Source organism: Cryobacterium soli, assembly GCF_003611035.1.
GTDB lineage: Bacteria > Actinomycetota > Actinomycetes > Actinomycetales > Microbacteriaceae > Cryobacterium > Cryobacterium soli.
Window position 1 is genome coordinate 171,118 of record NZ_CP030033.1, and the last position, 115,343, is coordinate 286,460.

Sequence of the window (115,343 nt, forward strand, 5' to 3'; positions counted from 1 at the left end):
GAAGAAGCCCCGGCGCAGGGGAGCCTGGGGCTGTCTGATCGTCCTCGTCGTCCTTCTCGCGTTGATGGGCGCCGCCGCGTTCGCACTGCAGGGACCCATCAGCCAGCTGATCGCGGCGACGCAGGGCCCGGAGGACTACGAGGGCTCAGGCTCAGGTGAGGTGCTCGTCATGATCCACGACGGCGAGACCGGCTCCGATATCGCCAACACCCTGGTCGACCAGGACGTCATCAAGAGCTACGACGCCTTCTACGACCTCCTCCTCGCCCAGGCGACCGACCCGGTCTTCCAGCCCGGCGCCTACCTACTGGCCTCGCAGATGAGCGCCCAGGCCGCACTCACGGCCCTGCAGGACCCGGCCACCCGGCAGGAGCTCACCGTGGTGATCCCCGAAGGCACAGCGGCGGTGGACGTGCTCACCTCGATCTCCGAGGGCACCGACATCCCTCTGGCCGATCTGCAGGCGGCTGCGGCCGACGTGTCCGGCTTCGGGCTCCCGGCCGAGGCCACCAGCCTCGAAGGGTTCCTGTTCCCCGCGACATACACGTTCCAGCCGGCCACGACGGCTCACGATGCGATCAAGACCCTGGTCGACCGCCAGTTCCAGGCCCTTGACGAAGCGGGCGTCGCTTCGGAGGACCGGTGGAAGACCATCGTGATGGCGTCGCTGATCCAGCGCGAGGCAGGACTGAAGGACGACTATTACAAGGTGGCGCGGGTGTTCTACAACCGGCTCGACAAGGCCCAGTGGGAGAGCGGGCTGCTGCAGTCCGACGCCACGGTCGCCTACGGCACGGGCAATACCCACCTGGTCACCACGACGGATGCCGAACGCGCCGACGCGAACAACGCCTACAACACCTACGTGCACCCTGGTCCGCCGGTCGGGCCGATCAGCAACCCCGGCGACCTCGCCATCGACGCAGCCTTGCACCCCGCCGACGGAACCTGGCTATTCTTCGTGACGTGGAACCTGGACACCGGCGAGACCATCTTCTCGACCACGGTGGAAGAGCACGACGCCGGCGTCGCCAAGTGGCTGGCCTGGATGGATGAGCACCCCGAGTATGGCTGATCACACCGGAACCGACCCTGATCTGCCGAGCCCGAGCGGCCGGCGGCGCCTGGCCGTGCTCGGCTCGCCGATCGGGCATTCTCTCTCGCCCGCGCTGCACCGGGCCGCCTACCGGGCGCTCGGGCTGGACTGGGAGTACTCCGCGGTCGGCGTGGGTGCGGGCGAGCTCGACACGTTCCTGGACGGCCTCGGCCCCGACTGGCTGGGCCTGTCCCTCACCATGCCGCTCAAGCACGAGATCCAGCACCGCCTCACCGACCTCGACCGGGTCGCCGCGTTGACCGGAGCGGTCAACACCGTTCGTCTCAGCGACACGCCCGGGCAGGGCCACACCCTGTCCGGGTACAACACGGATGTTCCAGGTCTGGTGCGCGCCCTGGCCGAGGCCGGCGTCGACCGCGCGAGCCGGGTCACCCTGCTCGGAGCCGGCGCCACCGCGGCATCCGCCCTGGTGGCCGCAGCCGAGCTCGGCGCCGAGTTCGTGGACGTGATCGCCCGCTCCCCGGGCAAGGCCGAAACCCTGGAGACCCTGGGCCGTGGACTCGGACTCGTTGTGACGGTTACCGGTCTCGACACCATCGATGCCGCAGACCGGGAGAGCGACCTCGTGATCAGCACCCTGCCCGGCGGTACGGCCCTGCCCACCGAATTCCCCGCGCGTCTCCGGGCGAGCATCCCGTTGTTCGACGTGGGCTACGCCCCCTGGCCGAGCGCCCTGGCCGCCTCCTGGGCGGCGGCCGGCGGCACGGCGCATTCCGGACTGAGCATGTTGCTGCACCAGGCCCTGATCCAGGTGCGCATCTTCGTGGGCGATGACCCGTTCCAGCCGCTTCCCGAGGAGGCAACCGTGCTGAACGCGATGCGCGCGGCCCTGCCAGCGCGCCCGCCCGGCCCGGCTGTGGAAGGATAGTACCCATGCTTCGTTGGCTCACCGCCGGAGAGTCCCACGGCCCCGAACTCCTCGCCATTGTCGAGGGTTTGCCCGCTGGGATCCCGGTCACACTAGATGCGATCCGCCTCGACCTTGCGCGCCGCAAACTCGGCTACGGCCGGGGCGCCCGCATGAAGTTCGAGCAGGACGAACTGAACATTTCCGGCGGCGTGCGCCACGGACTCACCCTCGGCGGCCCTGTGGCCCTGCGGATCGGCAACACCGAATGGCCCAAGTGGGCCGACGTGATGAGCCCGGAGCCCGTGGACCCCGCCCTGCTCACCCGCGGACGCGGTGCACCCCTGGTGCGCCCACGCCCCGGCCACGCAGACCTCGTGGGCATGCAGAAGTACGACTTCGACGAGGCCCGGCCGGTGCTGGAGCGCGCAAGCGCCCGCGAGACCGCCGCCCGCGTCGCGCTCGGCGCCGTTGCACGTGCCTTCCTGGCCGGCCTCGGCATCGAGCTGGTCAGCCACACCCTGTCGATCGGGCCCGTGCGTGTGCCAGAGGGCTCTCCGCTGCCGCATCCGAGTGATGTCGACACCCTCGACGCCGACCCGCTGCGCTGCTTCGACCCCGCCACCAGCGCACTGATGGTGGCCGAGGTGGATGCCGCGCACAAGGACGGCGATACCCTCGGCGGCATCGTCGAGGTGCTCGCGTACAACCTCCCGCCCGGGCTCGGTTCCTTCGTGCACTGGGACCGCCGGCTTGATTCCCAGCTCGCCGCGGCGCTGATGGGCATCCAGGCGATCAAGGGCGTGGAGGTCGGCGACGGCTTCCTCACCACCACCCGTCGCGGCTCCGAAGCCCACGATGAGCTCGTGCAGGTCGACGACGAGATCGTGCGCGCCAGCGACAAGGCCGGCGGCACCGAGGGCGGCATGAGCACCGGAACCGTCCTGCGCGTACGGGCCGGGATGAAGCCCATCGCCACGATTCCCCGGGCCCTGCGCACGGTGGACGTCACGACCAGCGAGGCCGCCCCCGCCCACCACCAGCGGTCCGATGTCTGCGCCGTTCCGGCCGCCGGGGTCGTCGCCGAGGCCATGGTCGCGCTGGTGCTGGCTAATTCGGTGCTGGAGAAGTTCGGCGGCGACTCGCTCACCGAGACCAAGCGCAACCTGGATTCCTACCTGGCCAGCATCCCGGCCAATCTGCGCACCGGGGCGTCCAGCGACGCGACCGTCTAGCGTGCTGTTCCTGAGCCCGGAGGCCTCCCGGCCACCGGAGGGGTGGCCGGCAGCGGTTCGGAGAGAACCGGCAGAGGTGCATCACGCTGACCAGGCCCAGGAGCTTGCCGGTGGATCTTCCGAGGACAGCGCCGGGCTCCCCGAGCGGTTCTCCGCTTCTCCGGAGCACGAGCCGGAGCGGGAGTCGGATGTGCCCCTTTTCCCGCTCGTCTTCATCGGACCGATGGCGTCGGGCAAGTCCAAGATCGGCCGCCGGGTCGCTCGCCTGCTCCGGGTGCCGTTCATCGACACCGACAAGACCATCGTGGCTGCGCACGGGCCGATCACCGAGATCTTCGCCCAGCACGGCGAGGCGCACTTCCGGGTGCTGGAGCGCGACGCGGTGGCCGACGCCCTCGGGCGCGGACGCGCCGTCGTGTCGCTGGGCGGGGGAGCCGTGCTGGAGCCCGCCACCCGGGAGCGCCTCCGCGGCACCACCGTGGTGTCGCTGAGCACGACGGCCGAGGCCGTGCGCTCCCGCACCAGGAACGCCAAGCGACCGCTGCTGGCGGCCGGTCCCGACGCGTGGCAACGCATCTACGACGAGCGGCGCCCGCTCTACGACGCGCTGGCCAGCATCCACTTCGACACGTCGACCAGACCGGTCGACGCCATCGCCGACGACATCGTGAAATGGGTACGACGACACCATGACTGACCTGCATCCCGGAGACCCCTCCGCCGAAACCGGCACCGACACCGACACCGAGGCGACCACGACCATCACCGTGAGCGGGGTGGACAGCTACCCCGTCCACATCGGCCGCGGCATCGTGGCTGACGTCGCCGAGCAGCTGGGCGACACGGTCAAGAAGGTGCTCATCGTGCACACCTCGCACCTGGGCGCCCGCGCGGTGGCGCTGCGGGAGAGCCTGCTCGACCGCTACGAGGTCCTCATCGCCGAGGTGCCCGACGCCGAGCCCGCCAAGCGCGTGGAAGTGGCCGCGTTCTGCTGGCAGGTGATGGGACAGGCGGACTTCACCCGCACGGATGCCGTGATCGGCTTCGGCGGCGGCGCAGTGACCGACCTGGCCGGGTTCGTGGCCGCCACCTGGCTGCGCGGTGTGAAGCTCGTGCAGATCCCCACCAGCGTGCTCGGGATGGTCGACGCGGCCGTCGGCGGCAAGAACGGTATCAACACCGCAGAGGGCAAGAACCTTGTCGGCACCTTCTACGCGCCGGCGGCCGTGGTCTGTGACCTGGACATCCTGGCCGACCTGCCCCGCAACGAGATCCTGGCGGGCTTCGCCGAGATCGTGAAGGCGGGCTTCATCCAGGTCCCAGAGATCCTCGACATCGTCGAAGCCGACGTCGCCGCGGTGACCGACCCCACGACCCCGCAGTTCCGCCGGGTGCTCGAGCTGGCGATCGCCATGAAGGCCCGCGTGGTGGGCGCGGACTTCAAGGAGGCGGGCCTGCGGGAAATCCTCAACTACGGACACACGCTGGGCCACGCCGTCGAGCACGCCGAACGCTACGGCTGGCGCCACGGGGCCGCGGTGGCCGTCGGCATGATGTTCGCCGCCGAACTCGCCCGTCTCAGCGGACGGCTCTCGGACGACGCCGTCGACCGGCACCGGCGCATCCTGGAATCGCTCACCCTGCCCATCAGCTACCCGGTGGGCCGCTGGCCCACGTTGTTGGCCACAATGCAGCGCGACAAGAAGACCCGCAGCGGTATGCTGCGTTTCATCGTGCTCGACGACATCGGCAAGCCCACGGTGCTCGAAGGCCCGGATGCGTCGCTCCTGTTCGCCGCGTACCAGGAGATCGGGTCCTAAGCCGGTCGAACACCGACCAGCAGATCTCACTGCACAGCCGCTGAATGTCGAGCAGAAGCCCGCGTGCAGAGGTCCACGCTTTCTCGCAGACTGTGCCTAGAATGAAGCACCCGACCGGCCGCTGGCGCAGGTCGCCTACGACCAGCGTTGATCGGAGGTGTTGTGAGCAGCCCGTGGACCATCACGCCTGCCGATTCGTCGGTGCGCGCGTCGACTCTGAGTGCGTTCGCCGCCCAGGAACGCCTGCACGAGACCGTCATCGGTGATCGAAGCGACCTCGGTGCCCACGCCATGCAGGGGGGAATGCGCGCCCTGGTGCGGGAGTCCTGGCAGCGCTCGATCTCGCTCAGGCTGGACCCACTCACAGCCCAGGCCGATCCGACGCTGAGCAGCGACGAACTGGCCCGGTTGCGGGCCCGCAATCCTCTCGCCGGCGTGCTGCCGGTGATCAACACCCTGCTCGTACGACACGCCACCGAGTTCGGCTTGATCGTGGCCGTGGCGGATGAGGCGGGCCGGCTGCTCTGGATCGACGGCGACAGCGCCGTGCGCACGAGCGCCGAGGAGATGCGCTTCGTGGTGGGCGCCGACTGGTCGGAGGCCCGGGTGGGCACGAGCGCCCCTGGCACGGCGTTGGAGCTCGACCACGGCATCCAGATCCAACGGGCCGAGCATTTCAGCCAGCTCGCCCACCAGTTCAGTTGCACGGCCGTTCCCATTCACGACCCGGTCACCGGGGCCGTGCTCGGGGTCATCGATATCACCGGGGGAGACCAGGCGGTGGCTCCGCAGACGTTGCCCCTGGTGGAAGCGGCGGTGGCGGCGCTCGAAGCAGAGCTGCGCATCCAGAGCCTCAGCGCCCCGCGGCGGTCGGCCCCGCGACCGTCCGGTTTTACCGCGCCGGCGATGCTGCTCAGCGTGCTCGGCACCGAGAACGGCAGCTTGCGCGGCCCTTCCGGCAGCGCCCCGCTCAGCCCTCGCCATGCCGAAATCCTGCTGCTGCTCGGCTGGCACCGGCAGGGTCTGTCCGCCGAGCGTCTCGCAGCGGCTCTGAGCGAGGACCAGCCGCACGCGGTGGAGAACCTGCGCGCGGAGATGGTGCGGTTGCGGAGGGTCCTGGCCGTCGACCATCCGCGGCTCCGCATCGGGTCCCGCCCGTACCGGCTCGAGACCGACATCGACACGGATGCCGGGCGCCTTCTGGCGCTGCTGCGGCGCGGCGCACACCGGATGGCCCTCGCCGCCTACCGAGGACCGGTGCTCCAGGGCTCTGTAGCCCCCGGCGTCGTGGAGATCCGCACCGAGGTGACTCGCAGGCTGAGGCAGACCCTGCTCAGCGACGCATCCGTGGAAGTCCTGCTCGACTATGCCGCGACCGACGAGGCCGCCTGGGACAGCGAGGTCTGGCGCGCGTGCCGGGAGCTCCTCCCGGCCAGGTCCCCACAGCGTGCCGCGGTGCTGGCCCGCCTCGCCCGTATCGAGCAGGACATCGGAACCTCTTCCGTGCGGTGAGGTACGCCGTCAGCTCAGGATGCCGACGAGGACGCCGATGTAGGCCAGGGCGCCCACCAGCCACACGCACACCACCAACGGGAGCATCCGCGGCTCGAGCCGGCAACGCAGGATCGCCGCCGCGAGAAAGACCACTGCCAGGACGATCTCCAGCCACCAGTACACCGGGCTCGTGGTGTCGGCGACGGCGGTGAGCGCCCAGAGGCCCTCGCCCAGCAGAACAGCGCAGAGCGGCATGACCGCCAGGGCCCGCCAGAGCGGGGGAGCATGGCGAACCAGTCCGGCGGTGGCGCCGAGGAGCGGGCCGGCGGCCAGACCGGCCAGGGTCCACACCGAGGTGAACGGATCCCCGTCGTCGAATCCCCGCCACTCGCTCACCACGCTGTACGACTCGACGAGCAGCTGGAACACGATCACACCCAGCACTGCGGCGAGGACCGGGCGGGCGCGACCCAACCAGACGATCAGGAAGCAGAACATCGTCCAGCCGCCCACCGAGTTGCTCAGGGAGTTGACCCACACCGGCAGGTACCCCTGGCCGAAACTCGTCAGACCGCCGATCAGCGCACCGCCGATCACCGCGACCAGGATGGCGTACAGTGCCGACCGCGGACTCTCCCGGTACCACCAACCGGGCTGGCGTCTGTCCGCTGGGAGGGTGAGGGATGCTGCACTGGTCGCCATTCTCCCGAGGCTAGACCGGAGCCCGTCGGGTGTCGTCCTCCCTGCGGATGACGGAGGTGTGCCGGCCGGGTGACTTCCGCAACGTTTTGCAACCCTCACGTTCGTAGGCTCACGGCATGGTCCGCGCAGACGCGCACAGCCATCGACAGAGTCGTCGAACAAGGAGCGAAATGACCGTTTACGCCGCCCCCGGTACGCCGGGCGCCAAAGTCACCTTCAAGTCCCGCTACGAGAACTGGATCGGAGGCGAATGGGTGCCGCCGGTCAGGGGCCAATACTTCGAAGACATCTCCCCGGTCAACGGCAAGCCTTTCACCGAAGTCGCCCGCAGCACCCACGAGGACATCGACCTGGCCCTCGACGCGGCGCACAAGGCCGCACCGGCCTGGGGCAAGACCACTGCCACGCAGCGGGCCGCAGTACTCAACAAGATGGCCGATGTCATCGACAAGCACCTCGAGCTGCTGGCCGTGGCCGAGAGCTGGGACAACGGCAAGCCCATCCGGGAGCCGCTGAACGCCGACCTACCACTGGCTGCGGACCACTTCCGCTACTTCGCCGCCGCCATCCGCGCACAGGACGGCGACCACGCCGAGCTCGACAACGACACCGTCTCGTATCAGTTCCACGAGCCGCTCGGCGTGGTCGGCCAGATCATCCCGTGGAACTTCCCGATCCTGATGGCCGTGTGGAAGCTGGCTCCTGCCCTCGCCGCCGGCAATGCTGTCGTGCTCAAGCCCGCTGAGCAGACCCCCGCGTCTATCCTGGTGCTCATCGAGCTGATCGGCGACATCCTGCCGCCCGGCGTGCTCAACATCGTCAACGGCTTCGGTATCGAGGCCGGCAAGCCGCTCGCGTCGTCGAACCGCATCCGTAAGATCGCGTTCACCGGCGAAACCACCACGGGCCGGCTGATCCTGCAGTACGCCAGCGCCAACATCATCCCCTCCACCGTGGAGCTGGGTGGCAAGAGCGCGAACATCTTCTTCGACGACGTGGCCCAGAACGACGACAGCTACTACGACAAGGCCCAGGAGGGCTTCGTGCTGTTCGCCTTCAACCAGGGCGAGGTGTGCACCTGCCCGAGCCGGGCCCTGCTGCACAAGCCCATCTACGACAGCTTCCTCGGCGGCGCCATCGAGCGCACCAAGCTCGCGATCCAGGGCAACCCGCTGGACACCGACACGCAGGTGGGGGCGCAGGCGAGCAACGACCAGCTCGAGAAGATCCTCTCCTACATTGACATCGGCAAGAAGGAGGGCGCCAAGCTGCTGCTCGGCGGCGAGCAGCTCGACCTGGGCGGCGACCTGGCCGGCGGGTACTACGTGCAGCCGACGATCTTTGAGGGCCAGAACAAGATGCGCATCTTCCAGGAGGAGATCTTCGGCCCGGTCGTGGCCGTGACGAGCTTCGAGGATTACGATGACGCCATCTCGATCGCCAACGACACCTTGTACGGTCTTGGCGCCGGCGTCTGGTCGCGTAACGGCAACATCGCCTACCGCGCCGGCCGCGACCTGCACGCCGGCCGGGTCTGGGTGAACAATTACCACAACTACCCGGCTGGAGCGGCTTTCGGCGGGTACAAGAGCTCGGGTATCGGCCGCGAGAACAACAAGCTCGCCCTGGGGCACTACCAGCAGACGAAGAACCTGCTCGTGTCCTACTCCGAAGACGCCCTGGGCTTCTTCTAAGCCGTACCCCGGTGCCGGCCGGGACGGCCACCCGAAGGCCATCCCGGTCGGCACCACCACCCGCAGTACCCACCCCGCAGTACCCACCCGCAACACCCACCACCTCCGGAGGGACCCCTGATGACCGAGCTCATCACGCCCGAACCCGATGCGCCGACCACGCCCGCCAGCGCCGTCCAAGCCACCATCACCATCCCCGGGGAGACCCGGTCACGGGTGGCCCTCACCGAGGCCACGGTCGACCTGCTGCGCAGCCTCTGGGAGGAACACGGTCCGCTCATGTTCCACCAGTCCGGCGGCTGTTGCGACGGGAGTTCACCCATGTGCTTCCCGGCGGGGGAGTTCATCACCTCCGATCAGGACGTTCTGCTGGGCCGGCTCGACATCGCGCCGTCGGGGGAGCCCGCCCAGCTGATCGACTTCTGGATCTCGGCCGAACAATTCGAGTACTGGAGTCACACCGCGCTGCTTATCGACACGGTGCCGGGCCGCGGCGGCGGATTCTCGGCGGAGGCTCCGCGCGGGGTGCGGTTCATCATCCGTTCGGAACTGATGGAGTCGTTCGCGGACTGACCGGCCAGGCTGCCCCGGCCGGGGCAGCCGCCCGGCCGGGCCTAGGCTGGGTGCATGCGCACAATCCTCGTCCTGAACGGCCCGAACCTCGGGCGCCTCGGCAGCCGCGAACCCGATGTCTACGGTTCCGCCAACCTCGACGACCTGCGCACCCTGCTGACCGAGGCTGTGCCGGACGACGTCGCCGTCGACGTGCGCCAGACCGACGACGAGGCCGAACTCATCCACTGGCTCTATGAGGCCGTGGACACGAGCACGCCGGTTGTGCTCAACCCGGCGGCGTTCACGCATTACAGCTACGCCCTGCGCGATGCCGCCGCCCTCGTCACCAAGGCCGGCATCCCGCTCGTCGAGGTGCACATCTCCAACCCGCACGCCCGCGAAACCTTCCGCCACACGAGCGTGGTCAGCGCCGTGGCCACCGGCGTCATCGCCGGCTTCGGCTTCGATTCCTACCGCCTGGCCGTCGACTACATCGTCCGACTCGGCTGAGCGGTGAAGCCGCCGGCCGGTTTCGAGTCGGCCATTCCCGGCGTGTCGGCTACACTCGTCTGAGGCCTTTGGCCATGCACCTTCCCAATTGAATCGAACGGAACACCTCTTCATGGCATCTACCGCCGACATTCGAAATGGCGTCGTCCTCAACATCGACAAGCAGCTGTGGGCCGTCATCGAGTTCCAGCACGTCAAGCCCGGCAAGGGTGGCGCCTTCGTGCGCACCAAGCTGAAGAACGTGGTCACCGGCAAGACGGTCGACCGCACCTTCAACGCCGGCGCGAAGATCGAGACCGAGAACGTCGACCGCCGCGACTTCCAGTACCTCTACGCGGACGGCGACTCCTACGTCTTCATGGACGTCGCGGACTACGACCAGCTCACCGTCTCCTCCACCGTGGTCGGCGACGCCGCCAACTTCATGCTGGAGAACCAGGCCGTGACCGTCGCACTGCACGACGGCAACCCGCTCTACGTCGAGCTGCCTGCCTCCGTGACCCTCGAGATCACCTACACCGAGCCGGGCCTGCAGGGCGACCGCTCCACCGGCGGCACCAAGCCCGCCACAGTCGAAACCGGTTACCAGATCCAGGTGCCGCTGTTCCTCGAGCAGGGCACCAAGGTCAAGGTCGACACCCGCACCGGTGACTACCTCGGCCGCGTCAACTAGTGAGCGCCCGAACCAAGGCGCGCAAGCGCGCGATCGACATCCTGTACGCCGCGGACATCCGCCAGTCGACAATTCAGCAGTCGCTGGCGATGGAAGCCGAACGCGCCGCGAGTGAACCCGCCCGCATGGCGTCGTGGCTGTACGCCCGGGACATCGTGGACGGCGTGGTCGACCACCGCGACGAGATCGACGAACTGATCGAGACGTATTCGCAGGGCTGGACGCTCTCGCGGATGCCCACGATCGACCGGGCCATCCTGCGGATCGGCATTTGGGAGATCCTGTACAACGACGCCGTGCCGCACGCCGTCGCGATCGACGAAGCCGTTGAGGCCGCCAAGGTGCTCTCGACGGATGACTCCGCCGGGTTCGTCAACGGACTGCTCGGCCGGATCGCCCAGACGGCTCCGTCCGTTTAGAGCCGTCCGTCTAGAAGACTCGATCGCCCGTACCGGGCGTCGTGGATGCCGGGTGGGTGACGGCAGGTCACGTGAAGCGCACTGCCGGACCGGCCGCCATCGCGGCCGGTCCGGACATACGAGGGGGAGACCATGACCGAGCACACCGATCCTGAACAGACTGGCGCTGAACCGACTGGCGTTGAACCGACTGGGGTTGAGCGCCCTGCCCAGACAGGCACCGGAGCCGGGTACACCGGCGGTGCCAACCAACCGGTGACGTACCCCGGCGCCCCTTACGTGCCGGCCATCCCGCCCCGCACCAACACCCTCGCCATCGTGTCGCTGGTCACCGGATTCTGCTGCTCTCTCGCGGCCGTGATCACCGGGCACATCGCTCTGGCGCAGGTGAAGCGCACGGGCGAGGCGGGCCGCAATCTGGCCATCGCCGGACTGGTCCTCGGCTACATCGGAATCGGGATCACGACCCTGGCCCTGGTGCTGGCCCTGACCTTCGCCGCGGCCTTCAGCACGCTGTTCGGGGTCCTCGGTGGGATCAACTCCAACAACGGCTCCTCATCGAGCATCGTCGCCGGACAGATCGGCGCCGCCTACCTCGATGACGGCTACCTTCTCGTGGGCACTGGCGACACCGTCGTGGACCTCTACATCGACCCGATGTGCCCGTACTGCGGGCAGTTCGACGCCGCGAACGGCGCAACCCTCGCCGCGCTCGTGGACAACGGCGCCATCACGCTACGCCTGCACGCTCTCACTTTCCTCGACCAGGCATCCGCGGGCAGCGAATACTCGTCGCGGGCCTCAGCCGCTCTCACCTGTGTGGCCGCGACCAACCCGGAGTCAACGCTGGACTATCTCACCGCCCTGTTCGGCGACCAGCCCATCGAGGGAACCTCCGGGCTCACCGACGACGAGCTGATCGCCCTGTCCGTCGGCCCGGACCCGATCAACGACTGCGTCACGAGCGGGCGCTACCTGGCTTGGTCACAGCAGAACACCGATAACGCCTTGAACGGCCCGATCCCCGGTTCCGACCTGCCCTCCCTTCAGGGCACTCCGACCGCTCTCGTCGACGGGCGTCAGTACCTGGGAGCAATCGACGACCCGCAGGCGTTCGCCGACTTCGTTCTCGGCGTCACGTCCTGAACCGGCCCGTGGGCATCAGGTGTCGAGGGTGATGCTGGGCACGATACCCGCGATGGATGCCCACAGCTTCACGTCATCGCCGGCCTGGCGCACGTACGCGGCACCGGACCGGTCCCGGCATTCGAATGAGATCTGGGCCTCCAGCGCAACGCCGATGGCGTAGGTGTGCCCACCCCGCAGCTGCAGCGTGGTTCTGAGGTCGGTGAACGAATGGCGCTGCGAGCTGATCGCAGACCCGCCCCGGCCGCTTTCGTCGAAGGCGAAGAGGGTCCGTGACCCGAACGGGCTGAGCAGCTCCCATGCCCCGGTCACCGGATCGATCTCCCACCCGGCGATATAGGCCGTTCCGCGGTAAGAGAAGGCCGCGTAGCCGATGGGTCCAGCCGGAAGGAACCACCACCGGCTTTCGGCGACCAACTCGACCGCGGCCGTCGCCGTGACCGACGAGAGGCTCGCCCGCGGAACGCGGGTCACCCCGGTGCCCGCGAAGCCGATGTAGCCGCCGTCCATCGGCGTTGCGTTGACCCAGCTGAAAAGCTGCCCCGTCTTCTCGGACGCGTCGCTGCCGTCGGGTTCGCCGTCCCAAGCGTTCGCCCAGTGGTAGCGGTAACGATGGTCGTCCGGTGGGGGAGAACTCCAGTAGGAGCGATAGTCGGCCGCCGCGGGGATGTAGAGGTCTTCGGGCCAGGACACGACGAACGGGGACTTGGGGCGGAAGTAGTTGTCGAAGAGGGCCTGTCGATACCGTTTCACTCCGGTCAGGGTGCGGTCGATGTCGCCGGAATCGACCTCGATCTCCCGATGGATCGCCTCGATCTCCCGACGCCGCACAAAACTGATGGGCCCCGCCGGCGCGCTCACTTCCGAGTCGACGGCGGATGGTTGGCGGGGCTCGGTCTTTCCGGTCGCGGCCGTCTCGGTGGGCTCCCGCCTGTTCTGCCGGTGGGTTCCCGCAGATTCGCCTGGAGCGCTACCTGGAACGGAATGCTCTGGGTCCGGATCCACGACATCACCTTCCTCTGTCGACCTCGTCGGTGCGGGATGCCTTCGCCCAGCAGCGTAATCGGGCAGCCGTCATCGCGCGAGGTGCCCTCGCCCTGTCCACGGCACTCCCGCTGGTCGAGCGCGTCGAGACCCGGTGACCTTGTCTGCGGGCCGTGCCCCGTCGTCGGTCGAGCGCGTCGAGACCCGGTGACTCGTCCTGCGAGCACCCGGCCTTTTTCTTGCCGCACCTGCCAGGTCGAGAGGTGTTTGAGGCGGAGCTGGGCTTCGCAGAGCCCCGGAATTCGGGAGTTCCGGGTGCTTGAGTCACAGTTCGCGGGAGGGGCGGGGAGCGGGGACGGGGTGGCGGGATGCTAGGGTCGTAGGGTACTAAGACCTACTTTAAGAGCCGTCCTGTGAGACGGGAAAGGAGGTCGGTTTGACGGAGCGCACTGTGCTCACCCAGGCTGACATCACCCGTGCGTTGACTCGGATCTCTCACGAGATCCTGGAGTCCAATCGAGGAGCGGAGAACCTGGTCGTTCTGGGCATCCCCACCAGGGGAGTCGCCCTCGCCCGGCGCATCGCCGAGATCATCCAGCGCATCGAGCCCACCTCTGCCGCCGTGCGGGTCGGTTCACTCGACGTGACGATGTACCGCGACGACCTCGCCCATACCCGCACCCGCACGCCCTCGCCCACCCAGGTTCCCGGCAGCATCGACGGCGCCACCGTGGTGCTCGTCGATGACGTGCTCTACTCCGGTCGCACCATCCGCGCCGCGCTCGACGCCCTCGGCGACCACGGCCGGCCCAGCGTGGTGCGCCTCGCTGTGCTCGTCGACCGCGGCCACCGCGAACTGCCGATCCGCGCCGACTTCGTGGGTAAGAACCTGCCCAGCGCCAGCCACGAACGCATCAACGTGCACCTGACCGAGGTGGACGGCGACGAGTTCGTGAGCATCGAGGGAGGGGCAGACGAATGAAGCACCTGCTCTCCACCAAGGCCCTGAGCCGCGACGAGGCCATCGGCCTGCTCGACATCGCCGAAGACATGGCGGATGTGGCCAATCGCGAGGTCAAGAAGCTCCCGACCCTGCGCGGCAAGACCGTGGTGAACCTGTTCTTCGAGGACTCCACTCGCACCCGGATCTCCTTCGAGGCCGCCGCCAAGCGCCTCAGCGCCGACGTGATCAACTTCAGCGCCAAGGGGTCAAGCGTCTCCAAGGGCGAAAGCCTCAAGGACACCGCGCAGACCCTGGCCGCGATGGGCGCCGACGGCGTCGTCATCCGCCACCCAGCCTCCGGCGCCCCGCAGGTGCTGGCCGGCAGCGGCTGGATCGACGCCGGTATCATCAACGCGGGCGACGGCACCCACGAGCACCCCACTCAGGCGCTGCTCGACGCCTTCACCATCCGCCGTCGCCTGCACGGCAGCGCGTCCCGCGGCCGCGGCCTCGACGGCGTCACCGTGACGATCGTCGGCGATATCCTGCACTCCCGGGTCGCCAGGTCCAACCTGTGGCTGCTGGACACGCTGGGTGCGCAGGTCACCTTCATCGCCCCGCCTACGCTGGTGCCGGCGGACACCTCCGCCTGGCCCGCCACCATCGGCTACGACCTGGACGCCGCCATCGACGCCGGCCCCGATGTCGTGATGATGCTGCGCATCCAGGCCGAACGGATGAACGCCGCATTCTTCCCGAACAGCCGCGAGTACTCCCGCCGCTGGGGCCTGGACGACGAGCGCTTCGCCCGGCTGTCGTCGCATAGCATTGTCATGCACCCCGGACCGATGAACCGCGGCCTGGAGATCTCCTCCGCCGCGGCAGACTCTGAACGGTCCACCGTGCGCGAACAGGTCGCAAACGGGGTCTCCGTGCGCATGGCGGCGTTGTACCTGCTGTTATCGGGCGACCGAGAGGATCACTGAATGTCGAGCGAACGAATGTCCAGCGAACGTTACCTTCTGCGCGGAGCCCAGCTCAGCGACGGAACCAGCACTGACCTGCTGCTGGCCGACGGTGTCATCACCGAAACCGGCGTGGGACTCTCGGATGCCGGTGCGACCGTGATCGACGCCGACGGCCTGATCGCCCTCCCCGGCCTGGTCGACCTGCACACCCACCTCCGTGAACCCGGTTACGAGCAGAGCGAAACCGTGCTCACCGGCAGCCAGGCCGCGGCCATCGGCGGCTTCACGACGGTGTTCGCCATGGCCAACACCTCGCCGGTGCAGGACACCGCCGGCGTCGTCGAGCAGGTCCTCGCCCTCGGCGAGCGGGCCGGCTACGTCACGGTGCAACCGATCGGCGCCGTCACCGTCGGTCTGGCCGGTGAACGGCTCGCCGAACTCGGCGCCATGGCCGCCAGCCGCGCCCAGGTGCGCGTGTTCTCCGACGACGGCTTCTGCGTCTCCGACCCGCTGCTCATGCGCCGCGCCCTCGAGTACGTCAAGGCCTTCGACGGCGTCGTCGCCCAGCACTCCCAGGAACCGCGTCTCACCGTGGGCGCCCAGATGAACGAGGGCGCGCTGTCCGGCGAGCTCGGCCTCACCGGCTGGCCGGCCGTGGCCGAGGAATCGATCATCGCCCGCGACGTGCTGCTGGCCGAACACGTCGGCTCGCGGCTGCACGTCTGCCACGTCTCCACGGCCGGCGCCGTTGACGTGGTGCGCTGGGCCAAGGCCCGCGGCATCAACGTCACCGCGGAGGTCACCCCGCACCACCTGCTGCTCACCGAGGAACTGGTCGCCGGGTATGACGCCCGCTACAAGGTCAACCCGCCGCTCCGCCGCCGGGAAGACGTCGACGCGCTGCGCCAGGGCCTGGCCGACGGCACCATCGACATCATCGCCACCGACCACGCACCGCACCCCACCGAGGCCAAGGACTGCGAATGGGATGCAGCCGCCAACGGGATGGTCGGCCTCGAATCCGCCCTCTCCGTGGCCCACGCCTCCGTGGTCGAGTCCGGCTACCTCAACTGGGCCGACCTGGTGCGGGTGTTCTCCACCACCCCGGCGCGCATCGGCCGCATCTCCGGTCACACCGGTCAGCTCACGGTCGGCTCCGCCGCCGAGCTCACGCTGTACGACCCGAACGCCCGCCGGGTCTTCGGCCGCGAGAACCTCGTGGGCAAGGGCATCAACTCGCCCTACCTCGAGATGACCCTGCCCGGCCAGGTCATGGCGACCTTCCACAACGGTTACGCCACGGTGCTCGACGGCGCTCTGCGGAGCCCCGCCGAGATCCTCGCCGCACGGAGCAGCTCAGCACGGAGCACGCATGAGTAGCCGCACCGTCGCGACGCTCATCACCGCGCTGGTCCTGATCGTCGTGCTGCTGCTGCTGCTGCGCTCCTGGCGCCGCCGCAGCCGCCGGGATTCCGCCCTGCCCTCCGGCTACCCGCAGCCGGCCACCCCGAGCCGTCAGATCGCCTCGGCCGCGGCGCTCTACGTGGCCACGACACCCAGAGATCAGCCGCTCGAGCGCCTGAACATCCCCGGGCTCGGCTTCCGGGCCCGCGGGGGAGTGTCCGTCACCGAGCAGGGCGTGCTCCTCGAGCTCGCGGGCTCCGCGGCGCTCTTCATCCCCGCGGATGCCGTTGAGCTCGTGACCCACGCCACCTGGGCCATCGACCGTGCCGTCGAACCCGGCGGACTCATGAAGCTCGGCTGGCGCCTCAACACGGCGGCCCCCACGAGCGTTGACAGTTACTTCCGTTTCAGCGACCCCGCCGATCGCACCGCGATCAGCGAGGCCATCACCACTCTCACCGGGCGAGCCTCTGGCACCCCCGGCAGTACTGCATTCGGCACCGAAGAAAGTGAGGTGTAGCCCGTGAGCTACCCAACAAACACACCGGCCCCGGCCGTGCTCGTCCTCGAAGACGGCAGCCGCTACGTGGGACGCGCCTACGGCAGCCGTGGCCAGACCCTGGGTGAGATCGTCTTCGCGACCGGCATGACCGGTTACCAGGAAACCCTCACCGACCCGTCGTACGCCGGCCAGATCGTCCTCATGACGGCGCCGCACATCGGCAACACCGGAGCCAACGACGAAGACATGGAATCCTCCCGCATCTGGGTCTCCGGTTTCGTGGTGCGCGAGCCCGCGCGCACGCCCTCCAACTTCCGCTCCCAGCGCAGCCTCGACACCGACCTCGAGTCGAACGGCGTCGTGGGCATCAGCGGCATCGACACCCGCGCCATCACCCGGCACATCCGCTCGCTCGGCGCCATGCGCAGCGGCATCTTCTCGGGGGACCGCTACGACATCTCCGAGGGCGAACAGCTCGAACTCGTGCGCGGCGGCGCCAGCATGCGCGGCCGCAACCTGTCCGACGAGGTCTCCACCGTCGAGCCCTACTCCCTGCCCGCGCAGGGCGAGCGCATCGGCTCCGTCGCCGTGCTCGACCTCGGCGTGAAGACCTCCACTCTCACCTACCTCGCCGAACGGGGCTTCGAGGTCTTCGTGCTGCCCCAGTCGGTCACCTCTGAGCACGTCCTCTCGCTCAACCCGTCCGCCCTGTTCTTCTCGAACGGCCCCGGCGACCCTGCCGCCAGCGACGCCCATGTCACGCTCCTGCAGGAGGTGCTGCGCGCCGGCGTGCCGTACTTCGGCATCTGCTTCGGTAACCAACTGCTTGGCCGGGCCCTCGGCTTCAGCACCTACAAGCTGCCCTTCGGGCACCGCGGCATCAACCAGCCGGTGCTCGACAAGGCCACCGGCCGGGTGGAGATCACCTCGCAGAACCACGGCTTCGCGGTGGACATGCCCATCGAGGGCATCAGCGAGTCCCGCACCGGCTTCGGCCGGGTGGAAGTCAGCCACTACAGCCTCAACGACCAGGTCGTCGAGGGCATCCGGTGCCTGGACATCCCGGCGTTCTCGGTGCAATACCACCCGGAGTCCGCGGCCGGCCCGCACGACGCCAACTATCTTTTCGACAGGTTCAGGGATGTGGTTGTCGCGCACGCGGCAGCCGGAGCAGGAGACGCCAAGTAATGCCCAAGCGCGACGATATCAACAGCGTCCTCGTCATCGGAAGCGGCCCGATCGTGATCGGTCAGGCCTGCGAGTTCGACTACTCGGGCACCCAGGCCTGCCGGGTCCTGCGCGAAGAGGGTGTCCGGGTGATCCTGGTCAACTCCAACCCCGCGACCATCATGACCGACCCCGACTTCGCCGACGCGACGTACATCGAGCCGATCACCCCGGAGATCCTCGAGACCATCATCGCCAAGGAGCGCCCGGATGCGATCCTGCCGACCCTGGGCGGCCAGACCGCGCTCAACGCGGCCATCGCCCTGCACGAGCGCGGCATCCTGGAGAAGTACAACGTCGAACTGATCGGCGCCAAGTTCGAGGCCATCCAGAAGGGTGAAGACCGCCAGATCTTCAAGCAGCTGGTGCTCGACGCCGGTGCGGATGTGGCCAAGTCCTACATCGCCCACACCGTGGAAGAGGCCGTCGGCTTCGCCGAGGACCTCGGCTATCCGCTTGTGGTGCGCCCGTCCTTCACCATGGGCGGCCTCGGCTCCGGCTTCGCCTACACAGAAGAGGAGCTGCGCCGCATCGTCGGCGACGGCCTGCACCAGAGCCCGACCACCGAGGTGCTCCTCGAGGAGTCGATCCTGGGCTGGAAGGAATACGAGCTCGAGATGATGCGCGACACCGCCGACAACACGGTGGTCGTCTGCTCGATCGAGAACGTGGACCCCGTCGGCGTGCACACAGGCGACTCGATCACCGTCGCCCCGGCCCTCACTCTCACCGACCGGGAATACCAGAAGCTGCGCGACATCGGCATCGACATCATCCGCGCCGTCGGCGTCGACACCGGTGGCTGCAACATCCAGTTCGCCATCGACCCGGCCAACGGCCGCATCATCGTCATCGAGATGAACCCGCGAGTGTCCCGCTCGTCCGCCCTGGCCAGCAAGGCCACCGGCTTCCCGATCGCCAAGATCGCCGCGAAGCTGGCCCTCGGCTACCGGCTCGACGAGATCCCCAATGACATCACCGGCGTCACCCCGGCCAGCTTCGAGCCCACGCTCGACTACGTCGTCGTCAAGGTGCCCCGGTTCGCGTTCGAGAAGTTCCCCAAGGCCGACCCGCGCCTGACCACCACCATGAAGTCGGTGGGCGAGGCCATGGCCATCGGCCGCAACTACGCCTCCGCCCTGCAGAAGGCGCTCCGCTCGCTCGAGAAGCGCGGCTCCTCCTTCCACTGGGGCGTCGAGGACCGCTCGGTCGAGGAGCTCCTCGAGATCGCCGAGGTGCCCACCGACGGCCGGATCGTCACCGTGCAGCAGGCGCTCCGCAAGGGCGCCACCATCGAGCAGCTCTTCGAAGCCACCAAGATCGACCCGTGGTTCCTCGACCAGATCGTGCTCATCAACGAGATCGCCGACGCCGTCGCCGCCTCTGACACCCTCGACACCGAGATCCTGCGCACCGCCAAGGACCACGGTTTCTCCGACGCCCAGATCGGCGAGCTCCGCGGCTTCGGCGAAGCGGATGTGCGCAAGGTCCGGCACATCCTCGGGGTGCGCCCGGTCTTCAAGACCGTCGACACCTGCGCGGGCGAATTCCCCGCCCTCACCCCGTATCACTACTCGAGCTACGACCAGGAGACCGAGGTGATCCCGAGCGAGCGCCGCAAGGTGGTCATCCTCGGATCCGGACCGAACCGCATCGGCCAGGGAGTCGAATTCGACTACTCCTGCGTGCACGCGTCCTTCGCCCTCTCCGAGGCCGGCTACGAGACCATCATGATCAACTGCAACCCGGAGACGGTCTCGACCGACTACGACACCAGCGACAGGCTCTACTTCGAGCCGCTCACCCTGGAGGACGTGCTGGAGATCATCCACGCCGAGAGTCAGAGCGGCGAGCTCGTGGGCGTCGTCGTGCAGCTCGGCGGCCAGACCGCGCTTGGCCTGGCCAAGGGCCTCGAGGCCGAGGGCATCCCGATCCTGGGCACCTCGCCCACCGCGATCGACCTGGCGGAAGAACGCGGCCTGTTCAGCGGCATCCTCGCCGACGCCGGCCTGCTCGCCCCCCGCAACGGCACCGCCACCGACTACTCAGGCGCGGTCGTGGTGGCCGAGGAGATCGGCTACCCGGTGCTCGTGCGGCCCAGCTACGTGCTCGGCGGCCGCGGCATGGAGATCATCTACGACAGCGCCAGCCTGGCCGACTACTTCACCCGCATGCAGGGGCAGGGCATCATCGGCCCGTCGCACCCGCTGCTGGTGGACCGCTTCCTCGACGACGCCATCGAGATCGACGTGGACGCGATCTACGACGGTCATGAACTCTACATCGGCGGAGTGATGGAGCACATCGAAGAGGCCGGCGTGCACTCCGGCGACTCCAGCTGCACCCTGCCCCCCGTGACCCTGGGGCGCGCCGAGATCGACCGGGTACGCGACGCGACCCTGGCCATCGCCCAGGGCATCGGCGTGCGCGGGCTGCTCAACGTGCAGTTCGCCATCGGCGCCGGTGTGCTCTACGTGCTCGAAGCCAACCCCCGTGCCTCCCGCACCGTGCCGTTCGTCGCCAAGGCGCTGGGCATCACCCTGGCCAAGGCCGCGTCGCTCATCATGGTGGGCACCACGATCGCCGAGCTCAAGGCCAGCGGCAAGCTTCCTCTGATCGACGGCTCCCGGGTGCCGATGGACTCGCCCGTCGCCGTCAAGGAAGCCGTGCTCCCGTTCAACCGGTTCCGCACCCGCGAAGGCCTCATCGTCGACTCCGTGCTCGGCCCGGAGATGCGTTCCACCGGCGAGGTCATGGGCATCGACCGCGACTTCCCGCGGGCGTTCGCCAAGAGCCAGCTCGCCGCGTACGGCGGAATCCCGCTCACCGGCACCGTCTTCGTCTCGGTCTCCGACCGTGACAAGCGGGCCGTCATCCTGCCGATGCTGCGCCTGTCGCAGCTCGGTTACACGATCATGGCCACCGAGGGAACCGCCGAAGTTTTGCAGCGAAACGGAATCGGGGCCACAGTGGTGGCAAAGTTCAGCGAAAAGGCCGATGAGTCCGTGGACACCGTCGTCGACCTGATCCGGCGGGAGGAGGTGCAGATCGTGATCAACACCCCGAACGGTCGCACCGCACGCGCAGATGGCTACGAGATCCGGGCGGCAGCCGTCGCCGGCGACCTGCCTCTGTTCACCACGATCGCCGAGCTGAGCGCCGCGGTCGCCTCGATCGATTCCATCCGCACGGGCTTCGAGGTCACCAGCCTGCAGGAGTACCACACGAAACGGATGGCTGCCCTGTGACCCCAGCCGACGCCGTGAGCCAGACCGAACCGGCCGTAGCCGCCGGTACCTTCGGCGAACGCCTGAACGGGGCGTTCGACCGGTTCGGCCGGCTCTGCGTCGGGATCGACCCGCACTCCTGGTTACTCATCGAGTGGGGCCTGCCTGACACCGCCGCTGGAGCGGAACGCTTCGGCCGGCTCGTCGTGGAGGCATCCGCCGGCCTGGTGGGCATTGTCAAGCCACAGGTGGCGTTCTACGAGCGGTTCGGCTCCGCGGGCTACCTGGCCCTCGAACGGGTGCTCAGCGACGCACGCGCCGCCGGGCTGCTGGTGATCGCCGACGTCAAGCGGGGCGACCTCGGCACCAGCGTCGAGGCCTACGGTCAGGCCTGGTTGACCCCGGGGTCACCGCTGGAGGCCGACGCGATCACCCTCAACCCGTATATGGGCGTGGGGTCGCTCGCGAGCACCATCGCCCTGGCCACGGATGCGCACAAGGGACTGTTCCTGCTGGCGGCCACCTCCAACCCGGAGGCCGCCGCCCTGCAGCAGGCGATCCTCGCCGGGGGTGCGCAGGCCGGACGCACGGTGGCCGCCTCCGTGCTCGATCAGGTGCAAGCCATCAACTCGGCCGCGACCAGCGCCGCAGGCATGGGTTCGATCGGTGTGGTGCTCGGCGCCACCGTCGCCCTGGCCGATTTCGGCATCGACATCCACGCGCCGTCCACCGCCGTCACCACTCCGGTGCTCGCCCCGGGCTTCGGCCATCAGGGTGCGAATTCCACCGATGTGGCGAGTTTGTTTGGCGGATACGCTCAAGGCGTTATCGTGAGTGAATCGCGCAGCGTGTTATCGGCAGGTCCACACCATGTTGCCGACGAGATAACACGCCGAGTAACCGAAGCTGGAGCGACCCGTGGCTGACAATCGCCCTACCCCACCCGACGTCGATCGCGTCGCGGCTTCCCGCGCCGCCGTCGCCGCCCGACGAGCCCGCGCCTTCGTGAAGGCCCAGGTCGCAGCCGGTGAGCGCACCGCGCTCGACGTGCTCGCCGCTGCCGTCAAGGACCCCAACGGCGTCGAGGGCCGGCTGCGTGTCACGGAGCTGCTCGTGAGCATCCCGGCCATCGGGGTGACCAAGATGCAGCGCATCATGACGCGGCTGGAGATCTCGCCGTCCAAGCGCCTGGGCGGACTCGGCAAGCACCAGCGCGACCGGCTCCGCGACTTCCTCGCCGCCCGGCCCACGACCCGCCGCGGCGCCCCGGACTCCCGCCTCATCGTCCTGGCCGGTCCCACCGCCGTCGGCAAGGGAACCGTGGCGGCGTACATCCGTGAACACCACCCCGAGGTGCACCTGTCGGTCTCGGCCACGACCCGCGCCCCCCGTCAGGGCGAAGTGGAGGGCGTGAGCTACTTCTTCGTGTCGGACGACGAATTCGACCGCATGATCGCCGCGGAAGAGCTTCTCGAGTATGCCACCGTGCACAATGCCTACCGCTACGGAACCCCGCGCGGACCCGTCGAGGCGGCCATCAAGGACGGCAACAGCGTTCTGCTGGAGATCGACATCCAGGGAGCCCGCGCCGTGCGCCGGGCCATGCCGGAGGCCCGGCTGGTCTTCCTGCTGCCGCCCAGCTGGGACGAACTCGTGCGCCGTTTGATCGGCCGTGGCACGGAGGATTCGGCCGAACAGAGCCGCCGGCTCGAGACCGCGAAGCTCGAATTGGCCGCTCAGGGCGAGTTTGATTACCGTGTCGTGAACACCGACGTGGCCGAAGCAGCCGAAGAAGTCGTAGACTTGATGAAGATTCGCACGTCAGCGACGCCGTCGTAGCGCCCACTGCACGTGAATTTCCCGCGTCGACTCGGCGCATCATCGTGGCCAACGCTGGTTCCGGCCCCGGAACATCCAGCGTGACACCGCGCAGCCCGTACATTTTGCTTGAACTGCATGAAGGAGTGTGACAGCGTGCCCAACAAGCCCACTGGCATCATTGACCCGCCCATCGACGACCTGCTGACCAAGGTCGATTCCAAGTACGCCCTGGTGATCTTCGCATCCAAGCGCGCCCGCCAGATCAACGACTACTACGCGGACCTGCACGAGGGCAGCCTGTTCGACAACGTCGGACCGCTCGTCGACTCCACCGTCGACGACAAGCCGCTGTCCGTGGCACTGCGCGAAATCAACGAGGACAAGCTCACCTCGAAGCCCATCGTCGAGTAACTCGACGTAGCCCTTCGTAAGCGCGCAGGATGTCGACTGGTCGCAGGATCGTCGTCGGGATAACCGGCGGCATCGCTGCCTATAAAGCTGTCAACGTCGTGCGCGCTTTCGTGTTGCTCGGCGACGACGTGCACGTCGTCGCCACCGAGGCGGCGCTGCGCTTCGTCGGCAAGCCGACCCTCGAGGCCATCTCGCGCAACACCGTGCACACCGACCTCTACGAGGGGGTCGCCGAGGTGCGCCACGTGGCCATCGGACAGTCGGCCGACCTCATCGTGATCGCGCCGGCCACGGCCCACAGCATCGCCAAGATCGCCCTGGGCCTGGCCGACGACCTGCTCGGCAACACCATCCTGGCCAGCACCGCCCCGCTCGTGATCGCGCCGGCCATGCACACCGAGATGTGGAACAATCCCGCCACGGTCGCCAACGTGCAGACCCTCCGGGAACGCGGCGTCACCGTCGTCGGACCGGGAACCGGCCGGCTGACCGGCTCCGATTCCGGCCCCGGCCGGATGGAGGAGCCCGAGACCATCGTGGCGGCAGCCCTCGCAGCGCTCGAGGCTCGGACGTCCTCCGGGTCATCGGTCCCACCGGCCGACGGCCCCGTGCAGGACCTCGCCGGTCGACGGGTGCTCATCAGTGCAGGCGGCACGCGAGAACCGCTGGACCCGGTGCGTTTCCTCGGTAATCGCTCCAGTGGCCGCCAGGGCATCGCCCTTGCGCAGGCCGCCCAGGCCCGCGGTGCCACCGTCACGCTGGTCGCCGCCCACCTCGAGGTCGACGTGCCCGAAGGCATCCGGGTGCTCACCGTCAGCAGCACCCTCGACCTGCAGAGGGCGGTGCAGGATGCCGCCGCATCCGCTGACCTGATCGTCATGGCCGCCGCCGTGGCCGACTACCGGCCAGCCGAGGTCCGGGCGGACAAGATCAAGAAGGACGCCACGGGGGAGCGGATGTCCCTGGACCTCGTGCGCAACCCCGATGTCCTCGCCGGCCTCGTCGCCGCACGTCGTCCCGGTCAGGTCATCGTGGGGTTCGCCGCCGAGACCGAACCCGACGATGCGTTGCGCCTGGAGCTCGGTCGCAGCAAGATCCAGCGCAAGGGCGCGGATCTGCTGGTGCTCAACCGGGTGGGCTGGACCGAGGGGTTCGCCACGGAGGGTAACGCGATCGAGGTCCTCAACGGCGCCGGAGATATAGTGATGAAGGCCTCAGGGACGAAGCTGTCGGTGGCCCACCGTATCCTCGACAGCATCTTGCAGGCCCACGGCGTCTGAGCCGCCGTCCCGCAGGTCACGGCCTGTTTTCTTAGAACCGCAGCACCTTTACTCACAGAATTGAGAATCACCCCGATGAGCGATCTTCGCCTCTTCACCTCGGAGTCGGTCACCGAAGGCCACCCGGACAAGATCTGCGACCAGATCTCAGACAGCATCCTCGACGCCCTGCTCACCGAAGACCCGCAGAGCCGGGTCGCCGTCGAGACCCTCGTCACCACGGGCCTCGTGCACGTCGCCGGCGAGGTCACCACGGCCGGATATGTCGAGATCCCGTCGATCGTGCGCAAGTGCATCACCGACATCGGATACGACTCGTCCGACGTCTGGTTCGACGGCCGCTCCTGCGGCGTGGAGATCTCCATCGGCGGACAGTCCCCGGACATCGCCCAGGGCGTCGACGACGCCTACGAGAGCCGCGAGCAGGACAGCCTCGACGACTACGACCGCCAGGGCGCAGGCGACCAGGGCATCATGTTCGGTTACGCCACCCGCGAGACCCCCGAACTCATGCCCATCCCGATCTGGATCGCCCACCGCATGGCGGAGCGCCTCGCCGAGGTGAGGAAGTCCGGCGAACTGGACTACCTACGCCCGGACGGCAAGACCCAGGTCACCATCGGCTACGACGGCATCGTTCCTCGCACGGTCGAAACCGTCGTGCTCTCCACCCAGCACTCGCCCTCCGTGACCACGGAGAAGCTGCGCGCCGACATCGCCGAACTCGTGATCAAGCCGGTTCTCGAGCGCGTCGACCTGGACGCCGGAAGCCTGCGGACCCTGGTGAACCCCACAGGTCGTTTCGAGATCGGCGGGCCCCAGGGCGATGCCGGCCTCACCGGACGCAAGATCATCATCGACACGTACGGCGGATCCAGCCGGCACGGCGGTGGCGCCTTCAGCGGCAAGGACCCGTCCAAGGTCGACCGCTCAGCCGCCTACGCCATGCGCTGGGTGGCCAAGAACGCCGTGGCCGCCGGTCTGGCCGAACGCCTCGAGATCCAGGTGGCCTACGCCATCGGCACGGCGTCTCCCGTCGGCCTGTATGTGGAGTCCTTCGGCACCGGCGCCCTGCCGGACAAGGAGATCACCGCGGCCATCCGCGAGGTCTTCGACCTCCGCCCCGCCGCCATCATCCACGACCTCGACCTGCTTCGCCCGATCTACGCCCAGACGGCGGCCTACGGCCACTTCGGGCGCGAACTGCCCGACTTCACCTGGGAGCGGCTCGACCGAGTCGACGACCTGAGAAGCGCAGCCGGACTCTGAACCGGCCACCGGGAGGTTGCAGATGACTCGCACCGGCCTCATCGCGCGGGTGCTCATCGACTCGCCCCTGCCGCAGCTCGACCACCTGTTCGACTATGCGATCCCCGACGAACTCGCCCACCTCGCGCAGCCCGGCGTCCGGGTGCGGGTTCCGCTGCGCTCGGCGAACCGGGTGGCCGACGGCTACCTCATCGACCTGATCGACCCGCAGGCCGAGCCACCGACCGCTCCCGCCGGGCCGGATGGGTCCACGTCCACCCTGGACGGCCTTGCGGCTGACGCGGGATACAGCGGCAAGCTCAGCCCGGTCGAATCGATCGCGTCGCCGGTCCCGGTGCTCACCATGCCGGTCTGGCAGCTGGCCCGACGGCTGGCCGACCGCGCCGCCGGCAACGCCAGCGACATCGTCCGGCTGGCCGTTCCACCGCGCGCCGTGCGAGTGGAGAAGGCCTGGCTGGCCGCGCGTGCGACCGAAGCCGCGGCCGCCGAGGCCGGCGACGCGGTGGCCGGGTCACCGACGGCGCCGCAGACCGCCGAGCTGGCCGAACCCGGCTTCGCCGAATATCCGCCCGAGACGCTGGGCACCATCGTCGCCGACCGGTTGCGGGTCGCTATCGCCGCCGTGCCCAGCCTGGTGCGTCTGCCTGGAGCCCCGGCAGACGCCGCCGCACCGGCGACGGACGTGAAGACCGGCGTCAAGAAGGGCGCAGACGACGGCAGCACCGTGGGCACCTGGGCCATCACCATGGCCGAACTGGCCGTGTCGGCGCTCCGGCAGGGCAAGAGCAGCATTCTCGTGACCCCGGACTTCCGCGACCAGGACCAGCTTCAGGCCGCCCTGGCGATGCTGGCGCCGGCGGAGGACGTCGTCCGGGTCGACGCCCGGCAGGCCAACCCAGACCGCTACCGCGGCTTCCTCGGCCTGCTCGAGGACACGCCGCGCATCATCGTGGGCAACCGGTCGGCCGTGTACGCCCCCGCCCACGACCTCGGCCTGATCGTGATCTGGGACGACGGTGACCCGCTCTACGGCGAACAGCTCAGCCCCTACGTGCACGCCAGGGACGCCGCCCTGATCCGCCGGGAAGCGGCCGACTGCGCCTTGGTCTTCCTCGGGCACTCGCGCAGCGTCGAGACCGAGCGCCTGATCGAGATCGGCTGGCTGCGCGCCGTGCACCCCACCACGGACATCCATCCCCGCGTGATCCCCACCACCTTCCAGTCCGAGCCCGACGCCCAGGCCAGGGCGGCGCGCATCCCGTCGGCCGCCTGGCTGGCCGCGAAGGAGGCCGTGCGCACCGGACCGGTGCTGGTTCAGGTCGCGAGCCCCGGCTACGCGCCGATGCTCGCCTGCCGCTCCTGCGGGCAGTCCGCCCGGTGCACCCAGTGCCAGGGCCCGTTGGCGCAGTCCAGCGCCAACGCCACCCCGGCCTGCCGCTGGTGCGGCCACCTGGCCGCCGGCTGGCACTGCTCCCACTGCGAGGGAAACCAACTGCGGGTGGTCACCGTGGGCACCGGCCGCACCGCCGAGGAACTCGGCCGGGCCTTCCCCGGTTCCCGGGTCATCGTCGCCGACGGCGAGCACACCGTGCAGACGATCGGGCCAGAGCCGGCCCTGGTGATCGCCACCCGCGGCGCCGAACCGATTCCCCGTAACGGCTACAGCGCGATCCTCATCCTCGATGGCGAACGGATGCTCGCGCGCGAGTCCCTGCGTGTGGGGGAGGACTGCCTCCGCTGGTGGGCCAACGCCGCCGCCCTGGCCGCCCCCGGCGCCTCGGTCATGCTCGCCGGGGTGGGTGGAGCTCTCGCCCGCGCCCTCAACACCTGGCAGCCCGGCCCGTACGCCGCCGCGGAACTGGCCGACCGCCGGCAGTTGCGCTTCCCGCCCGCCGTGCGGGTGGCCTCCGTCACCGGAAGCAGCGCGGAGGTGGCGGCAGCCCTCGAATCCCTCGACGACCTGCCCGGACTGGACGTGCTCGGACCGGTGGCGCACGAACCAGGCGGTACGGGGCCCGGCGGCAGCGGGCCCGTTCAGGCGGCCGGGGGAACGCCTTCGGTGCGCGCCATCGTCCGTTTCGGCTACCCGCTGGGCGACGAGGTCGCCCGCACACTCAAGGCCGCGATCGTGCGGAACGCCGCCAGCCGCCGCAAGCCCAAGGGCGCGGCCTTCCGCCCTGCGCCTACACTCAGAGTACGATTCGACGACCCGGAGCTGCTGTAAATGAAACTCGTCTTCGCCGGGACCCCGCAGGTCGCCGTGCCCAGCCTGACCCTCCTGGCCTCCTCAGGTCATGAGATCGCGGCCGTCGTGACCCGCACGGATGCCGCACTGGGTCGCAAGCGGGTGCTCACGCCGTCCCCGGTGGCCGCCGCCGCCGACAGCCTCGGCCTGCCCGTGATCAAGGCCAACCGGCTCGACGCCGCCGCCACGGAGGCCATCACCGCGCTGGACGCGGACCTGGGCGTGATCGTGGCCTACGGCGGCCTCGTGCGCGAGCCGCTGCTCTCGGCTCCCCGTCTGGGCTGGATCAACCTGCACTTCTCCCTGCTGCCGCGCTGGCGCGGCGCGGCGCCCGTGCAGCGCGCGATCATGGCCGGCGACGCCGAAACCGGTGCTGCCGTGTTCCAGCTCGTCGCCGAACTCGACGCCGGCGCCGTGTTCGCCGAGCTCACGACTCCGATCGGCCGGCACGCGACGGCAGGCACCCTGCTGGAAAGCCTGAGCCGCAGTGGCGCCGAGCTGCTCTGCGGCGTTGTCGACGACCTCGCGGCAGGCACCATCCGGCCCGTCGAACAGGTGGGCGAGGTGACCCTGGCCCCCAAACTCACCCTGGACGACGCGAGGGTCGACTGGACCCTCGACGCCGACCGGATCCACGCGATCATCCGAGGGGTGACCCCCGAGCCCGGTGCGTTCACCGAGATCGGCGGCGCCCGCCTCAAGCTCCACGATGTGGCCCCGGCGCACGGCCTGTCCCGGCTCGCACCCGGACACCTCAGCGAAATCGACAAACGAGTCCTCATCGGCACCGGCACGGATCCGCTCGAGCTCATCACCGTTCAACCGGCAGGAAAAACCCCAATGAAAGCAATCGACTGGTGGCGCGGAGTGGCAGCAACCGAGGTGGTCGCCTCATGAGCGCCCAGCGGGACACCACCCGGCCCAACTTCGTCGTCCAGCCGGCCCGCCGGGTCGCCTATGAGGTCATCGCCGCCGTGCGCGAGGACGACGCCTACGCCAATCTGCTGCTGCCCACCCGCATCCAGCGCGCCGCGCTCAACACGGCGGACGCCGCCCTGGCCACCGAGCTCACCTACGGCACCCTGCGCATGCAGGGCTTCTACGACCGGGTCATCGCCGAGGCCGCCGGCCGGCCCGTCAGCGCCATCGACCCCGCCATCCTCGATGTGCTCCGACTCGGCGCCCACCAGCTGCTGGCCACGCGCGTGGCCACCCACGCCGCCGTCAACGAGTCCGTCGAACTGGCCCGCCAGGTGGGCTCCCGCTCCGCCACCGGCTTCACCAACGGCGTGCTGCGCGCCATCGCCCGCGTCAGCGCCGACGAGTGGCGCGAACGCATCCTCGCTGACGCCGGATCTGGCGACGACGCCCTGGCCACGCTGTACTCGCATCCGGTCTGGGTCGTGCGCGCCTTCCGCCAGGCGCTCAGGCAGGAGGGCCGTGAGCAGGAGCTCGAAGAGTTGCTCGCCGCCGACAACGCCGCGCCCCGGGTGAACATGGTGGCCCTGCCCGGACTCGGTGGAGCCACGGACGAACTCGGCGACGCCGACCTGTACTCGCCCACCGGCTTCGTTCTGGCCGGGGGAGACCCCCACCACCTGATGAAGGAGAGCCAGGGGCGCCTCCGGGTGCAGGACGAGGGATCGCAGCTGGCGGCACTCGCGCTCAGCCGGGCCCGCCCGATCGTGGCGGGGGAGCGCTGGCTCGACCTGTGCGCCGGCCCCGGCGGCAAGGCCGCCCTGCTCGCCGCCGAAGCCCTCAACGGCGGCGCCAGCCTCGTCGCGAACGAGGTCGTCCCTGCGCGCGCTCAGCTCGTGCGCGCCGCACTGGCCGCCGTCCCCGCCGACGTCCCCGTCTGGGAGATGGACGGCACCTGGGTGGGCGAGGACCAGCCGGAGGTCTTCGACCGGATCCTGCTGGACGCCCCCTGCACGGGCCTCGGCGCCCTGCGGCGGCGCCCGGAGGCCCGGTGGCGGAAGCTCCCCAAGGACGTCGCCGAACTCTCCGACCTGCAGTCCGCCCTGCTCCACGCGGCCCTCGGCGCCCTCAAGCCCGGCGGCATCCTCGCCTACGTCACCTGCTCGCCTCACGTCGCCGAGACCCGCGGCATCGTGGCCACCGCACGGAAGGCCTGGGGCGACAAGATCGAGCCCCTCGACACCGCCGCGGTGCTGCAGAGCCTGGCGGAACATCCGCTCGACCTCGCCGGCGACCCCGGCAGCGTGCAGCTCTGGCCGCACCGCCACGGCACCGACGCCATGTTCATCACCCTGCTGCAGCGCACCGAGGCGTAGGCCAGGCCGCTCGGGACGATTCGCTAGGGTGAGTGGATGGTTACCCGGATCAACCCCAGCATTCTGGCCGCAGACTTCGCCAACCTGGAGAGCGAATTCGGCCGCATCATCAGCGCGGACCTCGCCCACGTGGACGTGATGGACAACCATTTCGTGCCCAACCTCACCCTGGGGCTGCCCATCGTGGAGCGTCTGCTTCAGGTGTCGGCGATCCCGCTGGACATCCACCTCATGATCGAGGACCCGGACCGGTGGGCGCCCGCCTACGCCGAAGCCGGCGCCTACTCGGTCACGTTCCACGCCGAAGCGGCGGCGGATGCCGTGGGCCTGGCCCGCAGGCTGCGTCAGATCGGTGCCAGGGCCGGCATCGCCCTCAAGCCGGGCACACCGGTCGAGCCGTACCTGGAGCTGCTCGCCGAGTTCGACCAGGTGCTTGTCATGACCGTCGAACCCGGCTTCGGCGGGCAGAGTTTCCTGGCCTCCACCATGCCCAAGCTCAGTGTGCTCGCCGACGCCGTCAGGGCCAGCGGCCTCGACGTCTGGCTGCAGGTCGACGGCGGCATCACCGAGGACACCATCGTGCAGGCCGCAGAGGCGGGCGCAGACACCTTCGTGGCCGGCTCCAGCGTCTTCAACGGCAACCCCGCCGACCGCATCGCCGCCCTCCGCGCGGCCGCCGAGGCGCATCCGCACCGGCACGGCTAAACGGCACGGCTAAACGGCACGGCTAGACGGCCCGGCTGAACGGCCCGGCTGAGCGATCGGCCGACCGGTGCGCGCCCGGTCGCCCTGCCGGACCGGTAACCTGTACGAGTGAAAACATTCGACGCCCTGTTCGCTGAGTTGAGCCAGAAGGCCATCGACCGCCCTGAGGGCTCCGGCACCGTCCGCGAGCTCGACGCCGGCGTGCACGCCATCGGCAAGAAGATCGTCGAAGAGGCCGCCGAGGTGTGGATGGCCGCCGAGTACCAGAGTGACACCGAGACTGCCGAAGAGATTTCGCAGCTCATCTACCACCTGCAGGTGTTGATGGTGGCGAAGGGTCTTTCCCCCGAGGACGTCTACCGACATCTCTGATGTCGACGCCCTCACGGAAAACCACCCCCAGCGTGTGTACTCAGCGTGAGTACCGCCCACCATCAGAAAGATTGACATGTTGAGAATCGCCGTGCCCAATAAGGGCTCCCTCGCCGAGACCGCCGCCCAGATGCTGTCGGAGGCCGGCTACAACGGTCGCCGCGACCCGCGCGACCTCGTCGTCGCCGACCCGCGCAACGACGTGGAGTTCTTCTACCTGCGTCCCCGTGACATCGCCACCTACGTCGGCAGCGGAGCGCTGGACGTGGGCATCACCGGCCGTGACCTGCTGCTGGATTCCGGTTCGAGTGCCGCGGAGATCGCCAGCCTCGACTTCGGCGGCTCCACCTTCCGCTTCGCCGGGCCCGCCGGCCGCTTCACCGACCTCGCCGACCTCGAGGGCCTCCGCGTCGCCACGAGCTACCCCGGCCTTGTAGGCACCTTCCTGGCCGGGCACGGCGTGAACGTGCACCTGGTCACTCTCGACGGAGCCGTCGAGTCCGCCGTGCAGCTGGGCGTGGCGGATGCCGTCGCCGACGTGGTCTCCACAGGCTCCACGCTGCGGAAGGCCGGCCTGCAGATCTTCGGCCCGGTCATCCTCGAATCGACCGCTGTGCTGATCACCTCCGACAACGTGAACCCGGGCATCAACACTCTGCTGCGCCGCCTGCAGGGCGTTCTCGTGGCCCGCCAGTACGTCCTGGTGGACTACGACGTGCACGTCGACAACCTCGACGCCGCCTGCCAGGCCGCGTCAGGCATAGAGTCGCCCACGATCTCCTCGCTCCGCGACCCGAACTGGGTCGCCGTGCGGGTGATGATCCCGCGGCTGGACACCAACAGCGTCATGGACCGGTTGTACGAACTCGGTGCCCGCGCCATCCTCGTCACGTCCATCCACAACGCCCGGTTGTAAACCAGGCCGTCGTCAACCAGGTCGTAGACCAGAAAGCGCACCCGCACCCATGAGCCTCGCCGTCAGAGTGATCCCGTGCCTCGACGTGGCCAACGGCCGCGTGGTGAAGGGCGTCAACTTCCAGAACCTGCGCGATGCCGGTGACCCCGTCGAACTCGCCAAGCGCTACTACGAGCAGGGCGCAGACGAGCTGACCTTCCTCGACGTCACCGCCACGGTCGACGACAGGTCCACCACCTACGACGTCGTGCGCGCCACCGCCGAGCAGGTCTTCATCCCGCTCACGGTGGGCGGCGGCATCCGCAGCGTCGACGACGTCTCCCGGTTGCAGGCCAGCGGCGCCGACAAGGTGGGCGTCAACAGCGCCGCGATCGCCCGGCCGGCGTTGATCTCCGAGATCGCCGACCGGTACGGCGCCCAGGTGCTCGTGCTCTCGCTCGACGTCAAGCGCAGCGGGCGCACCGCATCCGGCTTCGTCGTCACCACCCACGGCGGCCGCACCGAGACAGACCTGGACGCGCTCGCGTGGGCCACGCAGGCCATCGAACTGGGTGCGGGCGAGCTTCTCGTGAACAGCATCGACGCCGACGGGACCAAGGCCGGCTTCGACCTCGAGCTCATCACGATCATGCGAGAACTCAGCTCGGTGCCCGTGATCGCCTCCGGCGGCGCTGGCCTGGTCGAGCACTTCCCACCCGCGATCACGGCCGGCGCGGACGCCGTACTGGCCGCCTCCGTCTTCCACAGCGGAGACCTGACGATTGGCGACGTCAAGCGAGAGCTTGCTGCCGCCGGAATGGTGGTGCGCCGATGAACGTCGACGCCGCTCTGGACTCCGCACTCTTCTCGCCCGACGGGCTGCTGCCCGCCGTCATCCAGCAGTGGGACACCCGCGAGGTGCTCATGCTCGGCTGGATGGACCGGGAGGCCCTCCGCCGCACCCTCACCGAGGGACGCGTGACCTTCTGGTCGCGCAGCCGCCAGGAATACTGGCGCAAGGGCGACACCTCCGGCCACGCCCAGTTCGTGCGCTCCGCCGCCCTCGACTGTGACGCCGACACTCTCGTCGTGCAGGTCGAGCAGATCGGCGCCGCCTGCCACACCGGCACCCGCACCTGCTTCGACGGACGCGACATCGACGTGGCCGGCCTGATCCCGGAGGACGAACGATGAGCGCAGGCTCGACCACGCACGAGGCCTTCACCGAGCTCCTCGGCGCCCACCGGGTGATCCCGGTCATCCGCGAGCTCTTCGCCGACGGCGAGACACCCGTCGGCATCTACCGCAAGCTCGCCCACGGCACCGCCGGCAGCTTCCTGCTGGAGTCCGCCGAACAGGGCGGAATCTGGTCGCGCTTCTCCTTCGTCGGAGTCTCCTCGTTCGGCGTGCTCACCCAGACCGGCGACGACACGGCCTGGCTCGACTACGGCATCTCCGCCGAGCGGGCCTTCGGCGGTGCCACCGACCTGGCCCCGCTTGCGGCCCTCGGCTACCTGTACGAGCGCTGGCAGACCCCGCGCCTGGCCGAGCACCCGCCGCTGACCGGCGGACTCGTCGGGTTCATCGGCTGGGAGGCCATCCGCCAGATCGAGCGTCTGCCGAACCGACCCCCGGCGGACTACGACGTGCCGGGCCAGGCGTTCAGCTTCGTCGCCGACCTCGTCGTGATCGACCACAAATACGGCACCGTCCAGCTCATCGCCAACGTGCTCAACGACGGCGTCGACCCCACTGATGTGCTGTGGGGCGCCGCCCAGGCCCGCCTGGACGCCCTGCAGGCCCGGCTCACCCAGCCTGCGGAAGCCTTCGTCTCCGAGGTCGACCTCGCCACTCCTGCCGACCCGGTCTACCGCACCGAACGCGCCGACTTCCTCGCCGCCGTCGACACGTCCAAACAGCACATCGTCGACGGCGACATCTTCCAGGTGGTCATCTCCCAGCGTTTCGACCAGGAGTGCACCGCCGACCCGATCGACGTCTACCGGGTGCTCCGCAGCCTCAACCCGAGCCCCTACATGTACCTGCTCAGCCTCGAGTCCACGACGGCCGAGCCGTACTGGATCGTCGGCTCCTCACCGGAGGCGCTCGTGAAGGTCGCCGACACCCGGGTGTTCACGCACCCGATCGCCGGGTCGAAGCCGCGCGGCGCGACCCCCGAGGCGGATGCCGACTTCGAGACCGAACTCGCCGGCGACCCCAAGGAACGCGCGGAGCACCTCATGCTCGTCGACCTCGCCCGCAACGACCTGCTCAAGGTCTGCCGCGCCGGTTCGGTCGAGGTCACCGAGTTCATGCGCATCGAACGCTTCAGCCACATCATGCACCTGGTGTCCTCCGTCGAGGGGGATTTGCTTCCCGAGATGAGCCCCATCGACGTGTTCCGTGCCACGTTCCCGGCCGGGACGCTCTCCGGCGCCCCCAAGCCGCGCGCCCTCGAGATCATCGACTCCCTGGAGCCCGCCCAGCGCGGTGTGTACGGCGGGGTCGTGGGCTACTTCGGCTTCGCCGGGGACGCTGACCTGGCGATCGCCATCCGCACCGCGACGATCATGAACGGCGTTGCTCACGTGCAGGCAGGCGGCGGCCTGGTGGCCGACTCCGACCCGGCCTCTGAGTACCAGGAATCCCAGAACAAGGCGGCCGCCCCGTTGCGGGCCGTCGCCGTGGCCAACGCCATGACCCGGGTGTCCTGAATGTCCTCCGACGACGTGACCGGCGCGCCGGTGCCACCCGCGCGAAAGCAGTCCACCCGGCGCTACAAGCCGCTGCTGATCCTGGCCGTGATCGCCGCCAGCGCTCTCGCCTTGCTCGCCTGGACCCAGACCTGGGCCACCCTGCAGGTCACGCTGGACGGAGCGAGCGCCCAGGCCCTCGAGGTCACCGGCGCAATCGCCGCCCCCGGGCTCACCGCCCTGGCTCTGGCCGGCCTGGCCCTGGCCGGGGCGCTCACCATCGCCGGTCCGGTGATCCGCATCATCCTGGGCCTCCTGGAGATGCTCCTCGGCGTCAGCGTGATCCTCTCCGCCGGGCTGGCCATCGCCGACCCGGTCGGAGCGGGCTCCGCCGCCGTCACGGCCGCCACCGGCATCGCCGGGTCCGAATCCACCCGGGCCGGAGTCAGCCAGGCGCAGCTCACCGGATGGCCCTACCTCGCCCTGGCGGCGGGCGTCTCCATGCTGATCATCGGCCTGGCCGTCTGCGTCACCGCCCGGCGGTGGCCCGGCCCGACCAAGCGGTACGAGACCACCCGGTTCGCACCGGCCGGCGGTGCGGCGGGGGACACCCTGCCCGGTACGACGTCAGGGACACCGGGCGGCCAGACCCGGCCGCGCGACGCCGTGGACGACTGGGACGGCCTGACCCGCGGGGACGACCCCACCGCGCCGGAACGCTAGAGCGCACCGGCAAGCCGCACCGCACCGGCAAGCTAGAATTGACCTGTACGCCCCTTGACCTTAGGAGAACCATGAGCTTCGAGTCGGCAGACCCCGGCCACGGCCACTCGACCGCGGCCTGGACCGCAGTCACGATCATGCTGATCGCTTTCAGCATCGGCACCGTCGCCTTCTTCTTCGAGGTCGCCTGGCTCGTCTGGGCCTCCGCCGCCCTGCTCCTGCTCGGCCTGGTCGCCGGCTGGGTCATGGCCAAGGCCGGCTACGGCGCTGCGTCGGTCGACGGAAGTCACTGACTACGTGAGCAGCGACCTCCTCGCAGAACTGCTCGCCGGCTCGCTGGCTGACGCCGAGACGCGCCGCATCGACAAGCCATTCACGGCTGTCGAGGCCGACGCCCTCGCCCAGGCTGCCGCCCTCGACGCGCTGCACGCTCTCGCACCGGCCGACCGGGTGAAGATCATCGCCGAGGTCAAACGCGCCAGCCCGTCCCGCGGAGCCCTCGCCGAGATCAGCGACCCGGCCGCACTGGCCGTGTCCTACGAGTTCGGTGGCGCGAGCGCCATCAGCGTGCTCACCGAGGGGCGCAAGTTCCTCGGTTCCCTGGACGACCTCGAGCAGGTCAGGTCTGCCGTGGCGCTCCCGGTGCTGCGCAAGGACTTCATCGGCAACGCGTACCAGGTGCTCGAGGCCCGGGCGGCCGGGGCCGACCTGGTGCTGCTCATCGTGGCCGCGCTCGACCAGGCCACGCTGACGTCGCTGCACTCCCTCGTCCTCGAACTGGGCATGACCCCGCTCGTGGAGACGCACAGCGCGGACGAGGTCGACCGGGCCCTCGATGTGGGCGCCAACCTGGTGGGCGTGAACGCGCGGAACCTGAGCACCTTCGAGCTCGACCAGAACCTGTTCGCCAGCCTCGCCGACCGCATCCCGGCCGGCGTCATCCGGGTGGCAGAGTCCGCGGTGAAGACTGCGGCCGACGTCGCCCACTACCGCGCCGCAGGAGCCGACGTCGTCCTCGTCGGCGAAGCCCTCGTGACGCGCGATCCGATCCTCACCCTCAGCGAATTCTTGGCGGTCTGAATGTCCCTCGAAACAGAATCCCTCCGCGCCCAGGCCGGGCCCTACTTCGGCGACTTCGGTGGCCGGTTCGTGCCCGAATCCCTGGTCGCCGCGCTCGACGAGCTCTCGGCCGAGTATGCCCTGGCCAAGGCCGACCCGGCCTTCGCCGCTGAGCTCGCCGAGCTGCACCGCAGCTACACCGGCCGTCCGTCCCTCATCACCGAGGTTCCGCGCTTCGCGGAACACGGCGGAGGCGCCCGCATCATCCTCAAGCGCGAGGACCTCAACCACACCGGTTCGCACAAGCTCAACAATGTGCTCGGCCAGGTTCTGCTCACCAAGCGCATCGGGAAGAAGCGCGTCATCGCCGAGACCGGGGCCGGCCAGCACGGCGTGGCCACGGCCACGGCCGCCGCCCTGTTCGGCCTGGATTGCGTCGTGTACATGGGCGAGGTCGACACCGAACGCCAGGCGCTCAACGTCGCCCGGATGCGGCTGCTCGGGGCCGAGGTCGTCTCGGTGAAGACCGGTTCCCGCACGCTCAAGGACGCGATCAACGACGCCATGCGCGACTGGGTCACCAACGTGGAGACCACCAACTACGTGTTCGGCACCGTCGCCGGCCCGCACCCGTTCCCGGCCATGGTGCGCGACTTCCAGAAGATCATCGGCGAGGAGGCCCGCCAGCAGGTCCTCGACCTCACCGGCCGGCTGCCCGACGCCGTCACCGCCTGCGTCGGCGGCGGCTCCAACGCCATGGGCATCTTCCACGCCTTCCTCGACGATCCCGGTGTTGCCCTGTACGGCTACGAAGCGGGAGGGGAGGGTATCTCCGGACTGCGCCACGCCGCGACCCTCACCAAGGGTCGCCCGGGCATCCTGCACGGCGCCCGAAGCATGATGCTGCAGGACGAAGACGGCCAGACCGTCGAGTCCCACTCGATCTCGGCCGGACTGGACTACCCGGGCGTCGGGCCCGAGCACGCCTGGTTGGCCAGCATCGGCCGGGCCACGTACCTGCCCGTGACGGACGCCGAAGCAATGGACTCGCTCCGACTGCTCAGCCGCACCGAAGGCATCATCCCCGCCATCGAGTCCGCGCACGCCCTCGCCGGAACACTCGAACTGGGCAAGCAGCTCGGACCCGACTCGATCATCCTGGTCAACCTCAGCGGCCGCGGCGACAAGGACATGGAAACCGCTGGTCGGTACTTCGACCTCCTCGACGCTGGAGCGCAGCAACTGTGACGACCTCTCCCATCCGCACCGGCAGCACCGGCACCAGCACGAGCACTGTCGAGGCCGCCATCGCCGCGCGGCGCGCAGCCGGTGGGGGCGCACTGATCGGATACCTCCCGGTCGGTTTCCCCACCCTCACGGAAAGCATCGACGCTGCCGTCGCGATCGCCTCGAACGGCGTGGATATCCTCGAACTCGGCCTGCCGTATTCCGACCCCGTCATGGACGGCCCGGTCATCCAGGCTGCCACGCAACAGGCGCTGGCCAACGGCTTCCGCCTGCGGCACGGCTTCGAGGCCGTCGCCGCGATCACCGCGCAGGTGGACACCCCCGTGCTCATCATGACCTACTGGAACCCCGTGCTGCAGTACGGCGTCGACCGGTTCGCCGACGACCTGGCCGCCGCAGGGGGAGCCGGGCTGATCACACCCGACCTCATCCCCGACGACGCGCAGGCCTGGCTCGACGCCAGCGAGCGGGCCGGCCTCGACCGGGTGTTCCTCGCCGCGCCGTCGTCCTCCGACGAACGCCTCGTGCAGGCCGTCACCCGCAGCCGCGGCTTCGTCTACGCGGTATCCACCATGGGCATCACCGGCGCCCGCTCCGACGTGGACTCGGCCGCGCGCGTGCTCGTCTCCCGCCTGCGCGAGGCCGGCTCGACCAGCGCGTGCGTGGGCCTGGGCATTTCCACGCCCGCCCAGGTGCGCGAGGTGCTGCAGTACGCGGATGGCGCCATTGTCGGCTCCGCCCTCGTCAAGGCGCTCTCCGACGGAGGCGTGGCCGCCGTCGCGACCCTCGCCGCCGAACTCGCCGCCGGCGCCCGCGACATCCGGGCCGCCGTCTAACCCGTTCCCCACTCTCCGCCGCACGCGGATCGCCTCACGATCATCGAGCGCGGCGTTCTAGGGTAAATTGTCCGAGGCGGTCATCCGACCGGCTCCCAGTGACCGATGGGTCACGATGAAAGGTTGTTGTCGTGTCTATGCCCTTGAGCATTCCGAGCCCCGAGTGGAGCTACTTCGACCTGGGGCCGCTCCGCATCCACGCCTATGCGATCTGTATCCTGATCGGCATCTTCGCAGCCACCGCGTTGACCAGCCGACGGCTGACCAAGCGCGGCGGCGAGCCGGGCGTGGTCCTCGACATCATCCTCTGGGCCGTTCCGCTCGGCATCGTGGGAGCACGCATCTTCCACGTCCTCACGCACCCCAATGACTACTTCTACGACGGGGCGAACCTCTGGGACGTCTTCGCGGTCTGGAAGGGCGGCATCGCCATCTTCGGCGCCCTGCTCGGCGGAGCGGTCGGAGCCTACATCGGCTGCCGCCGCTCAGGCATCCGGTTCTGGTCCTTCGCCGACGCCCTGGCCCCTGGAATGCTGCTCGCGCAGGCCATGGGACGCCTCGGCAACTGGTTCAACCACGAGCTCTTCGGTCTGCCGACCACGCTGCCCTGGGGCCTTGAGATCGATCCCAGCAACGCGGCCTACCCGGTAGGCCTGCCCGCCGGCACGCTGTTCCACCCGACCTTCCTGTACGAGATCGTCTGGAACCTGGTCGGCGTCGCCGTGATCCTCATCCTCGAACGTCGTTTCCGTCTGCGCTGGGGGAGCGCCTTCGGCGTCTACCTGATCTGGTACGGCGTCGGCCGCAGCGTCTTCGAGTCGATCCGGGTCGACCCCAGCGAGATCTTCTTCGGGCTCCGCACCAATGTGTGGGCCGCGCTGTTCGCCATCGTGATCGGCCTGGCCATCATCCTGGTGCAGAGCCGCCGGCACACCGGAACCGAGCTCAGCCCCTACCGGCCCGGCCGCGAGTGGAAGCCGGTGAACCCTGAGGTAGAATCTGGTGAATCCGATTCCGACATCGAGGATCACGGCAATGAGGCTGCTGAACCCGTTGAATCACGCGAGGTCGACGCCACAAGCACCACCGACTCACGCCCTTAACCGCGGTCATCCCACCCGGTCCACGGTTTTTCGCCCCACATACCGGGCGGCCGGTATCTCCTCTTCCAGCGGGCCAACGGCGCCCCCACCTGCCAGTCATTTCGTGAGGACGGTCTAATGACGCAGCAACCTCTCTTCTCGCGGTTCAGTAGTGTTCCCCCAGCCCAGGGGCTCTACAACCCGCACGACGAACGCGACGCCTGTGGTCTCGCCATGGTCGCCACCCTCCGGGGTACGGCCGGGCACGACATCATCACGCGAGCACTCGACGCGCTCCGCAACCTCGAACACCGTGGTGCGGTCGGGTCCGACGCCGGCACCGGTGACGGCGCCGGGATCGTCACCCAGATTCCCGACGACTTCTTCCGCGCCGTGTCGACGTTCGCGCTGCCCGACGCCGGCCAGTACGCCGTCGGCAACGTCTTCCTTCCCACAGAGCCCACCGCGCGGAGTGCCGTCAAGGGCGCCATCGAGGCCATCGCCCGCCAGGAGAGCCTGACCATCCTCGGCTGGCGCGAGGTCCCCGTGCGCCCCGACGAGGTCGGCAACCTGGCGCGGGCGGCCATGCCGGCCATCCAGCAGCTCTACGTGGCCAGCACGCGCACAACCGAGGACGGCTCGCTGCTGTCGGGGATTGACCTGGACCGCCAGGCCGTCCGGCTGCGGAAGCGCGCCGAACGGGAACTCGAGACCTACTTCGCGTCGCTGTCCTGCCGCACCATCGTCTACAAGGGCATGGTCACCACGCTGCAGCTCGAACCGTTCTACCCGGACCTCTCCGACGAGCGTTTCACCTCCAAGCTCGCCCTGGTGCACTCCCGGTACTCCACCAACACGTTCCCGTCCTGGCCGCTGGCCCAGCCGTTCCGTATGATCGCGCACAACGGCGAGATCAACACCGTGCAGGGCAACCGTAACTGGATGCGCGCACGCCAGTCCCAGCTCGAATCCGAACTGCTGGGCGACCTCAACCCGCTCTTCCCGATCGTGACCCCGGGAGCCAGCGACTCCGCCTCCTTCGACGAGGTCGTCGAGCTGCTCAGCCTGTCCGGCCGGTCCCTGCCGCACGCCGTCATGATGATGGTCCCCGAGGCCTGGGAGAACCAGCCCGACCTCGACCGGGACCGTCGCGCCTTCTACGAGTACCACTCCATGCTCATGGAGCCGTGGGACGGCCCGGCCGCCATCGTCTTCACCGACGGCACCCTCGTCGGCGCCACCCTGGACCGCAACGGCCTGCGCCCGGGCCGGTACGTCATCACTGACGACGGCCTCGTCGTGCTCGCGAGCGAGATCGGCGTCCTCGACGTCGACCCCGCACGCGTGGTGCGGAAGGGCCGGCTGCAGCCCGGCAAGATGTTCCTCGTCGACACCGAGGCCGGCCGCCTCATCGAAGACGAGGAGATCAAGGGCGAACTCGCCGCGAGCGAGCCCTGGGGCTCCTGGCTCGACGCCGGCCGGATCAACCTCAAGGACCTGCCAGACCGGGAGCACATCGTGCACCCGCCGGCATCCGTCGTGCGCCGCCAGCGCACCTTCGGTTACACCGAAGAAGAGGTGCGCATCCTGCTCGCCCCGATGGCACGGACCGGCGCTGAGCCGCTCGGCGCCATGGGCAGCGACACGCCCATCGCCGTGCTCAGCGAGCGTCCCCGGCTGCTCTTCGACTACTTCACCCAGCAGTTCGCCCAGGTCACCAACCCGCCCCTGGACTCGATCCGCGAAGAGGTCGTCACGAGCCTGAAGCTCGGCCTCGGCCCGGAGCTCAACCTCCTCTCTGCCGGTCCAGAGCACGCTCGCCAGGTCGTGCTCGATTTCCCCGTGATCGACAACGACGAGCTGGCCAAGATCCAGCACATCGACACGTCGCCCGGAAGCCGCACCACCACGACGATCCGTGGTCTCTACCGCTTCGACGACGGCCCCAGCGCCCTCTCCACCCGCATCGAGGAGATGTGCCACGAGGTCGACGCTGCCATCGAGGCCGGCGCGCTGTTCATTGTCCTGTCCGACCGGGACAGCTCGAAGGACCTGGCGCCCATCCCGTCGCTCCTCATGATCGCGGCCGTGCACCACCACCTCATCCGCACCGAGAACCGCCTCAAGGTGGGCATCGTCGTCGAAGCCGGCGACGTGCGCGAGGTGCACCACGTCGCCCTGCTGATCGGGTACGGCGCCAGCGCCGTCAACCCGTACCTGGCTATGGAGACCTGCGAGGACCTCGTGCGCAGCGGCTTCATCACCACCGTCACGCCCGAGAAGGCCGTCAAGAACGTCATCAAGGCGCTCGGCAAGGGCGTGCTCAAGATCATGTCCAAGATGGGTATCTCCACGGTGTCGTCCTACGCGGGCGCCCAGACCTTCGAAGCCGTGGGCCTGAGCCAGGAGTTCATCGACCAGTACTTCACCGGCACGACGAGCAAGCTCGGCGGTGTGGGCATCGACGTGATCGCCGCGGAGAACCTCGAGCGGTACGCGGGCGCCTACCCACAGGATGCTGCCGTCACCGTGCACGAGCGCCTCGCGACCGGCGGCGAGTACCAGTGGCGCCGCGATGGTTCGCCGCACCTGTTCAACCCGGAGACCATCTTCCGGTTGCAGCACTCGACGCGCACCCGCCGCTACGACATCTTCAAGGAGTACACCAAGCTCGTCGACGATCAGGCCGAGAGCCTGATGACGCTGCGCGGCATGTTCACCTTCAACGTCGGCCAGCGCAAGGCCGTGCCCATCGACGAGGTCGAATCCGTGGCATCGATCGTGAAGAAGTTCTCCACAGGCGCGATGAGCTACGGCTCCATTTCCCAGGAGGCACACGAGACCCTCGCCATCGCCATGAACCGGCTGGGCGGCAAGTCCAACACCGGTGAGGGCGGCGAGGACCTGGACCGGCTGCTCGACCCCGAGCGTCGCAGCGCCGTCAAGCAGGTGGCCTCCGGCCGGTTCGGCGTGACGAGCATGTACCTCACGCACGCCGACGACATCCAGATCAAGCTCGCCCAGGGCGCCAAGCCGGGGGAGGGCGGCCAGCTGCCGCCTACCAAGGTCTACCCGTGGGTGGCCCGCACCCGGCACGCCACCGCCGGTGTCGGCCTGATCTCGCCGCCCCCGCACCACGACATCTACTCGATCGAAGACCTCAAGCAGCTCATCTTCGACCTCAAACGGGCCAACCCGACCGCGCGCATCCACACCAAGCTGGTCAGCCAGTCCGGTATCGGTGCGGTCGCGGCCGGCGTCGCCAAGGCGCTCTCCGACGTGATCCTGGTCTCCGGGCACGACGGCGGCACCGGCGCGAGCCCGCTCAACTCGCTCAAGCACGCTGGCACGCCCTGGGAACTCGGGCTTGCAGAGACCCAGCAGACCCTGATGCTCAACGGCATGCGTGACCGCGTCGTGCTGCAGGTCGACGGCCAGCTCAAGACCGGCCGGGATGTCGTCATCGGCGCCCTGCTCGGAGCCGAAGAGTTCGGGTTCGCCACCGCACCGCTCATCGTGGAAGGCTGCATCATGATGCGCGTCTGCCACCTGGACACCTGCCCGGTCGGCGTCGCCACCCAGAACCCCGAGCTGCGCAAGCGTTTCAGCGGCAAGGCCGACTACGTGGTGAATTTCTTCGAATTCATCGCGCAGGAGGTGCGCGAATACCTCGCCGAGCTCGGCTTCCGCAGCCTCGAGGAGGCCACCGGGCGCAAGGAACTGCTCAACGTCAACGGCGCCCTGAACCACTGGAAGGCGTCCGGGCTCAACCTGGCCCCGATCCTCGTGGGTCCGGACTTCTCCGCCGGCGAGCCCCGGCAGTCCGGCCGCGCCCAGGAACACGAGCTCGACAAGCACTTCGACGTCGAACTCATCCGCCAGAGCGCCAGCGTGCTCGAACACGGCCGGGAGCACGGCGGAACTGTGAAGATCGCCCTGCCGATCCGCAACACCGAACGCGCCGTCGGCACCATGCTCGGTCACGAGGTCACCCTCCGGCACGGCGAGAACGGCCTGCCCGCAGGCTCGATCGACGTGACGCTGACCGGCTCGGCCGGACAGTCCTTCGGGGCCTTCCTGCCCAGCGGGATCACCCTGCGCCTCGAGGGAGACTCGAACGACTACGTCGGCAAGGGTCTTTCCGGCGGGCAGATCATCGTTCGTCCAGACCGCGGCAGCGTCTTCGCCGCCGAGGACAACGTGATCGCCGGCAACGTCATCGGCTACGGCGCCACCCTGGGCAGCATGTTCATCCGCGGCATCGTCGGTGAACGCTTCCTGGTTCGCAACTCGGGCGCGACCGCCGTCGTGGAGGGCGTGGGCGACCACGCCCTGGAGTACATGACCGGTGGACTCGCCGTGATCCTGGGCAACACCGGCCGGAACCTCGGCGCCGGCATGTCCGGCGGAACCGCGTACGTCTACGGCCTGCGCACCGAGCAGGTCAACCGCGACTCGCTCGAATCCGGTGAACTGTCCCTGCTGCCCCTCGGCAGCGCCGACATCGAGATCGTCACCGACCTGCTCGAACAGCACCTCGCGCAGACCGACTCCGATCTGGCCGCACGGCTCCTCGCCGACCGCGCCACCACACTGAAGAACTTCGTCAAGGTACTGCCGCGGGACTACGCGGCCGTCCTTGCCACAAGGCAGAGCGCCGTCGCCGAGGGTCTCGACCCCGACGGCGACGTGGTCTGGAACCGCATCTTGGAGGTAACCAATGGCTGACCCGAAGGGATTCCTGAAGACCACGGATCGGGAACTTCCCGCCCGTCGTCCGGTATCCATCCGCTTGATGGACTGGAAAGAGGTCTATGAGGCCGGCGATTCGGCCGTGCTCAAGCGCCAGGCCGGCCGCTGCATGGACTGCGGTGTGCCCTTCTGCCACCAGGGCTGCCCGCTGGGCAACCTGATCCCCGAGTGGAACGACCTCACCTGGCGCGACGAGGGCCGGCAGGCCATCGAACGCCTGCACGCCACCAACAACTTCCCCGAGTTCACCGGCCGGCTCTGCCCCGCGCCCTGCGAATCGGCCTGCGTGCTGGGCATCAACCAGCCCGCGGTGACGATCAAGCAGGTCGAGGTGTCGATCATCGACCAGGCGTTCGCTGAGGGCTGGGTCGTCCCGCAGCCCCCCGGGCGCCTGACCGGCAAGACCATCGCCGTCGTCGGCTCGGGCCCGGCCGGTCTCGCCGCCGCGCAGCAGCTCACCCGGGCCGGCCACACCGTGGCCGTCTTCGAGCGTGACGACCGCATCGGCGGCCTGCTGCGTTACGGCATCCCGGACTTCAAGATGGAGAAGAAGCACCTCGACGGGCGCCTCGCGCAGATGACCGCTGAGGGCACCCGTTTCCGCGCCGGAGTGAACATCGGCGTGGACATCACCTGGGCCGACCTGCGCGCCCGCTATGACGCCGTGGTCGTCGCCACCGGCGCCATGGTGCCCCGCGACCTGCCGATCCCCGGGCGCGACCTGCCCGGTGTGCACTTCGCGATGGAATACCTCGTGCAGCAGAACAAGGTGGGCGCCGGCGACACCGTCGACAACCAGATCACCGCGGAGGGCAAGCACGTCGTCGTCCTCGGCGGCGGCGACACCGGTGCGGACTGCATCGGCACCGCTCACCGCCAGCTCGCGGCCTCCGTGACCAACCTCGCCATCGGCAAGCAGCCCGGCGACAGCCGCCCCGAGCACCAGCCCTGGCCGATGTCGCCCACCCTGTTCGAGGTCTCCAGCGCCCACGAGGAGGGCGGCACACGCCAATACCTGGCCTCGACGATTGAATTCCTGGCCAACGAGGCCGGCGAAGTCCGGGCGATCCGGGTTGCCGAGACCGAATATCTCGATGGCCGCCGGGTTCCCAAAGCCGGTACAGAGCGCGAGATTCCGGCGGACTTGGTGTTGCTGGCGCTGGGCTTCACCGGCCCCGACAGCACCGAATTGACCCATGAGCTGCACTTACCGCTCGACGACCGGAGTAATGTCGTGCGTGATAGTGATTACCAGACCAGCCACGAGGGTGTTTTCGTTGCCGGAGATGCAGGCCGAGGTCAGTCGCTCATCGTATGGGCGATCGCCGAAGGGCGCGCTGCTGCGGCAGCCGTCGATCGGTTTCTCGAAGGCGAGACTCAACTGCCCGCCCCGGTGAAGCCGACGGATCATTCGTTTGCCATCTGAGCGAACGACGTGAATTCCGCTGCCCATTTCTCCACTCAACCGAACGCACCAATGCGCCAGACCGGCGCGGAAACCGGAGATCCACCAGAATGAGACGCGCGAAAATCGTCGCCACCCTCGGGCCGGCAGCATCCAGCTACGAACAGATCCGCGCCATTATCGACGCCGGCGTAGACGTCTGCCGCATGAACCTGAGCCACGGCGACTACACCGTGCACGAAGGCGTCTACGCCAATGTGCGTAAGGCAGCCAACGACTCCGGACGCGCCGTCGCCGTCATGGTCGACCTGCAGGGCCCGAAGATCCGCCTCGGCAAGTTCGAGGGCGGCCCGTACGACCTGGCCGTCGGAGACATCTTCAAGATCACCACCGAAGACATCCTCGGCACCAAGGAACTGTCCGGCACGACCTACAAGGGCCTGCCGAACGACGTCAAGCCGGGCGACTTCCTGCTCATCGACGACGGCAAGGTCAAGGTCGAGGTCGTCGAAACCGACGGCACCGTCGTGACCACCAAGGTCATCGTCGCCGGCCCGGTGTCGAACAACAAGGGCATCAACCTGCCCGGCGTTGCCGTCAACGTGCCCGCCCTGAGCGAAAAGGACGAGGCAGACCTGCGTTGGGGCCTGCGCCTCGGCACCGACCTCATCGCACTGTCCTTCGTGCGGAACGCCGCCGACATCGACCGGGTGCACGAGATCATGGCAGAGGAGGGCCGCAAGGTTCCCGTCATCGCCAAGATCGAGAAGCCCCAGGCCGTCGAGGCCCTCGAAGGCATCGTCGACGCCTTCGACGCGATCATGGTCGCCCGTGGCGACCTCGGCGTCGAGCTTCCGCTCGAGGCCGTGCCGATCGTGCAGAAGCACGCCGTCGAGCTGGCCCGCCGCATGGCGAAGCCTGTCATCGTCGCGACGCAGATGCTCGAATCGATGATCCACAGCCCCGTCCCGACGCGCGCGGAGACGTCCGACGTCGCCAACGCCGTTCTCGACGGTGCGGACGCGGTCATGCTCAGTGGCGAGACCAGCGTCGGCGAGTACCCCGTGGTCACCGTGCAGACGATGGCCCGGATCGTGTCCTCAACCGAGGAGCACGGCCTGGAGCGGATCGCTCCGCTCACCAACAAGCCGCGTACCCAGGGCGGCGCCATCACGCTGGCCGCCATCGAGGTCGCCGAGTTCGTGGAGGCCAAGTACCTCTGCATCTTCACCGAGTCCGGCGACTCTGCGCGCCGCATGTCGCGGCTGCGCTCGAGCATCCCGATGCTGGCCTTCACCCCGGATGCCGGCATCCGTCGTCGTCTGGCTCTGACCTGGGGCGTGCAGACGTACCTCGTCGAGCCGGTCACCCACACCGACTCCATGTTCGGTCAGGTCGACGACATCCTGCTCGGCCAGGGCTTGGCTGAAATCGGCGACAAGGTCGTCGTGATCTCCGGTTCCCCTCCCGGAATCGCGGGCTCCACGAACGACATCCGGGTCCACCGCATCGGTGACGCCCACAACGGTGTCGCCCCGGCTTACGCCCAGCAGTAACCAGCAGTACAGGTAGTCAGCAGAACGACAGCAGCCCCGCGGAAGAATCCGCGGGGCTGCTGTCGTTCCCCCGGAACGGTGGGCCGGCAGACGACCCCTGAGCGGCCGTGCACGCCCGGTGGACGCCTGTGCAGGCCGCAGACGTACACCGAGCGGGAGGCGCGTGCAGTGACCCGCAGACGGGCGCGCAGCGGCTCGGCGCGTTAAACACCGCATGCCCGCCGCCGGTGTTCAACCGGGGACGGGCATGCGGTGAGGTGGTACCGGTGGTGGGACTCGAACCCACACGTCCTTTCGAACAAAGCATTTTGAGTGCTCCGCGTCTGCCATTCCGCCACACCGGCTCACAACACCTGCACCAGAATACCGTAGGCTTTTGCCTGTGACCGACCAAGAGACAACTCCAGTACCCCCCGCCGCGTCGTCGTAGCGGAGGATGAATCCCTCATCAGGCTCGACATCGTCGAGATCCTCCGTGACAACGGATTCGAAGTCGTGGGTGAAGCCGGCGACGGTGAGACCGCCGTGGCCCTGGCCACCGAGTTGCGCCCGGACCTGGTGATCATGGACGTCAAGATGCCCCACCTCGACGGGATCTCGGCCGCAGAGCGCATCACCAAGGCCCACATCGCGCCCGTCGTGCTGCTCACCGCGTTCAGCCAGAAGGAACTCGTGGAGCGCGCCAGCGAGGCCGGCGCCCTGGCCTACGTGGTCAAGCCGTTCACCCCCAACGACCTGTTGCCCGCGATCGAGATCGCCCTCTCGCGTTACAGCCAGATCATCACGCTCGAGGCCGAGGTCGCCGACCTGGTCGAGCGTTTCGAGACCCGCAAGCTCGTCGACCGGGCCAAGGGACTGCTCAACGAGAAGATGGGCCTCACCGAGCCCGAGGCGTTCCGCTGGATCCAGAAGGCGTCCATGGACCGCCGCCTGACCATGCACGACGTGGCCCAGGCCATCATCGAACAGCTCAGCGCCAAGAAGTAACCCGAACCACGACCCACCCCGGTCACGAAAAAAGCGGGTCCCTCGGTGAGGGACCCGCTTTTTCGTACCCGCCCGCACTCCGGGCGCACGATCAGGCCCCGGCGGGCCGGTCCATGATCAGGTTCGTGATGCGGATGGTGGAGCAGCGCCGGCCCCGGTCGTCGGTGACGACGATCTCGTGGGTCGTGAGCGTGCGGCCGAGGTGGATGGGCGTGCACACCGCCGTGACCCACCCGGAGGTCGCGGAGCCGGTGTGGCTGGCGTTGATCTCGATGCCCACAGCGATCTTGCCTGCCCCGGCGTGCAGATTCGCGGACATCGACCCGAGCGACTCACCCATCACAACGTATGCGCCACCGTGCAGCAGCATGGCCGGCTGGGTGTTGCCCTCGACGGGCATCCGGGCCACCGCGCGCTCGAGCGAGAACTCGGTGAACTCGATGCCCATCTTGTCGGCGAGGTCGCCGGCGCCGCGGGCCTTCGTCCAGGCCAGGTAGTCGGCGCCGCTGTCGGGCATGTCGTGTTCGGTCATAACCACCCTCTGAGTGCTGGCTCAGCCACGCCGGGATACGGCTTGTAGGCTGGGTCCGTGTCGGAATCCAAAAAGCCTACCCTGATGATCATCGACGGCCACTCGCTGGCCTACCGGGCATTTCATGCCCTCCCCGTCGACAGCTTCCAGACCAGGGACGGACAGCACACCAATGCCATCCACGGCTTCCTGTCGATGCTGCTGAGCCTGCTGCGCAACGAGAAGCCCACTCACATCGCCGTGGCCTTCGACATCTCCCGGTTCTCGTTCCGCACCAGGGACTACCCCGAATACAAGGGCACACGGGCCATCACTCCGTCCGAGTTCAAAGGCCAGGTACCGCTCCTGCAGGAGGCCCTCAAGGCCATGAACATCACCACCCTCACCAAGGACGACTACGAGGCCGACGACATCCTCGCGACCCTGTCGGTGCGCGGCACCGCGGAGGGCTACGACGTGTACGTCGTGTCGGGCGACCGCGACACCATCCAGCTGGTCAACGACACTGTGACCCTGCTCTACCCGGCCAGCCAGGGCGTCTCGGCGCTGACCCGGTACGACCCCGCGAAGGTGCGCGAGAAGTACGGCATCGCCCCTGAGCAGTACCCCGACATCGCCGCGCTGGTGGGGGAGACCAGCGACAACCTGATCGGCATCAGCAAGGTCGGCGAGAAGACCGCCGTGAAGTGGCTCGACCGGTTCGGCAGTCTCGACGCGATCCTCGAGCACGCCGACGAGATCACCGGCGTCGTCGGCGCCAACCTGCGCGAGCAGAAGGACAACGCGATCCGCAACCGCCGGCTCAACCGGCTCGTGACGGATCTGGACCTGCCCGTCGAGCTGGACGACCTGGCGCGCGGCCCCATCAACGAGGACGCCGTGCGCGACGTGTTCGGCCGCCTGGAGTTCCGCACCCTGCTGGACAGGGTGATCAAGATCGAAGCAGGGAACGGCAGCGGTGTCGACGCCACTCCGGTTGCCGCCGTTGCCGCCCCCGAGGCTCCCGCCGCGGCCCGGGCGCCCGTTGAGCGCGAACTTCTCGATGAGGAACTGGCCACCTGGCTGGACAGGGTGACCCGGGCGGGCACCGCGATCTCCGTCACCGTCGACGTGCAGGACGGCCTGCCGATCGGATTCGGCCTGGCCACGGCCACCGAGATCGCCACCGTGGCCTGGCAGCCCCACCGTGCCGACTACCTTCCCCTCGAGGAATGGCTGGCCGGCCCCAGCCCCAAGGTCATGCACGATGCCAAACCGCAGGTCAAGGCGCTCACCCGAGCCGGCTTGCCGATGGACGGACTGGCCATCGACACCCTCGTGGCCGGCTGGCTGCTGCGGCCCGGCGGCCCGGACAAGACCCTGGCCGATCTCGTCAAGCGTTACCTCGACGAGACCCTGCCCGTGGTCGACCCCAACCAGTTGGTGCCGGACGAGAGCGTCGCCGGCGGCATCGCCGTGGACTCCTGGTACACCGTGCGCCTCGCCGCGACCCTGGTCGCCCTGCTCGACGCGGGCTCCCGCTCGGTGCTGACCGATATCGAGATGCCCACCCTGATGACCCTGGCCGACATGGAACTGGCCGGCGTCGCCGTCGCTCACGACGAGCTCGCCGCGCTGTCCACCCAGCTCGGCGACACGGCCGCCGCCCTCGCCGCCGGCGCCTACGCCGAGATCGGCCGGGAGGTGAACCTCGGCTCGCCCAAGCAACTGCAGGAGGTGCTCTTCGACCAGCTCGGCATGCCGCGCACCCGGGCGAACAAGACCGGGTTCACCACCGATGCCGGCGCCCTGGCAGACCTGCAGGCCAGCAACCCGCATCCGTTCCTCGACCTGCTGCTCAAGCACCGTGACGCCACGAAGCTGCGCCAGATCGTGGAAACCCTCGACAAGGCCATCGACGACACCGGCCGCATCCACACCACCTACGTCCAGATCGGCACGGCCACCGGGCGTATCTCGTCGACAGACCCGAACCTGCAGAACATCCCCGTCCGCACCGAGGAAGGCCGCCGCATCCGAGCCGCGTTCCAGGCGGGCCCCGGCAGCGAGAGCCTGCTCACCGCCGACTACTCCCAGATCGAGATGCGGATCATGGCGCACCTGTCCGAGGACGCCGGTCTCATCGAGGCGTTCAACGCCGGGGAGGACCTGCACCGGTTCGTCGGCGCCCGGGTCTTCGGCGTGGCACCTGAGGACGTCACGGGGGAGATGCGCAACAAGGTCAAGGCCATGTCGTACGGCCTCGCCTACGGCCTCAGCGCCTTCGGCCTGTCGCGCCAGCTGAGGATCGAATCCCGGGAGGCCAAGCAGCTCATCGCCGACTACTTCGCCCGGTTCGGCGCCGTGCGCGACTACCTGCGCCGGGTCGTGGAACAGGCCAAGATCGACGGGTACACCACCACGATCTTCGGCCGGCGCCGACCGTTCCCCGAGCTGAACAGCCCCAACCGGGTGCTGCGCGACAACGCTGAACGCGCCGCGCTCAATGCCCCGATCCAGGGCTCGGCGGCCGACCTGATGAAGATCGCCATGAACCGGATCGCCGCGGACCTGCGCGACCAGGACCTCTCCAGCCGCATGATGCTGCAGGTGCACGACGAACTGATCTTCGAGGTCGCCCCGGGGGAATGGGACGCCCTGCGCGCCGTCGTCACGAACCGCATGGAGACCGCCGCCGAGCTGCTGGTGCCCCTGGACGTGCAGGTCGGGCGCGGAGCCAACTGGGACGCCGCCGCACACTGACCGCGGGGTCGCGGCAGTGTCCCGGGGTGGGCGCGTGTTCTAGGCTCTGTGCATGACTGTCAACGAATACCGGACGCCCACTCCCGTCGACCAGATCGCCGAGCAGTGGGTGGACACGCTCGTCGCCCTCGACCCGACAGTGGGCACCTACATCGGCCGGGCTGCCGACGGGTCAGGTTTCGCGGACTACTCGCCAGACGGGCATGCCCGGTACGTGCAGGCGGCCACCGACGTCATCGCGGCCCTGGACGCCGCGAGCCCGGTGGACGCCGTCGACGACGTCACCCGCACCGACCTCGGCGGCACTCTCGCGCTCGACCTCGAGAGCTCGGCGGCCGGCCTGCACCTGCGGGACCTCAACGTGATCGCCTCTCCGGTCCAGGAGATCCGGGAGGTGTTCGACCTGATGCCCACGGGCACCGTGGCCGACTGGCAGAACATCTCCGCGCGGCTGCAGGCCGTGCCCGCGGCCATCGACGGCTACATCCAGACCCTGCGTCTGGGCATCGAACAGGGCATCACACCGGCCAAGCGCCAGGTCATCGAGGTACTCGGTCAGGTGCGGCGTACGGCCGCAAACGACGGTTTCTTCAACCACTTCGTCGCTGAGGCGGGCCTGGAGACCGGCTCCCTGCCGGCCACCCTGGCGACCGACCTCGGCGCACGGGCCAGTCGGGCCGCCTCGGCCTACGACAAGCTCGCGGCGTTCCTCGCCGACGACCTCGCCCCCCGGGCGACCGAGGTCGACGCTATCGGCCGCGACCTCTACGCGCTCAGTTCACGCCGGTTCCTCGGCGCCACCGTCGACCTCGACGAGACCTACGAGTGGGGTATCGAAGAACTCGGTCGCATGGTGGCCGAGCAGGAGAGCGTGGCCAGGCAGATCAAGCCGGGCGCGACGGTCCTGGAGGCCATCGAGTTCCTCGACACCGATCCCGCCCGCAAACTGCACGGCACCGACGCCCTGCAGCGCTGGATGCAGGAGACCAGCGACCGCGCCGTTGCCGAGCTGGGCGAGACCCAGTTCGACATCCCCGAGGAGATCCGCCGTCTGGAATGCATGATCGCGCCCACCCAGGAGGGCGGGATCTACTACACCGGTCCGACCGACGACTTCTCCCGGCCCGGACGGATGTGGTGGTCTGTGCCCGTCGGCGTGACCGAATTCGACACCTGGCGCGAACTCACCACGGTCTATCACGAGGGCATCCCCGGTCACCACCTGCAGATCGGCCAAGCCGTGTACAACCGGGCCAAGCTCAACACCTGGCGCCGACAGCTCGCGGGAACCTCAGGCCACGCCGAGGGCTGGGCGCTGTACGCCGAACGCCTGATGGAACAGCTGGGCTACCTGGACGACCCCGCCGACAGGCTCGGCATGCTCGACGGACAGCGGATGCGCGCGGCGCGTGTGGTCCTGGACATCGGTGTGCACCTGGGCAAGACCGTCCCGGACGGCTCCGGGGTGTGGACCGCTGAGTACGCCTTCGATTTCCTCGCCCGGAACGTCAATATGAATGAGGGATTCGTCAGGTTCGAGGTGAACCGTTACCTGGGCTGGCCGGGCCAGGCGCCGTCGTACAAGATCGGCCAGCGGATCTGGGAACAGCTGCGCGACGAGGCCAAGGCCAGGGACGGTGCGGCGTTCAACATCAAGGAGTTCCACCGCCGGGCGCTCGACCTCGGCGGCGTCGGCCTCGACACCCTCCGCTCGGCCCTGCAGCCCTGACCCGCGACGACCTGCGGTCGGATAGCGCCTGCACGAGAGTGCTCAGCAGATACGTGGTGGGGCGGGTTGCCCGGGCCGCCCCGAAACAGCTAAGCTTTACTGTCACGCTTGTGACGAATTAGCCGCTGCCAGTCGCGGATTCTTTTCATAGTACGCATCACCATCAATCGCACGTCCTTCCCTTCTGGCCCGAATATGTCCATCCTGGAGCAACTACTACATGACAATCGCAACGACCGAACGGGCACCCAAGCAGGTCGCCATCAACGACATCGGATCTGCTGAAGACTTCCTTGCCGCGGTCGAAAAGACTCTGAAATTCTTCAACGACGGAGACCTCATCGAGGGCACCGTTGTGAAGATCGACCGCGACGAGGTTCTCCTCGACGTCGGCTACAAGACCGAGGGTGTCATCCCCTCCCGCGAACTTTCCATCAAGCACGACGTTGACCCTTCCGAGGTCGTCAAGGTCGGCGACCTGGTCGAGGCCCTCGTTCTTCAGAAGGAAGACAAAGAAGGCCGTCTCATCCTGTCGAAGAAGCGTGCTCAGTACGAGCGTGCATGGGGCGACGTCGAGAAGATCAAGGAATCCGACGGAGTTGTCACCGGATCGGTCATCGAGGTCGTCAAGGGCGGTCTCATCGTCGACATCGGCCTGCGTGGCTTCCTGCCCGCGTCGCTCATCGAGCTTCGCCGTGTCCGCGACCTGACCCCGTACCTGGGCCAGGAGATCGAGGCCAAGATCCTCGAACTCGACAAGAACCGCAACAACGTGGTCCTGTCGCGTCGCGCACTGCTCGAGCAGACCCAGTCCGAGAGCCGCACCACGTTCCTCAACAACCTCCAGAAGGGACAGGTCCGCAAGGGCGTCGTCTCGTCGATCGTCAACTTCGGTGCGTTCGTCGACCTGGGTGGCGTTGACGGTCTGGTTCACGTCTCCGAACTCAGCTGGAAGCACATCGAGCACGCCAGCGAGGTCGTCGAGGTCGGTCAGGAAGTCACCGTTGAGATCCTCGAGGTCGACCTGGACCGCGAGCGCGTCTCCCTGTCGCTCAAGGCCACGCAGGAAGACCCGTGGCAGGTCTTCGCCCGCACCCACGCCATCGGCCAGGTTGCACCGGGTAAGGTCACCAAGCTCGTTCCCTTCGGTGCGTTCGTTCGCGTCGCAGAGGGCATCGAGGGCCTCGTGCACATCTCCGAGCTGTCCGGCAAGCACGTTGAGCTCGCCGAGCAGGTTGTCTCGGTCGGCGACGAGGTCTTCGTCAAGGTCATCGACATCGACCTGGAGCGTCGCCGCATCTCGCTGAGCCTCAAGCAGGCCAACGACGGTGTCGACCCCGAGGGTACCGAGTTCGACCCGGCGCTCTACGGAATGCTCACCGAGTACGACGACCAGGGCAACTACAAGTACCCCGAGGGCTTCGACCCGGAGACCAACGAGTGGCGCGAAGGCTTCGAGACCCAGCGCGAGAAGTGGGAGCAGGACTACGCTGCAGCCCAGGCTCGCTGGGAAGCTCACAAGAAGCAGGTCGCATCCGCGAACGACGAGATCATCGCCCCCGGCGACGTCGCGTCCGCCGCTGGCAACTCGTTCTCCAGCGAGACCGCCGGAGCCGGCACCCTCGCCGACGACGAGGCGCTTGCCGCCCTGCGCGAGAAGCTCAGCAGCAACAACTAGCAGTATCCCTCCGGCTCAGGCCGGGGTCGACCAGGCCGGACCCTTCGGGGTCCGGCCTGTGCCGGTTAACAGACGCGGCCGGTGCAGAATCACGGGTCATTCCCCTCCTGCACGTTCACCCACAGCGGCGGGGCCCACGGCCCACGTTCCGGTGCGTTCGTTAGCATGGGGCCGTGTACTTGATTGGGTTGACCGGCGGGATCGCATCGGGGAAGAGCACCGTGGCCAAGCGCTTCGGCGAGCACGGAGCCGTGGTGATCGACGCCGACCAGCTGGCCAGGGCGGCCGTCGCACCGGGCACGGCTGCGCTGGCGCACGTGATCGAGGTCTTCGGCGACGAGGTCGCCAACACCGACGGCAGCCTCAACCGGGCCGCCCTCGGCGCGATCGTCTTCGGCAACCCGGCGGCGCTCAACCTGCTCAACCAGATCGTGCACCCCGCCGTGCGGGCCCTGTCCGCGCAGGCCATCGACGCGGCGGAGCGGGCCAACCCGCACGTCGTCGTGGTCTACGACGTGCCCCTGCTGGTCGAGGCCTCCGTCGGCCACCCTTTCGACCTCATCGTGGTCGTGCACGCGGATGCCGAGACCCGGGTGCGCCGCATGGTGGAGCTCCGCGGCATGAACGAAGCCGACGCGCGAAGCCGCATTGCAGCGCAGGCCGGCGACGACGAGCGCCTCGCCGTGGCCGACGCCGTCATCGACTCGACCGGGTCCCTCGATGCCACGCTGAGCCAGGTGGACAGGCTCTGGAAACGCAAGCTGCGCTCGCATCACGACGCCCACCCGGAGGCGGCAGGGGCGGCGGCCGACCCGAGTGTCGGTGGTGCTCCTTAGACTGGAAGCATGGAAGCTACCCGTTCCGTTCACCCGTTCGAGGTCGTGAGCGAATACACCCCCAGCGGTGACCAACCTGGTGCCATCGCCGAGCTGGCCGGCCGCATCAACGCCGGTGAGACCGACATCGTTCTGCTCGGAGCCACCGGCACCGGTAAGTCCGCCACTACGGCGTGGTTGATCGAGCAAGTGCAGCGTCCGACGCTCGTCCTCGCGCACAACAAGACCCTGGCGGCCCAGCTCGTCAACGAGTTCCGTGAGCTGATGCCCAACAACGCCGTCGAGTACTTCGTCTCCTACTACGACTACTACCAGCCGGAGGCCTACGTTCCACAGACGGACACCTTCATCGAGAAGGACTCGTCGATCAACGAAGAGGTGGAGCGGCTCCGGCACTCCACAACCAACTCGCTGCTCAGCCGTCGCGACGTCATCGTCGTCTCCACGGTCTCCTGCATCTACGGCCTCGGCACGCCGGAGGGCTACCTCGAGGCCATGGTTGCCCTGCAGGTCGGCCAGAAGGTCGACCGGGACTGGCTGATCCGCAAGTTCGTGGCCATGCAGTACCAGCGCAACGACATCGACTTCTCCCGCGGCCATTTCAGGGTGCGCGGCGACACCATCGAGATCATCCCGATGTACGAAGAACTCGCCATCCGCATCGAAATGTTCGGTGACGAGATCGAGGCGCTGTACAGCCTGCATCCGCTCACCGGCGACGTCGTCAAGAAGCTCGACGCCGTCTCGGTCTTCCCCGGTTCGCACTACGTAGCCAGCACGGATGTCATGCAGCGCGCCATGGGCACTATCCAGGAGGAACTGGCCGAACGTCTCGGCCAGCTGGAACGCGAGGGCAAGCTGCTGGAGGCGCAACGCCTGCGGATGCGCACCTCGTTCGACCTGGAGATGATGGAGCAGATCGGGTTCTGCTCCGGCATCGAGAACTACTCCCGGCACATCGACGGGCGAAGCGCGGGGGAGCCCGGCCACTGCCTGCTGGACTACTTCCCCGACGACTTCCTCGTCGTCATCGACGAATCCCATGTCACCGTGCCGCAGATCGGCGCCATGTACGAGGGCGACTCATCCCGGAAGCGCACCCTCGTCGAGCACGGTTTCCGCCTGCCGAGCGCGCTGGACAACCGGCCGCTGAAGTGGAACGAGTTCAAGGACCGGGTCGGCCAAACCGTGTACCTCTCCGCCACGCCGGGCAAATACGAGATGGGCATCGCCGACGGCATCGTCGAGCAGATCATCCGCCCGACCGGACTCGTCGACCCGCAAATCATCGTCAAGCCCTCCGCCGGCCAGATCGACGACCTGCTCGAGCAGATCCGGGTGCGCGTCGGGCTCAACGAGCGCGTGCTCGTCACCACGCTGACCAAGAAGATGGCCGAGGAGCTCACCGACTTCCTCACCGAGGCCGGCGTGCGGGTGCGGTACCTGCACTCCGACGTCGACACCCTGCGCCGGGTGGAGCTGCTCACCGAACTGCGCCAGGGCGTCTACGACGTGCTGGTGGGCATCAACCTGCTTCGCGAGGGCCTCGACCTGCCAGAGGTCTCCCTGGTGGCCATCCTCGACGCCGACAAGGAAGGCTTCCTGCGCTCGTCGACCTCGCTGATCCAGACCATCGGCCGTGCGGCCCGGAACGTGTCCGGGGAGGTGCACATGTACGCCGACCGGATCACCGACTCGATGGCCAGGGCCATCGACGAGACCGACCGCAGGCGCGAGAAGCAGGTGGAGTACAACACCCTGCACGGGATCGACCCGACGCCGCTCCGCAAGCGCATCGCCGACATCACGGATGTGCTCGCGCGCGAGGAGGCCGACACGGCAGAACTCCTGGCCGGTCGCGACGCCAGGCGCCGCAGTCCCACCCCCTCAATGCGCAAGGGCCTGGCCGCGAACGGCGCCAACGACCTCGAGTCGATCATCGCCGACCTCAACGCCCAGATGCTCGAGGCAGCCGGCGAACTCAAGTTCGAGTTGGCCGGTCGCCTGCGCGACGAGGTGTCCGAACTCAAGCGCGAACTCCGCCAGATGGAGAAGGCCGGGCACCTGGCCTGATCGGGCCCGCCCGGGCCGCCCGGGCCCTGCTGGAGACCGGGTAGGGCCCGGGCGGCGCCCGGGTGGCACTGGAGTGTCGGTGGCACTGCATAGACTCGAATGGTGTCAATTTCAGAGGTAGAGCACGGCTCTCAACTCAGCGTCCGTGGTGCTCGCGTGCACAATCTGCACAACGTCAACCTGGACATCCCGCGCGATTCGCTCGTGGTGTTCACAGGTCTATCGGGGTCGGGCAAGTCATCGCTCGCCTTCGATACCATTTTTGCGGAGGGGCAACGACGGTACGTCGAGTCGCTGTCCGCATACGCCCGCCAGTTCCTCGGTCAGGTCGACCGGCCCGACGTCGACTTCATCGAGGGCCTCAGCCCCGCGGTGTCCATCGACCAGAAGTCCACCAACCGCAACCCGCGGTCCACGGTGGGCACCATCACCGAGATCTACGACTACATGCGCCTGCTCTGGGCGCGCATCGGCGTGCCGCACTGCGCCGTCTGCGGTGAGGTCATCCAGTCCCAGACTGTGCAGCAGATCGCCGACCAGCTCATGGAGCTCGAGACCGGGGTGCGCTACCAGATTCTCAGCCCCGTCGTCTCGCAGAAGAAGGGCGAATTCGTCGACCTGTTCAAGGAGCTCGCCGCCGGCGGGTACTCCCGCGCCATGGTCGACGGCACCCAGATCCAGCTCAACGAACCGCCGATCCTCAAGAAGCAGCTCAAGCACGACATTTCCGTCGTCGTCGACCGCCTGGTTGCCGGCCCCGACCTGCTCAGCAGGCTCACCGACTCGCTGGAGACTGCCCTCAAGCTCACCGACGGGCTCGTGCAGATCAACTTCGTCGACCTCACCGGCGACGAGGCCTGGCAGAGCTACTCCGAGAAGCTGTCCTGCCCGAACAACCACCCGGTGCAACTGACCGAGATCGAACCCCGCACCTTCTCCTTCAACGCCCCGTTCGGCGCCTGCCCTGAGTGCTCCGGCCTGGGCACGCGCATGTCGGTCGACGAGGACCTGCTCCTGGGCGACCCCGATCTCAGCATCGCGGAGGGTGTCGTGCTGCCCTGGACCACCCAGGGCAAGGGCCTCTTCCAGTATTACGAGAAGCTTCTCGACGGCCTGGCCCGCGATCTCAAGTTCAAGCTCACCACCCCGTGGAAGAAGCTGAGCGAGGAGGTGCGCACCGCCGTCATGCGCGGCGACAACTTCGAGGTCAAGGTCAAGTGGAAGAACCGCTACGGCCGGGAGATGAGCTACACCTCCGGCTTCGAGGGCGTTGTTCCCTACATCGAACGCCAGTTCCTCCAGGCCGAGACCGACTCCCAGCGCCAGCGCTGGGGCGAATACCTGCGCGAGGTCGCCTGCCCGGTCTGCGACGGAACCCGGCTCAAGCCCGAGGTCCTCGCCGTGCTCGTGCACGACATGAGCATCGCCGACATCTGCAGCCTCAGCCTCAGCGAGGCCCGCGACTTCATGGACAAGCTCGAGCTGACCGACCGTGAGAAGACCATCGCCGCCCAGGTGCTGCGCGAGATCAAGGTGCGTCTGGACTTCCTGTTGCGGGTGGGCCTGAACTACCTGAGTCTGGCCCGCGCCGCCGGCACGCTCTCCGGCGGCGAGGCGCAGCGCATCCGCCTGGCCACCCAGATCGGGTCGGGCCTGACGGGTGTGCTCTACGTGCTCGACGAACCCAGCATCGGCCTGCACCAGCGCGACAACCGGCGCCTGATCGAGACGTTGGTGGCCCTGCGCGACCTCGGCAACACCCTCATCGTCGTCGAACACGACGAGGACACCATCAAGACGGCCGACTGGGTCGTGGACATCGGACCGGGCGCCGGTGTCAACGGCGGCCACGTGGTGCACTCCGGCTCGTATGCGGACCTGCTCACCAACACCGGCTCGCTCACCGCCGACTACCTGTCCGGCCGCAAGTCGATCGCCACGCCGGCGACCCGTCGCCCGCTCGACCCCGAGCGGGAGATCACTGTCGTCGGCGCAGAGGCGAACAACCTCCGCAAGGTCACCGTCAAGTTCCCGCTGGGCGTCTTCACCGCCGTCACCGGCGTGAGCGGATCCGGCAAGTCCTCCCTGGTCAACGATGTGCTCTACCGGGTGCTCGCGAACCGGCTCAACGGAGCCCGCAAGCTGCCAGGGAAGCACAGCAAGGTGACCGGTCTCGACCAGCTCGACAAGGTCATCCACGTCGACCAGGCCCCGATCGGGCGCACGCCCCGCTCCAACCCCGCCACCTACACCGGGGTCTTCGACAAGATCCGCACACTGTTCGCCGAGACCATGGAGGCCAAGGCGCGCGGTTACCTGCCCGGCCGGTTCAGCTTCAACGTCAAGGGTGGCCGCTGCGAAGCGTGCTCCGGCGACGGCACCATCAAGATCGAGATGAACTTCCTGCCCGACGTGTACGTGGCCTGCGAGGTCTGCGGGGGAGCGCGCTACAACCGCGACACCCTCACCGTGCACTACAAGGGCAAGAACATCGCCGAGGTCCTGGACATGCCGATCAGCGAGGCGGCCGAGTTCTTCGAGCCGATCTCGGCGATCCATCGTTTCCTCAAGACCCTGGTCGAGGTGGGCTTGGGCTACGTGCGGCTGGGCCAGAGTGCCACGACCCTCTCGGGCGGCGAGGCCCAGCGGGTCAAGCTGGCCACCGAACTGCAGCGCCGCTCCAACGGGCGCAGCGTCTACGTCCTCGACGAGCCCACCACCGGCCTGCACTTCGAGGACGTGCGTAAGCTCTTGCTGGTGCTGAACAGCCTCGTCGACAAGGGCAACACCGTGATCGTGATCGAGCACAACCTCGACGTGATCAAGTCGGCGGACTGGGTCATCGACCTCGGTCCAGAGGGCGGCTCCGGCGGCGGCAAGGTGCTCGCCACCGGCACCCCCGAGCACGTCGCCTCGGTCAAGAAGAGCCACACCGGAATGTTCCTGAAGGAGGTCCTCGCCGCACGGTAGGCAGAGGAACACGATGTCTGACGCACTGAGCTATCGCCCCAAGCCGGGGGAGATTCCCACCGAACCCGGTGTGTACAGGTTCCGTGACGCCTCCCGGCGGGTGCTCTACGTGGGCAAGGCCAAGAACCTCAGGGCCCGGCTGAGCAACTATTTCGCGCCGCTCAGCAGCCTGCACGAGCGCACCCGCCGGATGGTCACCACGGCGACCAGCGTCGAATGGACGACCGTCGGCACCGAGGTCGAGGCCCTACAGCTGGAGTGGACCTGGATCAACGAGTTCGATCCGCCGTTCAACGTCCAGTTCAAGGACGACAAGTCCTACCCCTACCTCGCGGTGACGCTGGCCGACGAGGCCCCGCGGGCCCTGGTGACGCGCACCACGGGAATCAAGGGCGCGCGGTACTTCGGTCCGTACCCCAAGGTCTGGGCCGTGCACGAGACGATCGACCTGATGCTCAAGGCGTTCCCGATCCGCACCTGCAACAACGCCAACTACAAGCGCGCCATGCAGTCGGGCAAGCCCTGCTTCGCCGGTCAGATCGGTCGCTGCTTCGGACCCTGCTCTGGCACGGTCAGCATCGAGGAGCACCGCACGATCGTCAACGGCTTCGTGAGCTTCATGGGCAGCCAGGATCGCAAGCTCATCAACAGCCTGACGGCGCAGATGAAGGAGGCCTCGCTCGCCCAGGACTACGAGCTTGCCGCCCGGCGTCGCGACCAGGTCAAGGCGCTCGACGCCGTGCTCGAGAAGAGCGCAGTCGTACTGCGGGACAACGTCGACATCGACCTGTTCGCGATCGAGCAGGACGAACTGGCGGCGGCCGTGCAGCTGTTCATCGTGCGCGGCGGACGCATCCGCGGTGTGCGCGGCTGGGTCGTCGACAAGGAACTCGACCTGAGCATGAGCGAGCTGATCGACTCGATCATGCAGACCGCCTACACGGGCGACGCCAGGCCACCCCGGGAGATCGTGGTGCCGGAACTGCCCGACGACGCCGACGCGCTCGAGGGCTGGCTGGGTGGCATCGCGAACCGCAAGGTGCGGCTCGTGGCCGCCCAGCGCGGCGAGAAGGCGGCGCTGCTCGCCACGGCCACCCAGAACGCGAAGCAGGCGCTGATGCTCTACAAGACCCGGCGCAGCTCGGACTTCGTTGCACGGTCGAAGGCGTTGGAGGACCTGCAGGAGGCCCTCGGTATGGACTCGGCGCCGCTGCGCATGGAGTGCTACGACGTTTCCCACCTCGGCGGCACGAACATCGTCGCCTCCATGGTGGTCTTCGAAGACGGCCTGCCGCGCAAGGACGAGTACCGCCGGTTCGGGGTGCCGGAGTCGACCGATGACACCGACTCGCTCTACCGGGTGCTCACCAGGCGGCTGGCCTACCTGGTGCCGGACGGCAGCACCCCGGAGGCGTTGCCGACGGGCGGGGTCATCACGGTCGACGGCGAGGCGGCCGGTCTCACCCCTCCCGCCGAAGCTCCCTCCCCGGACGAGGCAGAGGACGCGACCGGCAGCGGCGGAGCGGCGAAACGGAAGAAATTCCGCTACCAGCCGAACCTGCTCATCGTGGACGGCGGCCAGCCGCAGGTCGCCGCGGCGGCGCGCGCCCTCCGGGAATCCGGGGTCGAGGGCATCACCCTGTGCGGCATCGCCAAGCGGCTCGAGGAGATCTGGCTGCCGGACTCCGACTACCCGGTCATCCTGCCCCGCAACAGCGACGCCCTGTTCCTCATCCAGCGGATCCGAGACGAAGCCCACCGTTTTGCGATCACTCACCAGCGGGCGAGGCGCAAACGTGACATCAACACCATCCTGGGCGAGATCCCGGGCCTGGGCCCCGCGCGGATCAAGGTCCTGCTGGCTCACTTCGGTTCGGTCGCCAAGCTCAGGGAGGCGTCGGTGGACTCCATCGCCGAGATCCGCGGCATCGGACCGGCCCTAGCGGAGGGTATCCACCGGCATCTGCGCGCCTGAGCGCGTCACCGGTCGATAAGCTGGACATTCACTCACTTCGACCGAAGGCGCAATCCAGCATGAGCACGGAGACCCAGAAGCAGGAGATGCTCATCGTCACGGGCATGTCCGGCGCCGGACGATCGACCGTGGCGAACGCGCTGGAGGATCTCGGCTGGTACGTCGTCGACAACCTGCCGCCGCAGATGCTCCGACCGCTGGTCGAGCTCGTCGGCCGGGCCGGAACGAACCTGCCCAAGATCGCCGCCGTCGTCGACATCCGCGGCCGGGATTTCTTCGGCGATTTCCAAGAACTCGTCCAGGCGCTTCGCAGCGGCACCCAGGTCAGGGTGATCTTCCTCGAGGCGCGTGACGATGTACTTGTACGCCGGTTCGAGGCGGTGCGCCGGCCGCACCCGCTGCAGGGGGAGGGCACCATCCTCGACGGGATCTCCGCCGAGCGCACCCGCCTGGCCGTCGTCCGTGAGTCCTGCGACATCGTTATCGACACCTCCGACCTCAACATCCACCAGCTGGCCACCACCATCACGGAGCGCTTCGCCGCCGAGAACGCGGCCGGGCTGCACCTCACCGTGATGAGCTTCGGCTTCAAGTACGGTCTCCCCACCGACGTCGACATGGTCGCCGACGCCCGCTTCCTGCCCAACCCGTTCTGGATCCCCGAGCTGCGCCCGCACACCGGCCTCGACCCCGAGGTCAGCGACTACGTGCTCGGCCAGGAAGGCGCGCGGGAGTTCATCGACGCGTATGCCGCCGCCGTGCGCCCGGTCCTGGCCGGATACCAACGGGAGAACAAACGTCACGCCACCATCGCCATCGGCTGCACGGGTGGCAAGCACCGCTCGGTGGCCATGGCACGGGAACTGGCCGGGCTGCTCCAAGAATTTCCCGGCGTCGCGGTGAGCCTCAAGCACCGCGACCTCGGACGAGAATAACGGCAGGCCCGCCGTCGACCACGACGGCAGGCCCGAACAACAGAATGGAAATGACGATTGGCACTCACCATCGACGTCAAAGATGAATTAGCACGCGTCGAGGTTTCGAAGACCACGGTTCGGGCGGCAGAACTAGCCACGATCCTGCGTTTCTCCGGCGGTCTGCACATGATCTCCGGCCGCATCGCCATCGAGTCGGAACTCGACACAGCCCTGCTGGCCCGACGGGTGCGGAAGGACCTCGCCGAGCTCTACGGCGTCCGCAGCGACGTCTCCGTGATCACGGCCTCCGGCCTGCGGCGCACCAACCACTACCTCGTGCGCGTGCTCGAGGGCGGCGAAACCCTCGCGCGCCAGACCGGCCTGCTCGACGCCCGACGCCGCCCCATCCGCGGCCTGCCCAACCGACTGACCACCGGGTCCAAGGACGAGATCGCGGCCGTCTGGCGCGGTGCGTTCCTCGCGGCCGGCTCGCTGACCGATCCCGGCCGCTCCGCCGCGCTCGAGGTCGTCTGCCCGGGCAACGAGGCTGCCATGGCCATCGTGGGAGCCGCCGGACGCCTCGGCATCGTCGCGAAGGCCCGCGAGGTGCGCGGTGTGCACCGCGTCGTCATCCGTGACGGTGACGCTATCGGCGCCATGCTCGTGCAGATGGGCGCCCAGGAGACCGTGCTCAACTGGGAGGCCCTCCGGCAGCGCCGCGAGGTGCGCGCCACCGCCAACCGCCTCGTCAACTTCGACGACGCCAATCTCCGCCGCTCCGCGCAGGCCGCCGTCGCTGCCTGCGCCCGCGTGGACCGGGCCATGGAGATCCTCGGTGACGACATCCCCGAGCACCTGCGGTATGCGGGGGAGCTGCGACTGTCGTTCCGCGACTCCAGCCTCGACGAACTCGGCCATCACGCCGACCCGCCCATGACGAAGGACGCCGTCGCCGGACGCATCCGCCGGCTGCTCGCCATGGCCGACAAGAAGGCCGTCGACCTCGGGATCCCGGGCACCGACGCGAACCTGCCCGCCGACCTCGACGACGTGTGAGGGACTAACGTCCCCTATCCACCTGAGTAGACTAAAAAGGTCACTTACAGTGCAGGTGGCGGGAGAAATCTTGCCGCCGCCACATAAATGAGGAGATATGAGCTATGGCCGAATACACCCTGCCTGAACTGGCTTACGACTACTCGGCTCTCGCGCCGAGCATCAGCGGCACCATCATGGAACTCCACCACAGCAAGCACCACCAGGCGTACGTGACCGGCGCGAACACGGCGCTGGCCCAGCTGGCGGATGCCCGCGATTCCGGCAACCTCGGCTACGTCAACAAGCTGGAGAAGGACCTCGCGTTCAACCTCGGCGGACACGTCAACCACTCGATCTTCTGGACCAACATGTCGCCGAACGGCGGAGACAAGCCCGTCGGCGAACTCGCCAGCGCGATCGACGACTTCTTCCGTTCCTTCGACAAATTCCAGGCCCACTTCGCGGCGACCGCGATGGGCGTGCAGGGCTCCGGCTGGTCGGTGCTCGCCTGGGACTCGATCGGGCAGCGCCTGATCATCCAGCAGTTCTTCGACCAGCAGGCCAACTTCGCTGCCGGCACCGTTCCCGTGCTCATGCTCGACGTCTGGGAGCACGCGTACTACCTCGACTACCAGAACGTCCGTGCCGACTACGTGAAGGCGTTCTGGAACATCGTCGACTGGGAAAACGTGCAGGCCCGCTTCCTCGCCGCCCGGGAGAAGACCAACGGCCTGCTGCTACTCTCGTAGCGCTCATCGGCCCACCGGCCGACCCCCACTTTCGCTTTTTTCATCCCCACCACCGGCGCCACACGCGCCATCAATAACAGGAGTCATTCGTGTCTGTAAAGATTGGCATTAACGGATTTGGCCGCATCGGCCGCAACTACCTGCGCGCCGCACTGGCCCAGGGCAGCGACATCGAGATCGTTGCGGTCAACGACCTCACCGACACCAAGACGCTGGCCCACCTCCTCAAATACGACTCCATCACGGGTCGTCTGGACGCCACCGTCTCCGTCGAGGGCGACTCGATCCTCGTCAACGGCAAGCCGATCAAGGTTCTCGCCGAGCGCGACCCGGCCAACCTGCCCTGGGGCGCCCTGGGCGTCGACATCGTGATCGAGTCCACCGGTCGCTTCACCAAGGCCGACGATGCACGCAAGCACATCACCGCCGGTGCCAAGAAGGTCATCGTCTCCGCTCCCGCCACCGGCGACGTTGCGACGATCGTCATGGGCGTCAACGAGGAGACGTACGACTCCGCGAAGTTCGACATCATCTCGAACGCCTCCTGCACCACCAACTGCCTCGCACCGCTGGCCAAGGTCTTCAACGACAACTTCGGCATCAAGAGCGGCCTGATGACCACCATCCACGCGTACACCGCAGACCAGAACCTGCAGGACGGCCCGCACAGCGACCTCCGTCGTGCCCGCGCCGCCGCCGTCAACATCATCCCGACGTCGACCGGTGCCGCCAAGGCCCTCGGCATCGTGCTCCCCGAGCTCGCCGGCAAGCTTGACGGCTTCGCCCTGCGCGTACCCGTGCCCACCGGTTCCATCACCGACCTCACCGTCGTCGCCGAGAAGCCGGTCACGGTCGAGGCCATCAAGGCCGCCTACAAGGCAGCAGCAGAGGGCCCCCTCAAGGGCATCCTGATGTACACCGAGGACGAGATCGTCTCCAGCGACATCGTCACCGACCCGCACTCCTCGATCTTCGACGCCGGCCTGCTGCGCGTCCTGGGCGACCAGGTCAAGCTGTCCTCCTGGTACGACAACGAGTGGGGCTACTCCAACCGCATGGTTGACCTCACCGAGTTCGTCGCCGAGCGTCTCTAACTAGGGGACTCGCAGTGACGCTTCGCACTATCGAATCGCTGGGATCGCTCCACGGCAAGCGCGTCATCGTTCGGTGTGATCTGAACGTTCCGTTGAAAGACGGCCAGATCACCGACGATGGCCGCGTGCGGGCGTCCCTGCCCACCCTCAAGGCCTTGGTCGAACAGGGCGCCCGTCTGGTGATCGTTTCTCACCTCGGGCGCCCCGACGGCCAGGTCAACCCCAAGTACAGCCTCGCGCCGGTAGCGGCACGCCTGGCTGAACTGATCGGTTCCCCCGTGGCATTCGCAGCGGACACCGTCGGCGAGTCCGCCCAGGCCGCAGTCGCGGCCCTGGCGGACGGCGACATCGTCGTTCTGGAGAACCTCCGCTTCAACGCGGGGGAGACCAGCAAGGTCGACGCAGAGCGGGTGGCTTTCGCCACCGAGCTCTCCGCCCTCGGCGATGCCCTCGTCTCCGACGGCTTCGGCGTCGTGCACCGCAAGCAGGCCAGCGTCTTCGACCTGGCTCAGATCCTGCCGAGCGCCGCCGGCCTGCTCATCGCAGCAGAACTCGACGTGCTCGACCGCCTCACCGAGAAGCCGGAGGCGCCGTACACGGTGATCCTCGGCGGCTCGAAGGTATCGGACAAGCTCGGCGTCATCGGCCACCTGCTTCCGCGGGTGAACTCGCTGCTCATCGGCGGCGGCATGCTCTTCACCTTCCTCGCGGCCCAGGGCCACAAGGTCGGCGCGAGCCTGCTCGAGGTCGACCAGATCGAAACCGTGCGCGGTTACCTCGCCGAGGCCGAGCGCCTCGGCGTCAAGATCGTGCTGCCGACGGACGTCGTCGTGGCCTCCAAGTTCGGGGCCGACGCCGAATACGTCACCACGCCGGCCGATCAGATCGAGGACACCCCGTTCGGCGCTGCCGGCCTGGGCCTGGACATCGGACCGGACACGGCCGCTGCGTTCGCAGCGATCATCCGTGAGTCGAAGACAGTCTTCTGGAACGGCCCCATGGGCGTATTCGAGCTGGCACCCTTCGCCGACGGCACCCGCACGGTTGCCGCCGCTCTGACCGAGGTCAACGGACTGAGCGTCGTCGGTGGAGGAGACTCCGCCGCCGCAGTTCGCATCCTCGGTTTCAACGATGACCAGTTCGGTCATATTTCTACCGGCGGTGGCGCCAGCCTCGAGTTCCTCGAGGGCAAGCGACTGCCAGGACTGGAGGTCCTCGGATGGCAGTAAACACGCGTGTCCCACTGATTGCGGGCAACTGGAAGATGAACCTGGACCACCTCCAGGCCATCGCGTTCGTCCAGAAGCTCGCCTGGAGCCTCAAGGACGCCGGCCACGACTTCACCTCCACCGAGGTTGCCGTGTTCCCGCCCTTCACCGACCTTCGCAGCGTGCAGACGCTCGTGGCGGCCGACAAGCTGCCGCTGGCGTACGGCGGACAGGATGTCTCCACCCAGGAGTCCGGCGCCTACACGGGCGAGATCTCGGCGGCGTTCCTTGCCGCACTCGAGTGCCAGTACGTGCTCATCGGTCACTCCGAGCGACGCACCCTGCACAACGAGACCGACGAGGTCGTCGCCGCCAAGGTGACCGCAGCGTTGAAGCACAACCTGGTTCCGATCATCTGCGTCGGCGAAACCGCCGCGGACCTCGAGCTGCACGGCCCCAGCGCCGTTCCCGTCGCACAGTTGAAGGCAGCCCTCGCGGGTGTCGACAACGCCGCTGACATCGTCGTGGCGTACGAGCCGGTCTGGGCCATCGGCTCCGGCCAGGCCGCAACGCCCGAGCAGGCCGAACAGGTCGCTGCAGCGCTCCGGACGACCCTCGCCGAGGTGCTCGGCCAGGACGTCGCGGACAAGACCCGGATCCTCTACGGCGGTTCCGTCAAGGGCGTCAACATCGCCGGTTTCATGAAGGAACCGAACGTCGACGGCGCCCTGGTCGGCGGTGCGAGCCTCGACATCACCGAGTTCTCGAGCATCGTCCGGTTCCAGAAGCACGTCGGACTGTAACGAACGCCCGTTGCATCCCCCACTCGGGGGGTGCGGCGGGTTTCGTTTTGCCGTCAGGCTATAATTGCCAGTGGTCTTGGTGGAGCTCTAGCGCCCATCGTTTTGTGAAAGGTTTCGCGTGGAGATTCTCCAGGTTGTATTGCAGGTTCTGCTCGGTATTACGAGCCTCCTGCTCACTATGCTCATTTTGCTTCACAAGGGGCGCGGTGGTGGGCTGTCCGACATGTTCGGCGGCGGCGTCACCTCGAACCTCGGCGCCTCCGGCGTCGCCGAACGGAACCTCAACCGCATCACCATCATCCTGGCCGTGTTGTGGATCTCCTGCATCGTCGTGCTCGGTCTGATCACCAAATTCGATACCGGCGCCTAGCCTGACGACTGCCGTCCGCCCGCTTCCCAGCGGTCCGGGCCGGTAGCCCCCAGGCTTCGGCACCAGCTCGCGACACCGTCGCATCCGGTCAACCACGGCGAGACCGGACCAGCAGCAGACAACCTGAACCAGCCGAACAGTTTTCAAGCGGAGGAACACAATGGCATCTGGCGGAAGCGCTATTCGCGGCTCGCGAGTCGGAGCGGGCCCCATGGGCGAGCAGGACCGTGGTTTCCACGCCGATCGCATCCGGGTCTCGTACTGGGACGCCCTCGGCAATGAGACGGTGCGTTACTTCGCCGCGAACCTGCCCGACGAGGAAATCCCCGACACCATCGACTGCCCGTCCTCGGGTCTGCCCGCTGGCCGGGACAAGGAGAACCCGCCGTCGGTGGTCAAGCTCGAGCCGTACAAGACCCACCTGGCCTACGTCAAGGAGCGTCGCACGGAGGAAGAGGCCGAGTCCCTCCTCGAGGAAGCCCTCCAGCAGCTCCGGGTGCGTCGCGGAAAGCTCAGCGCCACCAACTGACTGAGGTGGGCCACGGCCCATCGCGCAGCGCGCAGGCAACACAAAAAGCGCATCGGTTCCTCGGAACCGATGCGCTTTTGTTCTGCCTGGAGTCGCTTACTGCGGCTGCTCGATCAGGTTCTCCGGGACCTCGGCGGCTGCCTCTCCGTCCACGAAGAAGTCCGTGTAGTGCCGGCCACGGATGCCCGCAACGGGCACCTCGTCACGGCTGGCCCCGGCGAGGGCGAGGCCGAGGGCCGAGGCCTTGTCGGAACCGGAGACCACCAGCCAGATGCGTTCGGACGAGTTGATCACCCAGCGGGTCAGGCTCAGACGTTCGGGCGGAGGCTTGGGCGAGTTCAGCACCGCGATGACCGTGAGGTCGTTCTCCCGGATACCCTGCATGTGCGGGAACAGGGAAGCGATGTGTCCGTCCGGACCGACGCCGAGGAACGTGACGTCGAACTGCGGCACCGTCGACTCAGGGGCGGCCATCGACTTGAGCTCGGCCGCATACCGATCCGAGGCCGCATCGATGTCCAGACCCTCGTCGGACGCGGGGAACGCGTGCACGTTGCCGGCCGGAATATCGATGTGGTCGAGTAGGGCCGCGCGGGCCTGCCCCTCGTTGCGGTCGGCATGGCCCCGCGGGACCCAACGCTCGTCGCCCCACCAGACGTCGATCTTGGACCAGTTCACGCTGTCGCGGTCGGGGGAGGCGTTGATGGCCTCCAGCACCCCGGTCCCGACGCTTCCGCCGGTGAGCACCACGTGCGCGTGGCCCTGTTCGTGCAGGATATCGGCCATCTTGGTGAGGAACCGCGTGGCGACGGACTCGATGAGCGCCGCCTTGTCGTCGTGTACGAGTACACGTCTGTCGTGTGTCATGAGTGACCTCCGGTGGATGTGGTGGCGCCCGTGAGCTGCGGCAGGCCACGCGTGATGACCTCGCCGTACAGTTCGTCGGGGTCGAGGCGGCGGAGTTCGTCGCTCAGGCAATCCCGCAGGCTGCGGCGCTTGAGCGTGAGATCCTGCACCGGCTGGCCCGGCTGGGTCAGCGTGGCGATTCCGGGGACCTCGCGCTCCAGGGAGATGACACCGGACGCGCGGGTGAGGTGCACGCCGCGGATCCCGTTCGAGTTCTCACCCGAGGTGAGTTCGTAGTCCACGGGCACCTGCAGCTGCAGCTGCAGCCAGGCCGCGAGCAGGGTCGTCGAGGGGGAGTCGGCCGCCCCGGTCACGGACACGGCGGTGATGGACTCGTAGGGAGGCTGGTCCAGCACCGCGGCGAGCTGGGCCCGCCAGAGCGTCAGACGTGTCCAGGCGAAGTCGGTGTCGCCGGGGCGGTACGTCGAGCAGATCCGGGTGAGCGCGGCCTGCGGGTCGTCCTGCGCCGACGCATCCGTGATGCGACGGTACGCGATGCGGCCAAGGGGCGACTCGGCGGGCACCTCAGGCGCCTCACCGGGCCACCAGGCCACGACGGGAGCGTCGGGCAGCAGCAGGCCGGTGACCAGGCTCTCCGGGTCACTGGCGGCGTCACCGTAGGCGCGCAGCACGATGACCTCGCTGGCGCCGGCGTCTCCGCCGACACGGATCTCCGCGTCGACACGCGGGTCGCAGACGGCGGCGCCGTCGGGCTGGGTCGACAGGACGATCACGCGCATGGGGTGTTCCCGGGACGCGTCGTTGGCTGCTTCGATGGCCTCTTCCTCGTGGCCGAGTTCGGCGGCGATGATGAGGGTGAGCACCCGGCCGAGGGCGACAGCGCCGCCCTCTTCCCGGATGCGCACGAGCGCCTTGGAAATCTTGGACGTGGTGGTGTCCGGCAGATCGACGATCATGGGCGTCTCCAGTTCCGGCCGTCTCGTGACAGCAGTTCGTCGGCTGATGCGGGCCCCCAGGTTCCGGGTCGGTATTGTTCCGGTTGACCCTGGGTTGCCCAGAATTCTTCGATGGGGTCGAGGATCTTCCACGATAGCTCGACCTCTTCGTGGCGGGGGAAGAGCGGCGGGTCGCCCAGCAGGACGTCCAGGATCAGGCGTTCGTAGGCCTCGGGGCTGGCTTCGGTGAAAGCGTGGCCGTAACCGAAGTCCATGGTCACGTCGCGCACCTGCATGCCGACACCGGGCACCTTGGAGCCGAACCGGATGGTGACGCCCTCGTCGGGCTGCACCCGGATCACCAGGGCGTTCTCACCGAGCGCGGCGGTCTGGCTCTTTTCGAAGAGGTACTGCGGAGCCCGCTTGAACACCACGGCGATCTCGGTGACCCGGCGGCCCAGGCGTTTGCCGGCGCGCAGGTAGAACGGCACGCCGGACCAGCGGCGGGTGTCGATCTCCAGGCGCAGGGCCGCGTAGGTCTCCGTCAGCGACTCCGGGTTCATGCCGTCTTCCTCGAGGAAGCCGAGGATCTTCTCGCCACCCTGCCAGCCACCGGCGTACTGTCCGCGGGCGGTGCCCGTGGCCAGGTCCTCCGGCAACCGCACGGAGGCGAGCACCTTCTCCTTTTCGGTGCGGAGGTCCGCGGCGTCGAAGGAGATCGGCTCCTCCATGGCGGTGAGCGCCAGGAGCTGCAGGAGGTGGTTCTGGATCACGTCGCGTGCCGCGCCGATGCCGTCGTAGTACCCGGCCCGTCCGCCGACACCGATGTCCTCGGCCATGGTGATCTGTACGTGGTCGACGTAGTTGGCGTTCCAGATCGGTTCGTACAACTGGTTCGCGAAGCGCAGCGCCAGAATGTTCTGCACCGTCTCTTTACCCAGGTAGTGGTCGATGCGGAAGACGGAGTCGGCCGGGAAGACCGATTCGACGACGTCGTTGAGCTCGCGGGCGGTCTTCAGGTCGCTGCCGAAGGGCTTCTCGATGACGACGCGGCGCCATTGTCCGTTCTTCTGCTCGGCCAGGCCGGAGCGACGCAGCTGCTCGGTGACCTGGGGGAATGCCTTGGGCGGGATCGAGAGGTAGAACGCGTGGTTGCCCATCGTTCCCCGCTCCCGGTCGAGTTCCTCGATGGTCTCCTTGAGGAGTTCGAAGGCGGCGTCGTCGTCGAAGGTTCCCGGGACGAACCGGATTCCCTCCGCCAGCTGCGCCCAGACATCCTCGTGGAACTCGGTGCGGGCGTACTCCTTGACGGAGTCGTGCACGACCTGCATGAAGTCCTGGTTGTCCCAGTCCCGGCGGGCGAACCCGACGAGAGCGAATCCAGGCGGCAAGAGGCCCCGGTTGGCGAGGTCATAGACGGCGGGCATGAGTTTCTTCCGCGACAGGTCTCCGGTGACGCCGAAGATCACGAGGCTCGAGGGCCCCGCAATTCGATTCAGGCGGTAATCGGAGGGTGAACGCAGCGGATTGAACTCCGGGGTGATTTCCACCGGGGACATGCAGCTCCTTAGAGGGTGACAGTGAACAGAAGCGGGGGCGTGACTTACCGGACTGCGGCGAACAGGGTGCTGATGTTCGCAGCCGGGTCGGTCAACGTGAGGGTGAGGACCGGACGACCATGCTCGGCGAGGACGCTGGCGTCGCCGGCGGCCTGGGCCTGGATGAGCTCACCGAAGGTGAACGGACGGCCCGGGATCTCAAGGTCTTCAGCGGGGGTGCTGAGGACCTGCAGGAACACGCCGGTGGGGGTGCCACCCTTGTGGAACTGGCCGGTGGAGTGCAGGAACCGGGGGCCCCAGCCGAAGGTGACCGGACGACCTGACAGCGTCGCCAGGAGTCCCCGCAGCTCGGCGAGCTGGGGGAGTGCCACACGGTCCGCGTAGGCCTGAACGGCGACGTATCCGTCCGGACCGAGTTCTTCGAGCAACGCGTCGACGGCCCCGGCCAGGTCGCTGGCCGCGCCGATGACGTGCGGCGTGCCGCGGATCTCGATGCCCTCGGCGATGAACGCGGCTGGCTCTGGAGCGGGACGGTCGTCGAGCAGGCCGCGGGTGGCGATCTTCGCGGATTCGACGTCGGGCTGGTCGAACGGGTTGATCCCGAGCAGCCGTCCGGCGACGGCGGTCGCGTACTCCCACACCAGGAACTGGGCGCCGAGGGTGCCGCTGACACGGATCTCGCCGCTCCCGTCAAGATCCATGCCGTCGAGGGGCCCGAAGACCTCTTCGCCGGCATCCGCCACGACGCGCAGGATCTGCACGTCGGGCAGAGATGCCGAGAGCTCCGGCGCATCCGCGTCTAGAACGACGGGGAGGATGCCGGTGCCGGCCTTGCCGGTGGATTCGGCGATGAGCTGTTCGGCCCAGTCGGCAAAACCCACGATGTGGGTTTCGTCGGAGACGATGGCCAGCTTGTCGCGGCGCGGAGTGGCTGAGGCTATCGCAGCGCCGAGGATCAGACCGGGGTTGTCCTCTGAGTCGACGGCCAGGGTCAGGGAGACGGCATCGGCCTCGTCGAGGAGCTGTGCGATGTCCGCCCCGGCCAGGCCGGAGGGCACGAGGCCGAATGCGGTCAGCGCCGAGAAACGACCGCCAACTGTCGGGTCGGCGGTGAACACCCGGTAGCCGGCTTCCCTGGCCGACGCCTCGAGCGGTGAGCCGGGGTCGGTGACCACGATGATGCGCTCCGCGGGGTCGATCCCGCGATCCTGGAAGGCACGTTCGAAGACTCGCCGCTGGCTGTCCGTCTCCACGGTGCCGCCAGACTTCGACGACACCACCAGGGCGGTGGACTCGAGACGGTCGGTCAGCGCCGCTCGCACCTGGCCGGGGTCGGTCGCGTCGAGCACCGTCAGGTCGACACCGCTGGTGCGTGTGATGACCTCGGGGGCGAGCGACGAACCACCCATGCCGGCCAGGACGATGTGAGTGACACCCTGCGCGTGGAGTTCCTCGCGCAGGGCCGTGATCTCGGCGACGAGGGGACGGGAGGTGGTCACGGACTCGGTCCAGCCGAGCCGTGTGCCGGCCTCTTCCTCAGCCTCGGGTCCCCACAGGGCAGGGTCGAGAGACGTGATGCCGGAGGCGATCAGGTCGGCGACCAGGGTGGGGACCACGGTGCGGACGGCCTCTGCCGCCGCACCGCTCACCGAGATCTGGAAACTCACTTGGCGGACTCGAGCGCCGCCGTCACGGTGTCCAGGAGTTCGTTCCAGGAGATGATGAACTTCGAAACGCCCTCCTCTTCGAGCACGCGGGTGACGTCGTCGTAGGAGACGCCCTGTGCAGCGATGGCGTCGAGAACGGCGTTCGCGGCGTCGTAGGAGCCGGTGACGGCGCCTTCGACGATGACACCGTGGTCGAAGGTGGCCTCGAGGGTCTTCTCCGGCATGGTGTTGACGACCTCGGGGGCGACCAGTTCGGTCACGTACAGGGTGTCGGGCAGGTCGGCGGACTTGACGCCGGTGGAGGCCCAGAGCGGACGCTGCTTGTTGGCGCCGGCCGCGAGCAGCACGGACGCGCGCTCGGTCGTGAAGGCCTGCTCGAAGACCTGGTAGGCGAGCTGCGCGTTGGCGACGCCGGCCTTGCTCTGCAGAGCGAGGGCTTCCTCGGTGCCGACCTCGGCGAGGCGCTTGTCGATCTCGGTGTCGACACGCGACACGAAGAACGAGGCGACCGAGTGGATGGTCGACAGGTCGATGCCCGCGGCCTTGGCCTTCTCCAGGCCGGTGAGGTAGGCGTTGATCACGGCGCGGTAGCGCTCGAGGCTGAAGATCAGCGTGACGTTGACGCTGATGCCCAGCGCGATGGTTTCGGTGATCGCCTCGAGGCCCTCGATGGTCGCCGGAATCTTGATCATCGCGTTGGGGCGGTTGACCTTGTTCCAGAGCTGCTGGGCCTGGGCGAGGGTCTTCTGGGCGTCGTGGGCGAAGCCGGGCTCGACCTCGATCGACACGCGGCCATCGAAGCCCTTCGTGGCGTCGTAAATCGGGCGGAAGATGTCGCAGGCGGCGGCGACGTCGTCGGTGGTGATCTCGAAGACCGCATCCGTGACGGTGGTGCCGGCGGCGGCCAGCGTGGCCACCTGCGAAGCGTACGCCTCGCCCTTGCTGAGCGCACCGGCGAAGATCGTCGGGTTGGTGGTGACGCCGACGACGTTCTTCTCCTCGATGAGGGTCGTCAGTCCGCCGGACTGGATGCGCTGACGCGACAGGTCGTCGAGCCAGATGCTGACGCCCGCGGCGGACAGTGCGGCGGTGGGGGTTGTTTCAGTCATGAAAATCAAATCTCCTTGAATGCTGCGCTTGTAGGTGTCGCGCTCAGAGCGCGGCGAGGGATTCTTTGGCGGCGGCGACGACGGCCTCCGTGGTGATACCGAATTCGCGGAACAGGGTCTTGTAGTCGGCCGATGCACCGAAGTGCTCGATCGAGACGCTGCGGCCGCGGTCGCCGACGTACTTAGTCCAGGTCAACGCGATTCCGGCCTCAACCGATACCCGAGCGGTGATCGCTCTCGGCAGAACTGCCTCACGGTATTCGGCGGACTGCTCCTCGAACCACTCCAGGCTCGGTACCGAGACCACGCGGGCGTTGATGCCGTCCGCTTTGAGTGCCTCGCGTGCGTTGACGGCCAGCTGCACCTCGGAGCCGGTGGCGATGAGGATCACGTCGGGCGTTCCGTTCGGGGCCTCGGCGAGCACGTAAGCACCCTTGGCGACGTTCTTGGCCGACGCGAAGGTCTCGCCGGTCGCGTCACCCTCGCCGCGTTCGAAGACGGGGATGTTCTGGCGGGTCAGCACGATGCCGGCCGGGCCGTTGCGGCGCTCGAGGATCGTCTTCCAGGCCCAGGAGACCTCGTTGGCGTCGCCGGGGCGCACCACGTCGAGTCCGGGAATGGCTCGGAGCGTGGCGAGCTGTTCGATCGGCTGGTGGGTCGGTCCGTCTTCGCCGAGGGCCACGGAGTCGTGGGTCCAGACGAAGATCGACGGGGCCTTCATGAGGGCGGCGAGTCGCACGGCCGGACGCATGTAGTCGCTGAAGATCAGGAAGGTGCCGCCGAACGGGCGGGTATTTCCGTGCAGGACGATGCCGTTGAGGATCGCGGCCATGGCGTGCTCGCGGATACCGAAGTGCAGCACGCGGCCGTACGGGTTGCCGGTCCACTCATGAGTGGAGTGCTCGCTCGGGATGAACGAGGCGGAGTTGCTGATCGTGGTGTTGTTCGACTCGGCGAGGTCTGCGGAGCCGCCCCACAGTTCGGGGATGACCGGGCCGAGGGCGTTGAGCACCTTGCCGGACGATGCACGGGTGGAGACCTCGGTGCCGGCGGGGAAGACCGGGAGGGCCTCCTCGACGCCGTCGGGCAGGTCGCCGGACAGAATACGGTCCAGCAGGACCTTGCGCTCGGGGTTGGCGGCGGCCCAGGCGTCGAAGCGCACGTTCCACTCGGCGTGCGCCTCAGCGCCGCGATCCAGTGCCTTGCGGGTGTGTGCGATGACGTCGTCGGCGACCTCGAAGGTCTTCTCGGGGTCGAAACCGAGAATCTCCTTCACTCCGGCGAGTTCCTCGGCGCCGAGGGCGGAGCCGTGGATCTTCCCGGTGTTCTGCTTCTTCGGGCTCGGCCAGCCGATGATGGTCTTCAGGATGATCAGCGACGGCTTGTCGGTGACGGCCTTGGCCGCCTCGATGGCGTCGTTGAGGGCAGCGATGTCCTCGACGTATTCGCCGGTCTTCTTCCAGTCGACCGTCTGCACGTGCCAGTGGTACGCGTCGTAGCGTGCCGCGACATCCTCGGTGAAAGCGATGTTGGTGTCGTCCTCGATCGAGATCTGGTTGGAGTCGTAGATCGCGATCAGGTTGCCGAGCTGCTGGTGTCCGGCGAGCGAGGAGGCCTCGGAGGTGATGCCCTCCTGCAGGTCGCCGTCTCCGGCGATGACGTAGACGAACTGGTCGAAGGGGCTGGTGCCGGCTTCGGCCTCGGGGTCGAACAGGCCACGCTCGAAGCGTGAGGCGTAGGCGAAGCCCACGGCGGAGGCGAGGCCCTGGCCGAGCGGGCCGGTGGTGATCTCGACGCCGTCGGTGTGACCGTACTCGGGGTGGCCGGGAGTCTTGGAGCCCCAGGTGCGCAGGGCCTTGAGGTCGTCGAGCTCGAGGCCGTAGCCGCCGAGGTACAACTGCACGTACTGGGTGAGCGAGCTGTGGCCCACAGAGAGGATGAACCTGTCGCGGCCGATCCACTCGTTGTCAGCGGGATCGCGACGCATCACTTTCTGGAACAGCAGGTAAGCCGCGGGGGCGAGGCTCATGGCCGTTCCCGGGTGGCCGTTGCCGACCTTTTCCACGGCGTCCGCCGCGAGGATGCGAGCGGTGTCGACCGCCCGGTTGTCGATGGAATCCCACTGCAATGCTGCCACGTGAACTGACCCTTCTGAATCCGTCAAAGGCGGCACGTCTTTATCCCGCGCCGCTGGAGAGTGTTTGCCCGCCGACATCGTTATCGGCATCGAGGTGCGCAAGAGAGTGCCCGTATCAGGTGGCTCACGGATGCATGCACCTTAGATTGGCGAGCCATTCCAGTATAGGGAACCCGAATTGCCGGTGTTGTTTCGGCGGCATTGCGCCAGGCTCGCACGGGCAGGCCGGGAGTGAGAGGTGACGGAATGATCTAGAATTACGGCAATATGCGAAGCGCACGAGGAGTTATGGATACCGCCGAACAGACGCCCACCCTCAACGGGCCTGACCGATTCCAGCGGGCGGGCAACACCTTCCGCGCCTATCTGTCGCTCACGAAGCCCCGCGTGGTCGAATTGCTGCTTGTTGTCACGGCCCCGACGATGATCCTGGCCGAGCGCGGCATCCCCAGCCTGTGGCTGGTGCTGGCCACCCTGATCGGCGGTGCCTTCAGTGCCGGATCGGCCGGCGCGTTCAACTGCTACCTCGACCGCGACATCGACCGGTTGATGAACCGCACGCAGGGGCGCCCCCTGGTCACCGGGGAGCTCTCGGACCGGCAGGCCCTGGTGTTCGCCTGGGTTCTGGGCGCCGTGTCCATCGCGTGGCTCTGGATCTTCACGAACTGGGTGGCCGCGCTCCTCTCGCTCGGCGCCATCCTGCTGTACGTGGTGTTCTACACGATGATCCTCAAGCGCCGCACGGCGCAGAACATCGTCTGGGGCGGCGTGGCCGGCTGCATGCCGGTGCTGATCGGCTGGGCCGCCGTGACCGGGGACCTGTCCTGGCCGCCGTTCATCCTGTTCCTGATCATCTTCCTGTGGACCCCGCCGCACTACTGGCCGTTGTCGATGAAGTACCGCGACGACTATCAGGCGGCCGGAGTCCCGATGCTCGCCGTGGTGCGCGGCCGCGCGCAGGTCGGCCTGCAGGTCATCCTCTACGCGTGGGCGACCGTGGCCTGCTCGCTGTTGCTCATCCCGATCGCCGACATGGGGCTGGTCTACAGCGTCGTGGCCATCGCAGCCGGTGCCTGGTTCATCTACGAGACCCACCGCCTGTACAACCTCACCATCCGGCACGAGCACGTGTCGCCGATGCGCGTCTTCCACGGCTCGATCGCCTACCTCACGCTGGTCTTCGTGGCCGTCGGCGTCGATCCGCTGCTGCCCTTCTAGCCGCCCGCCCTTCTCTCGCTCTGCCCCGGTGCGCTCGTGTGCCACCCGCGAAAGCGGCCATATGGCTGCTTCGCGCGCACCGAGGTGACCGTTTCCCCGCTCTCGCGAGAGGCACCATCCGCGAAAGCGGTGATGTGGCTGCTTCGCGGGTGCTGACGTGACCGCTTCGCCGCTCTCGCGAGAGGGGTCATTCTCGAAGTGCCTCACGCGGGGGGCCTCCGCGAGAGCGGCCATATGGCTGCTTCCCGCACGCTGACGTGACCGTTTCCCCGCTCTCGCGGGAGGCACCATCCGCGAAAGCGGTGCTGTGGCTGCTTCGCGCGCACTGAGGTGACCGTTTCCCCGCTCTCGCGAGAGGGGTCATTCTCGAAGTGCCTCACGAGAGGGGCCTCCCCGAGAGCGGCCATATGGCTGCTTCGCGGGTGCTGCAGTGACCGTTTCCCCGCTCTCGCGAGAGGCACCATCCGCGAAAGCGTTGAAGTGGCTGCTTCGCGGGTGCTGAGGTGACCGTTTCCCCGCTTTCGCGGGAGGCCGTGAGCCCGTGGAAGCGCACGCGTGAGTCGCGGGGCAGGGGCTCAGCAGGGCAGCCGGTCAGCGGGTCAGCGCATCAGCGGGGCAGTGAGGCAGTGGGGCAGTGAGGCAGTGGGGCAGCGGGTCAGCGGGCGAGGGTCTCGGTGGTGGTTCGTGGGACCGGGGGAGCAGCAGCGACAACGGGCTGCTTGAGGTTGAGAACCACGGCGGTCATGGCAGCGGCGAGCACGCAGGCGAGCACCATGTGGATGCCCACGAGCAGCGCCGGCAGGCCGAGGTTGGCCTGGGTGAGACCCACGACGGTCTGCACCAACTCCACGGCGAGCAGCAGCAGCACCCAGCGGCGCACGGGCAGGTGGAGCGACACCGCCCCCACCACCAGGACCAGCGTCAAGACCAGGGTCACGTAGGCAGGCCAGCTGTGCACGTGCTGGAGGAACTCGGAGTCCAGACCGTTGCGGGGAGCGTCGGCGTCACCGGCGTGCGGGCCGGAGCCTGTCGTGAGGATCCCCACGGCGATGGTCACGGCCACGGCGAAGGTGGTGAGGTGGGTGACGATGAGGAACCAGCGCGGGACCACGCGCTCCCGGGGGCCGGGGACCGTGTACAGCCGGTAGAGGAACGCGGTGCAGAGCCCGACGAGGATCACCGAGATCACGAAGTGCAAGCCCACGACATAGGGGTTGAGCTGCGTGAGCACGCTGATGCCGCCGATCACGGCCTGAGCGGGGATGCCCAGGCCGGCCAGCAGGGTGAGACGGAACAGGTCGGGGCGGCTGCGGCGCATCCGCAGCACCGCGACGAAGGCCACGATGGCGACCAGGCCGAGCAGCACACCGAGCAGGCGGTTGCCGAATTCGATGACGCCGTGGATGCCCATCTCGGGGGTGTTGACCAGCGAATCCGCCGTGCACTTGGGCCAGGTCGGGCAGCCGAGGCCCGAGCTGGTGAGCCGCACGAGCCCTCCGGTGCCGACCAGGAATATCTGGGCGGCCAGGTACACCCAGCCGAGCACGATGAGGCGTCGGTCCACGTTCGTGGGCAACCACTGGACTATCCGGTTCACGGGTTCTGCTCCCTGCTGGTGCGTGCGTATGTGAATACGCCGGGTCGCACTACTAATAACATCACTAGCCTGTAGAATTAGGTGTTTCACGGGCCCAGTGCCCGCCACGTGCATTCGCACAACGCGGCACGACCGGCCCGTGTTCATCTTAGGTACGCAACGTAGCCATCCACACAACTCACCCTCACCGGGCGCTGCACGTTCGACCAGTCGGTCGGACACGCACGCCTGGCGGGAATGACCGGACTGATATCCGGGTTGATGTGGGTAGGAGAAGAGGTAAAGATGTCTGACGTTCTACTGGACCGACCCGAGCTCGAGGGGCTGGGGGTCTATGAATTCGGCTGGTCCGATTCCGACGCCGCAGGAGCCTCCGCTCGCCGCGGAATCTCGCCCGAGGTCGTCACCGATATCTCGAACCTGAAAAAGGAACCGGCCTGGATGCTGGAGCGCCGACTGAAGGCGCTGGCGCTCTTCGAGCGCAAGCCCATGCCCACCTGGGGCGCGGATCTCTCCGAGATCGACTTCGACAACATCAAGTACTTCGTCCGCTCCACCGAGAAGCAGGCCCAGACCTGGGAAGACCTGCCCGACGACATCAAGAACACCTACGAGAAGCTCGGCATCCCGGAGGCTGAGCGTCAGCGTCTCGTGTCCGGCGTCGCCGCCCAGTACGAGTCCGAAGTGGTCTACCACCAGATCAACGAGGAACTCGAAGCCCAGGGCGTCATCTTCATGGACACCGACACGGCGCTCCGCGAGCACCCGGAGTTCTTCGAGGAGTACTTCGGCAGTGTCATCCCCTCGGGAGACAACAAGTTCGCCGCCCTGAACACCTCGGTGTGGTCCGGCGGCTCGTTCGTCTACGTGCCGCCCGGCGTGCACGTCGAGATCCCGCTGCAGGCGTACTTCCGGATCAACACCGAGAACATGGGCCAGTTCGAGCGCACGCTGATCATCGCCGACGAGGGCAGCTACGTGCACTACATCGAGGGCTGCACGGCCCCGATCTACAAGTCCGACTCGCTGCACTCCGCGGTCGTCGAGATCATCGTGAAGAAGAACGCCCGCGTTCGCTACACGACCATCCAGAACTGGTCGAACAACGTCTACAACCTGGTCACCAAGCGCGCCACGGCAGCTGAGGGCGCGACCATGGAGTGGATCGACGGCAACATCGGCTCCAAGGTCACCATGAAGTACCCGTCGATCTACCTGATGGGGGAGCACGCCAAGGGCGAGACCCTGTCCGTCGCGTTCGCCGGCCCCGGCCAGCACCAGGATGCCGGCGCCAAGATGATCCACATGGCTCCGTACACGCAGTCCTCGATCGTCTCCAAGTCGATCGCCCGCGGAGGCGGCCGCGCCGGGTATCGCGGTGAGGTGCGGGTGGATGCCACCGCGCACCACTCCGCCAACACCGTGCGCTGCGACGCCCTGCTGGTCGACACCCAGTCGCGTTCCGACACCTACCCGGCCATCGACATCCGCGTCGACGACGTGCAGCTCGGCCACGAGGCCACCGTCTCGCGGGTCAGCGAAGAGCAGCTCTTCTACCTGATGAGCCGCGGCATGCCCGAAGACGAGGCCATGGCCATGATCGTGCGCGGGTTCATCGAACCCATCGCCAGGGAGCTCCCGATGGAGTACGCCCTCGAACTCAACAAGCTCATTGAAATGGGCATGGAAGGATCCGTCGGCTAAATGTCCGCCGCCTCGACTTCAACAGCACCCACATCCGCATCATCGTCGGAGGCCCTGCCCTCCGCCGAACAGCACGGCATCAAGGAACACTCGGACGGACGCTTCGGCTTCGTCCCCGTGCAGACCCGGTCCGCCAGGTTCAAGAGCTTCGACGTCGCCGACTTCCCCGCCGTCACCGGCCGGGAAGCGGTGTGGAAGCTCTCGCCCGTCGCCAAGTTCACCGACCTCACCGGCGGCACCCTGGACGGCTCCGCCTACGACATCGACTCGACGCCGCTCGCCGACGTCGACGTGTCCTGGGTCGACCGCACGGATGCCCGCATCGGTACGGCCGGGGCCCCGGAGGAACGCGCCGCCGCCAACGCCTGGAGCAGCTTCGACAAGGCCCTGGCCATCACCGTCAGCGGTGAGGAGGCCAAGGAGATCACCATCACCCGGTCCGGGCTGGGCTCCACGCCGCGCGCCGCGCACACCGTCATCGAGGCCCGGCCGTTCAGCCAGGCCGTGGTGATCCTGCAGAACACGGGCACCGCCCGGCTCTCCGAGAACGTCGAGATCATCGTCGGTGAATCCGCGAACCTCACTGTGGTGACCCTGCAGGAGTGGGACGCGGATGCCGTGCAGCTCGCCAACCACTTCGCCACCATCGGCCGCGACGCCCGCCTCAAGCACGTCGTCGTCTCTCTCGGCGGCAGCATCGTGCGGGTCAACCCGTCGGTGCAGCTGGCCGGTCCTGGCAGCGACACCGAACTGTACGGGCTCTACTTCGCAGACGCCGGCCAGCACCTCGAGCAGCAGGTCTACGTCAACCACGACGCGGCGAACAGCCGCAGCCGGGTCAACTACAAGGGCGCCCTGCAGGGCGCCGGCGCCCGCACCGTGTGGATCGGCGACGTGCTCATCGGGAACACGGCCCCTGGGACCGACAGCTACGAGCAGAACCGCAACCTGGTCCTCACAGAGGGAACCCGCGCCGACTCGATCCCGAACCTCGAAATCGAGACCGGCGACATCCTCGGGGCCGGCCACGCCAGCGCCACCGGCCGCTTCGACGACGAGCAGCTGTTCTACCTGCAGTCCCGTGGCATCGGCGAGCTCGAGGCTCGACGTCTCGTCGTGCGCGGATTCCTCAGCGAAATCGTGCAACATATCGGATCGAAGCCGCTCGAAGAGCGCCTGCAGGGCGCCATCGAAGACGAGCTCCGCGGAACAGAAGGCAACTGAACATGGCGTCCACCAAGATTTGCGCGCTCGACGACCTCGAACCCAACGAGGCCATCAAGGTTGAGATCGGCGGCGTGAACATCGCCGTCGTCCGCGACTCCCATGGCGCTGTCTTCGCCATCGGTGACACCTGCACCCACGGCGACATCTCGCTGTCGGAGGGTTTCGTCGAGGGAGACACCCTGGAATGCTGGGCGCACGGTTCCAAGTTCTCCCTGAAGACCGGTCGGCCGCTCACTCTGCCGGCCTATGAGCCCGTCCCCGTGTACCAGGTCGACCTGATCGACGGTGACGTGTTCATCGATCCTCTGGTCACCATCGCCGTCTGACGCGTCGCCCACGGCACGCACGCATCCGCCGGCCCCACACACTGAACGCCCGCGACACCGCGGACAACGAAAGAGATACCGAATAATGTCTGTTCTTGAGATCAAAGACCTGCACGTCAGCGTCGAGACCGACCAGGGCACCAAGCAGATCCTGCGCGGCGTCGACCTCACCATCAACGAGGGTGAGATCCACGCCATCATGGGCCCCAACGGCTCCGGCAAGTCAACCCTGGCGTACACCATCGCCGGCCACCCGAAGTATCACGTCGACAGCGGCTCCATTCTTCTCGATGGCGCCGAGGTGCTCACCATGACGGTGGACGAGCGCGCCCGCGCCGGCCTATTCCTGGCCATGCAGTACCCGGTGGAGATCCCCGGCGTGACGGTCACGAACTTCCTGCGCACCGCCAAGACCGCGATCGACGGTGAAGCCCCCGCCATCCGCACCTGGATCAAGGACGTGCGCGAGTCCATGGTCAAGCTGCGCATGGACAAGAGCTTCGCCGAGCGCAATGTGAACGAGGGCTTCTCCGGCGGCGAGAAGAAGCGCAACGAGATCCTGCAGCTCGAACTTCTCAAGCCGAAATTCGCGGTGCTCGACGAGACCGACTCCGGCCTGGACGTGGACGCGCTGAAGATCGTCTCCGAGGGCGTCAACCGCGCCAAGGAGAACACCGGTCTTGGGCTGCTCCTGATCACCCACTACACCCGGATCCTGCGCTACATCAAGCCGGACTTCGTGCACGTGTTCGTGGATGGCCGCATCGCCGAGCAGGGCGGCCCCGAGCTGGCCGACCGTCTGGAAGACGAAGGTTACGATCGCTTCCTCGCCGAGACGCCCGTAGGCTAGAACCATGGTTTCGACACTCACCCCGGCGCGCTTCGACGAGATCGAAGAGGCGCTCAAGGACGTCATGGACCCTGAGCTCGGCATCAACGTCGTCGACCTCGGCCTCATCTACGACCTCGGTTGGGACGACGAGAACGACGCTCTCATCATCCACATGACGCTGACCAGTGCCGGCTGCCCGCTCACCGACGTGCTCGAGGAGCAGACGGCCGAGGCCCTGGACGGCGTTGTGGAGCAGTTCCGGATCAACTGGGTCTGGATGCCGCCGTGGGGCCCCGAGAAGATCACCGACGACGGTCGCGACATGATGCGGGCCCTGGGCTTCTCCATCTGACCGATCGCTCTCAACGACCGACTCGCGCCGGCTCCGGATGCACCCGCATCCGCAGCCGGCGCGATCTGCGTTAACCGGCATCCGAGACCGATGTAACTCTCATCCATCGGTTAGACCGGTATTCTAAACGGATGGATATGCCCCGTTCCCGCAGCCAGGCCCGCCGTGACGCCCACACCGCGGCCACCCGCGCAGAGATCATCGAGGCGGCCGCTGTGCTGATGCGTGAGCGCGGCTACGTGGGCACGTCGATCGCCGCCATCGCGGACCGTGGCGGCGTGGCCGTGCAGACGATCTACAACACCATCGGGTCGAAGGCGGAGATCCTCGCCGCGGTCCTCGCCGCCGCCGACCACCGCACGGGCCCCGGCCGGGCGGTACACGAGCTCGTGTCGCGGCTCACCGAGGCCGCGTCCGGTTCGGCCGCGCTCGGGCTCCTCGCACACTGGCTGGCCGACGGCAATGAGCGGGCCGCGCCGATCCGGAGGGTGCTCACCGAGGCCGCGGGGATCGACCCCGAGATCCGCGAACTGGAACGCTCGAGTGCCGCTCGGAGCCTGCACGCGTGCAGCGAGGCCGTCGAAGCGCTCCGGTCCCGCTTCGGCCTGCGCGCCGGACTCAGCGACCACGAGGCTGCCGCGTCGATCTGGGCGCTGGCTCATCCCCAGGTATTCCAGACCCTGGTGGTCGACCTCGGCTGGTCGGGGGAGACCTACACGGAGTGGTTGCGGTCCGGCCTCGCTGGAGCGCTCTCACCGGAGCGTTTTCCGGCCCGCTAGAACAAGCCGGGCAGCGCCTATTCGGGCACTTCGGGTCGGAAAGGCCGCGCAAGCAAATATACTGGTGGACTGGCCGGGTTCGGCCGGCCCTCCCACGACTCCCTCGAATGGACTATTGCTGTGCTCAGTGTGCAAGATCTCGAAATCCGAGTTGGGGCGCGCGTGCTCATGGAGGACGTCAACTTCCGGGTGTCCGCCGGCGACAAGATCGGCCTGGTCGGCCGGAACGGTGCCGGCAAGACGACGCTGACGAAGACCCTGGCCCGGGAGACGCTGCCCACAAAGGGCAAGATCGAAAGCTCCGGCGAGATCGGCTATCTGCCGCAGGACCCGCGCTCCGGTGACCCCGACATGCTGGCTCGCACCCGGATCCTGGATGCCCGCGGACTCGGCACCATCTCGCTCGGCCTCACTCAGGCCGGCATCGAGATGGGTAGCGCCGACAGCAAGGTCAGCGAACGGGCCATGAAGCGGTACGGCACCCTCACCGACGAGTTCAACGCGCTGGGCGGATACGCCGCCGAGGCCGAGGCCGCGTCGATCGCGAGCAACCTGAACCTGCCCGACCGGATCCTCGACCAGCCGTTGCGCACCCTCTCCGGCGGCCAGCGTCGCCGCATCGAGCTGGCCCGCATCCTGTTCTCTGCCGCCGAGACAATGATCCTCGACGAGCCCACCAACCACCTCGACGCCGATTCGGTCGTGTGGCTGCGCGAGTTCGTGAAGAACTACCGCGGCGGCTGCATCATCATCAGCCACGACATCGAGCTGGTCGGCGACACGGTGAACCGGGTGTTCTACCTGGATGCCAACCGCATGGTCATCGACATCTACAACATGAACTGGAAGAACTACCAGCGCCAGCGCGTCGCCGACGCCGACCGTCGCAAGAAGGAACGCGCGAACGCTGAGAAGAAGGCGTCGACCCTGCAGCTGCAGGCCGCCAAATTCGGCGCCAAGGCCAGTAAGGCCGCTGCCGCTCACCAGATGGTCGCGCGTGCCGAGAAGCTCCTGTCCGGCCTGGATGCCGTGCGTGTCGTCGACCGGGTCGCCAAGCTGCGCTTCCCCGAGCCCGCTCCGTGCGGCCGCACCCCGCTGATGGCCAGTGACCTGTCCAAGAGCTACGGCTCGCTCGAGATCTTCGCCGCCGTCGATCTCGCCATCGACCGCGGCTCCAAGGTCGTCATCCTGGGCCTCAACGGTGCCGGCAAGACCACCCTGCTGCGGATGCTGGCCGGCGTCGACAAGCCGGACACGGGCGAGATCGTGGCCGGTCACGGCCTGCGGATCGGCTACTTCGCCCAGGAGCACGAGACGATCGACGTGAAGCGCAGCGTGCTGCAGAACATGATCTCCTCCTCGCCGAACATCACCGAGATGGAGGCCCGAAGGGTCCTCGGTTCGTTCCTGTTCACCGGGGACGACTCGCACAAGCCTGCCGGGGTGCTCTCCGGTGGAGAGAAGACCCGGCTGGCCCTGGCCATGATCGTGGTCTCCGGTGCCAACGTGCTGCTGCTCGACGAACCGACCAACAACCTCGACCCGGCCAGCCGCGAAGAGATCCTCGACGCCCTCGCGCACTTCACCGGCGCCGTGGTGCTGGTCAGCCACGATGAGGGTGCCGTCGAGGCACTCAACCCCGAGCGGGTGCTCATCATGCCAGACGGCACCGAGGACCACTGGAACAAGGATTACCTGGACCTGATCACGCTGGCGTAGCAGCCGGGGCCGGTATGTGCCGGCCGGTTCCGCTTCAGGAGTGCTGGTCGACCAGCTCGTCCTCGATGTCGGCGTCGCTGCGCGGCTTGGCCGCCTGGCGACGGGCCCGGTCTGCGGCCCTGACGCGCTCGTCGGGATCCTCAGCGTTGATGTTGCGGTACTCCTGGCGGGCCGCCCAGCCCAGGCCGATGAAGCCCATCAGGGCGAAAACAAACCACTGGAACGCGTACGACAGGTGCGGCCCCTCGTCCCGTACCGGCCGGGTCACGGCCGTCGGACGGTCGGCGGTGGCCGGGTCCTCGGACTTCATCAGGCCGTAGGCGCCGGTGTAGGTGTCGGTCCCGAGCCGTTCGGCGATCTCGGTCAGGTTGATCGTCGCGATCTGGTTGCCCGTGGCGCTGCGCCCGGCCAGAGACGGTTCGCCCTGCTTGAGCCGGGCGATCACCGTGACCTCCCCGGCGGGAGCGGCCGGAACGGAGTCCGGCGCGTTCTGGTCCTCGCCGGTGGGCACCCAGCCACGGTTCACGATGAACACATCGCCGTCGGTCAGCAACAGGGGAGTGAGCACCTCGAAACCCGGGTTGATGTTCAACGGGCGGTTGCGCACCAGGATCTCCTCGTCCCTGAGGTAGGTTCCTGTGAGTTCAACCGGCAACCACTTCTGCGACTCCTCGAAGGAGTCCAGGCTCGGAAGCGCCTCGGTGACCGGCACAGCCTCTGCGTCGAAGTTCGTCTCCACCCGGCTGATCTCGGCCTGAGCCTCGGCGCGGCGGGCGAGCTGCCACACACCGAGGCCGGAGCAGATGACAGCGAACACGATGGTGAGGGCCAGGTAACCGGCCCACTGCCGGGAGATCAGGAAGCGCCAGCCGCTCACGCGAGCTCCGTCCCGGTCAGCTCAGTCCCGGTCAGCTCAGCCCCGGCAGGATCAGCGGACTCCAGGGGGCTCACGCGCAACGGGAAGTCGCGGGTGGACAGGAAGTCCCGGAGGAAGTCGACGTGCTCGTCACAGGCCAGCCAGGTCTTCACCCGGTCTTCGGTATGGATACGCGGATTCCGCCAGTCCAAGCGCCAGGAAGCCAGTTCCCGGCATCCCGCTCGCGAGCAGTTGGTGGTCTCGGGGGCGGCGCCGAACCCGATCACCGCGCGTCCTCTCCGTCGCCCGCTCGCGCGGACTCGTCGGGCGTGACGGTTTCAGGCCGTGCCGCCCTGTCGTGCGGCGCCTCAGCACCACGGGAGAGCTCGATGGCGCCCGGCCGCAGGACCGGCGTCGTCCGCTGCTCGCCATGCACGTTCGCGGCGATGACGGCGAAGTACGGCAGCAGGATGGCGCCGAGGGCGCACACGAGCAGCCACCACCCGTGCACAAAGAGCATCAAAACGATGCACACCATGCGGATGCCCATGGTGACCGTGTACCTGATCATGCGACGTCGCCGCTCCTCGTCCGGTGACGGGGGGAGCGTCGTGATCGACTGCTGCTGCTTCATCGTGCCCATCGCTCAGGGATCCAAATATGCCTGTCCACGCTCTGAAACAAGCCTACGTCCCCTGCCCGCCCCGTGGGTCACATCCCGGAACGCTCTAAGCTGAATGAATCTGTGCCCGCGCTGAATGCGGGCATGCTCACTGAAAGGACCGCGCCATGGCGACCGCTCGAACAGTTCTGGTAACGGGAGGCAACCGCGGCATCGGCTACGCCATCGCCGAGGAATTCATCGCCCAGGGGCACCGGGTAGCCATCACGGCCCGCTCCGGTGAGGGCCCCGCCGGCAGCCTCACCGTGCGCGCCGACGTCACCGACTACGCCTCCATCGATGCGGCGTTCACCGAGATCGAGGCCGCCTACGGCCCCGTCGAGGTCGTCGTGGCCAACGCCGGCATCACCAAGGACACCCTCCTGATGCGGATGAGCGAAGAGGACTTCACGTCCGTCATCGACACGAACCTCAGCGGAGCCTTCCGCGTGGTCAAGCGCGCCTCCAAGGGCATGCTCAAGGCCCGCTTCGGCCGGATCGTCCTGATCTCCAGCGTCGTCGGCCTCTACGGTTCGGCCGGCCAGGTCAACTACTCCTCGTCGAAGAGCGGACTCGTGGGCCTCGCCCGTTCGGTCACCCGCGAACTCGGCGCACGGGGCATCACGGCGAACGTCGTCGCCCCCGGGTTCATCGAGACCGACATGACCGCAGCGCTCCCCGAGGCGCAGCAGGCCGAGTACAAGCGGAACATCCCGGCCGGACGCTTTGCCTCCCCGGCAGAGGTCGCACGGGTGGTCACCTGGATCGCGGGCGACGACGCGTCCTACATCTCGGGTGCCGTCATCCCCGTCGACGGCGGACTGGGAATGGGCCACTAGGCAGCCCCACCGCACAGACGGAAGCCCGGCCGGACCAGTGGTCCCGCCGGGCTTCTTCGGTTCTTCTGTGCGTTCGGCGCAAGCGCCAGGGGTCAGCCGCGCAGGCCCAGGAGGGGCAGTACCTGGCTGAGGTCGTTCGTGCCGATCACCAGGTCGGCCGAGCGGCGCACGATGGGCTTGGCATTGAACGCCACTCCGAGACCGGCAATGCGCATCATGGTGAGGTCGTTGGCCCCGTCGCCCACCGCCACCGTGGAGCAGAGGTCGACGCCGTCCAACGCCGCCCATTCGACCAGGGCGGCCGCTTTCGCCGACGCGTCGATGATCGGCCCGGACAGCCTGCCGGTGATGTGGCCGTCCTCGACCTCGAGCCGGTTGGCCCGCCAGTGATCGAGGCCCAGGGTCGCGGCCAGCGGGTCGAGGAGCTCGTGGAAGCCGCCGGAGACGACTCCGATCCGGCTGCCGCCGACGTGCAGACCGTTGATGAGGTCGTGCACGCCTGCGGTGGGACGAATCAGGGCACCCACCTGGGCGAAGACGTCGGTGGACAGTCCGGCGAGGGTGGCGACCCGTTGCCGCAGGCTCTCCGCGAAGTCGAGTTCGCCGCGCATGGCACGGTCGGTCACCTCGGCCACCAGGGCGAGGGAACCGGCCGCGTCAGCGAGGAGCTCGATGACCTCGTTCTCGATCAGGGTGGAATCGGCATCCAGGACGACGAGGAACCTAGCTGGGGCATTCACGGGTGAACGTGCACGCCCTTGCCGACCACGGTGATCCCGGACTCGGTGACACTGAACCCCCGGGCGAGGTCACGGTCACGGTCGACGCCGATGTTGGCGCCCTCCGCGACGATGACGTCCTTGTCGAGGATGGCGCGGTGCACCACGGCGCCCGGCCGGATCTGCACCCGGTCGAAGACGATCGAGTCGACCACGTGGGCGCCAGAGTCGATGACGGCCCAGGGGCCGACGACACTGCGCTCGAGGTGGGCGCCGGAAATGACGCAGCCGAGCGAGACGATCGAATCGATCACGGTGCCCAGTGAACCCTTGGCGTCGCGCACGAACTTGGCCGGCGGCGAGTTCAGCTGCTGGCTGAAGATCGGCCAGCTCTGGTTGTACAGGTTGAACACCGGCAGGGCGCTGATCAGGTCCTGGTGGGCCTCGAAGAACGAGTCGATGGTTCCCACATCGCGCCAGTAGTACCGGTCGCGGTCGGTGGACCCCGGCACGTCGTTGCGCTGCAGGTCGTAGACGCCGGCCTCGCCGCGGGAGACGAAGTCGGGGACGATGTCGCCGCCCATGTCGTGGCTGGAGTCGGTGCGTTCGCCGTCACGGCGAACGGCCTCGATCAGCGCGTCGGCGTTGAAGACGTAGTTGCCCATCGAGGCGAACACCTCGTGCGGCGCGTCGGCCAGGCCGATGGCGTCCTTGGGCTTCTCCCGGAAGTCGCTGATCCGGTCCGGCGTTGCGGCATCCACTTCGATGACGCCGAACTGGTCGGCCAGGCCGATGGGCTGCCGGATGGCCGCCACGGTGGCCTGCGCACCGGAATCGATGTGCGCCTGGATCATCTGGCTGAAGTCCATGCGGTAGACGTGGTCGGCACCGACCACGACGACGATGTCGGGCTTCTCATCGTGGATGAGGTTGAGGCTCTGCAGGATGGCATCCGCCGACCCGCTGAACCAGCGCTTGCCGAGCCGCTGCTGCGCGGGCACGGAGGCGATGTAGGAGTTGAACAGTCCGCCGGACACGTGCCAGGTCTGAGACACGTGACGGTCGAGGCTGTGGGACTTGTACTGGGTCAGGACGACGATCTGGGTGACACCGGAGTTGATCAGATTCGACAATGCGAAGTCGATCAACCGGTAATGCCCCCCAAACGGCACCGCTGGTTTGGCGCGGTCTTCGGTCAACGGCATCAGCCGTTTTCCCTCGCCGCCTGCGAGAACGATTCCAAAGATCTTCTGGGCCTTCATAACTTTAGATTAGGGCCATCCGGTGCTTCCGACCAGCGTGCGGGGGTGTGTCAGCCCATCGCCCTGCGCTAGTTTTACTGCATGCGCGTCGATCTGCTCACCAAGGAATACCCGCCCGAGATCTATGGAGGGGCCGGCGTTCACGTCGCCGAGCTGGTCAAGGCCCTCCGCACCGACATCGATGTCACGGTGCGGTGCTTCGGCGCCCCCCGGACGGAGGCCGACACGTTCGCGTACGGCGTGCCCGCCGAACTGGCCGAGGCCAATGCGACACTCACCACCCTCGGCGTCGACCTGCAGATGGCCCAGGACGTGCAGGGCGCCGATGTGGTGCACTCGCACACCTGGTACGCCAACGGGGCCGGGCACATCGCCAAGCTGCTGCACGGGGTGCCGCACGTGGTCACCGCACACAGCCTCGAGCCGTTGCGCCCGTGGAAGGCCGAGCAGCTGGGCGGCGGCTACCGTGTGTCGAGCTGGATCGAGAAGACCGCGTTCGAAGCCGCCGACGCCGTCATCGCCGTCAGCGGAGGCATGCGCGCCGACATCCTGCGCAGCTATCCCGCCCTGGACGAGTCCCGTGTGCACGTGGTGTACAACGGCATCGACCTTGACCGGTGGAAACCGACGACCGACGCCGACGTGGTGCGCGCGCTCGGCATCGACCCCGACCGACCGTCGGTGGTGTTCGTCGGCCGGATCACCCGGCAGAAGGGCCTCCCGTACCTCCTGCGCGCAGCCGCGATGCTTCCGCCTGAGGTGCAGCTCGTGCTCTGCGCGGGCGCCCCTGACACGCCCGGCATCCTCGCCGAGGTCACCGGCCTGGTCGAAGAACTGCAGAAGGAACGATCCGGCGTCGTCTGGATCGACCGGCTGCTGCCGCAGCACGAGCTCTCTGCCGTGCTCACGGCCGGCACGGTCTTCGTCTGCCCCTCGGTCTACGAACCGCTCGGCATCGTCAACCTCGAAGCCATGGCTTGCGGCCTGCCTGTGGTGGGCACCGCGACCGGCGGCATCCCCGAGGTCGTTGCGGATGGCGTCACCGGCCGACTGGTCCCCATCGACCAGCTCAGCGACGGGACAGGCACCCCGACCGACCCCGAGGTCTTCGTCGCCGATCTGGCCCGCACCCTCACCGAGGTGCTCGCCGACCCCGATCTGGCCGCCCGGATGGGCCGCGCCGGCCGGGTCCGGGCCGAAGAGATGTTCAGCTGGGGCCAGATAGCCGCGAGCACGCGGGAGATTTACGCCGCACTGCTCTAGCGTGACCGAGGGGCCCAGCGCCGCCCGATAACATGGGTGCATGGTCAACGTTCTTCACTTCACCGGAGTCTCCGTCGTCCGGGGTGGCACAACCATCCTCGACTCAGTGGATTGGAGTGTAGACAGCGATCAGCGCTGGGTCATCCTCGGACCGAACGGTGCGGGGAAGACCACGACACTGCAGATCGCCGCCGCGCTCATGCACCCGTCCTCCGGTACCGCCGAGGTGCTCGAGGAGCCCATCGGCGGCAGCGACCTGTTCGAGCTGCGTCCGCGGATCGGCTTCGCCTCCACCGCCATGGCCCGCCGGGTGCCGGCCAACGAGACCGTGCTCAACGTCGTGATGACGGCGGCCTACTCGGTCACCGGCCGCTGGAACGAGGAGTACGAAGAGATCGACGAGCGCCGCGCGCAGCGGGTGCTCACCGAATGGAAGCTCGACCACCTGGCCGACCGCACATTCGGCAGCCTGAGCGACGGCGAACAGAAGCGCGTACAGATCGCCCGGTCGATCATGACCGACCCCGAGATCCTGCTTCTCGACGAACCCGCCGCGAGCCTCGACCTCGGCGCCCGGGAAGAACTGCTCCGTCTGCTGAGCGGCTTCGCGAGCGAACCGAACTCCCCGGCCATCATCATGGTCACCCACCACGTGGAAGAGATCCCGCGCGGATTCACCCACGTTCTGCTGTTGTCCGGCGGCAGCGTCGTCAGCGCCGGCCCGCTGGCGGAGTCCCTCACCTCGGACACCCTGACCCGCGCGTTCGGCCTGCCCATCGAGCTGACCGAGACCGACGGACGCTTCTCTGCCCGGGCAATCTGAGCCCTCCCGGGCGTCGGCCACCCGAGGCCCTCAGATTCTGCTAAACTCCATAGCTGGTCCTTAAGACCGGAATACTTTTCTGCCGCAACCGGCGAGCCAGAACCCACCCATCGACACGCAACAAGGAAGTCTCCATGAAGTCTGACATTCACCCCACATACGCTCCCGTGGTCTTCCGCGACCTCGCGTCGGGTGCGACGTTCCTTACCCGTTCGACGGTCTCCAGCTCGAAGACCATCGAGTGGGAAGACGGCACCACGTACCCGGTCATCGACGTGGAAATCTCCTCCGAGTCGCACCCGTTCTACACGGGCAAGCAGCGCATCATGGACTCCGCCGGACGCGTCGAGAAGTTCAACTCGCGGTACAAGGGCTTCGGCAAGTAGTCCGACCCTTCCACCACGCTTCAGGGCGACCGGCTTCGGCTGGTCGCCCTGTGTGATTTAACGCGCGTGGGTGAACGCGTCGGGCTTCGCCGGCCGTCACCCGCAGTGCAGCCAGTAGAAGCTCTGCGCGCCGAGGGTCAGCGTGAGGACGCCGTTCTCGTCGAACGAGGGGAACACGGCCCCGCCGAAGATGTCGTACAACCGGGTGCCCGCCAGATCGGGCGCCTCGACCCGGAACGCCACGGGGTTGTGCGCGAAGCTGAACACGCAGAGCAGGGTCTCAGGCTGGTCGCCGAAGCTCGACCCGGAGCCGGCATACTCTCGCACAAAGGCCAGAATCGACTCGTGGTCGGTTGCCAGTACCCGCATGGTGCCGAGGCCGAACGTGGGGTGCCCCTTGCGCACGTAGATCACGTTCCGGATCCAGTGCAGGAGTGACCCGGATTGGGCGAGGTGGGATTCCACGTTCGTCTGCGCGTAGTTGTACACCAGCGACTGCACGACAGGCAGGTACAGCTTCCCCGGATCAGCGGAGGAGAAGCCGCCGTTGCGGTCCGGGGTCCACTGCATGGGCGTGCGCGAACTGTCCCGGTCGGGCAGCCAGATGTTGTCGCCCATGCCGATCTCGTCGCCGTAGTAGAGGAACGGGCTGCCCGGCAGCGAGAACAGCAGCGCGTGAGCCAACTCGAGTTCGGACCGCGAGTTGTCCAGGAGCGGCGCGAGCCGCCGGCGGATGCCGATATTCGCCCGCATCCGGGGATCGTAGGCGTACCAGCCGTACATGGCCTGCCGGTACTCCTCGCTGACCATCTCCAGGGTGAGCTCGTCGTGATTACGCAGGAATACCGCCCACCCGGCGCCCTCGGGGATGTCCGTGGTCTCGGAGAGCACCCGGGTCAGCTCGCCGGCCCGCTGGGACCGCAGCGAGTAGAAGATCCGGGGCATCACCGGAAAATCGAACGCCATATGGCATTCCGGTTCCTCCTCCGTGCCGAAGAACGCGGCGACCTCCCGTGGCCACTGGTTGGCCTCGGCGAGCAGAATGCGTCCCGGATACTCGCGGTCGATCAGGGAGCGCAACCGCTTGATGAATTCGTGCGTGGGCGGTTCGCCTTCCCCATTCCCCTCGTCGGACTCGTAGAGGTAGGGGATCGCATCCAACCTGAATCCGTCCACGCCCATCTCCAGCCAGAAACGCATGACGTCCAGCACCGCCTCGTGCACCGCCGGGTTCTCAAAATTGAGGTCGGGTTGATGCGAGAAGAACCGGTGGAAGTAGAACTGCCGACGGACGGAATCGAACGCCCAGTTCGACTCCTCGGTATCGGTGAAGATGATGCGGATGTCCGGATACCTGTCGTCGGTGTCGTTCCAGACGTAGAAGTCGCCGAACGGCCCGTCGGGCTCCCTCCTCGACTGTTGGAACCACAGGTGCTGGTCGGACGTGTGGTTCAACGGCAGGTCGATCACGATGCGCATATTGCGCTCGTGGGCCTTCGTCACCAGCTCCTTGAACTCGTCGAGCGTGCCGAATTCGGGCAGGATCGACCGGTAGTCGGCCACGTCGTAGCCGCCGTCCCGCAACGGTGACGTGAAGAACGGCGGGATCCACAGCGCGTCGATGCCCAGCCACTGGAGGTAGTCGAGCTTCGAGATAAGCCCGGACAGGTCTCCGGAGCCGTCCGCGTTGCTGTCCACGAAGGACCGCACCATGACCTCGTAGAACACGGCCCGGCGGTACCACCGGGGATCCAGAGTCAACCCGGGAAGTTGGATCGGTGCGGTGAAGCTCACGGTGTTCCCTCCGGCCCTGCGCTGCGGTGGATGGGGCAGATGTAGGTGAGTCTAGGTCGATCGGCACGGGTTCTGTCCAGCCTCCTGCATGCCGCCCGCCTAAACTGGGACGGATGATCGTTCCCTCGCCTTTCGCCGACCTGCTCAGCCAGATGGACGCCCGCGCCGCCACCGTCACGGTGCTCGGCAGTGACACCCGGTACTGGGAGTACGGCGACCCCGAATCCCCGACGACGGTCGTGCTCGTGCACGGATTCCGCGGAGACCACCACGGCCTCGAAGCCGTCGTCGCCCAGCTGGACGGGCTGCGGATCATCTCGCCCGACCTGCCCGGTTTCGGCGAATCCTCGGCATTCGCAGCCCTGCCGCACACCATCGAGAGCTACGCCGCCTGGCTGGCGGAGTTCCTGCGCGTCCTGGCGGTCCCCGGCCGGCTCGTGGTGCTCGGCCACTCGTTCGGATCGATCGTCGTCGCGGCCGCCGCGGCCGCTCCGGCAGGCCTGCCCGCCCAGGACCTGGTCCTGGTGAACCCGATCGCCGCACCGGCACTCTCCGGGCCGCGCGGCATCCTGACCCGCCTCGCCGTCTTCTACTACTGGCTGGCCGCCCGGTTGCCCGAGCGCCTCGGCTTCGGCCTGCTGCGGAACCGGGTGATCGTGCGGGTGATGAGCATCACCATGGCCAAGACCCGCAACCGCCAACGGCGACGCTGGATCCACAATCAGCACGACCGCTACTTCTCCGCCTTCGCCGACCGCACCGTGGTGCTCGAGGCGTTCCGGGCGTCGGTGAGCCACGATGTCAGCGAATACGCGTCTGCCATCCCCACCCGCACGCTGCTGATCGCTGCCGACAAGGATGACATCACCCCCGTGGCCGCCCAGGAGCGGCTGGTCACCCAGTTCGCCGACGCGCAGCTCGAGGTGCTGCCTGGCGTGGGCCACCTCATCCACTACGAGGTCCCGGAGGCTGCCGCGCGCGCGCTGCGCCGTTTCCTGGCGGTGACGCCGGCATGACGGCCACGCCCGAGCGTTCCCTGCGCATCGTCTTCGACTGCCGTTACACGCGGATCGACCGTCACGACGGCATCAGCCGCTACACGGCCGGACTGGTCACCGAACTCGGCCGCCTGCACCCGGTCACGATGCTCATCAGCGACCACCGTCAGCTGGCCCTGCTGCCCGACCTGCCCTGGCAGCTCGTGCGAAAGCCCACCAGCGCGCTCGAGCCTCTCGTCGCCCTCACCGTGAACCGGCTGAAGCCCGACATCGTCTTCAGCCCCATGCAGACCATGGGCTCGTGGGGCCGACGGTACCGCCTGGTGCTCACGGTGCACGACCTGATCTACTACCGCAACCGCACACCTCCGCGGGAGTTCCCCGCAGCCATCCGCCTGCTCTGGCGGCTGTACCACCTGTCCTGGACGCCGCAGCGGATGCTCCTGAACCGGTCGGACGGCGTGGTGACGGTGTCGGAGACCACCGGTGAGTTGATCGCCAGGCACCGCCTCACCCGGCGGCCCGTTTCTGTTGTGCCGAATGCGGCGGATGCCGTGTCGCAGCCCGACGGCCTGGCGGCCCGGACCGAACCCGCCGCGAAGCGGCTGATCTACATGGGGTCGTTCATGCCGTACAAGAACGTGGACACCCTGGTGCGCGCCGCGGCGGCCCTGCCCGGCTACGAGCTGCACCTGCTCAGCCGGGTGAGCGACGACGAACGGGCGCGGCTCAGCGCCCTCGCCCCGCAGGCGGCCCTGGTGTTCCACAACGGTGTCAGCGACGACGAGTACGTGGCGTTGCTGGCCGGCGCGACCGCGCTGGTGAGCACCTCCCTCGACGAAGGCTTCGGCATCCCGCTGGTGGAGGCCATGGGCCTCGGCATCCCGGTCGTGGTCAGCGACATCCCCATTTTCCGGGAGATCGGTGGCGACGCGGCGAGCTACGTGGCCCCACGGGACCCCGACGCCGTGGCGGCGGCGGTGCTCGCCCTCGATCTGCCGGGGGAGTGGGCCCGTCGATCAGGGCTCTCGCTGCTGCAGGCCGCGCGCTTCACCTGGGCCGGATCGGCCGAGCGGCTCCTCCGGGTGCTGCAGGGCACCAGGGCCGCGTCACGGCGCGACTGACCCCGCCCGCCGCATGAGCGACGCGACCCGTCAGCGCACCGACACGAAGCGTTCGAGCACCAGCCGGCCGTCCTGCCAGCGGAAGTCATGCACCGACCCGTTCGGGATCAGCTCACCGGCCGCCGGGCGTTCCCCGTTGGTGGCGTAGCGCACCAGCGTGCCGATGACCCCGCCGTGGCAGACGACGATCACCTCCTGACCGGCGTAGGCCAGGGCGACGCGCTCAAGCGCGGGCAGCACCCGGTCCAGCACGGCCTGCCGGCTCTCCAGCCCTGGCACCCGGGAGCCGTCCGGGAACCGGAGCTGGCGCTCGGCGAACGTGAGCCCCTCGATCTCCCCGTGGTGGCGTTCGGTCAGCTCGGCGACGACCACGGGGGCGGCGTGGTCCAGCTCACCCGCGATGATCCGGGCGGTTTCATGCGCCCGGACCAGGGGACTGGTGACAATGGCATCCCACCTGGCGGTGCTGAGGCGCAAGCCGGTCTCCGCGGCCTGCGCGCGACCGGTGGAGTTCAGCGGGATGTCGGTGCTGCCCTGGATGCGGGTCTGCAGGTTCCAGTCGGTCTGGCCGTGCCGCACGATCGCGAGCCGGGTCATGACTCGATCAGCCTCGCCACAAGTCCCGCGAAGGTCTCCGACGTGCCCGCCTCCAGTTTGATCTGCGCGCGGCCGTCGCCCTTGGTCACACCACGATTGATCACCACGATGGGCAGCTTGCGGCGCCTGGCCAATTCGAGCAACCGGATGCCCGAGTTCACCGCGAGCGAGGAACCGGCGATGATCAGGGCATCCGCCGCCCGCACCAGCGCCGACGCCGCCGTGAACTTGGCCGTGGGAACAAGTTCGCCGAAGAAGACCACATTGGGCTTGAGCAGACCGCCGCAGACGGAACAGTCCGGAACGACGAAGTCATCGATGTCGACCACGATCGCGTCACCGTCCGGGGCGATCTCCACCTGGTCGGGGTCGGCGAGGACCGGGTTGTGCGCCTCGAGCCTGGCGGCGATGCTGTCGCGGCCGAAGGCCTGCCCGCAGGAGAGGCAGACCACCAGGTCCATGGAGCCGTGCAGGTCAACGACATGCCGGGACCCGGCCCTGGTGTGCAGGCCGTCGACGTTCTGGGTGACGACCCCGCTGACGAGACCGGCATCCTCCAGGGCCACAAGGGAGCGGTGACCGAGGTTGGGCTCGGCCGCCCGAAAGCGGTGCCAGCCGAGGTGGCTGCCGGCCCAGTACCGTTTGCGGGCCCGCTCGTCGGCCAGGAAGGTCTGGAAAGTCATCGGCACTCGCACGGGTGCGCCGGCGCCCCGGTAGTCCGGGATACCCGAGTCCGTGCTCACGCCGGCGCCGGTCAGGACGGCCGTGCGACGGCCGCGCAGGATCGCGGCAATCGCGTCGAGGTCTTTCCCGGCTACCGCCGGTGTCGTCAGGACAGTCTCGGCCGTCATCGTGCTCCATCCTCATCACGTCGTCGCCACCGGCGCCCGGAGGGGCCCTGGCGCGGCAGAGATGTCCTCTGAGTCTAAACTGGTCAGTTTTCGGCTGTGTTACGTTCGCGAAGGAGCGGCCGGCACGACAGCCCACCGAGAACCTCCCACCCAGCAGAACATCCCCGGAAAGGCGGCCTCCGCCGTGCAGATCGTCCCGATTACCGACCTCGACCAGCCGGGACTCTCCGACTACTCCCGACTGACCGATGTGGCTCTGCGCCGAGTGACCGAACCGGCGAACGGCTTGTACATCGCCGAGTCGGCCAAGGTGATCGGCCGCGCCCTCGACGCCGGCCATCGCCCGCGCTCGGTCCTCGTGCAGGAGCAGTGGTTGCCCGACGCCACCCGTCTCCTGAAGGACTGGCCCGACGTTCCCATCTACGTGGGGTCGGCCGCACTGCTCGAGCAGCTCACCGGGTACAACCTGCACCGTGGCGCCCTCGCCGCCATGCACCGGCCCGACCTGAAGTCGGTGGCCGACATCATCCGTGGCGCCCGGCGCATCGTGATCCTCGAGGACATCGTGGACCACACCAATGTGGGGGCGATCTTCCGGTCCGTCGCCGGGCTGGGCGCCGACGCCGTGTTGATCACTCCCCGGTGCGCCGACCCGCTCTACCGCCGCAGTGTGCGGGTGAGTATGGGAACCGTGCTGCAGGTGCCGTGGACGCGGCTGCCGGAGTGGGCAGAGGCCGCACCCGTGCTGCACGAGAACGGCTTCCACCTGGCCGCCCTCGCCCTCGCCGACGACGCCGTGTCCCTCGACGTCTTCGCCCGGCAGGCGCCCGAACGGGTCGCCATCGTCCTCGGCACCGAGGGCGATGGGCTGAGCCGCAATGCCCTGTCCGCGGCGGACACGATCGTGACGATCCCGATGCTGCACGGCGTGGACTCGCTCAACGTGGCCTCCGCCAGCGCCGTCGCTCTCTACGCCCTGCGCGTGTAGGCGGCTTCGGGGCGCGCGGCACTGCTGCGCCGCCCGGACACTTCTCCTCGTTAGAATCGACGGATGTCTCCCACCCGACGCCAGGTCTACCGCCGTCGGCGACTCGCTTTCTTCGGTGCCCTCGCCGTGGTCCTCGCGTCAGCCGTCTACCTCACCAGCACGGGCCTCGCACCCGTGTCCGCACTGGACGCCAGTGTCAGCGAACCCTCTGCTCTCACCCAGGCGGCCGCGACGCCCACCTGGCCGTCCCAGGGTGCCGGAGCGATCGGCGCGATCGGGTTCGACGGCGTGCTGGGCAGCAGCGGAGACCAGTCCTCTGTGCCCATCGCCAGCATCACCAAGATGGTCACGGCGCTGGTCATCCTCGATGCCAAGCCCCTCACCGGCGACGACGAAGGACCCGACATCAGCTTCACCGACAAGGACGTCGACATCTACTACGATGCCGTCGCCGAGAACGGCTCAGTGGCCCCGGTTTCCGCCGGGATGGTGCTCACCCAGCGTCAGGCCCTGGAGACCATGCTCATCCCGTCGGCGAACAACTACAGCGTCTCGCTGGCCGTGTGGGCGTTCGGCTCCGTCGACGCGTACCTCGGCGCCGCCTCCGCCTACCTCAGTGAGCACGGGCTGACCGCCACCACGGTTGCCGATACCAGCGGCATCTCCGCGCAGAGCGTGAGCAGCCCGTCCGACCTGGTGGCCATCGGCAAGCTGGTCATGGCCGATCCGGTGTTGCCCTCGATCGTGGCCATGCCGTCCGCGGAAATTCCCACCGTGGGAACCGTCACCAACACGAACAAGCTGCTCGGCGTCGACGGCGTCGACGGCATCAAGACCGGAACCACCGACGAGGCCGGCGCCTGCCTGCTCTTCGCCGTCGATGTTCCGGTGGGGGACACGACGGTGACCCTCGTGGGCGTCGTGCTCGGCGGGAACACCCATCCCGAATTGAACACGACCGTGCGCACCCTCATCGCCAGTGTGAGCCCCGGATTCCACCAGGTCACCCTGGTGGAGGAAGGGACCGTCTACGCCAGCTACACGACGCCGTGGGGCCAGTCAGGGCAGGCCGTGGCCGAGAGCTCCCAGTCAGCCGTCGTGTGGTCGGACACCCCGGTCAGCACCGACGTCGAGGTCGAGCCGCTCACCGTCGGCACCGAGGGCGATACCGTCGGCAGCGTCGACGTGACCATCGGCAGCGCCGTCGTCACGGTTCCGCTGATTTTGGACACCTCGATCACCGACCCCGGACCGTTCTGGCGCTGGACGCACCCCGGCCAGGTCTGACCCCAGCTGTCCGCGTCTAACCGTGCTTCCGCGCGGGTTCCTCCGGCTCGTCCAACCGGGTGACCGGTTCCACGGCAGGCCGCTTGGGCAGGATGTGGTCGCCGGACGACTGGTGCCGCACCCGCCGCAACACCCACGGCACCAGGTACTCCCGCGCCCAGGCGAGGTCCTCGGTGCGCGCCCGGCGCCAGGTGATGCCCGGCATGGGCTCGGGTACCAGGGGTTCGAGCGGATTCTCGACGTTCAGCACGTCCAGCACCATCCGGGCCACGGTGTGATGCCCGAGCGGGTTGAGGTGCAGCCGGTCCGGCGCCCACATTCGGGCGTCCTGGATCTCGGTCAATGACCACATGTCGGCCACGATGGCGTCGTGTGCGGCGGCGACGGCCCGGATGTTCTCGTTGTAGATGGCCACCTTGCCGCGCAGCCCCCTGAGGACGGGGGAGAAGCTCACGTCGATGCCGGTGAAGACCACCACCGTGGCTCCGTCTGAGCCCAGCAGGGTGACGGCCTCGTCCAAGCGCGCCGCGATCGCATCCGGGTCGCTGCCCGGCCGGAGCACGTCGTTTCCGCCGGCGGAGATCGTGATGAGGTCGGGGTGCAGGCCGAGGGCCGGGCGTACCTGCTCGGCGAGGATCTGGTTCATCAGCTTGCCGCGCACGGCGAGATTGCCGTAGGCGAAGTCGTCGGAGCCGAGGCTGAGCATCTCGGCGACCCTGTCGGCCCAGCCACGGTTGCCGCCCGGGCTGGCCGGTTCGGGATCGCCGACCCCCTCGGTGAAGGAGTCGCCGATCGCGACGTAGCGGGACCACGGGTGCTGCTGCTTCGTCATGCACTCATTCTGCCCCGTCGGGCGAATGTCGGCGCGAGTTGGTAAGTTCTTATGAAGTGACTACTCCACCTGACTTCGGATCCGCTTTCCGGGAACCCTCGCATCGGGAGACCACTGAACCCGGATTGTTCCTCCCGCCCTCCTCCGATCCCGAGGGGGCCGACAGCGCCCCTCGTGACAGCTTTCTGGCCGAGGTCGTCGACACGCCGCCGGTGTTCGGCCCGGCCCGCGGCCCGGCCGGTACCAGCGCCGCCGAGCACCTCTCGCCCTCCTTCCCCGAACGCGCGGCCTGGGGTACCGCCAGCAAGCTGCGGGCGTGGCAGGCCGAGGCCCTCGAGGCGTACTTCCAGCACCAGCCGCGCGACTTCCTCGCCGCCGCCACCCCCGGGGCAGGCAAGACCACCTTCGCCCTGCGCCTGGCCGCGGAGCTCCGGGCCCGCCGGGTGATCGACAGGATCACCGTGGTCGCCCCCACCGAGCACCTCAAACGCCAGTGGGCGGACGCCGCCGCCCGGGCCGGCATCCGGCTCGACCCCGGTTTCAAGAACGCGCACGGCCGTTACGGCAGCCATTTCCACGGCATCGCCGTCACCTACGCGCAGGTCGCGACCCGCGCCGCCCTGCACCGCGAACTGACGCAGTCCAGCCGCACGCTCGTGATCCTCGACGAGGTGCACCACGGCGGCGACGCCTTGAGCTGGGGCGACGCGATCCGGGAGGCCTTCGACCCCGCCACCCGGCGTCTCTCGCTGACCGGAACCCCGTTTCGCTCCGACACCTCGCCCATTCCTTTCGTGACCTACCTTCCCGACAAGCACGGCATCCGACTGTCCCAGAGCGACTACAACTACGGCTACGGCCGGGCGCTGGAGGACGGCGTCGTGCGTCCCGTCATGTTCATGGTCTACGCCGGGCACATGAAGTGGCGCACCCGGGCCGGCGACGAGATGGAAGCCAAGCTCGGCGAGGGCAACACCAAGGACATCACTTCCCAGGCCTGGCGCACGGCTCTCGAACCCAGCGGGCAGTGGATCCCCGCCGTGTTGCGCGCCGCCGACAGCCGTCTCACCGAGGTGCGGCACGGCATCCCCGATGCCGGCGGCCTGGTTATCGCGACCGATCAGACCACCGCGCGCGCCTACGCCGCGATCCTCGAGGAGATCTCCGGCGAGCCGGCCACCGTGGTGCTCTCCGACGAGAAGGAGTCCAGCGACCGGATCGACGAGTTCTCGCACAACACCCGTCGCTGGATGGTCGCGGTGCGGATGGTGTCCGAAGGCGTGGACGTGCCACGCCTGGCCGTGGGCGTGTACGCCACGAGCGCCTCGACCCCGCTGTTCTTCGCCCAGGCCATCGGGCGTTTCGTGCGCGCCCGCCGTCGCGGTGAGACCGCGTCGATCTTCCTGCCCAATGTTCCCGGACTATTGAGCCTGGCCAACGCCATGGAGCTGGAACGCGACCACGCCCTCGACCGCAGCAACCGGGACGACGGCGACGACGGCATGTACAACCCCGAGGACGCCATGGTGGCGGCCGCGAACAAGACCGAGAAGGCCTCCGACGAGCTCGGCGAGGAATTCACCTGGCAGGCGCTGGACTCCCAGGCCACCTTCGACATGGTGATGTTCAACGGCGACGAGTACGGCGAGCTGGCCGAGCCCGGCACCGACGAAGAATTCGACTTCATCGGCATCCCCGGGCTCCTCGAGCCCGAGCAGGTCTCCGAGCTGCTGCGCCAGCGCCAGCAGAAGCAGTCCAAGCGCGGCTCCGAACGCCGCACCGCCGCCGCAGCGGTGGAGGGGGCACCGCCGGAGCCCATTCCGCTCTATCGCACGCTCAAGGAGCAGCGGACGCTGCTGGGCAGCCTTGTGGGCATGTGGTCGAAGCTGTCGGGGGAGCCGCACGCCATGGTGCACGCGGAGCTCCGCCGGCTGTGCGGCGGCCCCGCCGTGGCCCAGGCCAGCGTCACCCAGATCCAGAAACGCATCGACCTGCTCCGCCAGCGACTCGGCCGCAGCTGACCCGCAGGCCCGCGTATCGCATCGCATCGTAGAAGGGTCGGCGAAATCCGACCGAAACGCAGTTGTGACGCAGTTGGTGCAGGGGGAGCTGTTGGGGTCGAAGAATGGTCGATAAACTGGCGCGCAACGAAAGAGAGCGTGTATGGATTCCAAGAAAGCCGACCTGGACCGGGTAGATCGGGCCCTGCTGCGCGCACTCTCGGTCAACGCCCGGGCGTCGGGCGCCGCCCTGGCCGCCGAGATCGGAGTGGCCGAGTCCACGGTGTCGTTGCGGCTGCGCCGTCTGCAGCAGCTGGGCCACATCCGCGGGTACCGGGCGAACATCGACCTGGCCGCCCTCGGCGCGTCGCTGCAGGCACTGATCTCGGTGCGTCTGGCCAAGCACGCCCGCGAGCAGATCGACGACTTCCGCAGCGCCGCTCCGCACTGGCCCGGCGTGATCGGTCTCTTCCACACCGCCGGCGCCGACGACTATCTGCTGCACGTGGCGGCGGCGGACGCCTCCGACCTGCGTGACTTCGTCCTCGAGCACCTGGCCGAGCATCCGGCCGTTGCGCACACGGAGACCAACCTGATCTTCGAGTACGTGGACGGCGACGGCTGGCAGGACCTGGTCAAATAAGACCACCAGGGCACCCGCGCTCCCGCGCCATACTCCACCTGGACCCCGTTCGGACAACTGCACCCGGTGTTCCGGGTGCACAGGTCCGAACGGGGGCATTCTGCGTGCGCCGGGAGTTAAAAAAATAACGCCCCCGCCGAAGCGGGGGCGTTATCGCAGCTTATGTTGAGCTGAAGCGGCTCTATTTAGAGGGCGCGGATGTTCTCAGCCTGGGGACCCTTGGGGCCCTGGGTGACCTCGAATTCGACCTTCTGGTTCTCGTCGAGCGACTTGTAGCCGTTCGAAGCGATCGCAGAGTAGTGCGCGAAGACATCGGCGCTTCCGTCGTCGGGAGCGATGAATCCGAAGCCCTTTTCAGCGTTGAACCATTTCACGGTACCTGTTGCCATTATGAAACTCCTCCAGGAGTGTTAGAAAGGCCCCGACTTTCGAGGCCGTTCGTCGCGGTATTCGTCGTCCGCTTCCGAAAGGAATAAGCCCGTACCGACCGAAGTCCATACGTTTTTTAGACGTGCAAGCACTACAACTACTTCGTCCACACTAGCCCACATCGCTCGGTCCGCGTGGAGATCTGTGCCAAAAAGGGATCAAAGTGTTACGAATTCTGGCCGAAATGCCCAAATGTTACGGATGCGCCGGATCAATCGACGGTCACGAAATCGATGAGCTGCTCCACCCGGCCCAACAGGGCAGGCTCGAGGTCGGCGTAGGTACGCACCTGGCCCAGGATCCGCTGCCAGGCACGGGCGATATCGGCCTGGTCCTCGTGCGGCCAGCCCAGTGCCTGACAGATGCCGTGCTTCCATTCGATGCTGCGGGGGATCTGCGGCCAGGCGGTCAAATTCAGCCGGGCGGGCTTGACCGACTGCCACACATCCACGTATGGATGGCCGACCACGAGGACGTGACGTCCATGCGGTCCACGGGCGACGGCCTCGGCGATCCGGCTCTCCTTTGAGCCCGGCACCAGATGGTCGACGAGAACGCCCACGCGGCGTGTCGGACCGGGCTTGAACTCGGCGAGCAGTTCCGCGAGGTTGTCCACGCCCTCTATGTACTCGACCACGACACCCTCGATGCGCAGGTCCGGGCCCCAGACCTTCTCCACGAGCTCGGCGTCGTGCCGGCCCTCCACGAAGATCCGGCTGGCCCTGGCCACCCGGGCCGGGGCATCGGCCACGGCGAAAGATCCCGATGCGGTACGTCCGCGGCCCACCGGGGCACTCGCCCGGGGCGGGACGAGGACCACGGGCTCCCCGTCGAGAAGGAAGCCGGCGCCCAGGGGGAAGAGGCGGAGCTTCCCGAACCGGTCCTCGAGCGTGACGACCTTCTTCTCCACGCGGATCACCGCCCCGCAGAATCCGGTGGCGACCTCCTCCACGACGAGGTCGCGGACGGCCTCCTGCTGCGGTACGACCCGGCGGCCGGCCTCTCGCCATCCGTCGGCGAGTACGTCATTCGAGTAGCGGTCATCAGTCACTGGATCGACGCTAGCGGAAGTCACGTGACGACGTGTGGGCCACCACGGTGAGCGGTTCGAACCGGTCGGCGATCAGGTTGACGACGCCTTCGGGGGAGCGCTCCAGGATTCCCCGGATCATCAGGGCCGGAGATTCCCGGGCGATGCGCCGGAAGCGGTTCCACACACCCACACTGACCACGACATTGACATTCCCGGTCTCGTCTTCGAGGTTGATGAAGGTGACTCCGTTGGCCGTCGCAGGCCGCTGGCGGTGCGTGACGATGCCGCCGACCTCGATGCGCCGGCCGTTCTCGGCGCGGGCCAGCCTGTCGGCGGGCACGGCGCCGCGGGCTTCGAGCCTGGAACGGGCGTGGCGGATGGGATGGTCGTCCGTGGACACCCCGGTGGACCACAGATCGTAGGCGACCTGCTCAACGGGGGTCATCAAGGCCAGGAGGGGCGGCTGCACCATCTCGACCGACCCGGCGAGGTGCGCGTCGGTGTCCTGAGCGGCCTCGCCTGCACTCCACAACGCCTGCCGGCGTTCGAGCCCCAAGCCCTCGAACGCGCCGGCGGTGGCCAGGGACTCGAGTTGTTCCGCCGACAGGCCGGCGCGACGGGCCAGATCGTTCATCGACCGGTACGGGCCGAAACGTTCCCGCTCCGCCACGATCCGCTCGGCGACGTTCGTGCCGATGGACCGCACCCCGGCCAGGCCGAGCCGCACCGCCCAGGCACCGTCCCGCCTGTGGGCCCGGTCTTCGGCCGGGCGGCTGCGGTCGTACTCGGCAACGGGCGGTTGCTCAGAGTCCAGGCACGCCTCGCGTCCACCGCCGGCCGCGGGATCGGCCGCCTGCTCCAGGACGGCTGCCGTACCGGAGAGCTGCACATCCGGTCGCAGCACCTCAACGCCATGCCGGCGGGCATCCGCCACAAGCGATTGCGGGGAGTAGAAGCCCATCGGCTGGGCGCGCAGAAGGGCGGCCAGGAACGCTCCGGGGTAGTGCAGCTTGAGCCAGGCGCTGGCGTAGACGAGCAGGGCGAAGCTGATGGAGTGGCTCTCGGCGAAGCCGAAGTTGGAGAAGGCCTCGATCTTCTCGTAGATCTCGTCGGCGAGGTCGCCCGTGATGCCGTTGCCGGCCATGCCCTCGTACAGGGTGGCCCGCAGGGTGGAGATCTTCTCCACACCGCGTTTGGAGCCCATGGCCCTGCGCAGGAGATCGGCGTCCTCGCCGCTGCATCCGCCAACGGCCATGGCCATCTGCATGAGCTGCTCCTGGAACAGGGGCACCCCGAGTGTCCGCTCCAATACCGGTTCGAGCTTGGGGTGCAAGTAGGTGACCGGTTCCTGGCCGAGCTTCCGCCGGATGTACGGATGCACAGCGCCACCCTGGATGGGACCCGGCCTGATCAGGGCGATCTCAACGACCAGATCGTAGAACCGGCGTGGTTGCAGGCGCGGGAGAGTTCCCATCTGTGCCCGGCTCTCGACCTGGAACACGCCGATGGAGTCGGCGCGGCACAGCATGTCGTAGACGCCCGCCTCTTCGCGTGGGATGCTGCCGAGCGTCCAGGTCTCGCCCAGGGACTCGGCGACGAGGTCGAAGGTGTATTGCAGGGCGGCGAGCATGCCCAGCCCCAGCAGGTCGAACTTGACCAGGCCCATCCAGGCGCAGTCGTCCTTGTCCCACTGCAGAACGGTGCGGTTTTCCTTGCGGGCGTGTTCGATCGGGCAGACCTCGCCGACGGGGCGGTCGGTGAGCACCATGCCGCCGGAGTGGATGCCGAGGTGGCGGGGGAAGCCCAGAACCTGCCCGGCCAGATCGGTGACCTGCTCGGGGATGTCGTGGTCGGCGCTGCTGACGGTGCCGCCCCAGCGTTCCACCTGCTTGGACCAGGCATCCTGTTGGCCGGTGCTGTAGCCCAGCGCCTTGGCCATGTCACGGACGGCGAACTTGGGCCGATACGTGATGACGTTGGCGACCTGGGCCGCGTTCAGCCGTCCATAGCGTTCATACACGTACTGGATCACCTCTTCGCGCCGGTCGGAATCGAAGTCGACATCGATGTCGGGTTCCTCTTCGCGCAGGCTGGACAGGAACCGTTCGAAAGGGAGGCGATAGAAGATCGAGTCGACGGCGGTGATCCCGATGACAAAGCAGACCGCCGAGTTCGCCGCGGAGCCGCGTCCCTGGCAGAGGATGCCGCGCCCGCGGGCGAACTGGACGATATCGTGCACGATGAGGAAATAACCGGGGAAGTCCTTGGCCTCGATCACGGCCAGCTCCTTCTCCAAGCGATCCCGCACATTGTCGTTGTAGCCCGGATAGGCCCGCTCGGCGCCGGCCCAGACCAGTTCGCGCAGCCAGCTCATCGGGGTGTGCCCCTCGGGGACGTGCTGCTGCGGAAGCCGGGGTCTGGCCCGGCGCAAGGAGAAGGCGAGGTCGTCGGCCAGAGGAACGGTGCCCGCCACAGCTCCCGGGTAGCGGCGGAACCGTTCCGCCATCTCGGAGCCGCTGCGCAGATGCCGGGTGGGCCCGGCGGGAAGCCAGCCGTCCATGTCGTCCAGGCTGCGTTGGGCGCGCACGGCCGCCAGGGCCGAGAACAGCCGGAAATCCGACGGGCGGGCGTAACGGACGTTATTGGTCGCGAGCACCGGCAGCCGGGCCCGCTCGGCGAGGCCGGCCAAGAGGTCGTTCGTCACGGTGTCCTGCGGCTGCCCGTGGTCGACCAGTTCCACCTTCACGCTGTCCCGGCCGAAGAGCGCCACCAGGCGGTCGATCTCCCGGGCCGCGGCGGTCTCCCCGCCGTCGGCGAGTGCTCGCCGAACCGCCCCCGACCGAGAACCGGTGAGAATCGTCCAATTCCCGGCCGATCGTGCTGCGAGGTCGTCCAGGTCGTAGCTGGGTCGTCCCTTTTCGCCGCCGGCCAGCTGGCCCTCGGTGAGGGCTGCGGCCAGCCGGTGGTAGCCCTCTTGACCGCGGGCCAACACCACCAGATGGGTGCCCTCCGGCTCCGGGACCCCGTTCTGACGCCGGGGGAGGTCGAGCGAGAGTTCGGCGCCGAAGACGGTCCGGATCTGGGGGTAGCTCTCGGCGGTCTCGGCCAGGCGCACCGCCCCGTAGAGGCCGTCGTGGTCGGTGAGCGCCAGGCCGCGAAGACCCAGCCCGGCGGCCTCCTCGAGGAGCTGCTCCGGGGAGCTGCCGCCGTCGAGGAAACTGAAGTTGGAGTGCGCGTGGAGCTCGGCGTACGGGACGGCCTGCTCGGTATTCCGCACGGGCTCGACCGGAACGTAGGGCTGACGATGCCGGGACCAGGCCGGGCTGTCGCCGCCATCGGCGGCCGGAGGCGGCCCGCCTGGGCGCCGGTCGGAGAGTTTCCGCTCCAGCTCCGACCACGGGATGGGCGGGTTATCGAATCCCACGGCGGGTCTCCTTCGCTGGGTCGGGGTGGGTCATACGGGGCTCGGTCACAGGGGGCCAGGTCCAGGGTGCTCAGTCATACCGGGCCTCCGCACGCCACCCGTCGTCATCGAGCGCCAACAACCAGGCGTCCCCGGAATCCTCGACGATCTGCATCCGCTGCACCCGCCGGGACGACCCGGCGTCCCACCAGCGCTCCTGCACGGGCCACGGCCCGGCCCACGCGACAACCCGGCGCGGGTCGGCGCCGGCGGGCCGATCGGTGAACCGGTCCGGAGCATGGGTGACGGCCCCCCGCTCGTCCACGGCCACGTCCCGCCCGTCGGCGGCCACCAGGCTGACGGGAACCCGCCGAGTGAACACCGTCGACGGAAGCAGGCCACCGAGACTGCCCGACCAGGGCCGCACTCCGGCGCCACCGGGTGCGGGAGCCGGCGCGTCGTCGCCCCAGGGCACCCAGCGTTGCCGGTCGGCGAGCATGCGCCCGCCGCCGACCGAGGCCGTCACGACGCCCTCGTGCCCCACGAGGCCCTGCACCCTGGTGAGGGCATGGTGGATGCGTTCGTCGGGGCCTGTTCCCCACAGACCGGCCTCGTGGTTGGCCACCGCGTCGAGCCGGTCGGGGGAGAAGACCACCCGCACGACGCCCGCCGACAGGCCGGAACTGGCGCGGCCCTCGCCCTGCAGCTGCCAGCGCACCCGGTCGATGAGGTCGGTCGCCGTGAACCACCGTGGATGCCGCCAGGTGCGTTCGGTGAGGAGGCCGTCGTCGGTGCCGACCAGGATCGTCACGACCGTGCAGACCAGGGTGTGCTCCCGCAGGATGCGGACGAACTGTTCTGCCGTCGCACGCAGGGCGAAGGCGAGCTGGTCGATGCGCTCCAGCGCCGGCTCGAACTCCCTGCCCTGGTCGAACACCGGAGCGGGGGTGCGGGGAACGATCTCTTCACGTTCCCGTCCACCGGCCCTGGCGTGAGCCTGGGCCGCGGCGGCTCCGAACCGCCGGTGAACATCCTGGGCAGGCAGGGCGGCGAACTGGCCGAGTGTGTGCACGCCGAGCCTGGCGAGCAGGGTTCCGAGCCCGGCATCGGCCACCGTCGAGACCGGAAGCGGGGCGAGGAACCCGGCAGAGGAGCCCGGGGCGATGGTGTGGATCCGCTCGGACGGCGCACCGTGCCGGGCAGCCTGTTCGGCGGCGAACGGGCCGTCCGCGACGCCTGCCCGCGCGTCGGGGAAGCCGACGCCGCTCAGGTAGGTCAGCACCGCCTGGACAGCGGCGGTCTCGCTGCCGTAGTAGCGCACCGGCCCCCGGGCACGGATAGCGCAGGTGCCCGGTCGCAACACGGCGACACCCGGGGTGACGGCCTCGATGCCGTCGACCACCGGGTCGAAGGCCCGGCGGTCGAGCACCGGGTCGTAGGGCTGCACGACGAGGTCGGGGCAGCGGAACTGCGCCTCCCGCACCGTCAGGCCGCGCCGCACGCCCTGGTGGCGGGCCGCCTCGGAGGCGGCGAACACCAGGCCGCCCTGCAGGAGCACAAGGGGGACGCCGATCTCCAGCGCCGCGGCCGCCCTCGCCGCCACGACCGGCCAGTCCGGGATCCACAGCACGATGGTTCGTTCCCGATTCACGGTCTCACCCCGCCACCGGATGTCCCGCCACCGGGTGCCGTGCCGAGGCATCCGCGACGCGAACGGGCACGGCAACCGGCCCGCGAACAGAACCAGCGGCGTCGGGCACGGCGGGTCCCTCTGGGAGGTGCAGTTGTGCCGGCGTCCGGCGACCGCTGCCGGCGCGGACGGCCGCCTCCACGGTGAGGTCCCGACCGGAGAGGTAGCCGTGCCCAGCGCCCACCCCCTCCCAGCGTGTGCGGGTGACGTGCAGGGAGGCCTCCGCCTGGGGCCAGGATCCGGCGACGAGGAGGGTGCACCCGGTCTGGCGCAAGCGGGCGCCGAGGCGGCCCGCCTCGGCGTCACCTACCGGCCGGGCCGGCTGGACGACCACGAACGGCAGCACGTCTACCAGCGCGCCGGTCACGGCCAGCCATTGGTCGCCGGGAGTGGGCACCAGCACGAGCCGGGCGAGGTCGATCCCGAAGCCGGTGGCGGCCTCCGCCCCGAAATCGGGCAGCCCCACCACGCCGGCCCAGCCGCCGTCGGCGGCGGCCGCACCGAGCAGCGACATCAGGAGCGAGGTGGAATTGTCGACAGTGTAGACCGCTCCGGTGCGCAGGGTGCCCTGCGGCAGGAGCCGGGCGAGACCCGCGCTGACGGGCCGGCCCGGGGCCTCCCAGCGATCGCGTTGCATGCCCTGGATGCGCGCCTGCAGCTCGCTGACCCTCTCGCCCAGCCGGTCACCGCGCCGGTCGGGAACGCGTGACTCCTCGGGGGAGTGCGAAATCAACGGGAGGGACATCCTCTTATTTTCGAACAGAGATTCGAATTAGTCAACCGGTGTGGATAACCGGGCCACCCCTGCCGGGCACGATACCCTGAGGCTATGTGTGGGCGATTCATCATGACCGATTCGGCGCCTGACCTCGCCGCCATGTTCGACGTGGAGCACGAGGGCGAGAACCTGCCCGAGCCGTCCTGGAACGTCAAACCGACCGAGCAGATCCCCATCGTGCTCGAATCGATGAAGACGAATCCGGCCCTTCGTCGCCTGGAATCGGCGCGCTGGTCGCTCGTTCCCACATTCTCGCCAGAGCTCAACGCTGCATTCGCCACCTTCAACGCCCGTGCGGAGACGGTGGCGGACAAGCCCACCTTCCGCACAGCTCTGGCCAAGACTCGCGCGATCATCCCGGCCACCGGCTACTACGAGTGGCACACAGCCGGCACCGTGAAAACACCGTACTTCGTGCACTCGGACGACGGCCTGCCGTTGGCCCTGGCCGGCCTGTACTCCTGGTGGCGCAACCCGGCCCTGCCCAACGACGATCCCGCCCGCTGGGTCCTCACGGCCACCGTCCTCACCGGGCCGGCCCAGGGCGCACTGGCCGGCATCCACGACCGCATGCCCGTTGTGCTGCCAGAAGAGACCTGGGACCGGTGGCTGGACCCGCACGCCGACGGCGACCAGGCGCTCGTCGACGCAGCGGTCGCGGCATCCGCTGAGGCAGCGGCCGGACTGGCGTTCTACGAGGTCGCTCCGATCACTGGCGACGCCCCTGAGCTCATCGACGCCGTCGGCCCGGAGACCGAGGTCGGCTACAGCGCGTAGCGAGGCGACACCGGCTGCGCGAGCTAGTACTCTCGAAGCGAGCCCGGAACGCCTTCGCGGCACCCCCCTTGAGAGGACCCCGCCCATGCACATTCTTTCTTTCGTCATCGCGATGGCCGCCTTCGTCGTCGGCCTGTGGCTGTTCGGCCTGGCCTTCACGGTCACCGCATGGCAGGGCCCGATCTTCTTCGGCGGCATCCTGGCGGTCAGCGCCGCCATCGCCATTCCGGTGCACGTGCTGCGCGACTAGTCCACGATCGTGCGCGCGGAGCAGCTCACCGACCCGATCACCTTCCACGGCGAAGGACCGGTCTGGTCGCCGGCCTGGGGCGGGCTGCGCCTGGTGGACCTGTTCGCCGGGGACGTCCTCACCCTCGGTGAGGGGGGAGCCGTCTCGCGTCGGCACATCGACGCCATCGCCGCCGCACTCCGGCCGCGTGCGGCCGGGGGTGCCGTGATCGCCACCGAGCGCGGGTTCACGCTCGAAGACGCGGACGGCACCCGGCGTGCGCTGCCGTCGGTCTGGGGCGACGAGACCGTGCGGATGAATGACGGCGGCTGCGCCCCGGACGGATCCTTCTACTGCGGGTCCATGGGCTATGACCAGCGCACCGGCGCCGGCTCGCTGTACCGGCTGGCCGCTGATCTGTCGGTCACCGTCGCGCTGAGCGGGGTGACGATCTCCAATGGCCTCGAGTGGAGCCCCGACGGGTCGCTCGCCTATTACAACGACACGCCCACCGGACAGGTCGGCGTCTTCGACTGGTCCCCGGAAACCGGCCTGACGGGTCTCCGGCCGTTCGTCACCATCCCCGAGGAGACCGGATACCCCGACGGACTCACCGTCGACAGCGACGGCGGCGTGTGGGTCGCCCTGTACGCCGGGGGAGCCGTGCACCGGTACACCGCAGCCGGCGTCCTCGACACCGTCATCGAGGT

The 115,343-nt window shown here is 68.1% G+C and carries 101 protein-coding genes, 1 tRNA gene and 1 pseudogene (2 of these 103 only partly in view); 78 read left to right on the forward strand and 25 right to left on the reverse strand.

Translation table 11 applies throughout. The annotated features are described in order from the left end of the window. The 6 genes from mltG to DOE79_RS00890 all read left to right on the forward strand — a co-directional run. Positions 1-1,075: the 3' portion of an endolytic transglycosylase MltG gene (gene mltG, locus DOE79_RS00865; protein ID WP_245977054.1), read on the forward strand. 533 nt of this gene lie to the left of the window's left edge; 1,075 of the gene's 1,608 nt are visible here — the last part of the coding sequence; the start codon falls outside the window, past its left edge; it ends in the stop codon at positions 1,073-1,075. Further along, complete coding sequence (locus DOE79_RS00870) at positions 1,068-1,985, forward strand: shikimate dehydrogenase family protein (protein ID WP_120336890.1); 918 nt, start codon at positions 1,068-1,070, stop codon at positions 1,983-1,985. The genes mltG and DOE79_RS00870 overlap by 8 nt, the downstream gene beginning before the upstream one ends. 5 nt (positions 1,986-1,990) lie before the next feature. After that, complete coding sequence (aroC, locus tag DOE79_RS00875) at positions 1,991-3,199, forward strand: chorismate synthase (protein WP_120336891.1); 1,209 nt, start codon at positions 1,991-1,993, stop codon at positions 3,197-3,199. A gap of 76 nt (positions 3,200-3,275) precedes the next feature. After that, positions 3,276-3,896, forward strand: a complete 621-nt coding sequence (locus tag DOE79_RS00880) for a shikimate kinase (RefSeq protein ID WP_245977055.1) — start codon at positions 3,276-3,278, stop codon at positions 3,894-3,896. Then, complete coding sequence (aroB, locus tag DOE79_RS00885; RefSeq protein WP_120336892.1) at positions 3,889-5,019, forward strand: 3-dehydroquinate synthase; 1,131 nt, start codon at positions 3,889-3,891, stop codon at positions 5,017-5,019. The genes DOE79_RS00880 and aroB overlap by 8 nt, the downstream gene beginning before the upstream one ends. Before the next feature lie 162 nt (positions 5,020-5,181). After that, positions 5,182-6,531 (forward strand): GAF domain-containing protein, encoded by a 1,350-nt coding sequence (locus DOE79_RS00890; protein WP_245977056.1) that lies wholly within the window; start codon positions 5,182-5,184, stop codon positions 6,529-6,531. Positions 6,532-6,540: 9 nt separating this feature from the next. On the opposite strand, the gene DOE79_RS00895 is transcribed toward DOE79_RS00890, so the two are convergent. Continuing rightward, positions 6,541-7,215, reverse strand: a complete 675-nt coding sequence (locus DOE79_RS00895; protein ID WP_120336893.1) for a DUF6518 family protein — start codon at positions 7,213-7,215, stop codon at positions 6,541-6,543. Between the two features lie 170 nt (positions 7,216-7,385). Between DOE79_RS00895 and exaC the strand changes: the two genes are divergently transcribed. From exaC to DOE79_RS00925, 6 genes are all read left to right on the forward strand, one after another. Next, complete coding sequence (gene exaC, locus DOE79_RS00900) at positions 7,386-8,909, forward strand: acetaldehyde dehydrogenase ExaC (RefSeq protein WP_120336894.1); 1,524 nt, start codon at positions 7,386-7,388, stop codon at positions 8,907-8,909. A gap of 120 nt (positions 8,910-9,029) precedes the next feature. Then, entirely contained in the window at positions 9,030-9,482 is a 453-nt protein-coding gene (locus tag DOE79_RS00905) for a DUF779 domain-containing protein (RefSeq protein WP_120336895.1), read from the forward strand. A 54-nt stretch (positions 9,483-9,536) separates the two neighbouring features. Beyond that, positions 9,537-9,974, forward strand: coding sequence for a type II 3-dehydroquinate dehydratase (aroQ, locus tag DOE79_RS00910; protein WP_120336896.1), 438 nt, complete (start codon positions 9,537-9,539; stop codon positions 9,972-9,974). Between the two features lie 112 nt (positions 9,975-10,086). Further along, a complete protein-coding gene (efp, locus tag DOE79_RS00915) occupies positions 10,087-10,647 on the forward strand; it encodes an elongation factor P (RefSeq protein ID WP_066595661.1) in 561 nt (186 codons plus the stop codon). Continuing rightward, a complete protein-coding gene (gene nusB, locus DOE79_RS00920) occupies positions 10,647-11,066 on the forward strand; it encodes a transcription antitermination factor NusB (protein ID WP_066595658.1) in 420 nt (139 codons plus the stop codon). Before efp ends, nusB begins: the two co-directional genes overlap by 1 nt. A 132-nt stretch (positions 11,067-11,198) precedes the next feature. Further along, positions 11,199-12,212 carry a DUF4190 domain-containing protein gene (locus DOE79_RS00925; RefSeq protein ID WP_120336897.1) on the forward strand — a complete coding sequence of 338 codons (1,014 nt, stop codon included), beginning with the start codon at positions 11,199-11,201 and terminating at the stop codon, positions 12,210-12,212. Positions 12,213-12,227: 15 nt separating this feature from the next. Here DOE79_RS00925 and DOE79_RS00930 read toward each other — a convergent pair whose 3' ends face one another. Next, positions 12,228-13,073, reverse strand: a complete 846-nt coding sequence (locus DOE79_RS00930) for a hypothetical protein (RefSeq protein ID WP_162942560.1) — start codon at positions 13,071-13,073, stop codon at positions 12,228-12,230. Positions 13,074-13,632: 559 nt separating this feature from the next. Between DOE79_RS00930 and pyrR the strand changes: the two genes are divergently transcribed. The 29 genes from pyrR (at position 13,633) to pyk (ending at position 48,113) form a co-directional block, all read left to right on the forward strand. Next, entirely contained in the window at positions 13,633-14,178 is a 546-nt protein-coding gene (gene pyrR, locus DOE79_RS00935; protein WP_120336899.1) for a bifunctional pyr operon transcriptional regulator/uracil phosphoribosyltransferase PyrR, read from the forward strand. Further along, positions 14,175-15,125, forward strand: a complete 951-nt coding sequence (locus DOE79_RS00940) for an aspartate carbamoyltransferase catalytic subunit (protein ID WP_120336900.1) — start codon at positions 14,175-14,177, stop codon at positions 15,123-15,125. The genes pyrR and DOE79_RS00940 overlap by 4 nt, the downstream gene beginning before the upstream one ends. Next, complete coding sequence (locus DOE79_RS00945; RefSeq protein ID WP_245977057.1) at positions 15,126-16,487, forward strand: dihydroorotase; 1,362 nt, start codon at positions 15,126-15,128, stop codon at positions 16,485-16,487. It begins immediately after the preceding gene. Next, positions 16,480-17,031, forward strand: coding sequence for a PH-like domain-containing protein (locus DOE79_RS00950; RefSeq protein ID WP_181445842.1), 552 nt, complete (start codon positions 16,480-16,482; stop codon positions 17,029-17,031). Before DOE79_RS00945 ends, DOE79_RS00950 begins: the two co-directional genes overlap by 8 nt. A gap of 3 nt (positions 17,032-17,034) precedes the next feature. Beyond that, entirely contained in the window at positions 17,035-18,201 is a 1,167-nt protein-coding gene (gene carA / locus DOE79_RS00955; RefSeq protein ID WP_245977058.1) for a glutamine-hydrolyzing carbamoyl-phosphate synthase small subunit, read from the forward strand. After that, positions 18,201-21,488 carry a carbamoyl-phosphate synthase large subunit gene (gene carB / locus DOE79_RS00960; RefSeq protein WP_120336901.1) on the forward strand — a complete coding sequence of 1,096 codons (3,288 nt, stop codon included), beginning with the start codon at positions 18,201-18,203 and terminating at the stop codon, positions 21,486-21,488. The genes carA and carB overlap by 1 nt, the downstream gene beginning before the upstream one ends. Next, complete coding sequence (gene pyrF / locus DOE79_RS00965; protein ID WP_245977059.1) at positions 21,485-22,393, forward strand: orotidine-5'-phosphate decarboxylase; 909 nt, start codon at positions 21,485-21,487, stop codon at positions 22,391-22,393. Before carB ends, pyrF begins: the two co-directional genes overlap by 4 nt. Continuing rightward, on the forward strand, positions 22,386-23,306 hold the full coding sequence (gmk, locus tag DOE79_RS00970) for a guanylate kinase (protein ID WP_120336902.1): 921 nt from the start codon (positions 22,386-22,388) through the stop codon (positions 23,304-23,306). Before pyrF ends, gmk begins: the two co-directional genes overlap by 8 nt. 135 nt (positions 23,307-23,441) lie before the next feature. Beyond that, complete coding sequence (gene rpoZ, locus DOE79_RS00975) at positions 23,442-23,699, forward strand: DNA-directed RNA polymerase subunit omega (protein WP_066595628.1); 258 nt, start codon at positions 23,442-23,444, stop codon at positions 23,697-23,699. Positions 23,700-23,728: 29 nt separating this feature from the next. Beyond that, complete coding sequence (coaBC, locus tag DOE79_RS00980) at positions 23,729-24,979, forward strand: bifunctional phosphopantothenoylcysteine decarboxylase/phosphopantothenate--cysteine ligase CoaBC (protein ID WP_120336903.1); 1,251 nt, start codon at positions 23,729-23,731, stop codon at positions 24,977-24,979. A gap of 75 nt (positions 24,980-25,054) precedes the next feature. Further along, entirely contained in the window at positions 25,055-26,248 is a 1,194-nt protein-coding gene (metK, locus tag DOE79_RS00985; RefSeq protein WP_120336904.1) for a methionine adenosyltransferase, read from the forward strand. A 22-nt stretch (positions 26,249-26,270) separates the two neighbouring features. Beyond that, positions 26,271-28,472, forward strand: coding sequence for a primosomal protein N' family DNA-binding protein (locus DOE79_RS00990; RefSeq protein WP_120336905.1), 2,202 nt, complete (start codon positions 26,271-26,273; stop codon positions 28,470-28,472). Further along, a complete protein-coding gene (fmt, locus tag DOE79_RS00995) occupies positions 28,473-29,390 on the forward strand; it encodes a methionyl-tRNA formyltransferase (RefSeq protein WP_120336906.1) in 918 nt (305 codons plus the stop codon). Continuing rightward, the gene (locus DOE79_RS01000) at positions 29,387-30,787 is read left to right on the forward strand and encodes an RsmB/NOP family class I SAM-dependent RNA methyltransferase (protein WP_120336907.1); all 1,401 of its coding nucleotides are present in this window, start codon (positions 29,387-29,389) and stop codon (positions 30,785-30,787) included. The genes fmt and DOE79_RS01000 overlap by 4 nt, the downstream gene beginning before the upstream one ends. A gap of 36 nt (positions 30,788-30,823) precedes the next feature. Further along, positions 30,824-31,492, forward strand: a complete 669-nt coding sequence (gene rpe / locus DOE79_RS01005; protein WP_120336908.1) for a ribulose-phosphate 3-epimerase — start codon at positions 30,824-30,826, stop codon at positions 31,490-31,492. 108 nt (positions 31,493-31,600) lie between these two features. Then, positions 31,601-31,864, forward strand: coding sequence for a phosphoribosyl-ATP diphosphatase (locus tag DOE79_RS01010; protein ID WP_066595600.1), 264 nt, complete (start codon positions 31,601-31,603; stop codon positions 31,862-31,864). A gap of 76 nt (positions 31,865-31,940) precedes the next feature. Next, positions 31,941-32,780, forward strand: a complete 840-nt coding sequence (gene hisG / locus DOE79_RS01015; RefSeq protein ID WP_120336909.1) for an ATP phosphoribosyltransferase — start codon at positions 31,941-31,943, stop codon at positions 32,778-32,780. A gap of 49 nt (positions 32,781-32,829) precedes the next feature. Then, positions 32,830-33,594, forward strand: a complete 765-nt coding sequence (hisF, locus tag DOE79_RS01020; protein WP_120336910.1) for an imidazole glycerol phosphate synthase subunit HisF — start codon at positions 32,830-32,832, stop codon at positions 33,592-33,594. Next, positions 33,591-33,953 (forward strand): phosphoribosyl-AMP cyclohydrolase, encoded by a 363-nt coding sequence (gene hisI, locus DOE79_RS01025; RefSeq protein ID WP_120336911.1) that lies wholly within the window; start codon positions 33,591-33,593, stop codon positions 33,951-33,953. The genes hisF and hisI overlap by 4 nt, the downstream gene beginning before the upstream one ends. Next, a complete protein-coding gene (locus DOE79_RS01030; protein ID WP_120336912.1) occupies positions 33,950-35,473 on the forward strand; it encodes an anthranilate synthase component I in 1,524 nt (507 codons plus the stop codon). The genes hisI and DOE79_RS01030 overlap by 4 nt, the downstream gene beginning before the upstream one ends. Next, positions 35,474-36,175, forward strand: a complete 702-nt coding sequence (locus DOE79_RS01035) for a Trp biosynthesis-associated membrane protein (RefSeq protein WP_120336913.1) — start codon at positions 35,474-35,476, stop codon at positions 36,173-36,175. 71 nt (positions 36,176-36,246) lie between these two features. After that, positions 36,247-36,468, forward strand: a complete 222-nt coding sequence (locus DOE79_RS01040; protein WP_066595582.1) for a DUF6704 family protein — start codon at positions 36,247-36,249, stop codon at positions 36,466-36,468. 4 nt (positions 36,469-36,472) lie between these two features. Beyond that, entirely contained in the window at positions 36,473-37,255 is a 783-nt protein-coding gene (trpC, locus tag DOE79_RS01045; protein ID WP_120336914.1) for an indole-3-glycerol phosphate synthase TrpC, read from the forward strand. Further along, positions 37,256-38,482 carry a tryptophan synthase subunit beta gene (trpB, locus tag DOE79_RS01050; RefSeq protein WP_066595574.1) on the forward strand — a complete coding sequence of 409 codons (1,227 nt, stop codon included), beginning with the start codon at positions 37,256-37,258 and terminating at the stop codon, positions 38,480-38,482. Then, a complete protein-coding gene (trpA, locus tag DOE79_RS01055) occupies positions 38,479-39,318 on the forward strand; it encodes a tryptophan synthase subunit alpha (protein WP_245977060.1) in 840 nt (279 codons plus the stop codon). The genes trpB and trpA overlap by 4 nt, the downstream gene beginning before the upstream one ends. A gap of 137 nt (positions 39,319-39,455) precedes the next feature. Then, positions 39,456-40,421: a prolipoprotein diacylglyceryl transferase gene (gene lgt / locus DOE79_RS01060; protein WP_120336915.1), complete on the forward strand. Its 966-nt coding sequence runs from the start codon at positions 39,456-39,458 to the stop codon at positions 40,419-40,421. 117 nt (positions 40,422-40,538) lie between these two features. Then, entirely contained in the window at positions 40,539-45,128 is a 4,590-nt protein-coding gene (gene gltB / locus DOE79_RS01065) for a glutamate synthase large subunit (protein WP_120336916.1), read from the forward strand. Further along, positions 45,121-46,578: a glutamate synthase subunit beta gene (locus DOE79_RS01070; protein ID WP_120336917.1), complete on the forward strand. Its 1,458-nt coding sequence runs from the start codon at positions 45,121-45,123 to the stop codon at positions 46,576-46,578. The genes gltB and DOE79_RS01070 overlap by 8 nt, the downstream gene beginning before the upstream one ends. 89 nt (positions 46,579-46,667) lie before the next feature. Then, a complete protein-coding gene (gene pyk, locus DOE79_RS01075; RefSeq protein ID WP_066595565.1) occupies positions 46,668-48,113 on the forward strand; it encodes a pyruvate kinase in 1,446 nt (481 codons plus the stop codon). Between the two features lie 258 nt (positions 48,114-48,371). Here the strand turns inward: pyk and DOE79_RS01080 are convergent. Next, positions 48,372-48,457: transfer RNA gene (locus tag DOE79_RS01080), tRNA-Leu, on the reverse strand. Positions 48,458-48,515: 58 nt separating this feature from the next. Here DOE79_RS01080 and DOE79_RS01085 point away from each other — a divergent pair. Next, positions 48,516-49,100 (forward strand): annotated as a pseudogene (locus tag DOE79_RS01085) (ANTAR domain-containing response regulator); the annotation flags it as partial. A gap of 91 nt (positions 49,101-49,191) precedes the next feature. Here the strand turns inward: DOE79_RS01085 and DOE79_RS01090 are convergent. Further along, positions 49,192-49,632 (reverse strand): PaaI family thioesterase, encoded by a 441-nt coding sequence (locus tag DOE79_RS01090; RefSeq protein ID WP_120336918.1) that lies wholly within the window; start codon positions 49,630-49,632, stop codon positions 49,192-49,194. Positions 49,633-49,689: 57 nt separating this feature from the next. Between DOE79_RS01090 and polA the strand changes: the two genes are divergently transcribed. From polA to DOE79_RS01165, 15 genes are all read left to right on the forward strand, one after another. Beyond that, complete coding sequence (polA, locus tag DOE79_RS01095; protein WP_120336919.1) at positions 49,690-52,374, forward strand: DNA polymerase I; 2,685 nt, start codon at positions 49,690-49,692, stop codon at positions 52,372-52,374. A gap of 52 nt (positions 52,375-52,426) precedes the next feature. Then, positions 52,427-54,103, forward strand: a complete 1,677-nt coding sequence (locus DOE79_RS01100; protein ID WP_120336920.1) for a DUF885 domain-containing protein — start codon at positions 52,427-52,429, stop codon at positions 54,101-54,103. 220 nt (positions 54,104-54,323) lie between these two features. Next, positions 54,324-55,781, forward strand: coding sequence for a 30S ribosomal protein S1 (rpsA, locus tag DOE79_RS01105; RefSeq protein ID WP_066595554.1), 1,458 nt, complete (start codon positions 54,324-54,326; stop codon positions 55,779-55,781). 173 nt (positions 55,782-55,954) lie between these two features. Next, positions 55,955-56,617 carry a dephospho-CoA kinase gene (gene coaE / locus DOE79_RS01110; RefSeq protein ID WP_120336921.1) on the forward strand — a complete coding sequence of 221 codons (663 nt, stop codon included), beginning with the start codon at positions 55,955-55,957 and terminating at the stop codon, positions 56,615-56,617. A 9-nt stretch (positions 56,618-56,626) separates the two neighbouring features. Further along, positions 56,627-58,690, forward strand: coding sequence for an excinuclease ABC subunit UvrB (uvrB, locus tag DOE79_RS01115; protein ID WP_066595536.1), 2,064 nt, complete (start codon positions 56,627-56,629; stop codon positions 58,688-58,690). 102 nt (positions 58,691-58,792) lie between these two features. After that, positions 58,793-61,660 carry an excinuclease ABC subunit UvrA gene (gene uvrA, locus DOE79_RS01120; RefSeq protein WP_245977061.1) on the forward strand — a complete coding sequence of 956 codons (2,868 nt, stop codon included), beginning with the start codon at positions 58,793-58,795 and terminating at the stop codon, positions 61,658-61,660. A gap of 13 nt (positions 61,661-61,673) precedes the next feature. Beyond that, entirely contained in the window at positions 61,674-63,635 is a 1,962-nt protein-coding gene (gene uvrC, locus DOE79_RS01125; protein ID WP_120336923.1) for an excinuclease ABC subunit UvrC, read from the forward strand. 59 nt (positions 63,636-63,694) lie between these two features. Then, positions 63,695-64,570 carry an RNase adapter RapZ gene (gene rapZ / locus DOE79_RS01130; protein ID WP_066595529.1) on the forward strand — a complete coding sequence of 292 codons (876 nt, stop codon included), beginning with the start codon at positions 63,695-63,697 and terminating at the stop codon, positions 64,568-64,570. A gap of 57 nt (positions 64,571-64,627) precedes the next feature. Further along, a complete protein-coding gene (whiA, locus tag DOE79_RS01135) occupies positions 64,628-65,608 on the forward strand; it encodes a DNA-binding protein WhiA (protein ID WP_066595520.1) in 981 nt (326 codons plus the stop codon). A gap of 104 nt (positions 65,609-65,712) precedes the next feature. Next, a complete protein-coding gene (locus DOE79_RS01140) occupies positions 65,713-66,339 on the forward strand; it encodes a superoxide dismutase (protein WP_120336924.1) in 627 nt (208 codons plus the stop codon). An 89-nt stretch (positions 66,340-66,428) separates the two neighbouring features. After that, on the forward strand, positions 66,429-67,433 hold the full coding sequence (gap, locus tag DOE79_RS01145) for a type I glyceraldehyde-3-phosphate dehydrogenase (protein ID WP_066595509.1): 1,005 nt from the start codon (positions 66,429-66,431) through the stop codon (positions 67,431-67,433). 14 nt (positions 67,434-67,447) lie between these two features. Further along, positions 67,448-68,662 carry a phosphoglycerate kinase gene (locus DOE79_RS01150; protein ID WP_120336925.1) on the forward strand — a complete coding sequence of 405 codons (1,215 nt, stop codon included), beginning with the start codon at positions 67,448-67,450 and terminating at the stop codon, positions 68,660-68,662. Further along, complete coding sequence (gene tpiA / locus DOE79_RS01155) at positions 68,653-69,444, forward strand: triose-phosphate isomerase (protein ID WP_120336926.1); 792 nt, start codon at positions 68,653-68,655, stop codon at positions 69,442-69,444. The genes DOE79_RS01150 and tpiA overlap by 10 nt, the downstream gene beginning before the upstream one ends. A 118-nt stretch (positions 69,445-69,562) precedes the next feature. Continuing rightward, entirely contained in the window at positions 69,563-69,814 is a 252-nt protein-coding gene (gene secG / locus DOE79_RS01160; protein WP_066595498.1) for a preprotein translocase subunit SecG, read from the forward strand. 160 nt (positions 69,815-69,974) lie between these two features. Then, positions 69,975-70,343: an RNA polymerase-binding protein RbpA gene (locus tag DOE79_RS01165; RefSeq protein WP_066595496.1), complete on the forward strand. Its 369-nt coding sequence runs from the start codon at positions 69,975-69,977 to the stop codon at positions 70,341-70,343. Between the two features lie 96 nt (positions 70,344-70,439). Here DOE79_RS01165 and pgl read toward each other — a convergent pair whose 3' ends face one another. The 6 genes from pgl to tkt are packed head-to-tail and all read right to left on the reverse strand — an operon-like array spanning position 70,440 to position 78,617. Further along, positions 70,440-71,210: a 6-phosphogluconolactonase gene (gene pgl, locus DOE79_RS01170; protein ID WP_120336927.1), complete on the reverse strand. Its 771-nt coding sequence runs from the start codon at positions 71,208-71,210 to the stop codon at positions 70,440-70,442. Further along, positions 71,207-72,166, reverse strand: coding sequence for a glucose-6-phosphate dehydrogenase assembly protein OpcA (locus tag DOE79_RS01175; protein ID WP_120336928.1), 960 nt, complete (start codon positions 72,164-72,166; stop codon positions 71,207-71,209). Before DOE79_RS01175 ends, pgl begins: the two co-directional genes overlap by 4 nt. Continuing rightward, entirely contained in the window at positions 72,163-73,704 is a 1,542-nt protein-coding gene (gene zwf / locus DOE79_RS01180) for a glucose-6-phosphate dehydrogenase (protein WP_066595491.1), read from the reverse strand. Before zwf ends, DOE79_RS01175 begins: the two co-directional genes overlap by 4 nt. 44 nt (positions 73,705-73,748) lie before the next feature. Continuing rightward, positions 73,749-75,371: a glucose-6-phosphate isomerase gene (locus DOE79_RS01185; RefSeq protein ID WP_120336929.1), complete on the reverse strand. Its 1,623-nt coding sequence runs from the start codon at positions 75,369-75,371 to the stop codon at positions 73,749-73,751. Next, positions 75,368-76,480 carry a transaldolase gene (tal, locus tag DOE79_RS01190; RefSeq protein WP_120336930.1) on the reverse strand — a complete coding sequence of 371 codons (1,113 nt, stop codon included), beginning with the start codon at positions 76,478-76,480 and terminating at the stop codon, positions 75,368-75,370. The genes DOE79_RS01185 and tal overlap by 4 nt, the downstream gene beginning before the upstream one ends. A 43-nt stretch (positions 76,481-76,523) precedes the next feature. Next, positions 76,524-78,617, reverse strand: a complete 2,094-nt coding sequence (tkt, locus tag DOE79_RS01195; protein WP_120336931.1) for a transketolase — start codon at positions 78,615-78,617, stop codon at positions 76,524-76,526. Between the two features lie 288 nt (positions 78,618-78,905). Here tkt and DOE79_RS01200 point away from each other — a divergent pair, with 288 nt between their 5' ends. Beyond that, positions 78,906-79,835, forward strand: coding sequence for a heme o synthase (locus tag DOE79_RS01200; RefSeq protein ID WP_120336932.1), 930 nt, complete (start codon positions 78,906-78,908; stop codon positions 79,833-79,835). Between the two features lie 655 nt (positions 79,836-80,490). Here the strand turns inward: DOE79_RS01200 and DOE79_RS01205 are convergent. Continuing rightward, positions 80,491-81,432, reverse strand: coding sequence for a COX15/CtaA family protein (locus tag DOE79_RS01205; RefSeq protein WP_120336933.1), 942 nt, complete (start codon positions 81,430-81,432; stop codon positions 80,491-80,493). Between the two features lie 285 nt (positions 81,433-81,717). Here DOE79_RS01205 and sufB point away from each other — a divergent pair, with 285 nt between their 5' ends. The 7 genes from sufB to DOE79_RS01240 all read left to right on the forward strand — a co-directional run bounded on the left by sufB (position 81,718) and on the right by DOE79_RS01240 (position 88,371). Beyond that, on the forward strand, positions 81,718-83,136 hold the full coding sequence (gene sufB, locus DOE79_RS01210; RefSeq protein ID WP_066595475.1) for a Fe-S cluster assembly protein SufB: 1,419 nt from the start codon (positions 81,718-81,720) through the stop codon (positions 83,134-83,136). Beyond that, positions 83,137-84,360 (forward strand): Fe-S cluster assembly protein SufD, encoded by a 1,224-nt coding sequence (gene sufD / locus DOE79_RS01215; RefSeq protein ID WP_120336934.1) that lies wholly within the window; start codon positions 83,137-83,139, stop codon positions 84,358-84,360. 2 nt (positions 84,361-84,362) lie between these two features. Continuing rightward, positions 84,363-84,689 carry a non-heme iron oxygenase ferredoxin subunit gene (locus DOE79_RS01220; protein ID WP_120336935.1) on the forward strand — a complete coding sequence of 109 codons (327 nt, stop codon included), beginning with the start codon at positions 84,363-84,365 and terminating at the stop codon, positions 84,687-84,689. Positions 84,690-84,774: 85 nt separating this feature from the next. Then, positions 84,775-85,539 (forward strand): Fe-S cluster assembly ATPase SufC, encoded by a 765-nt coding sequence (sufC, locus tag DOE79_RS01225; RefSeq protein ID WP_120336936.1) that lies wholly within the window; start codon positions 84,775-84,777, stop codon positions 85,537-85,539. A 4-nt stretch (positions 85,540-85,543) separates the two neighbouring features. Then, on the forward strand, positions 85,544-85,873 hold the full coding sequence (locus DOE79_RS01230; RefSeq protein WP_066595469.1) for a metal-sulfur cluster assembly factor: 330 nt from the start codon (positions 85,544-85,546) through the stop codon (positions 85,871-85,873). 131 nt (positions 85,874-86,004) lie between these two features. Beyond that, entirely contained in the window at positions 86,005-86,652 is a 648-nt protein-coding gene (locus DOE79_RS01235) for a TetR/AcrR family transcriptional regulator (RefSeq protein WP_120336937.1), read from the forward strand. Between the two features lie 120 nt (positions 86,653-86,772). Next, positions 86,773-88,371 carry an ABC-F family ATP-binding cassette domain-containing protein gene (locus DOE79_RS01240; protein WP_120336938.1) on the forward strand — a complete coding sequence of 533 codons (1,599 nt, stop codon included), beginning with the start codon at positions 86,773-86,775 and terminating at the stop codon, positions 88,369-88,371. A gap of 34 nt (positions 88,372-88,405) precedes the next feature. Here DOE79_RS01240 and DOE79_RS01245 read toward each other — a convergent pair whose 3' ends face one another. From DOE79_RS01245 to DOE79_RS01255, 3 genes are read right to left on the reverse strand one after another with little or no spacing between them, the layout of a single operon-like run. Beyond that, a complete protein-coding gene (locus tag DOE79_RS01245; RefSeq protein WP_120336939.1) occupies positions 88,406-89,248 on the reverse strand; it encodes an SURF1 family cytochrome oxidase biogenesis protein in 843 nt (280 codons plus the stop codon). Next, entirely contained in the window at positions 89,245-89,514 is a 270-nt protein-coding gene (locus DOE79_RS01250) for a hypothetical protein (RefSeq protein ID WP_120336940.1), read from the reverse strand. The genes DOE79_RS01245 and DOE79_RS01250 overlap by 4 nt, the downstream gene beginning before the upstream one ends. Continuing rightward, positions 89,511-89,798, reverse strand: a complete 288-nt coding sequence (locus DOE79_RS01255) for a DUF3099 domain-containing protein (protein WP_245977062.1) — start codon at positions 89,796-89,798, stop codon at positions 89,511-89,513. Before DOE79_RS01255 ends, DOE79_RS01250 begins: the two co-directional genes overlap by 4 nt. 218 nt (positions 89,799-90,016) lie before the next feature. On the opposite strand from DOE79_RS01255, the gene fabG reads away from it, so the two are divergent. Then, the gene (gene fabG, locus DOE79_RS01260; protein ID WP_120336941.1) at positions 90,017-90,727 is read left to right on the forward strand and encodes a 3-oxoacyl-ACP reductase FabG; all 711 of its coding nucleotides are present in this window, start codon (positions 90,017-90,019) and stop codon (positions 90,725-90,727) included. 92 nt (positions 90,728-90,819) lie between these two features. On the opposite strand, the gene serB is transcribed toward fabG, so the two are convergent. Next, positions 90,820-91,467 (reverse strand): phosphoserine phosphatase SerB, encoded by a 648-nt coding sequence (serB, locus tag DOE79_RS01265; protein ID WP_120336942.1) that lies wholly within the window; start codon positions 91,465-91,467, stop codon positions 90,820-90,822. After that, entirely contained in the window at positions 91,464-92,708 is a 1,245-nt protein-coding gene (glgC, locus tag DOE79_RS01270) for a glucose-1-phosphate adenylyltransferase (protein ID WP_120336943.1), read from the reverse strand. The genes serB and glgC overlap by 4 nt, the downstream gene beginning before the upstream one ends. An 81-nt stretch (positions 92,709-92,789) precedes the next feature. On the opposite strand from glgC, the gene glgA reads away from it, so the two are divergent. From glgA to DOE79_RS01285, 3 genes are all read left to right on the forward strand, one after another. Beyond that, positions 92,790-93,971: a glycogen synthase gene (gene glgA, locus DOE79_RS01275; RefSeq protein ID WP_120336944.1), complete on the forward strand. Its 1,182-nt coding sequence runs from the start codon at positions 92,790-92,792 to the stop codon at positions 93,969-93,971. A 40-nt stretch (positions 93,972-94,011) separates the two neighbouring features. After that, positions 94,012-94,794 (forward strand): ABC transporter ATP-binding protein, encoded by a 783-nt coding sequence (locus DOE79_RS01280; protein WP_120336945.1) that lies wholly within the window; start codon positions 94,012-94,014, stop codon positions 94,792-94,794. A 134-nt stretch (positions 94,795-94,928) separates the two neighbouring features. Next, a complete protein-coding gene (locus DOE79_RS01285) occupies positions 94,929-95,180 on the forward strand; it encodes a type B 50S ribosomal protein L31 (protein ID WP_066595443.1) in 252 nt (83 codons plus the stop codon). A gap of 96 nt (positions 95,181-95,276) precedes the next feature. On the opposite strand, the gene treS is transcribed toward DOE79_RS01285, so the two are convergent. Then, positions 95,277-96,974, reverse strand: coding sequence for a maltose alpha-D-glucosyltransferase (gene treS / locus DOE79_RS01290; protein ID WP_120336946.1), 1,698 nt, complete (start codon positions 96,972-96,974; stop codon positions 95,277-95,279). A gap of 113 nt (positions 96,975-97,087) precedes the next feature. Between treS and DOE79_RS01295 the strand changes: the two genes are divergently transcribed. Together DOE79_RS01295 and DOE79_RS01300 are read left to right on the forward strand one after the other, a co-directional pair. Beyond that, entirely contained in the window at positions 97,088-97,990 is a 903-nt protein-coding gene (locus DOE79_RS01295) for an alpha/beta fold hydrolase (RefSeq protein WP_120336947.1), read from the forward strand. Between the two features lie 20 nt (positions 97,991-98,010). After that, a complete protein-coding gene (locus DOE79_RS01300; protein ID WP_120340083.1) occupies positions 98,011-99,096 on the forward strand; it encodes a glycosyltransferase family 4 protein in 1,086 nt (361 codons plus the stop codon). A 30-nt stretch (positions 99,097-99,126) separates the two neighbouring features. Here the strand turns inward: DOE79_RS01300 and DOE79_RS01305 are convergent, their stop codons facing one another. Continuing rightward, on the reverse strand, positions 99,127-99,693 hold the full coding sequence (locus DOE79_RS01305) for a histidine phosphatase family protein (RefSeq protein ID WP_120336948.1): 567 nt from the start codon (positions 99,691-99,693) through the stop codon (positions 99,127-99,129). After that, complete coding sequence (locus DOE79_RS01310; RefSeq protein ID WP_120336949.1) at positions 99,690-100,544, reverse strand: Sir2 family NAD-dependent protein deacetylase; 855 nt, start codon at positions 100,542-100,544, stop codon at positions 99,690-99,692. The genes DOE79_RS01305 and DOE79_RS01310 overlap by 4 nt, the downstream gene beginning before the upstream one ends. Before the next feature lie 184 nt (positions 100,545-100,728). Between DOE79_RS01310 and DOE79_RS01315 the strand changes: the two genes are divergently transcribed. Together DOE79_RS01315 and DOE79_RS01320 are read left to right on the forward strand one after the other, a co-directional pair. Next, positions 100,729-101,532 carry a TrmH family RNA methyltransferase gene (locus DOE79_RS01315; protein ID WP_120336950.1) on the forward strand — a complete coding sequence of 268 codons (804 nt, stop codon included), beginning with the start codon at positions 100,729-100,731 and terminating at the stop codon, positions 101,530-101,532. A 63-nt stretch (positions 101,533-101,595) separates the two neighbouring features. Then, positions 101,596-102,819: a D-alanyl-D-alanine carboxypeptidase family protein gene (locus tag DOE79_RS01320; protein ID WP_120336951.1), complete on the forward strand. Its 1,224-nt coding sequence runs from the start codon at positions 101,596-101,598 to the stop codon at positions 102,817-102,819. A 16-nt stretch (positions 102,820-102,835) separates the two neighbouring features. Here DOE79_RS01320 and DOE79_RS01325 read toward each other — a convergent pair whose 3' ends face one another. Continuing rightward, positions 102,836-103,651, reverse strand: a complete 816-nt coding sequence (locus tag DOE79_RS01325) for an SGNH/GDSL hydrolase family protein (protein ID WP_120336952.1) — start codon at positions 103,649-103,651, stop codon at positions 102,836-102,838. Positions 103,652-103,863: 212 nt separating this feature from the next. On the opposite strand from DOE79_RS01325, the gene DOE79_RS01330 reads away from it, so the two are divergent. Both DOE79_RS01330 and DOE79_RS01335 read left to right on the forward strand, forming a co-directional pair. After that, complete coding sequence (locus DOE79_RS01330; RefSeq protein ID WP_120340084.1) at positions 103,864-105,672, forward strand: DEAD/DEAH box helicase; 1,809 nt, start codon at positions 103,864-103,866, stop codon at positions 105,670-105,672. 142 nt (positions 105,673-105,814) lie between these two features. Then, positions 105,815-106,294 carry an Lrp/AsnC family transcriptional regulator gene (locus DOE79_RS01335; protein ID WP_066595420.1) on the forward strand — a complete coding sequence of 160 codons (480 nt, stop codon included), beginning with the start codon at positions 105,815-105,817 and terminating at the stop codon, positions 106,292-106,294. Positions 106,295-106,479: 185 nt separating this feature from the next. Here DOE79_RS01335 and cspE read toward each other — a convergent pair whose 3' ends face one another. The 5 genes from cspE to DOE79_RS01360 form a co-directional block, all read right to left on the reverse strand. Next, positions 106,480-106,683, reverse strand: a complete 204-nt coding sequence (gene cspE / locus DOE79_RS01340; protein ID WP_035840308.1) for a transcription antiterminator/RNA stability regulator CspE — start codon at positions 106,681-106,683, stop codon at positions 106,480-106,482. 251 nt (positions 106,684-106,934) lie between these two features. Then, the gene (locus tag DOE79_RS01345) at positions 106,935-107,774 is read right to left on the reverse strand and encodes a DUF3097 domain-containing protein (protein ID WP_120336953.1); all 840 of its coding nucleotides are present in this window, start codon (positions 107,772-107,774) and stop codon (positions 106,935-106,937) included. Positions 107,775-107,784: 10 nt separating this feature from the next. Next, complete coding sequence (locus DOE79_RS01350) at positions 107,785-111,180, reverse strand: error-prone DNA polymerase (RefSeq protein ID WP_120336954.1); 3,396 nt, start codon at positions 111,178-111,180, stop codon at positions 107,785-107,787. Between the two features lie 70 nt (positions 111,181-111,250). Then, positions 111,251-112,810, reverse strand: coding sequence for a DNA polymerase Y family protein (locus tag DOE79_RS01355; RefSeq protein WP_245977063.1), 1,560 nt, complete (start codon positions 112,808-112,810; stop codon positions 111,251-111,253). A gap of 4 nt (positions 112,811-112,814) precedes the next feature. Then, the gene (locus DOE79_RS01360) at positions 112,815-113,594 is read right to left on the reverse strand and encodes a hypothetical protein (RefSeq protein WP_181445844.1); all 780 of its coding nucleotides are present in this window, start codon (positions 113,592-113,594) and stop codon (positions 112,815-112,817) included. Between the two features lie 102 nt (positions 113,595-113,696). Here DOE79_RS01360 and DOE79_RS01365 point away from each other — a divergent pair, with 102 nt between their 5' ends. The 3 genes from DOE79_RS01365 to DOE79_RS01370 form a co-directional block, all read left to right on the forward strand. Next, on the forward strand, positions 113,697-114,404 hold the full coding sequence (locus DOE79_RS01365; RefSeq protein ID WP_162942561.1) for an SOS response-associated peptidase: 708 nt from the start codon (positions 113,697-113,699) through the stop codon (positions 114,402-114,404). 85 nt (positions 114,405-114,489) lie between these two features. Further along, positions 114,490-114,654: a hypothetical protein gene (locus tag DOE79_RS20405; protein ID WP_157109166.1), complete on the forward strand. Its 165-nt coding sequence runs from the start codon at positions 114,490-114,492 to the stop codon at positions 114,652-114,654. A 9-nt stretch (positions 114,655-114,663) separates the two neighbouring features. Next, positions 114,664-115,343 carry the 5' portion of an SMP-30/gluconolactonase/LRE family protein gene (locus tag DOE79_RS01370; RefSeq protein ID WP_120336957.1) on the forward strand. Its footprint extends 169 nt past the window's final position, so only the first 680 of its 849 coding nucleotides appear in the window; the start codon lies at positions 114,664-114,666; the stop codon falls past the right edge of the window.

Coding starts and splice junctions, on each gene's coding strand:
- DOE79_RS00870 (WP_120336890.1), top strand. CDS start 1,068: ATGGCTGATCACACCGGAACCGACCCTGATCTGCCGAGCCCGAGCGGC.
- aroC (WP_120336891.1), top strand. CDS start 1,991: ATGCTTCGTTGGCTCACCGCCGGAGAGTCCCACGGCCCCGAACTCCTC.
- aroB (WP_120336892.1), top strand. CDS start 3,889: ATGACTGACCTGCATCCCGGAGACCCCTCCGCCGAAACCGGCACCGAC.
- DOE79_RS00895 (WP_120336893.1), bottom strand. CDS start 7,215: ATGGCGACCAGTGCAGCATCCCTCACCCTCCCAGCGGACAGACGCCAG.
- exaC (WP_120336894.1), top strand. CDS start 7,386: ATGACCGTTTACGCCGCCCCCGGTACGCCGGGCGCCAAAGTCACCTTC.
- DOE79_RS00905 (WP_120336895.1), top strand. CDS start 9,030: ATGACCGAGCTCATCACGCCCGAACCCGATGCGCCGACCACGCCCGCC.
- aroQ (WP_120336896.1), top strand. CDS start 9,537: ATGCGCACAATCCTCGTCCTGAACGGCCCGAACCTCGGGCGCCTCGGC.
- efp (WP_066595661.1), top strand. CDS start 10,087: ATGGCATCTACCGCCGACATTCGAAATGGCGTCGTCCTCAACATCGAC.
- DOE79_RS00925 (WP_120336897.1), top strand. CDS start 11,199: ATGACCGAGCACACCGATCCTGAACAGACTGGCGCTGAACCGACTGGC.
- DOE79_RS00940 (WP_120336900.1), top strand. CDS start 14,175: ATGAAGCACCTGCTCTCCACCAAGGCCCTGAGCCGCGACGAGGCCATC.
- DOE79_RS00945 (WP_245977057.1), top strand. CDS start 15,126: ATGTCGAGCGAACGAATGTCCAGCGAACGTTACCTTCTGCGCGGAGCC.
- DOE79_RS00950 (WP_181445842.1), top strand. CDS start 16,480: ATGAGTAGCCGCACCGTCGCGACGCTCATCACCGCGCTGGTCCTGATC.
- carB (WP_120336901.1), top strand. CDS start 18,201: ATGCCCAAGCGCGACGATATCAACAGCGTCCTCGTCATCGGAAGCGGC.
- coaBC (WP_120336903.1), top strand. CDS start 23,729: ATGTCGACTGGTCGCAGGATCGTCGTCGGGATAACCGGCGGCATCGCT.
- metK (WP_120336904.1), top strand. CDS start 25,055: ATGAGCGATCTTCGCCTCTTCACCTCGGAGTCGGTCACCGAAGGCCAC.
- DOE79_RS00990 (WP_120336905.1), top strand. CDS start 26,271: ATGACTCGCACCGGCCTCATCGCGCGGGTGCTCATCGACTCGCCCCTG.
- fmt (WP_120336906.1), top strand. CDS start 28,473: ATGAAACTCGTCTTCGCCGGGACCCCGCAGGTCGCCGTGCCCAGCCTG.
- DOE79_RS01000 (WP_120336907.1), top strand. CDS start 29,387: ATGAGCGCCCAGCGGGACACCACCCGGCCCAACTTCGTCGTCCAGCCG.
- rpe (WP_120336908.1), top strand. CDS start 30,824: ATGGTTACCCGGATCAACCCCAGCATTCTGGCCGCAGACTTCGCCAAC.
- hisG (WP_120336909.1), top strand. CDS start 31,941: ATGTTGAGAATCGCCGTGCCCAATAAGGGCTCCCTCGCCGAGACCGCC.
- hisF (WP_120336910.1), top strand. CDS start 32,830: ATGAGCCTCGCCGTCAGAGTGATCCCGTGCCTCGACGTGGCCAACGGC.
- hisI (WP_120336911.1), top strand. CDS start 33,591: ATGAACGTCGACGCCGCTCTGGACTCCGCACTCTTCTCGCCCGACGGG.
- DOE79_RS01030 (WP_120336912.1), top strand. CDS start 33,950: ATGAGCGCAGGCTCGACCACGCACGAGGCCTTCACCGAGCTCCTCGGC.
- DOE79_RS01035 (WP_120336913.1), top strand. CDS start 35,474: ATGTCCTCCGACGACGTGACCGGCGCGCCGGTGCCACCCGCGCGAAAG.
- DOE79_RS01040 (WP_066595582.1), top strand. CDS start 36,247: ATGAGCTTCGAGTCGGCAGACCCCGGCCACGGCCACTCGACCGCGGCC.
- trpB (WP_066595574.1), top strand. CDS start 37,256: ATGTCCCTCGAAACAGAATCCCTCCGCGCCCAGGCCGGGCCCTACTTC.
- lgt (WP_120336915.1), top strand. CDS start 39,456: ATGCCCTTGAGCATTCCGAGCCCCGAGTGGAGCTACTTCGACCTGGGG.
- gltB (WP_120336916.1), top strand. CDS start 40,539: ATGACGCAGCAACCTCTCTTCTCGCGGTTCAGTAGTGTTCCCCCAGCC.
- DOE79_RS01070 (WP_120336917.1), top strand. CDS start 45,121: ATGGCTGACCCGAAGGGATTCCTGAAGACCACGGATCGGGAACTTCCC.
- pyk (WP_066595565.1), top strand. CDS start 46,668: ATGAGACGCGCGAAAATCGTCGCCACCCTCGGGCCGGCAGCATCCAGC.
- DOE79_RS01090 (WP_120336918.1), bottom strand. CDS start 49,632: ATGACCGAACACGACATGCCCGACAGCGGCGCCGACTACCTGGCCTGG.
- DOE79_RS01100 (WP_120336920.1), top strand. CDS start 52,427: ATGACTGTCAACGAATACCGGACGCCCACTCCCGTCGACCAGATCGCC.
- rpsA (WP_066595554.1), top strand. CDS start 54,324: ATGACAATCGCAACGACCGAACGGGCACCCAAGCAGGTCGCCATCAAC.
- uvrB (WP_066595536.1), top strand. CDS start 56,627: ATGGAAGCTACCCGTTCCGTTCACCCGTTCGAGGTCGTGAGCGAATAC.
- uvrC (WP_120336923.1), top strand. CDS start 61,674: ATGTCTGACGCACTGAGCTATCGCCCCAAGCCGGGGGAGATTCCCACC.
- rapZ (WP_066595529.1), top strand. CDS start 63,695: ATGAGCACGGAGACCCAGAAGCAGGAGATGCTCATCGTCACGGGCATG.
- DOE79_RS01140 (WP_120336924.1), top strand. CDS start 65,713: ATGGCCGAATACACCCTGCCTGAACTGGCTTACGACTACTCGGCTCTC.
- tpiA (WP_120336926.1), top strand. CDS start 68,653: ATGGCAGTAAACACGCGTGTCCCACTGATTGCGGGCAACTGGAAGATG.
- DOE79_RS01165 (WP_066595496.1), top strand. CDS start 69,975: ATGGCATCTGGCGGAAGCGCTATTCGCGGCTCGCGAGTCGGAGCGGGC.
- pgl (WP_120336927.1), bottom strand. CDS start 71,210: ATGACACACGACAGACGTGTACTCGTACACGACGACAAGGCGGCGCTC.
- DOE79_RS01175 (WP_120336928.1), bottom strand. CDS start 72,166: ATGATCGTCGATCTGCCGGACACCACCACGTCCAAGATTTCCAAGGCG.
- zwf (WP_066595491.1), bottom strand. CDS start 73,704: ATGTCCCCGGTGGAAATCACCCCGGAGTTCAATCCGCTGCGTTCACCC.
- tal (WP_120336930.1), bottom strand. CDS start 76,480: ATGACTGAAACAACCCCCACCGCCGCACTGTCCGCCGCGGGCGTCAGC.
- DOE79_RS01200 (WP_120336932.1), top strand. CDS start 78,906: ATGGATACCGCCGAACAGACGCCCACCCTCAACGGGCCTGACCGATTC.
- sufB (WP_066595475.1), top strand. CDS start 81,718: ATGTCTGACGTTCTACTGGACCGACCCGAGCTCGAGGGGCTGGGGGTC.
- sufD (WP_120336934.1), top strand. CDS start 83,137: ATGTCCGCCGCCTCGACTTCAACAGCACCCACATCCGCATCATCGTCG.
- DOE79_RS01220 (WP_120336935.1), top strand. CDS start 84,363: ATGGCGTCCACCAAGATTTGCGCGCTCGACGACCTCGAACCCAACGAG.
- sufC (WP_120336936.1), top strand. CDS start 84,775: ATGTCTGTTCTTGAGATCAAAGACCTGCACGTCAGCGTCGAGACCGAC.
- DOE79_RS01230 (WP_066595469.1), top strand. CDS start 85,544: ATGGTTTCGACACTCACCCCGGCGCGCTTCGACGAGATCGAAGAGGCG.
- DOE79_RS01235 (WP_120336937.1), top strand. CDS start 86,005: ATGGATATGCCCCGTTCCCGCAGCCAGGCCCGCCGTGACGCCCACACC.
- DOE79_RS01255 (WP_245977062.1), bottom strand. CDS start 89,798: ATGATCAGGTACACGGTCACCATGGGCATCCGCATGGTGTGCATCGTT.
- fabG (WP_120336941.1), top strand. CDS start 90,017: ATGGCGACCGCTCGAACAGTTCTGGTAACGGGAGGCAACCGCGGCATC.
- glgC (WP_120336943.1), bottom strand. CDS start 92,708: ATGAAGGCCCAGAAGATCTTTGGAATCGTTCTCGCAGGCGGCGAGGGA.
- glgA (WP_120336944.1), top strand. CDS start 92,790: ATGCGCGTCGATCTGCTCACCAAGGAATACCCGCCCGAGATCTATGGA.
- DOE79_RS01280 (WP_120336945.1), top strand. CDS start 94,012: ATGGTCAACGTTCTTCACTTCACCGGAGTCTCCGTCGTCCGGGGTGGC.
- DOE79_RS01285 (WP_066595443.1), top strand. CDS start 94,929: ATGAAGTCTGACATTCACCCCACATACGCTCCCGTGGTCTTCCGCGAC.
- DOE79_RS01295 (WP_120336947.1), top strand. CDS start 97,088: ATGATCGTTCCCTCGCCTTTCGCCGACCTGCTCAGCCAGATGGACGCC.
- DOE79_RS01305 (WP_120336948.1), bottom strand. CDS start 99,693: ATGACCCGGCTCGCGATCGTGCGGCACGGCCAGACCGACTGGAACCTG.
- DOE79_RS01310 (WP_120336949.1), bottom strand. CDS start 100,544: ATGACGGCCGAGACTGTCCTGACGACACCGGCGGTAGCCGGGAAAGAC.
- DOE79_RS01320 (WP_120336951.1), top strand. CDS start 101,596: ATGTCTCCCACCCGACGCCAGGTCTACCGCCGTCGGCGACTCGCTTTC.
- DOE79_RS01325 (WP_120336952.1), bottom strand. CDS start 103,651: ATGACGAAGCAGCAGCACCCGTGGTCCCGCTACGTCGCGATCGGCGAC.
- DOE79_RS01335 (WP_066595420.1), top strand. CDS start 105,815: ATGGATTCCAAGAAAGCCGACCTGGACCGGGTAGATCGGGCCCTGCTG.
- cspE (WP_035840308.1), bottom strand. CDS start 106,683: ATGGCAACAGGTACCGTGAAATGGTTCAACGCTGAAAAGGGCTTCGGA.
- DOE79_RS01360 (WP_181445844.1), bottom strand. CDS start 113,594: ATGTCCCTCCCGTTGATTTCGCACTCCCCCGAGGAGTCACGCGTTCCC.
- DOE79_RS01365 (WP_162942561.1), top strand. CDS start 113,697: ATGACCGATTCGGCGCCTGACCTCGCCGCCATGTTCGACGTGGAGCAC.
- DOE79_RS20405 (WP_157109166.1), top strand. CDS start 114,490: ATGCACATTCTTTCTTTCGTCATCGCGATGGCCGCCTTCGTCGTCGGC.